The sequence below is a fragment of the Sulfurovum sp. TSL6 genome (genome assembly GCF_019972115.1).
In the GTDB taxonomy this organism is placed as follows: domain Bacteria; phylum Campylobacterota; class Campylobacteria; order Campylobacterales; family Sulfurovaceae; genus Sulfurovum.
Genome location: NZ_BPFJ01000001.1, coordinates 288,358 through 403,700 on the forward strand (window position 1 = coordinate 288,358; position 115,343 = coordinate 403,700).

120 protein-coding genes (2 of these 120 only partly in view) are annotated in these 115,343 nt (G+C 38.2%); 72 read left to right on the plus strand and 48 right to left on the minus strand.

What is annotated here, in order from left to right:
* Positions 1-319: the 3' portion of a group III truncated hemoglobin gene (locus LDM93_RS01325; protein ID WP_223890132.1), read on the plus strand. The gene continues 14 nt to the left of window position 1, outside the view; the window shows 319 of its 333 coding nt (coding positions 15-333); its start codon lies off the left edge, out of view; its stop codon occupies positions 317-319.
* A gap of 57 nt (positions 320-376) precedes the next feature.
* The gene (locus tag LDM93_RS01330) at positions 377-757 is read left to right on the plus strand and encodes a hypothetical protein (RefSeq protein WP_223890133.1); all 381 of its coding nucleotides are present in this window, start codon (positions 377-379) and stop codon (positions 755-757) included.
* Between the two features lie 59 nt (positions 758-816).
* Here LDM93_RS01330 and LDM93_RS01335 read toward each other — a convergent pair whose 3' ends face one another.
* Positions 817-1,023 (minus strand): hypothetical protein, encoded by a 207-nt coding sequence (locus LDM93_RS01335; RefSeq protein ID WP_223890134.1) that lies wholly within the window; start codon positions 1,021-1,023, stop codon positions 817-819.
* Between the two features lie 186 nt (positions 1,024-1,209).
* Here LDM93_RS01335 and LDM93_RS01340 point away from each other — a divergent pair, with 186 nt between their 5' ends.
* Positions 1,210-1,554: a hypothetical protein gene (locus LDM93_RS01340; RefSeq protein WP_223890135.1), complete on the plus strand. Its 345-nt coding sequence runs from the start codon at positions 1,210-1,212 to the stop codon at positions 1,552-1,554.
* 78 nt (positions 1,555-1,632) lie between these two features.
* Here the strand turns inward: LDM93_RS01340 and LDM93_RS01345 are convergent, their stop codons facing one another.
* Positions 1,633-1,908 (minus strand): hypothetical protein, encoded by a 276-nt coding sequence (locus tag LDM93_RS01345; protein ID WP_223890136.1) that lies wholly within the window; start codon positions 1,906-1,908, stop codon positions 1,633-1,635.
* A gap of 340 nt (positions 1,909-2,248) precedes the next feature.
* Between LDM93_RS01345 and LDM93_RS01350 the strand changes: the two genes are divergently transcribed.
* The gene (locus LDM93_RS01350; RefSeq protein ID WP_223890137.1) at positions 2,249-2,650 is read left to right on the plus strand and encodes a bacteriohemerythrin; all 402 of its coding nucleotides are present in this window, start codon (positions 2,249-2,251) and stop codon (positions 2,648-2,650) included.
* A gap of 84 nt (positions 2,651-2,734) precedes the next feature.
* Here LDM93_RS01350 and LDM93_RS01355 read toward each other — a convergent pair whose 3' ends face one another.
* The 4 genes from LDM93_RS01355 to LDM93_RS01370 all read right to left on the minus strand — a co-directional run bounded on the left by LDM93_RS01355 (position 2,735) and on the right by LDM93_RS01370 (position 8,354).
* Positions 2,735-3,055: a hypothetical protein gene (locus LDM93_RS01355; RefSeq protein ID WP_223890138.1), complete on the minus strand. Its 321-nt coding sequence runs from the start codon at positions 3,053-3,055 to the stop codon at positions 2,735-2,737.
* Between the two features lie 69 nt (positions 3,056-3,124).
* On the minus strand, positions 3,125-6,007 hold the full coding sequence (locus tag LDM93_RS01360) for a DUF2309 domain-containing protein (protein ID WP_223890140.1): 2,883 nt from the start codon (positions 6,005-6,007) through the stop codon (positions 3,125-3,127).
* Complete coding sequence (locus tag LDM93_RS01365) at positions 6,004-6,738, minus strand: hypothetical protein (protein ID WP_223890142.1); 735 nt, start codon at positions 6,736-6,738, stop codon at positions 6,004-6,006. Before LDM93_RS01365 ends, LDM93_RS01360 begins: the two co-directional genes overlap by 4 nt.
* Before the next feature lie 2 nt (positions 6,739-6,740).
* Entirely contained in the window at positions 6,741-8,354 is a 1,614-nt protein-coding gene (locus LDM93_RS01370) for a proton-conducting transporter membrane subunit (protein ID WP_223890144.1), read from the minus strand.
* Between the two features lie 715 nt (positions 8,355-9,069).
* Here LDM93_RS01370 and LDM93_RS01375 point away from each other — a divergent pair.
* From LDM93_RS01375 to LDM93_RS01420, 10 genes are all read left to right on the plus strand, one after another.
* Positions 9,070-9,294, plus strand: coding sequence for a 4Fe-4S dicluster domain-containing protein (locus LDM93_RS01375; RefSeq protein WP_223890119.1), 225 nt, complete (start codon positions 9,070-9,072; stop codon positions 9,292-9,294).
* Between the two features lie 43 nt (positions 9,295-9,337).
* Positions 9,338-9,907, plus strand: coding sequence for a carbon monoxide dehydrogenase beta subunit family protein (locus tag LDM93_RS01380; RefSeq protein WP_223890145.1), 570 nt, complete (start codon positions 9,338-9,340; stop codon positions 9,905-9,907).
* Positions 9,908-9,920: 13 nt separating this feature from the next.
* Positions 9,921-11,123 (plus strand): transketolase C-terminal domain-containing protein, encoded by a 1,203-nt coding sequence (locus LDM93_RS01385; protein ID WP_223890146.1) that lies wholly within the window; start codon positions 9,921-9,923, stop codon positions 11,121-11,123.
* A gap of 1 nt (position 11,124) precedes the next feature.
* The gene (locus tag LDM93_RS01390; protein WP_223890147.1) at positions 11,125-11,994 is read left to right on the plus strand and encodes a thiamine pyrophosphate-dependent enzyme; all 870 of its coding nucleotides are present in this window, start codon (positions 11,125-11,127) and stop codon (positions 11,992-11,994) included.
* Complete coding sequence (locus tag LDM93_RS01395; protein WP_223890148.1) at positions 11,994-12,695, plus strand: 2-oxoacid:acceptor oxidoreductase family protein; 702 nt, start codon at positions 11,994-11,996, stop codon at positions 12,693-12,695. The genes LDM93_RS01390 and LDM93_RS01395 overlap by 1 nt, the downstream gene beginning before the upstream one ends.
* Positions 12,696-12,853: 158 nt before the next feature.
* Positions 12,854-13,825 (plus strand): GTP-binding protein, encoded by a 972-nt coding sequence (locus LDM93_RS01400; protein WP_223890149.1) that lies wholly within the window; start codon positions 12,854-12,856, stop codon positions 13,823-13,825.
* Between the two features lie 287 nt (positions 13,826-14,112).
* Positions 14,113-14,280, plus strand: a complete 168-nt coding sequence (locus LDM93_RS01405; protein WP_223890150.1) for a hypothetical protein — start codon at positions 14,113-14,115, stop codon at positions 14,278-14,280.
* Between the two features lie 51 nt (positions 14,281-14,331).
* Positions 14,332-14,847, plus strand: coding sequence for an ArsI/CadI family heavy metal resistance metalloenzyme (locus LDM93_RS01410; RefSeq protein WP_223890152.1), 516 nt, complete (start codon positions 14,332-14,334; stop codon positions 14,845-14,847).
* Positions 14,848-14,994: 147 nt separating this feature from the next.
* The gene (locus LDM93_RS01415; protein WP_223890153.1) at positions 14,995-15,378 is read left to right on the plus strand and encodes a hypothetical protein; all 384 of its coding nucleotides are present in this window, start codon (positions 14,995-14,997) and stop codon (positions 15,376-15,378) included.
* A gap of 38 nt (positions 15,379-15,416) precedes the next feature.
* Positions 15,417-16,016, plus strand: a complete 600-nt coding sequence (locus LDM93_RS01420; RefSeq protein ID WP_223890154.1) for a trimeric intracellular cation channel family protein — start codon at positions 15,417-15,419, stop codon at positions 16,014-16,016.
* A 1-nt stretch (position 16,017) separates the two neighbouring features.
* On the opposite strand, the gene LDM93_RS01425 is transcribed toward LDM93_RS01420, so the two are convergent.
* Positions 16,018-16,509 carry a YcxB family protein gene (locus LDM93_RS01425; protein ID WP_223890155.1) on the minus strand — a complete coding sequence of 164 codons (492 nt, stop codon included), beginning with the start codon at positions 16,507-16,509 and terminating at the stop codon, positions 16,018-16,020.
* Between the two features lie 99 nt (positions 16,510-16,608).
* Between LDM93_RS01425 and LDM93_RS01430 the strand changes: the two genes are divergently transcribed.
* The gene (locus tag LDM93_RS01430) at positions 16,609-16,941 is read left to right on the plus strand and encodes a hypothetical protein (RefSeq protein ID WP_223890156.1); all 333 of its coding nucleotides are present in this window, start codon (positions 16,609-16,611) and stop codon (positions 16,939-16,941) included.
* Complete coding sequence (locus tag LDM93_RS01435) at positions 16,919-17,629, plus strand: pirin family protein (RefSeq protein ID WP_223890157.1); 711 nt, start codon at positions 16,919-16,921, stop codon at positions 17,627-17,629. Before LDM93_RS01430 ends, LDM93_RS01435 begins: the two co-directional genes overlap by 23 nt.
* 34 nt (positions 17,630-17,663) lie before the next feature.
* Here LDM93_RS01435 and LDM93_RS01440 read toward each other — a convergent pair whose 3' ends face one another.
* From LDM93_RS01440 to LDM93_RS01450, 3 genes are all read right to left on the minus strand, one after another.
* A complete protein-coding gene (locus tag LDM93_RS01440; protein ID WP_223890158.1) occupies positions 17,664-18,701 on the minus strand; it encodes a DUF2202 domain-containing protein in 1,038 nt (345 codons plus the stop codon).
* Between the two features lie 194 nt (positions 18,702-18,895).
* Positions 18,896-19,495 carry an NAD(P)H-dependent oxidoreductase gene (locus tag LDM93_RS01445; protein ID WP_223890159.1) on the minus strand — a complete coding sequence of 200 codons (600 nt, stop codon included), beginning with the start codon at positions 19,493-19,495 and terminating at the stop codon, positions 18,896-18,898.
* Between the two features lie 13 nt (positions 19,496-19,508).
* Positions 19,509-20,216, minus strand: a complete 708-nt coding sequence (locus tag LDM93_RS01450; protein WP_223890160.1) for a DUF4412 domain-containing protein — start codon at positions 20,214-20,216, stop codon at positions 19,509-19,511.
* Between the two features lie 102 nt (positions 20,217-20,318).
* On the opposite strand from LDM93_RS01450, the gene LDM93_RS01455 reads away from it, so the two are divergent.
* Positions 20,319-21,317: an FAD-dependent oxidoreductase gene (locus tag LDM93_RS01455; RefSeq protein WP_223890162.1), complete on the plus strand. Its 999-nt coding sequence runs from the start codon at positions 20,319-20,321 to the stop codon at positions 21,315-21,317.
* A gap of 18 nt (positions 21,318-21,335) precedes the next feature.
* Here the strand turns inward: LDM93_RS01455 and LDM93_RS01460 are convergent, their stop codons facing one another.
* Complete coding sequence (locus LDM93_RS01460) at positions 21,336-21,803, minus strand: leucine-rich repeat domain-containing protein (protein ID WP_223890164.1); 468 nt, start codon at positions 21,801-21,803, stop codon at positions 21,336-21,338.
* A 208-nt stretch (positions 21,804-22,011) separates the two neighbouring features.
* Here LDM93_RS01460 and LDM93_RS01465 point away from each other — a divergent pair, with 208 nt between their 5' ends.
* The gene (locus LDM93_RS01465; RefSeq protein WP_223890166.1) at positions 22,012-22,215 is read left to right on the plus strand and encodes a DUF1289 domain-containing protein; all 204 of its coding nucleotides are present in this window, start codon (positions 22,012-22,014) and stop codon (positions 22,213-22,215) included.
* On the opposite strand, the gene LDM93_RS01470 is transcribed toward LDM93_RS01465, so the two are convergent.
* A complete protein-coding gene (locus LDM93_RS01470; protein WP_223890167.1) occupies positions 22,212-22,844 on the minus strand; it encodes an alpha/beta hydrolase in 633 nt (210 codons plus the stop codon). The two genes, LDM93_RS01465 and LDM93_RS01470, sit on opposite strands and share 4 nt — an antisense overlap.
* A 93-nt stretch (positions 22,845-22,937) precedes the next feature.
* Between LDM93_RS01470 and LDM93_RS01475 the strand changes: the two genes are divergently transcribed.
* Entirely contained in the window at positions 22,938-23,468 is a 531-nt protein-coding gene (locus tag LDM93_RS01475; protein ID WP_223890169.1) for a YaeQ family protein, read from the plus strand.
* A 131-nt stretch (positions 23,469-23,599) separates the two neighbouring features.
* Positions 23,600-24,067: a YchJ family protein gene (locus LDM93_RS01480; RefSeq protein WP_223890171.1), complete on the plus strand. Its 468-nt coding sequence runs from the start codon at positions 23,600-23,602 to the stop codon at positions 24,065-24,067.
* A 119-nt stretch (positions 24,068-24,186) separates the two neighbouring features.
* Here LDM93_RS01480 and LDM93_RS01485 read toward each other — a convergent pair whose 3' ends face one another.
* The 5 genes from LDM93_RS01485 to LDM93_RS01505 all read right to left on the minus strand — a co-directional run bounded on the left by LDM93_RS01485 (position 24,187) and on the right by LDM93_RS01505 (position 30,217).
* Positions 24,187-25,335, minus strand: coding sequence for an iron-containing alcohol dehydrogenase (locus LDM93_RS01485; protein WP_223890173.1), 1,149 nt, complete (start codon positions 25,333-25,335; stop codon positions 24,187-24,189).
* 172 nt (positions 25,336-25,507) lie between these two features.
* The gene (locus tag LDM93_RS01490; protein ID WP_223890174.1) at positions 25,508-26,545 is read right to left on the minus strand and encodes a sodium:calcium antiporter; all 1,038 of its coding nucleotides are present in this window, start codon (positions 26,543-26,545) and stop codon (positions 25,508-25,510) included.
* Positions 26,546-26,612: 67 nt separating this feature from the next.
* Entirely contained in the window at positions 26,613-27,065 is a 453-nt protein-coding gene (locus tag LDM93_RS01495; protein ID WP_223890175.1) for a cupin domain-containing protein, read from the minus strand.
* A 75-nt stretch (positions 27,066-27,140) separates the two neighbouring features.
* Positions 27,141-28,532: an aldehyde dehydrogenase family protein gene (locus LDM93_RS01500; protein WP_223890176.1), complete on the minus strand. Its 1,392-nt coding sequence runs from the start codon at positions 28,530-28,532 to the stop codon at positions 27,141-27,143.
* Between the two features lie 44 nt (positions 28,533-28,576).
* Positions 28,577-30,217, minus strand: a complete 1,641-nt coding sequence (locus LDM93_RS01505) for an acetolactate synthase large subunit (protein ID WP_223890177.1) — start codon at positions 30,215-30,217, stop codon at positions 28,577-28,579.
* 199 nt (positions 30,218-30,416) lie between these two features.
* Between LDM93_RS01505 and LDM93_RS01510 the strand changes: the two genes are divergently transcribed.
* The 5 genes from LDM93_RS01510 to LDM93_RS01530 all read left to right on the plus strand — a co-directional run bounded on the left by LDM93_RS01510 (position 30,417) and on the right by LDM93_RS01530 (position 34,811).
* On the plus strand, positions 30,417-31,520 hold the full coding sequence (locus LDM93_RS01510) for a peptidase M42 (protein ID WP_308440689.1): 1,104 nt from the start codon (positions 30,417-30,419) through the stop codon (positions 31,518-31,520).
* A 15-nt stretch (positions 31,521-31,535) separates the two neighbouring features.
* Positions 31,536-31,946: a RimK/LysX family protein gene (locus LDM93_RS01515; RefSeq protein ID WP_223890178.1), complete on the plus strand. Its 411-nt coding sequence runs from the start codon at positions 31,536-31,538 to the stop codon at positions 31,944-31,946.
* A complete protein-coding gene (rimK, locus tag LDM93_RS01520) occupies positions 31,946-32,869 on the plus strand; it encodes a 30S ribosomal protein S6--L-glutamate ligase (protein WP_223890179.1) in 924 nt (307 codons plus the stop codon). Before LDM93_RS01515 ends, rimK begins: the two co-directional genes overlap by 1 nt.
* The gene (locus LDM93_RS01525) at positions 32,870-33,910 is read left to right on the plus strand and encodes a succinylglutamate desuccinylase/aspartoacylase family protein (protein WP_223890181.1); all 1,041 of its coding nucleotides are present in this window, start codon (positions 32,870-32,872) and stop codon (positions 33,908-33,910) included.
* Positions 33,911-34,013: 103 nt separating this feature from the next.
* Complete coding sequence (locus LDM93_RS01530; RefSeq protein ID WP_223890183.1) at positions 34,014-34,811, plus strand: CorA family divalent cation transporter; 798 nt, start codon at positions 34,014-34,016, stop codon at positions 34,809-34,811.
* Positions 34,812-34,858: 47 nt separating this feature from the next.
* Here the strand turns inward: LDM93_RS01530 and LDM93_RS01535 are convergent, their stop codons facing one another.
* From LDM93_RS01535 to LDM93_RS01575, 9 genes are all read right to left on the minus strand, one after another.
* Positions 34,859-35,701, minus strand: a complete 843-nt coding sequence (locus LDM93_RS01535; RefSeq protein ID WP_223890185.1) for a tetratricopeptide repeat protein — start codon at positions 35,699-35,701, stop codon at positions 34,859-34,861.
* Positions 35,702-35,796: 95 nt separating this feature from the next.
* Positions 35,797-37,032, minus strand: coding sequence for a glutamate-5-semialdehyde dehydrogenase (locus LDM93_RS01540; RefSeq protein WP_223890186.1), 1,236 nt, complete (start codon positions 37,030-37,032; stop codon positions 35,797-35,799).
* Between the two features lie 2 nt (positions 37,033-37,034).
* Positions 37,035-37,352 (minus strand): pyrimidine/purine nucleoside phosphorylase, encoded by a 318-nt coding sequence (locus tag LDM93_RS01545; RefSeq protein WP_223890188.1) that lies wholly within the window; start codon positions 37,350-37,352, stop codon positions 37,035-37,037.
* 17 nt (positions 37,353-37,369) lie between these two features.
* A complete protein-coding gene (locus tag LDM93_RS01550; protein WP_223890190.1) occupies positions 37,370-38,137 on the minus strand; it encodes a pyrroline-5-carboxylate reductase in 768 nt (255 codons plus the stop codon).
* Positions 38,137-38,919 (minus strand): glutamate 5-kinase, encoded by a 783-nt coding sequence (gene proB / locus LDM93_RS01555; RefSeq protein ID WP_223890192.1) that lies wholly within the window; start codon positions 38,917-38,919, stop codon positions 38,137-38,139. The genes LDM93_RS01550 and proB overlap by 1 nt, the downstream gene beginning before the upstream one ends.
* 121 nt (positions 38,920-39,040) lie before the next feature.
* Positions 39,041-40,513: a sodium/proline symporter PutP gene (putP, locus tag LDM93_RS01560; protein ID WP_223890193.1), complete on the minus strand. Its 1,473-nt coding sequence runs from the start codon at positions 40,511-40,513 to the stop codon at positions 39,041-39,043.
* 2 nt (positions 40,514-40,515) lie between these two features.
* On the minus strand, positions 40,516-44,100 hold the full coding sequence (locus LDM93_RS01565; RefSeq protein WP_223890195.1) for a bifunctional proline dehydrogenase/L-glutamate gamma-semialdehyde dehydrogenase: 3,585 nt from the start codon (positions 44,098-44,100) through the stop codon (positions 40,516-40,518).
* A gap of 115 nt (positions 44,101-44,215) precedes the next feature.
* Complete coding sequence (locus tag LDM93_RS01570) at positions 44,216-44,515, minus strand: hypothetical protein (RefSeq protein ID WP_223890197.1); 300 nt, start codon at positions 44,513-44,515, stop codon at positions 44,216-44,218.
* A 519-nt stretch (positions 44,516-45,034) separates the two neighbouring features.
* Entirely contained in the window at positions 45,035-45,664 is a 630-nt protein-coding gene (locus LDM93_RS01575) for an NAD(P)H-dependent oxidoreductase (RefSeq protein ID WP_223890198.1), read from the minus strand.
* A gap of 129 nt (positions 45,665-45,793) precedes the next feature.
* Here LDM93_RS01575 and LDM93_RS01580 point away from each other — a divergent pair, with 129 nt between their 5' ends.
* Positions 45,794-46,324, plus strand: a complete 531-nt coding sequence (locus LDM93_RS01580; RefSeq protein ID WP_223890199.1) for a YbhB/YbcL family Raf kinase inhibitor-like protein — start codon at positions 45,794-45,796, stop codon at positions 46,322-46,324.
* Here the strand turns inward: LDM93_RS01580 and cutA are convergent.
* The gene (cutA, locus tag LDM93_RS01585; protein WP_223890200.1) at positions 46,321-46,647 is read right to left on the minus strand and encodes a divalent-cation tolerance protein CutA; all 327 of its coding nucleotides are present in this window, start codon (positions 46,645-46,647) and stop codon (positions 46,321-46,323) included. The genes LDM93_RS01580 and cutA overlap by 4 nt on opposite strands.
* Positions 46,634-47,089 carry a low molecular weight protein-tyrosine-phosphatase gene (locus LDM93_RS01590; protein ID WP_223890201.1) on the minus strand — a complete coding sequence of 152 codons (456 nt, stop codon included), beginning with the start codon at positions 47,087-47,089 and terminating at the stop codon, positions 46,634-46,636. Before LDM93_RS01590 ends, cutA begins: the two co-directional genes overlap by 14 nt.
* 53 nt (positions 47,090-47,142) lie before the next feature.
* On the opposite strand from LDM93_RS01590, the gene mltB reads away from it, so the two are divergent.
* From mltB to LDM93_RS01615, 5 genes are all read left to right on the plus strand, one after another.
* Positions 47,143-48,153, plus strand: a complete 1,011-nt coding sequence (gene mltB / locus LDM93_RS01595; RefSeq protein ID WP_223890202.1) for a lytic murein transglycosylase B — start codon at positions 47,143-47,145, stop codon at positions 48,151-48,153.
* A 1-nt stretch (position 48,154) separates the two neighbouring features.
* On the plus strand, positions 48,155-48,616 hold the full coding sequence (locus LDM93_RS01600; RefSeq protein ID WP_223890204.1) for a 23S rRNA (pseudouridine(1915)-N(3))-methyltransferase RlmH: 462 nt from the start codon (positions 48,155-48,157) through the stop codon (positions 48,614-48,616).
* A gap of 10 nt (positions 48,617-48,626) precedes the next feature.
* Complete coding sequence (dksA, locus tag LDM93_RS01605) at positions 48,627-48,983, plus strand: RNA polymerase-binding protein DksA (RefSeq protein WP_223890205.1); 357 nt, start codon at positions 48,627-48,629, stop codon at positions 48,981-48,983.
* A gap of 114 nt (positions 48,984-49,097) precedes the next feature.
* A complete protein-coding gene (locus LDM93_RS01610) occupies positions 49,098-50,144 on the plus strand; it encodes a hypothetical protein (protein WP_223890207.1) in 1,047 nt (348 codons plus the stop codon).
* Complete coding sequence (locus LDM93_RS01615; RefSeq protein WP_223890209.1) at positions 50,125-51,078, plus strand: tRNA-dihydrouridine synthase; 954 nt, start codon at positions 50,125-50,127, stop codon at positions 51,076-51,078. Before LDM93_RS01610 ends, LDM93_RS01615 begins: the two co-directional genes overlap by 20 nt.
* 88 nt (positions 51,079-51,166) lie before the next feature.
* Here LDM93_RS01615 and LDM93_RS01620 read toward each other — a convergent pair whose 3' ends face one another.
* Positions 51,167-52,477: a paraquat-inducible protein A gene (locus LDM93_RS01620; protein ID WP_223890210.1), complete on the minus strand. Its 1,311-nt coding sequence runs from the start codon at positions 52,475-52,477 to the stop codon at positions 51,167-51,169.
* 118 nt (positions 52,478-52,595) lie between these two features.
* On the opposite strand from LDM93_RS01620, the gene LDM93_RS01625 reads away from it, so the two are divergent.
* The 5 genes from LDM93_RS01625 (at position 52,596) to ccsA (ending at position 62,783) form a co-directional block, all read left to right on the plus strand.
* On the plus strand, positions 52,596-53,336 hold the full coding sequence (locus LDM93_RS01625) for a sulfite exporter TauE/SafE family protein (RefSeq protein ID WP_223890211.1): 741 nt from the start codon (positions 52,596-52,598) through the stop codon (positions 53,334-53,336).
* A 16-nt stretch (positions 53,337-53,352) separates the two neighbouring features.
* Entirely contained in the window at positions 53,353-56,181 is a 2,829-nt protein-coding gene (uvrA, locus tag LDM93_RS01630; protein WP_223890212.1) for an excinuclease ABC subunit UvrA, read from the plus strand.
* Positions 56,178-58,868 (plus strand): DNA polymerase I, encoded by a 2,691-nt coding sequence (gene polA / locus LDM93_RS01635; RefSeq protein ID WP_223890213.1) that lies wholly within the window; start codon positions 56,178-56,180, stop codon positions 58,866-58,868. The genes uvrA and polA overlap by 4 nt, the downstream gene beginning before the upstream one ends.
* 1 nt (position 58,869) lies before the next feature.
* On the plus strand, positions 58,870-59,577 hold the full coding sequence (locus LDM93_RS01640; protein ID WP_223890214.1) for a formylglycine-generating enzyme family protein: 708 nt from the start codon (positions 58,870-58,872) through the stop codon (positions 59,575-59,577).
* A gap of 116 nt (positions 59,578-59,693) precedes the next feature.
* Positions 59,694-62,783 carry a cytochrome c biogenesis protein gene (gene ccsA / locus LDM93_RS01645; protein ID WP_223890215.1) on the plus strand — a complete coding sequence of 1,030 codons (3,090 nt, stop codon included), beginning with the start codon at positions 59,694-59,696 and terminating at the stop codon, positions 62,781-62,783.
* Positions 62,784-62,787: 4 nt separating this feature from the next.
* Here the strand turns inward: ccsA and LDM93_RS01650 are convergent, their stop codons facing one another.
* A complete protein-coding gene (locus LDM93_RS01650) occupies positions 62,788-63,204 on the minus strand; it encodes a secondary thiamine-phosphate synthase enzyme YjbQ (protein ID WP_223890216.1) in 417 nt (138 codons plus the stop codon).
* A gap of 133 nt (positions 63,205-63,337) precedes the next feature.
* Between LDM93_RS01650 and mscL the strand changes: the two genes are divergently transcribed.
* On the plus strand, positions 63,338-63,769 hold the full coding sequence (gene mscL / locus LDM93_RS01655) for a large conductance mechanosensitive channel protein MscL (RefSeq protein WP_223890218.1): 432 nt from the start codon (positions 63,338-63,340) through the stop codon (positions 63,767-63,769).
* Between the two features lie 120 nt (positions 63,770-63,889).
* Here the strand turns inward: mscL and LDM93_RS01660 are convergent, their stop codons facing one another.
* From LDM93_RS01660 to surE, 3 genes are all read right to left on the minus strand, one after another.
* Positions 63,890-64,681: a DUF3050 domain-containing protein gene (locus tag LDM93_RS01660; protein ID WP_223890219.1), complete on the minus strand. Its 792-nt coding sequence runs from the start codon at positions 64,679-64,681 to the stop codon at positions 63,890-63,892.
* A 178-nt stretch (positions 64,682-64,859) separates the two neighbouring features.
* Positions 64,860-65,495 carry a ThiF family adenylyltransferase gene (locus LDM93_RS01665; protein ID WP_223890220.1) on the minus strand — a complete coding sequence of 212 codons (636 nt, stop codon included), beginning with the start codon at positions 65,493-65,495 and terminating at the stop codon, positions 64,860-64,862.
* Positions 65,492-66,271 (minus strand): 5'/3'-nucleotidase SurE, encoded by a 780-nt coding sequence (surE, locus tag LDM93_RS01670; protein ID WP_223890221.1) that lies wholly within the window; start codon positions 66,269-66,271, stop codon positions 65,492-65,494. Before surE ends, LDM93_RS01665 begins: the two co-directional genes overlap by 4 nt.
* Positions 66,272-66,397: 126 nt before the next feature.
* Here surE and greA point away from each other — a divergent pair, with 126 nt between their 5' ends.
* The 4 genes from greA (at position 66,398) to LDM93_RS01690 (ending at position 69,193) form a co-directional block, all read left to right on the plus strand.
* The gene (gene greA / locus LDM93_RS01675; protein ID WP_223890222.1) at positions 66,398-66,886 is read left to right on the plus strand and encodes a transcription elongation factor GreA; all 489 of its coding nucleotides are present in this window, start codon (positions 66,398-66,400) and stop codon (positions 66,884-66,886) included.
* Between the two features lie 12 nt (positions 66,887-66,898).
* Positions 66,899-67,906: an N-acetyl-gamma-glutamyl-phosphate reductase gene (gene argC / locus LDM93_RS01680; protein ID WP_223890223.1), complete on the plus strand. Its 1,008-nt coding sequence runs from the start codon at positions 66,899-66,901 to the stop codon at positions 67,904-67,906.
* A 181-nt stretch (positions 67,907-68,087) separates the two neighbouring features.
* On the plus strand, positions 68,088-68,771 hold the full coding sequence (locus LDM93_RS01685; RefSeq protein ID WP_223890224.1) for a UDP-2,3-diacylglucosamine diphosphatase: 684 nt from the start codon (positions 68,088-68,090) through the stop codon (positions 68,769-68,771).
* Entirely contained in the window at positions 68,771-69,193 is a 423-nt protein-coding gene (locus tag LDM93_RS01690; protein WP_223890225.1) for a YqaA family protein, read from the plus strand. The genes LDM93_RS01685 and LDM93_RS01690 overlap by 1 nt, the downstream gene beginning before the upstream one ends.
* Here LDM93_RS01690 and LDM93_RS01695 read toward each other — a convergent pair.
* Complete coding sequence (locus tag LDM93_RS01695; protein WP_223890226.1) at positions 69,151-69,444, minus strand: DUF3817 domain-containing protein; 294 nt, start codon at positions 69,442-69,444, stop codon at positions 69,151-69,153. The two genes, LDM93_RS01690 and LDM93_RS01695, sit on opposite strands and share 43 nt — an antisense overlap.
* Before the next feature lie 104 nt (positions 69,445-69,548).
* Here LDM93_RS01695 and LDM93_RS01700 point away from each other — a divergent pair, with 104 nt between their 5' ends.
* The gene (locus LDM93_RS01700) at positions 69,549-70,229 is read left to right on the plus strand and encodes a hypothetical protein (protein WP_223890228.1); all 681 of its coding nucleotides are present in this window, start codon (positions 69,549-69,551) and stop codon (positions 70,227-70,229) included.
* A 48-nt stretch (positions 70,230-70,277) separates the two neighbouring features.
* Here LDM93_RS01700 and LDM93_RS01705 read toward each other — a convergent pair whose 3' ends face one another.
* The gene (locus LDM93_RS01705; RefSeq protein WP_223890230.1) at positions 70,278-71,195 is read right to left on the minus strand and encodes a methylenetetrahydrofolate reductase; all 918 of its coding nucleotides are present in this window, start codon (positions 71,193-71,195) and stop codon (positions 70,278-70,280) included.
* 113 nt (positions 71,196-71,308) lie between these two features.
* Between LDM93_RS01705 and serB the strand changes: the two genes are divergently transcribed.
* The 8 genes from serB to pckA all read left to right on the plus strand — a co-directional run bounded on the left by serB (position 71,309) and on the right by pckA (position 81,129).
* On the plus strand, positions 71,309-71,941 hold the full coding sequence (serB, locus tag LDM93_RS01710; RefSeq protein WP_223890232.1) for a phosphoserine phosphatase SerB: 633 nt from the start codon (positions 71,309-71,311) through the stop codon (positions 71,939-71,941).
* Entirely contained in the window at positions 71,941-73,707 is a 1,767-nt protein-coding gene (locus tag LDM93_RS01715) for an ABC transporter ATP-binding protein (protein ID WP_223890234.1), read from the plus strand. The genes serB and LDM93_RS01715 overlap by 1 nt, the downstream gene beginning before the upstream one ends.
* A 12-nt stretch (positions 73,708-73,719) precedes the next feature.
* On the plus strand, positions 73,720-74,484 hold the full coding sequence (locus LDM93_RS01720) for an undecaprenyl-diphosphate phosphatase (protein WP_223890236.1): 765 nt from the start codon (positions 73,720-73,722) through the stop codon (positions 74,482-74,484).
* A gap of 108 nt (positions 74,485-74,592) precedes the next feature.
* Positions 74,593-75,975, plus strand: coding sequence for a DEAD/DEAH box helicase (locus LDM93_RS01725; protein WP_223890237.1), 1,383 nt, complete (start codon positions 74,593-74,595; stop codon positions 75,973-75,975).
* A 71-nt stretch (positions 75,976-76,046) separates the two neighbouring features.
* Entirely contained in the window at positions 76,047-76,277 is a 231-nt protein-coding gene (locus tag LDM93_RS01730) for an OadG family protein (RefSeq protein ID WP_223890239.1), read from the plus strand.
* 17 nt (positions 76,278-76,294) lie between these two features.
* Positions 76,295-78,097: a biotin/lipoyl-containing protein gene (locus LDM93_RS01735; RefSeq protein WP_223890241.1), complete on the plus strand. Its 1,803-nt coding sequence runs from the start codon at positions 76,295-76,297 to the stop codon at positions 78,095-78,097.
* 2 nt (positions 78,098-78,099) lie between these two features.
* Positions 78,100-79,425: a sodium ion-translocating decarboxylase subunit beta gene (locus LDM93_RS01740; protein WP_223890243.1), complete on the plus strand. Its 1,326-nt coding sequence runs from the start codon at positions 78,100-78,102 to the stop codon at positions 79,423-79,425.
* 114 nt (positions 79,426-79,539) lie between these two features.
* Complete coding sequence (gene pckA / locus LDM93_RS01745; protein WP_223890244.1) at positions 79,540-81,129, plus strand: phosphoenolpyruvate carboxykinase (ATP); 1,590 nt, start codon at positions 79,540-79,542, stop codon at positions 81,127-81,129.
* Between the two features lie 113 nt (positions 81,130-81,242).
* Here pckA and LDM93_RS01750 read toward each other — a convergent pair whose 3' ends face one another.
* Positions 81,243-82,148 (minus strand): alpha/beta fold hydrolase, encoded by a 906-nt coding sequence (locus tag LDM93_RS01750; RefSeq protein ID WP_223890245.1) that lies wholly within the window; start codon positions 82,146-82,148, stop codon positions 81,243-81,245.
* A 245-nt stretch (positions 82,149-82,393) separates the two neighbouring features.
* Here LDM93_RS01750 and LDM93_RS01755 point away from each other — a divergent pair, with 245 nt between their 5' ends.
* The 4 genes from LDM93_RS01755 (at position 82,394) to LDM93_RS01770 (ending at position 86,708) form a co-directional block, all read left to right on the plus strand.
* Positions 82,394-83,089, plus strand: a complete 696-nt coding sequence (locus tag LDM93_RS01755) for a transglutaminase family protein (RefSeq protein ID WP_223890246.1) — start codon at positions 82,394-82,396, stop codon at positions 83,087-83,089.
* A gap of 227 nt (positions 83,090-83,316) precedes the next feature.
* Entirely contained in the window at positions 83,317-84,675 is a 1,359-nt protein-coding gene (locus LDM93_RS01760; RefSeq protein ID WP_223890247.1) for a phenylacetate--CoA ligase family protein, read from the plus strand.
* A gap of 533 nt (positions 84,676-85,208) precedes the next feature.
* Entirely contained in the window at positions 85,209-85,895 is a 687-nt protein-coding gene (locus LDM93_RS01765) for an enoyl-CoA hydratase/isomerase family protein (protein ID WP_223890248.1), read from the plus strand.
* Between the two features lie 3 nt (positions 85,896-85,898).
* Positions 85,899-86,708 carry an SDR family oxidoreductase gene (locus LDM93_RS01770; RefSeq protein ID WP_223890249.1) on the plus strand — a complete coding sequence of 270 codons (810 nt, stop codon included), beginning with the start codon at positions 85,899-85,901 and terminating at the stop codon, positions 86,706-86,708.
* A gap of 20 nt (positions 86,709-86,728) precedes the next feature.
* On the opposite strand, the gene LDM93_RS01775 is transcribed toward LDM93_RS01770, so the two are convergent.
* Together LDM93_RS01775 and LDM93_RS11385 are read right to left on the minus strand one after the other, a co-directional pair.
* Complete coding sequence (locus LDM93_RS01775) at positions 86,729-86,995, minus strand: SHOCT domain-containing protein (protein WP_223890251.1); 267 nt, start codon at positions 86,993-86,995, stop codon at positions 86,729-86,731.
* A 327-nt stretch (positions 86,996-87,322) separates the two neighbouring features.
* Positions 87,323-87,508 (minus strand): DUF6713 family protein, encoded by a 186-nt coding sequence (locus tag LDM93_RS11385; protein ID WP_374706124.1) that lies wholly within the window; start codon positions 87,506-87,508, stop codon positions 87,323-87,325.
* 277 nt (positions 87,509-87,785) lie between these two features.
* Here LDM93_RS11385 and LDM93_RS01780 point away from each other — a divergent pair, with 277 nt between their 5' ends.
* The 3 genes from LDM93_RS01780 (at position 87,786) to LDM93_RS01790 (ending at position 91,316) form a co-directional block, all read left to right on the plus strand.
* The gene (locus LDM93_RS01780) at positions 87,786-89,966 is read left to right on the plus strand and encodes an NADP-dependent isocitrate dehydrogenase (protein ID WP_223890253.1); all 2,181 of its coding nucleotides are present in this window, start codon (positions 87,786-87,788) and stop codon (positions 89,964-89,966) included.
* Positions 89,967-90,033: 67 nt separating this feature from the next.
* Positions 90,034-91,008, plus strand: coding sequence for a sodium-dependent bicarbonate transport family permease (locus tag LDM93_RS01785; RefSeq protein WP_223890254.1), 975 nt, complete (start codon positions 90,034-90,036; stop codon positions 91,006-91,008).
* 2 nt (positions 91,009-91,010) lie between these two features.
* On the plus strand, positions 91,011-91,316 hold the full coding sequence (locus tag LDM93_RS01790; RefSeq protein ID WP_223890255.1) for a DUF190 domain-containing protein: 306 nt from the start codon (positions 91,011-91,013) through the stop codon (positions 91,314-91,316).
* 93 nt (positions 91,317-91,409) lie between these two features.
* On the opposite strand, the gene LDM93_RS01795 is transcribed toward LDM93_RS01790, so the two are convergent.
* Positions 91,410-92,288 (minus strand): GyrI-like domain-containing protein, encoded by an 879-nt coding sequence (locus LDM93_RS01795; RefSeq protein WP_223890256.1) that lies wholly within the window; start codon positions 92,286-92,288, stop codon positions 91,410-91,412.
* A 147-nt stretch (positions 92,289-92,435) separates the two neighbouring features.
* On the opposite strand from LDM93_RS01795, the gene LDM93_RS01800 reads away from it, so the two are divergent.
* The 8 genes from LDM93_RS01800 (at position 92,436) to LDM93_RS01835 (ending at position 101,893) form a co-directional block, all read left to right on the plus strand.
* On the plus strand, positions 92,436-93,890 hold the full coding sequence (locus tag LDM93_RS01800) for an acetyl/propionyl/methylcrotonyl-CoA carboxylase subunit alpha (protein ID WP_223890257.1): 1,455 nt from the start codon (positions 92,436-92,438) through the stop codon (positions 93,888-93,890).
* Between the two features lie 230 nt (positions 93,891-94,120).
* The gene (locus LDM93_RS01805; RefSeq protein WP_223890258.1) at positions 94,121-95,080 is read left to right on the plus strand and encodes an ABC transporter ATP-binding protein; all 960 of its coding nucleotides are present in this window, start codon (positions 94,121-94,123) and stop codon (positions 95,078-95,080) included.
* Positions 95,073-96,344, plus strand: coding sequence for an HlyD family secretion protein (locus tag LDM93_RS01810; RefSeq protein WP_223890259.1), 1,272 nt, complete (start codon positions 95,073-95,075; stop codon positions 96,342-96,344). Before LDM93_RS01805 ends, LDM93_RS01810 begins: the two co-directional genes overlap by 8 nt.
* Positions 96,344-97,705, plus strand: a complete 1,362-nt coding sequence (locus tag LDM93_RS01815) for a TolC family protein (protein ID WP_223890260.1) — start codon at positions 96,344-96,346, stop codon at positions 97,703-97,705. The genes LDM93_RS01810 and LDM93_RS01815 overlap by 1 nt, the downstream gene beginning before the upstream one ends.
* A gap of 119 nt (positions 97,706-97,824) precedes the next feature.
* Complete coding sequence (locus tag LDM93_RS01820) at positions 97,825-98,013, plus strand: DUF2892 domain-containing protein (RefSeq protein WP_223890261.1); 189 nt, start codon at positions 97,825-97,827, stop codon at positions 98,011-98,013.
* 135 nt (positions 98,014-98,148) lie between these two features.
* The gene (gene mgtE / locus LDM93_RS01825; protein ID WP_223890263.1) at positions 98,149-99,477 is read left to right on the plus strand and encodes a magnesium transporter; all 1,329 of its coding nucleotides are present in this window, start codon (positions 98,149-98,151) and stop codon (positions 99,475-99,477) included.
* Between the two features lie 16 nt (positions 99,478-99,493).
* Positions 99,494-100,534: a CNNM domain-containing protein gene (locus tag LDM93_RS01830; protein WP_223890265.1), complete on the plus strand. Its 1,041-nt coding sequence runs from the start codon at positions 99,494-99,496 to the stop codon at positions 100,532-100,534.
* Between the two features lie 21 nt (positions 100,535-100,555).
* Entirely contained in the window at positions 100,556-101,893 is a 1,338-nt protein-coding gene (locus LDM93_RS01835; protein WP_223890266.1) for a DEAD/DEAH box helicase, read from the plus strand.
* 38 nt (positions 101,894-101,931) lie between these two features.
* Here LDM93_RS01835 and LDM93_RS01840 read toward each other — a convergent pair whose 3' ends face one another.
* Positions 101,932-102,276 carry a hypothetical protein gene (locus LDM93_RS01840; protein WP_223890267.1) on the minus strand — a complete coding sequence of 115 codons (345 nt, stop codon included), beginning with the start codon at positions 102,274-102,276 and terminating at the stop codon, positions 101,932-101,934.
* Positions 102,277-102,410: 134 nt separating this feature from the next.
* Complete coding sequence (gene truD, locus LDM93_RS01845; protein WP_223890268.1) at positions 102,411-103,502, minus strand: tRNA pseudouridine(13) synthase TruD; 1,092 nt, start codon at positions 103,500-103,502, stop codon at positions 102,411-102,413.
* 184 nt (positions 103,503-103,686) lie between these two features.
* On the opposite strand from truD, the gene LDM93_RS01850 reads away from it, so the two are divergent.
* Positions 103,687-104,058: a hypothetical protein gene (locus LDM93_RS01850; protein WP_223890269.1), complete on the plus strand. Its 372-nt coding sequence runs from the start codon at positions 103,687-103,689 to the stop codon at positions 104,056-104,058.
* A 25-nt stretch (positions 104,059-104,083) separates the two neighbouring features.
* Entirely contained in the window at positions 104,084-105,409 is a 1,326-nt protein-coding gene (locus tag LDM93_RS01855; RefSeq protein ID WP_223890270.1) for an APC family permease, read from the plus strand.
* A gap of 37 nt (positions 105,410-105,446) precedes the next feature.
* On the opposite strand, the gene LDM93_RS01860 is transcribed toward LDM93_RS01855, so the two are convergent.
* Positions 105,447-106,184 (minus strand): YHS domain-containing protein, encoded by a 738-nt coding sequence (locus LDM93_RS01860; protein ID WP_223890271.1) that lies wholly within the window; start codon positions 106,182-106,184, stop codon positions 105,447-105,449.
* Positions 106,185-106,504: 320 nt separating this feature from the next.
* Here LDM93_RS01860 and LDM93_RS01865 point away from each other — a divergent pair, with 320 nt between their 5' ends.
* Together LDM93_RS01865 and LDM93_RS01870 are read left to right on the plus strand one after the other, a co-directional pair.
* On the plus strand, positions 106,505-107,635 hold the full coding sequence (locus tag LDM93_RS01865) for a porin (protein ID WP_223890273.1): 1,131 nt from the start codon (positions 106,505-106,507) through the stop codon (positions 107,633-107,635).
* Between the two features lie 9 nt (positions 107,636-107,644).
* A complete protein-coding gene (locus LDM93_RS01870) occupies positions 107,645-107,929 on the plus strand; it encodes a hypothetical protein (RefSeq protein ID WP_223890274.1) in 285 nt (94 codons plus the stop codon).
* A 113-nt stretch (positions 107,930-108,042) separates the two neighbouring features.
* On the opposite strand, the gene LDM93_RS01875 is transcribed toward LDM93_RS01870, so the two are convergent.
* From LDM93_RS01875 to LDM93_RS11390, 5 genes are all read right to left on the minus strand, one after another.
* Positions 108,043-108,741 carry an isoprenylcysteine carboxylmethyltransferase family protein gene (locus tag LDM93_RS01875; protein WP_223890276.1) on the minus strand — a complete coding sequence of 233 codons (699 nt, stop codon included), beginning with the start codon at positions 108,739-108,741 and terminating at the stop codon, positions 108,043-108,045.
* Positions 108,731-109,537, minus strand: coding sequence for an MBL fold metallo-hydrolase (locus tag LDM93_RS01880; protein WP_223890278.1), 807 nt, complete (start codon positions 109,535-109,537; stop codon positions 108,731-108,733). Before LDM93_RS01880 ends, LDM93_RS01875 begins: the two co-directional genes overlap by 11 nt.
* A 149-nt stretch (positions 109,538-109,686) precedes the next feature.
* Positions 109,687-110,244 carry a DUF2953 domain-containing protein gene (locus LDM93_RS01885; RefSeq protein WP_223890279.1) on the minus strand — a complete coding sequence of 186 codons (558 nt, stop codon included), beginning with the start codon at positions 110,242-110,244 and terminating at the stop codon, positions 109,687-109,689.
* A 26-nt stretch (positions 110,245-110,270) separates the two neighbouring features.
* Positions 110,271-110,621, minus strand: coding sequence for a GerW family sporulation protein (locus LDM93_RS01890; RefSeq protein WP_223890280.1), 351 nt, complete (start codon positions 110,619-110,621; stop codon positions 110,271-110,273).
* A 225-nt stretch (positions 110,622-110,846) separates the two neighbouring features.
* Positions 110,847-111,212, minus strand: coding sequence for a DUF6713 family protein (locus LDM93_RS11390; protein WP_374706122.1), 366 nt, complete (start codon positions 111,210-111,212; stop codon positions 110,847-110,849).
* A gap of 251 nt (positions 111,213-111,463) precedes the next feature.
* Here LDM93_RS11390 and LDM93_RS01895 point away from each other — a divergent pair, with 251 nt between their 5' ends.
* Positions 111,464-112,288: a mechanosensitive ion channel family protein gene (locus tag LDM93_RS01895; protein ID WP_223890281.1), complete on the plus strand. Its 825-nt coding sequence runs from the start codon at positions 111,464-111,466 to the stop codon at positions 112,286-112,288.
* A 110-nt stretch (positions 112,289-112,398) separates the two neighbouring features.
* On the opposite strand, the gene LDM93_RS01900 is transcribed toward LDM93_RS01895, so the two are convergent.
* A complete protein-coding gene (locus tag LDM93_RS01900; RefSeq protein WP_223890282.1) occupies positions 112,399-114,711 on the minus strand; it encodes a heavy metal translocating P-type ATPase in 2,313 nt (770 codons plus the stop codon).
* A 212-nt stretch (positions 114,712-114,923) separates the two neighbouring features.
* On the opposite strand from LDM93_RS01900, the gene LDM93_RS01905 reads away from it, so the two are divergent.
* Together LDM93_RS01905 and LDM93_RS01910 are read left to right on the plus strand one after the other, a co-directional pair.
* Positions 114,924-115,136: an SHOCT domain-containing protein gene (locus tag LDM93_RS01905; protein WP_223890283.1), complete on the plus strand. Its 213-nt coding sequence runs from the start codon at positions 114,924-114,926 to the stop codon at positions 115,134-115,136.
* 14 nt (positions 115,137-115,150) lie between these two features.
* On the plus strand, positions 115,151-115,343 hold the beginning of the coding sequence (locus LDM93_RS01910; RefSeq protein ID WP_255586201.1) for a copper resistance system multicopper oxidase. Its footprint extends 1,541 nt past the window's final position; only the first 193 of its 1,734 coding nucleotides appear in the window; the start codon lies at positions 115,151-115,153; its stop codon lies off the right edge, out of view.

The following is a 115,343-nucleotide window of genomic DNA, read 5'->3' on the forward strand; positions in this document are numbered from 1 at the left end:
AGCTATAGAGGATGAAGTATTAGCTCCTTTTTTCATAGATGAGATCGGTGATGATCTTACTGATGAGGACTGGTTTGAACACATAGATCTTTTAGCAGATTTTTGGTTGGCTAAAATTCTAGGGGAAAACACTTATTATGGAAATTTTGTGGGTGCACATGTAAAGATGCCTCATTTAAAAAGAGAAACTTTTACAAGGTGGCTGGAGCTTTTTTCAGTCACGGCTGATGAAGTCTATGTACCTGATATCGCGGAAGTGTTTAAGAAAAAAGGGGAACAGTTCTCTAAGCAGTTCCTCAATACTAAAAAAAAGATTTAAATACATTTTTTGAATACTTTATTTTAAAAGTATATATTTTTGAATCAAAGGAAAAGAATGAATAGAGATAAAAAATGGAATTTGCTTTTCATCCAAGATGACAGATCGATGTTTGATTCTGGTACTAAAATGTTCAGTGCATTGTTCAATAGGGTAGACAAAGTTTCGGGAAAAGAAGAGGCGCTAGCGCATTTTGATGCAAACCAATATGATATTGTTCTTGGTGATCTCAGCGTCGAACCGGAAGATCTTGGTCTTTTAAAACAGATCAAAGACATGAAACCTGAACAAACAATATTTGCTTTAGTTTCACCCAAAGATACAGATAAACTTTTTGGGATAGCTGACTTGGGGATCAATGCCTTTGAATTGACAGCAGATTACTTTGATCAAGCCTTGGAACAAATTGCATTATTCGACCCTTACGCAAAGCAATAATACTTATTCGTTCCCTGGCATGAGGCTTAACTCTTTAGATTAAGCCTCTATCATATCGTTTATCTGCAGCCGCACCTGCAACCATGTATTTTTACTTGGTCTTCTTCAAATATTTCACGCCAGATTTGTAAATCCAACTCCATTGGATTTAAGCTATCACTTTTTGATTGTTTCATAAATGTATCATTAACATCTATCAACGCTTTGTTCATCTTATTGAGCTCAGGTAATACCTTTTCTCTCAGTGTTAAATCTAATTTACTCATGACTAATCCTTTCTTGATAGTTCTAAAATATAGCATAGCATATTATTCTTTATTAAAAATTATATGGTTTATTTATAATTAAATATGTGATCTCCCTAAAAAACTTTGAATCCCTACGTGCTTCTAGCTAAGGGTATAAGTAAGTCTTCTTTCGCTAAGATGTCACATCTAAGATAAAGGCAAAAAATGGAACAAATAAATAGCTTATTAGAGAAGTATAACCACTTTAAAGATGCGCAAATTCGCTCAATTCAACCACTATCGGATTCTTCAAAAGTTGTCACAATAGTAGTACAAGATGATGATGGTGAAGATATTAATACTGTCAAGATAGAGTTTAACAATATCACTGATTCAAAGATACTGGATAATAGTGTACTGTCTTTTATGGATATGGGATTCGGTATTAGTATAGTCAAAGAACATGATCTCTATGGTTTTGCACTTGGAAAGGGTACTGCTATGTTACATGTGCAGAATGCACCTTTGTATATTATAGCTTCAGATATCGCTATTGAAGAAGAAAAATAAAAGAGACTAGTTTATTAACATTATGCAGGGAGCATAGTTGGCCCTCTGCATCTCAATTACGTATGAAATTAGTGGATATTATTCACAACCACAACTGCCAGTGCTGCAACTGCTAGCACTACCCGTACTACATGAACTACCTGCATTAGGGTTCTCAGCGACTCTGATCAAAAACGCATTATCACCTGTTTTTTGAGCAAAGAACAAGTGTTTTGAACAAAACTCCTCATTCATGAATTCTGCTACAATATTTGAATAATTGTATGCATCTTTCTGATTATCAAATGATTTTTCACTTGCATATTCACTTTTTTTAAAACATCCGCATTCGTGTTCCATTTGTACTGTATACATAAACTTTTTCCTTTTGGTCATTTATTTACGGGAGTATAGTTAGTAAAACTTTAAATAAGATAAAAATACTCCGAAAAGCAAATATTCTTTATCAATATTTTTTTGTATTTAAGATTTTTTAGTTCTACTTAGATTAAAAATAGTAAGTGGTAAGGTACAATACTTTTTGGATAGAAAATTTTTATTTCCTATCGTTCTTACTAATTTTCAAATATACTGACAGATAAAATAAACCCCATTTTTAATTATTTATATTTTGAGTTTTCTTGATTCTTATCAATATAAAATTTTTTTTTGCAAGCTATAATCTTTATTATCAAGACAATTTTAAGGATATAGAATGTTAATGCAAAAACGAGATGTACAACAAGTATCAAATGCTATGATGAATATGCTGCATGAAGAAGAGATAGATATAATAAATGATTTTCATGATGCTGTTTTAGCAGAAGATATAGAAAAAATTGATGAGCTTTTTAAAGTAGTTCAGTTTGATGTAGAGGATCATTTTAGTACGGAAGAAGAGATGATGGAACAGAGTAAGTTTTATGCTTTTCAAATGCATAAATCTGAACATGACACTATGAGACAAAAAATAAAAAATATTCAAGAAAACTGGGAAAATAATAAAAATCCACAGGAAGTACAAAAATTTTTAGAAAATGAGTTCAAGCATTGGATTGTTTTGCATATTTCAAGATGGGATTCGGAAACTGCTATGCATATTGGTGATTCTAATTAGAGTAGAATCACCTTTTAGATTAGTACAAAGAGAGTGTTTGATCTTATTTGATTAAAATAAAAATCATTTATGATATCAATTTTATTAGTTTGAACCACTCTCTTTGGGTGGTACTTGGCTGGCATCAAAGCCAATTGTTACTCCACTTTTCTTTACAAGTTCTCTTGCATCTTCAATATCTTCATCATCTTCATCATCTTCAGGTCTAACACTGCTATGTATTACTATTTTGTCACCGTAATCTACGGCTTCAAAAAAGTGTGTCATACAAAACTGTTGATTCATAAGGCACTCTAGCACGCGTGCTTTATTATACATATCTTCTCTTGATTCGAATGTCATATTATTTTCAAATCCGCTCTTTTTAAAGCAGCTACACTCTTTTTCAATTTCTATGGTATACATTATATTTCCTTTTTTTATACTATTTATAAGAGGGTTATATCATTTAAAACTTAAGATGTAATAAAAGCGCTATGAGAGCTCTTTTATTACTTTAAAATCGCCAGATTCATAAGAGTAGACCTTTTTAGCCTCTTTATCAATAATCACCGGACGGATCCACTCATTTAAAATAAACTCTTTTGCTATAGAGTTTTCCACTGCTTTTCCTACTTTTTCCAAAGGCGCTTCCATAAATGTTAGAAGTCTTACCGGTTCATGATATGCTTTACCTTCCAAATGGACTGATTGGGTAGGCAGACCGATCTTAAGATCACTGTAATTACCATTATAGACACCGATTTTTCCAACCACATTGTGATAGACTTTAGAACCTGCTCCATAAATGGCATTATCTACAGTAGAAAAATAGTGTTCCATATTGATCCATTCTCCTACAATGAGTGGCCCGTCAAAGATACGGGTAAGGATATCAGCATTGTCATTATCTACCTTCCAGTCATAAGAATGCATAAAAAACCTATTGTTCATCTTTACATGTTTTGTGGAGCTTCTAGGTCCTGCAAAGGCTCCCATATTACCTGCCAGTCCCCATTCAGGCCTAGGCTCAGACCAGTCCATAGATTTGATCATCACATCTTCTTGTGTATGCGTATAGGGAAGCGCTTCTATTCTTTCTTCTCTGGACATAAGAGATGCTTTGTTAAAGTCGTGCATGATTTGGAAAAATTGAGGCATCTCTTCGGCTGTCAGAATATCTGTATCATAGTATTTGATCTCATCTGTGGTAGTAATGTGCAACCCTGGTATGAATTTTGTACTATCAGGGATGACAATACCTTTTTCTTTTAATGCTTCACGTACCTCTTTGGTATTGGCTATCATACACAGTGCTCTTGTGTTTGGAAGGGAGATGTTTCCTCCACATGCGCCACAATCAAGTGCTGATTCAAATGGATTGTTATCCGAAATACTTCCGTGACCGATGATGGTGACAAACTGAGGGAAATTATCCACCTGACCGATCATTGTCAAGTAGTTATGCAGATATTTGACTTTCTCTTCAAGTGTGAAACCGACCATCGAAAGCTTATGCTTTTGGAAGGTATAGTCTTCTTCTGTGATCTTGTATTCATTTTTGAGTTTTTCTACTAGCTCGCTAGACAACTCTATAGGTAGTTCCTGACCTAAAACAAGGTGATTTCTGATGGCTTGGATCTCTTCTGTTGAATACTCTTTTGAACCGCTACGTGCCAATACTTCACTGATGATGTGTGTATGAAGTTTATTGACATACATCTCGATCTCTTCAGATGAGAGTTTATCTAATGTATAGGTTGTTTTTGGTTTTTGAGGCTTTAGTTTTGAAAAAAGCCTTTGTGTTCTTCTTGGTGAAAATGTTTTTCCAAAAAGATTGATACCGAAGATCCAGCCGATCGCCTCAACCATAATATAGGGTGTATATGGGTTGTTTTTGAGATCGCTTAGGACTTTTTTAGTCGTTTTATTCATCCCTTTTTTGGAACTATAGTCTTCATACAACTCTTTTGGTATTTCAAATACTATATTTTCCGATTTTACAATTGCCGGCGATAAAAAGAGTTCATGTGATTTATCAAACTCGACAAATGCGATCGGAAGACCTAAAAACCCACCGGCACCATAGGTTTCGTATGGACCGCTACTTTCAATCTGTCTCCTTATCACTTCAGATCTTACATCCAAACAGAATGTAGCAGAAGCTACTGCTTTTTCATTTTCTTCTTCTTGTACACTGGTAAACTCATCGACATAAGAACGTATATAGCTGTCCTCAAGTGACTTAAGCCAGATATATCCTTCTTCTTCTCTTAGTGTCTCCATGATCTTTGCAAGTTCAGTAAGCGGTATTTCTGTGTTACCCAGATGATCACTTGCAAGGTGCACTTGCTTTGCATCCAGTTGAAGTACATACTGAGTATAGCTTTCTAAGATATCATCATAGTTCTGCTGATCTTCCATTGCATCGATGAATTTCCCAGGCAAGTTACCTTTATGTTTAAGTATTTTGAGTAAAACATAAGCGCAATTGTCTTGAATATAACTTCTTAATTCTTTATAGTTATTGATCTTTCTGTTTTTTAAATACTTGAGTTCATAGTAAAATCTGATAGCTAAATAATCCATCAGGGAAGAAGGGTTCTGTTGTTGCGAATAATAGTTTGGATCTTCGGAACGATATTTGATAAATCCTGCCCAACCATGAAGTTTTAGTATGTGCTTAAGAAGGTTTCTCTCTATATCCTCATCTGTAACCTGTAGTTGTTCAAGTGCCTCTTTTACAAAGGTTTCAGAATCATGTGGATAGGCAAAGTTCTCATAGAGTTTAAATGTTTCAAACATTCCAAGATCTCTATTCGACATGGTAAGTGTCGTCTGTTCTTCATCTAAAAAACGTGAAACAAATTCGATCACTTCTTTTTCGATCATCTCTTTGTCATCTCTGTCAAAAAGGATGTCATTGATCTCATAAAGTGTCATGTGTTTTGTAAGTTTTTTGCGCCATTTCTCTTTATTATGATAGAAGAACTTTTCATCTAGGTATGTCAAAAGATCTTCATCGATCTCATGCTCTGTAATCGATGCAGAACTTCTGAAACTGTTCCATTTTGGATTGACTTCCAAGAGACATTTTTCAGCCAGATCGTAATATTCTGCCAGGCCGTCGATCTCGAGAATTTCTTGCAGGTTCGACTTGAGAATGGCAGGATCGATTTTTCCTTCTTCATAGAGATTCAGATAATATGATGATTCCATATACACTCTACCGCCGAAGATACTTTGGGCTTTATCAAGTCCCTCTTTAAAGTTAAGATGCTCAAACCCTTTAAGCGGATTATGATGAATGAATGAACCGATAGGCCAATAGTGCGGTACGGTATTTTTAACGGCATTTAGTTTTTCTAATATACTCATGCGATAGTCCCTTTAAATCCAATAATACTTAAACCAAGTAGTGCGATAATAATAACAAAATGCATGATCTTCTCTTTGGATGTCAGATCAACATAGTGTAGATTGCTATTGGGAGTCCCAAATACAGTCTTTGGCATCACTCTCATAGCTACCATAAAGTTACCAAAAAACAGTACTACTACCACGATATACCATAGGAGTGTTGTTTCCTCTTTTATCATACTGCTAAGTAAAAAGAGTGCATTAGGAAATGGTGGATAGAGTGCCAGTGTGATCAAATAGACTGTTAAAAAACCACCTACATATGGAGTGGCCAAGGTTGTACCACTGATTCCATGATAATTGGCACTTCCATAGTATTTCTCATAATGTTTTGCTATGGAATAAATACCAGAGAGTGTGATCAATAGAGACAGACTGTAAAGTAGACCTTGCTCCCGTATAAACAACATGAAAAATGGTGCATTGATAAAGAGTAAATAGTAACCAAACTTATAAAAATTAGTTGTCTTGGTTACCTTATAGACAGAAAATATCGCACTAAGTAATGAAATGATCACTAACAGACTAGAGTATTGACTATCTACAAATGAAGAGAGAACAATGGCACAAAACACTAAGAAACTGCTTATCAAAAAGATTTTCTCATTGTTTAGTTTTTTATTCTTTTCTAAAATGAGATAATAAGGTACTCCTGCAGCTAATATCAATAAAATTATACTCATTAACATACTCAACCCTTCTTGAAAATTTTAATATATTTGATAAAGAAGTCAGAGACGTAAGCCTCTTTTGCCAACAGTTTATAAAATAGCCATTGTGTTTTCTTTGGCATCTTATTTTTTGGTATACCCACAAAGTGTTGCTTATACATAAATAGCCATCCTATGATCATAATTGCACCCAATGCAACCATGGACATGATCATAGTTACATTGAGAGTTGCTGCACCATAGAAAAGTAGGGCATGCTCACCATAGATAAAATGTTCTAATGCCAAACCAATAAACTCATATGTAAACAGGATAATAATAAATGAACTTACAAGCGCCAAGATCACTTTGATCGAGTCTGACCTTGAAACCTTAAAGAAGGACAAGAAGAGCTGGGTTCCGGTAAGCCAACCGAATGCCAAGATCACAATTGCTGCGTTAAACTCAAAGAACTCTTCACTCAGCACCATTTTGACACCGATGAATATAAGAATCGGCAGAATAGTGAAAAGTGCAATAAGATTAAACGTTTTGTTACTTTTATGCTCTGTTTTTTCTTCCCAGAACAACTTGTAAGAGAGACGTTGTGGAATGTTAGGGTCATGTCTCGCATAGCGTATAAGTCCCCCTGACTCCAAGAAGAGTGTTGCCTTAAAGACACCATGTACCATAAGGTGATAGATAGCAAGGCTGAATGCACCAAGACCCACTTCCATGATCATATAGCCCATTTGACCCGCTGTTGAGTAACCAAGAGAACGTTTGATATCAGGTACTACGAGCATCAATACTGATGCAAAAATGGCAGTAAAGAGTCCTATGACAAATGCAATATTCAGTACGGCAGGTGTCAGTAGAAGCAAGAAGGCCAATTTATTGAGCAAGATACCGCCTACATTGACCACTCCTGCATGCATTAAAGCTGATACTGGTGTAGGAGCTTCGGATGTATAAGGCAGCCAGATATGAAATGGTACGATTGCAGATTTCATCATGGCAGCCAATAAGAAAAGTAACCCGATCACAAAAATAGTAGGGTTATCGGTGGGGTTTTTAGACATCTCCAGCCATGTTTGGCTCAGATGCCCTAAGTCAACACTGCCAAACGTTTGATAGGTTAATATCACTGCAAGTATAAACAATAAGTCAGCCCCTTTATGTATCAGCATGGTCCAACTACCATTTTTTACCGCACTTTTTGAGGCAACATTAAATGATACCAATAAGTACAGACTGACACTCATAAGTTGCCAGGCAAGCGCAAGAATCACAAGATTATTACTCATTACTAGCATATAGATAGCTGAGAAAATAAAATTTAAAAGAATAAAAAACCTTTTGTACCCTGGTTCATCCCACATATATTTTGTAGCATATTTACGGATCACAAGACCTAAAATAGCAACATAGGGTACAAGTATGGCAGAGAGCTCATTGAAAACAAATAAACCCCCAAGTCCATGTATAGATTCATCGGTAGTGATAACATAATAGGTTCCGTATAGCCCTAGCAACGCAATCATACTTGATAACATGATACTCACTTTGGGAATATGTTCCTTTTTACTAACAAAAATGAGTATAAATGCTATAACCAGTGGTATGCCTGGGATAAGCAATATAATTTTTTCCACTAAAAACTCCTGTAATTTACTAAATTATTTCGTAAAAAAATTCTATTTACTGGGTTTAGAATTCACTATTCTATATAGCTATAATACTGAATCAAAATAAATTTGAACAACGAAGATTTTCAAAACCATCTTCTAAAACCTTAGCCATTATAGATAATTTTTTTAAAATATAGTCTATATTAAAAACAAAGTTGTACTAAAATGTAAATTTAACAGTGCATTGTTACTATTTCACAATTTGATACTACTATTACTTATATTCCAATTGCTGTACCCCTTATCATACATCAACTTTTTAGTATCAGAGATACCAATAATCAATAAAGCCAATAAAGAGAAGTAAACACATAAAGATGCTGTTCATTTTTTACACTATATAATGTAATAGAGAAAATTGCCTTAAAGAAGACATGTTCAAAAATACTTATTAAAATCATCTATTATTGTGTTATAATTTCAAATTACTTATAGTTATATTATGCATATTTTGTATAAATTATAAGAAAAGTCAAAGGTTTTTACAGTAAACTCCCATTTGAAAACATATAAATGTAGTTGATAAAGAATTTGTCATAAATATTACCAATAAGTGATATAAAGGTTTATTTGTGTAAAGTTTATTTGAAGCTACATTTGTAATCTATTGATTATGATGAATATAATTGTTCTAATCAATAGATATATGTTTAAATCATCATGGAGTAAAGGAGTTAAAATGTATTATGTAGCAAAAGTCGATGCAGACAAATGTGCTGAATATAAATGTAACACGTGTACACTATATTGTCCAGAAGCAAATACGCTTATGTTTGATAAAGAGGGGAACACATCTTGGGTAGATGAAGATAGATGTAAAGGGTGTGCACTTTGTGTATACGTTTGTTCTGATATGCTAGATCGTAATTGTATTACGATGGAAATGGCTGGTCACGAAGAGTAAGTCTAGAGTCTAGATTTAATTTAAAATTTTATTAGGAGAAGTTATGGCAAACCAAGGTCCTGCGTATTATTCACCGTATCCTGCGGCTACGTATGAAGGTGTGATCACACCACCAGAAGGTAAAGCACTTTTATTGGAAAGTGTGGTTGATGAAGAAACTGCAATGAGAGAAGTTGCAAAAGTGATGTTGACAAGTGAAAATGCAACTATTTTCCCTGGTCCACAAGTATTATATGGTTTCAATGAAGAAGCTAAGAGAAAAGCTACACTTATCAAAGAGATGTCAGAAGTTCTTAATGCTAAAATGATCCCAATGTATGATTATAGACCAAAGTATCCAAAAATTGATGCTGAAATTGAGATCAATCCAAATCATCCAAACTTAACAATTTGGCATAACAATATTAAAGCAGCGATCTTCATTGGTGTACATTGTCACTATGCAAACGTTGCATTAAAGATTGTAAGAGCAGAGACAGATTGTTATACGATCGCGATCTGTGGTTTGTCAGGGCATGAAGATGCAATGGCTACATTAAGAGACCAGCACTCTTCAGAGCTTGAGAAATTTATCAAAATAGCTAAAGAAGTAAAAGCTGAGTTGGGAAAATAGGTAGGAGATTATAATGAGTAAAATAACTGATATGACAGCAACACACAACTGGTCTGGACAGAAATTAGTTTCAACAGACCACCTTCTTTTCGAAGCTCCTAGAGAAAAACACTTTATGACTGGTTCTGAAGTTTTAAAAGAAGCAGTAAAAAGATGTACAGTAGATGCATCTGTATCGTACCCTATTACACCACAATCTGAAGCAGCACACCTGATCGGTGAGCTTTGGGCAGAAGGTTATGTAGGTACATATTTCCGTGGTGAGAATGAATTTGGTGTAATGTCTGAAGTTGCTGGTTGTGCAATGGCTGGTGCTAGAACAATTACGACTACTTCAGGTCCAGGTACACTTAGAGCGATGGAAAACTTTGCTCAATGGTCTGGTACAAGAATTCCATGTCAACTTATCCTAATGGCTCGTGGTATTAACTCGCCACTTACTATTCAGCCAGACAACTTAGAAGTAAGTTACTTACTAGAAACTGGTTGTATGATCTGGTACGCTGAAAATGTTCAAGAGCTATTTGACATGTCAATTGCTGCATTTACAGTGGCTGAAAAGCCAGATGTACACGTGCCGATCATTACTGCAGTTGATGGTTTCTTTGTATCTCATACTCGTGAAGCAGTAATGCTTCCAGCTGATGATATTGCACTTCATCCATATGATCCATATAAAGCTCCACTACCGGCGATTGATTCTGAAACACCTCCAGGGCGTTTCTTAAGAGATCCATTCGTTATGAAGTCTAACTATATTTCTTATGCGGCACATGCTTCATGGCAGTTTGAAATCAGATCTGCAATAGAAAGATCTAGACCATATGCAGAACACTACTTAAACGGTTTAGTACACGTTACGGGTTCTGAAGATGCTGAGATCGCATTTGTTACTTGTGGTACTGCTTCGAATCAAGCAAAAGAAGCTGAGCGTGAATTAAATAAACTGGGAATCAAATCTAAAGTTGTTAAACTAAGAACTATCAGACCTTTCCCAGAAGCTGAACTTCTTGAAGCACTAGAAGGTGTAAAACATGTATTTGTACCTGAGTTCAACGTTGTTGGTTGGCTAGAAAAAGAAGTAAAAACTGCACTTTATAAAAAATGTGATGCTGATGTTGTTGGCGGACCAAGAGTTGCTGGTGGTATGAGTATGCCTGCTGAAGCAATCATTAAAGAAGTTATGGAAAAAATCAACCCTGGAAAAGGAGCATAACATGGCAATTGATATATATAAAATCAACCCAGAATTTAGAGACATTATGCCTAAAGAGATCATTGAACTCGAAGAAAACGCTACATGGGCTCAAAATCAGGAAAAACCTCGTGGTATTAAAGAACTTCCAGATACAAAAGAGTTACTTGAAGAGCACTCTTTATGTGCTGGTTGTCCAGAAGCTGCTGCATTAAGATATGTGCTTTCTGCACTACCTAAACCTGAAGAGACTATTATTGTCAACTCAACAGGTTGTACATCTTTAATGTTCCCACACATCGCACTTCATACAGTGCACTCACTTTTTGGTAACCAAAATGCTGTTGCATCTGGTATCAAAAGAGTTTTAGACTGGAGATTTCCAGATACTGAAAAAGATGTGGTTGTTCTAGCTGGTGATGGTGCGACTGTTGATATCGGTCTTGACTATACACTACAGTCTTTCTTTAGACAAGAGAACATCACAACAATCTGTTTTGATAACGAAGTTTATGCAAATACAGGTGGACAAGAGTCTGGTGCTACGGCAAAAGGTCAAGTATTTAAAATGGCTCCAACTGGTAAAAAGTTTGATAAAGTACCTATGTGGGAACTTGCTACAACTTCTGGTTGTCACTACGTTACGAACATGACAGCTTCTGCACCAAAAGCAGTTGCAAAAGCAGTGAGAGAAGCGATCTTAGTTGCAAGAGAGATCGGACCGACATTCCTTAACATTTATACACCTTGTATTCTTGAGATTGGACTAAGTGCCAACGAAGGACTTGGGGAAATGAAAGATCAAGATAAAGATAGATTTGCATCTTACAAACATGTTTCACCAGAAGCAGAAGAATTCTTGAAAAAATGTAAAGCAGAGGGGCGTTTATAATGGCAAAAGATTCAATTAAAGTAAGACTGCCTGGTCTAGGTGGTCAGGGGGCAGTTACTGCTGCGCACATTGCAGCGACTGCAGCGGATACAGAAGGTTACTACGCGGTTTCAAATCCATTTTTTGGTGCTGAGAAACGTATGGCTCCATCTGAGAGTTATGTAAGAATCGGTACGGTGCCTATCTATGACAGAGGGGAAGTTATCTACCCTGATATTATTATGATTTTTCACCCACAAGTTATTACTATGGGTAAATCATACACAATGCCTTTTTATGCTGGTATTAAAGAAAACGGTCTAGTGATCATCAACAGTGATCACGATCTTTTAACTGATGCAGATAAAAAGACTCTAGATGATTTAAATGTAAAAGTTCTTACAAAAGATTTTACTCAATTTGCTATTGATCAAGCAGGAACTGAACTTGCTACAAATATGGCAATGTTGGGTGCATTGTTTGGTGCTTTAGGTACTATTAGTAAACCTGCTATTGAAGAAGGTATTAAAGACAGATTCCTTAAGAAATATACAGCTTCAGGTGGTACAGCTACACTTGACTCAGTCATTGAGAAAAAGTTTAAGAAAAAGCAAGAGCTTATTCAAAAAAACCTTGACACTGCATCGGCAGCATTTGATTTAACTGCTGCATGGGCAAAAGAAGTTGGTTTAGCTCAAATTCTAGACAATCCAGAGAAGTAATTCTTAATATTGCAACTGTACCTTTGGTACAGTTGTTAACCTGACTCTACATAATTCACTTCACTTATTAAATTTATTTTATAACCCTTTACAGTTAAGATAAAAGATTATTAAATAAATTTATAACGAATATCCACTCAAATTTTTAAGGTATAGACATGATACAATCATTTATTATTACAGGATTTTTAGGTGTTGGTAAAACAACAATGCTTACCAATACGGTCAAAGAACATTTTTCTGATAAAAAAGTTGCTATTATAGTGAACGAGTTTGGTGATATTGGTGTAGATGGCAATATATTAAAGAATGTACACAGTGAGGTACTTGAAATTTCAGAAGGGTGCATTTGTTGTCAATTGGCCCAAGAATTTGAAAGCGGTGTGATTGAGATCATTAATAAGTATAATCCTGAAATCATATTTGTGGAAACTTCAGGTGCATCTGAGCCTTTTCCTATCTTTTTATCTCTGCAAAACCTTGGTATCTCTGTTGAGGGTGTCATTTGTGTGGTTGATTCCAAAAACTTTGATTCGTACCAAGATAATTCAACGGCTAAATATCAAATTGGCGGCTCTAATATCATCGTACTCAATAAGACTGATTTAGTGAATGAGGATGAATTAGAAGCTGTAAAGAAAGATGTTATTGAAATCAAAGAAGCATACAATATCAAGAACACGCTTACAGGTAAAAAGATATTTAATAACTATGTGATCAATCAAGCCCAACAAGGTATTGTTCATAAAGAAGTCTTTGAGGGTGTGTATAAAGTCGATGAAATCATTGGATTGGCAAAAGATTATAATCGCCTTGATCACACTACACAAGATTCAATCACCCAAAAAGTTGTGTATTTAAAAGATGATATTGAGTTTTCGGATGTAGATGAAGTGTTAAAAACACTTCCAAAAAGTATTTATAGGGTAAAAGGTGTTGTAAGAACAAAAGATGTTCCAAATCCTATTGTGATAAACTACTCATTTGGTAATGTCTCCTTTGAAGAGTTAGAAAACTATACAGAACGATCTATTATGATATTTATCGGTGAATCAATAGAGAATGATGTCAATCTGTTAAGTGAAAAATTTGATTTTTTAAACCTGCCTAAATTTAGAATGAGCAAGTAGCCTACAGCAAATCATTTCCCATACTACGGTTTTTACATTTTGGCAGTCTTTGCCAAATTTGTAGGTTCTACAGACCACTATTTAAACGATGATTGCCTGTATATTGCTCTTTACGAGCTTTATTCGGGTATTTAGATCTCCTCCAATCTGAAACAGTATTCCCTTCAATAGAGTATTGACTTCGGTTTTTCAATACAATACTATTTTGATATTGATATGGAGTGTCAGTTTGTAATTTAGGTGATAATACGCTAGAATGAATTATAAATTATATCTTTGGAGTCAATATGGATCTTTTGCCTGTGATATTATTCTCTCTTATCGTTTTGTTTGTCGTAGTGGGTGGGTATGTCTTTATGTTTCTGCATGTGATGAGATCTGACCCAAGAGAATTAGAGTTTAGAAAAAATGTGGGACAAGATGGAAGACTCGTACCGCATACTTACAAAAAATAAATAATCCGAAATATCATTAATCATTTATAAATCAATTCAAAAGGATACAAAATGAACGAAAAAAGAAGACTGCATATTCATATGTCAGTAGACAATATTGAAGAGAGTATTGCTTTTTATAATACTCAGTTCGGGACAGAAGCAACCAAAGTAAAAGATGACTATGCACAATGGTTGGTAGATGATCTTTCTTTGAATTTTGCCATATCAACAAGAGGCTATGAAAAAGGTGTCAATCATTTAGGTGTACAGTACGAAAGTGATGATGCACTGTTGGATGCACAACACACTTTTGAAGATAAAGGGATTAAAGGAAAGGTAGAAGAAGGTGCAGTCTGCTGCTACAAATCTTCAAACAAATACTGGGTTACAGATCCTACAGGTATGGTATGGGAAAATTATCACTCTATGGATGATGTGGAAGTATTTGGTGTGGATGGCTCTGATACTGCTGATGGCTGCTGTGTACCGACATTCGGTCAGTTTAGTGAAACACCATCATGTAAACCAACTAATAATGAGGATACGTGCTGTAGTACGAGCTCAGATGAATGTTGTACCTCATAGCATTGTAACAGAGTATAAAACTTTCATAACGGAACGCTCAACGTTTTAAAGCATCAATTTGACCTATGACATTACACATTTATTACATTTAAAGTGTATACTATGATAAATAATCTATACATGGAATCATGTAGAAAGGACTAGGTCATGAAATATTTGTTAAAAATCTCTCTTTTTTCGCTGGCTGTTATGTTCATGCAAGGCTGTGCAACACATCAAAATTTTGTGAAAAAGTATAACGCTTGGGTAGGACAGGATATCAATGATCTGATACAGAAAATAGGATATCCGGATAGTACCTATATCTTGCCAAATAAAAATAAAGTCTATGTGTATGAAAGATCTAGGATCTACTCATATCCTTCAATGTCAATGGGATATGGACATTGGCCATATTATCATGGTGGTTATGGTATGTTTGGTTATGGTACGGATGTGGTGCAGAAAACCTGTAAACTTTATCTTGAAACCAATAAAAAAGGCATTATCGTAAGATGGGGCTCATCTGGTAATGCCTGTGTTTCCAACTAGTCGATATATTTTGAAAAAAAGAGAGAGCGTGGTGCTGTATGTTTGAACTTGCAGAGTATATCGGTATCATCGCTTTTGCCAGTTCTGGTTTTTTTGTGGCTGTACGCAATCAACTTGATTTTCTGGGTACGTTGATCTCTGTATTTCTTACTGCACTGGGTGGAGGGATCATCAGAGATATTGCGGTAGACAAAATGCCTTATACCTTTACACACAATGCACCTGCACTCACGATACTTATAGTCATGGTCCTATTGATAGTATTTAGATTCAACAAAAGAGACAGTATAGAGAATAAACCATTTTTTATACTGAGTGACTCTATAGGGCTTATCTCTTTTAGTATTACGGGTGGATTGATAGCCATAGAAGCAGGGCTTAATCTTACAGGTGTTTTAGCGCTTTCTTTTGTGACGGCAGTGGGAGGAGGTATCATCAGAGATGTGATCATCAATGAGATCCCTTTTGTACTTAAAACAGGATTTTATGGGACTATCGCACTTCTGATAGGCTTGACTCTCTATGTGTTAAATCTTTACGAATTGATCTCTTATTATACGATGATCATGGTTTTTATAGCAGGGATGGTACTGAGACTGATCGCATACTATAAGAAATGGGCCATCCCGATGCTATAACTTAACCTTTAGAAATATATTTTCTCAGATACGCGTCGAGCTCTTTTTTCTGTAATGCACTCATAGCACGGAGCGGAATGACATTGAATCGGCGAGGATTTGTATATAGAAGGTAAAACCGCTCATCATTTTTCCATTGAGAAAATGCACTCCATGGTATGGAAGCATTATTGCTGTTTTTATCTAACTTGATACCTTTGCCTGAGATATGCAGTGTGACCTCATTTGGGAGGGTAGTACTTTTTTGATAGACATTTTTGGCCTGATAAGCAGAAAGCATACGTACAAAAAGCATATAAAAAGAGATAGAAAAAAATGCAGCGATCATATTGGTGATGATTTCACGGGTATTTGACAAGTCAGTTCCGACGATCACAATGAGAGCAGCCAAGATGGCATAAAATGCTAGCATAAAGACTCTTTTGCCTGTTTTGTGATGTAGATTGACTGCTTTAAGATATTCATCTTGTGTGAGTTGGTAGGTGATATTCATGGTTTGCCTTAGGATAATGTGATGGGTATTATACAATGATTACATATATAGTACACAGAGTGCTTGCTATGATACATAATCTATGTGGAAGGAGTCAGTATGTTATATAAGGTCAAAGCGAAAATAGATAAACTGAAATTGAAAGCTTTTTTTACGGCACTTACAGATGGTAGTATTGCCGATCAAGAGCCTGAGGGTTCGTATATTGTTAATTCAATGCAAAGAGCGTTGATGACAGATCCTGAGACACTGGAATGGTATCAAACATGTCATTGTAAGACACCGCTTGAGCATGAAAGAGAAGCGGTCTATGATAAGTACCTGAATGACATTGAAACCACTTTGGTCTATGAAGAAAAAAATGATATAAAAGGTAAATCATTTTGGGACTTTTTGGAGGATAGCTTCTTTGACGACTCATATAGCTACTAGCAGACTTTATACAGCCGATCATGGCTGGCTGAAAAGTAGGTTCCATTTTTCATTTGCCGAATATTATAATCGGGATAATATGCATTATGGTGTACTACGCGTTATGAATGATGACATTATCCAGCCCCATACAGGTTTTGGTACACATCCGCACCAAGATATGGAGATCATCACTTATGTGATACGTGGAGAACTGACACATCAAGACAGTATGGGAAATAAAGAGAGTTTGGGACGTGGATCTGTGCAGTATCTCAGTGCAGGCACTGGTATCACACACTCTGAAAAAAATGAAGGTGATGAAGAAGTACATCTCATACAAACATGGATACTCCCACATTCTAAAGGTCTTCAGCCTCAGTATGGTTCAAAGGTCTTTAACCCTGAAACACGTCATAATAAATGGCTGCATCTCATAGCCCCGCAAGGTACGCCTGACATCATCAATATCTATCAGGATGCAAACATGTATGTTTCGGAGTTAGATCAAAACAAAACGCTTACCTTTGAACTGGTAAAGAACAGACAGCTTTATGTGAAACTCATGGAAGGTGACGCAAAGATCAATGGTATGGACTTTAAAGAGGGTGATGCTGCTGAGGTTTCGGGTGAAGATCTGCATGTTGAAGCGTTGAGCGATGTACATGTACTTTTGGTAGAGATGGAGGAGGAAAATTTAAAGCTTTAGCTATGAGGTAGCTAAAGCTTTGATAAACTTATATTTAAGGCAATTGGCTAAGTGCATAGGTAAATGCTCCAAGGTGATTTATACTACCTTCTTTGATATTTTCAAATACACGTATAACATCATTTGGCATTCCTACTGCAGCATCTTCAAGATCTGAAATATCCGTTTCTTCTACAAGAATACCAACATTCAGCGCTTCTTCGAGTGTATTATCCTGTAAAATCAATGCATCATAGAGATCTTGCAGTACCGGCAGTATAAATACACCAATAGCAGTTTCATCTACTGCTGAAATGTCTACACCATATTTAATACAAAGTTTTTCGACAGCATCCATATGTTTTTGTTCTGAGAGTATTATATTCGCAAATGTGTTTGTCTGTGTACCATATATATCATCCATCCAAATATAGACATCTCTGGCGACTTTTTCTTCCTGATACATATACAGTAGCGTAGCTTTTTGTTCATCAGTCAACTGTACTGGCTTATTGCCTCCATATTTAAATGCTCCAAGGTTATTTATGCTACTTTCTTTGATATTATCAAATACACTTACAACATCACTTGGCATTCCTACTTCAGCTGCTGCAATATCTGTAATATCTTTTATTTCTATATCAATACCAACCTGTAGTGCATCGCTCAGTGGAGGAAATGGTTCTACCTTATATGGTGTTATAAGTGTATCATAGCGATCTTGTAGTTCTTGTAATATAAATACACCATAGACACTTTCATCTACATTTGAAATGTCTACACCATATTTAATACAAAGCTTTTCGACAGCATCCATATGCTCTTGTTCAGAGAGTTTTATATCCGAAAATGTGCTTGTCTCTGCATTATATATATCATCCAAATAGTCATAGACATCTCTAGCGACTTTTTCTTCCTGATAGATATACAGTAGCGTATCTTTTTGGTCAGCTGTCAAAGGTACTTCTGGATTGCTTAAACCATCTGAACCACCACATCCGGTAAGAGATAACAAGGCTAAACTTCCTGTACCGGATATGAATATTTTAGAGAAGAAATCTCTTCTATCGTGAGACAGTAATTCTTTTTCCATTTCTTATCCTTTCTGAAATGTGATCATAAACTATTATATAACCTTAATTCTTAATATAATATATATGAGTTCATTGAACAATTTTTGAAGCCCGTATTCTAATGGTTTAGGAGGGAGATTAAAAGTTTTGGATGTTGCAAACATCCTAGATCCTGTAAGCTACTCCTTAAGAGAGCAAACAAGAAAAAAGATGACTATGTATGAGCTATAAAGTTTCTTTCCAGGGTATCCTTGAAGCGTTTGAGCTCAGCATCTATATCTAAGTTCTCTTTAAATACATCATGTATAGCATAAGTTTCAAGTGGTTCTGCACCACAAAACTGAAACAGTTTATGTATGGCAATATTGGCTTCATCCAGGGTGAGACCGTCAAAGAAACCCTCTTCATTATCAAACTCAGTGTCTGGACAGTTATAGGTTAAACTCAACATATATTTTTTACCCTGCATCAGTCCTCCGCTGCCATATTTTTTAGATGGGTCATCTTTACTTCTTCCGTCACTGACAAAGGTTACGGTATTGATACCCCCAGAGAAGATTTCATCGATGTATTTCTTAGTAATCCAAGGCACACCCATCCAAAAAACAGGATACTGAAATACAATATAATCCGCCCAGGAAAGTTTATCAAGCTCATCATTGACATCATAGGCGCTTTCGACCATACTTTGTTTCACATTGAATCCATTTTGTGTAAAAAAATCGCTGGCAGTGTCTACCAACAGTTTAGTTAACCTTCCTTCTGCGATCTTGTCATATCTTTGATGTCCGTTGATAATCAGTACATTTTTCATCGTCTCTTTCCTTTTATTTTTGTGTGAAGTTTTTCATCATCTCTTGCATTTGCTGTATTTGTTCGGGAGTCATTTGAGGCATTTGTGATGGGGTATTGTCCTTGTTGTCTTGTCTGACTTGGATCGGGAAATCAGGTAACTTAAGATCTTCATCAGAAACAGAAATATTGAATTGTATGTTCGTAGCTTCTGTTGTATGTGTTCTTCCCATGATCCTGACTTTAGATTTGAGCATGATTCCTTTGTGTAGCCAAAGTTTCATATGCTTGGCCTCCCATATTTCACAGATATAGCCTAGTATAGTTTCTTCACCTGTTTTAGAGCCATTCATGGAAAGTATGACCTCTTTAGCACTTTTAGCAAACTCTTTATACTCAGACTGTATTAACATTGTATGATCATACTGATGAATGATCTTTTGTTCATAGTCCACGATATACACTTTTCCATGATCGATCTTTGTGGTTTGATGGGTAACCTCTTCTCTACCCATAATGACAGACTTACTTGTTTCCTCATGGAGTTCTACTGCTCCCCATTCTTTGAAAAGTGTTTTACTTTTTCCATCTATCTGGGTTTGTATACCCATCATATTTCCACCGCCACTGATAATATATTCAATGATGCCTGATTGGATCCCATAACGTTTTGTTTCTGCATCAAGAGTGTTTGCAGCCACAATAAATGCAAAGAGGACACTCCATATTTTCATTTGCTTCATCGTATCTCCTTTTTATTATTATAACTTATTCTGTCATAGAACAAAAAAGTATTTTGGTCTGTGTTTTACCTCTCTCTCATGATCATTGGCTACAATGGCGGAATGAAGAAAAAGAAATTAGTCATTATCGGGGCAGGGCTTAGTGGGCTCTATAGTGCTGTACTGCTTCAAGATAAGTATGATGTGACGATCATAGAAGCACGTAATCGTACAGGTGGACGGATCATGGGGATAGACGGGCATGATATGGGACCCTCTTGGATCTGGCCACATCAAAAAAACATTTTAAAGCTCATAGAGATATTGGACTTGGAACTCTTTTCACAATATACTGAGGGACTTGCCTCGTATGATGCTCCTGATGGTGTACAGCACTTTAGACCTTCTCAAACAGGGCCTTCCTTCCGACTCAAAGGCGGTATCAGTCAAATGGTCAGGGCTTTGGAAAATAGACTTGAAAATCCTGTTAAACTTAATGAGAAGGTGCTCTCTTTAACACAGTTAAATGAAATGATAGTGGTGAAAACGCTAGATACAACGTATGAGGCAGAGATGGTGATCTCAACCCTGCCACCACGTTTAGCTGTAGAAAGTATAGCATACTCTCCTGCATTACCCGAAGCCCTTCATACACAACTACAGAATATACCTACATGGATGGGGTATGCTGCCAAGTGCGTGATTGAATATGCTGATGCCTTTTGGAGAGATAAGGGTTTGAGTGGTTTTGCCATTTCTCATCTGGGACCATTGGGTGAGATACATGATGCCTGTACTCATGAGAAAGCAGCACTCTTTGGTTTTGTACACAGTACTGAGAAGTATGAGAACTTTGAAGAAGATGTCATTCAACAACTTACTCGACTTTATGGAAGAAAAGCTTCCGATCCTATTAATTTCCACCTTGTAGACTGGAAAAAAGAGCCCTATACGTCAACACCTTTGGATGCTATGCCTCTGCGTGAGCATCCTTCCTATGGATTCAATGCAACACATTTTGACGGCCAGCTGATCTTTTTAGGTACAGAGAGTAGCTTTGTAGAAGGTGGGTATTTGGAGGGGGCAGTCACTTCAGCACTTGGATTATTGAAACGACTCTAGTTTGAGGTAGATATGAAATTATATTTTCATCACAAGCAGGTTACAAAAAGTATCAAGTATATTTACATCTTGAATAGGATTATCTTTTAGATCCAGATAGACAAGCTTTTGTAGTGATGTCAGACTTGTAACATCTTGGATGTGATTGTTATGTGCAACCACTTTTTTGAGTGCTGTAAGGTGATGCAGAGGTGTAATATCGGTGATGTGATTTTCCTGAATAAAAAGAAATTTCATTTTTGTATGTGAACTTAAAGGGCTAAGGTCAGAGATCTTATTGTGGGAAAGCGACAGTTTATGCAGTTTTTTCAGTGATGAAAGTGGTGTAATATCGGAGATATGGTTATCAGAGAGGGAAAGTGTTTCAAGCCAAGTGAGTGCAGCTAGCTCTGAAGGCACCTCTGTGAGTCCAAGACCACTGAGATCCAGGTATGTGAGTTTCTTTTTTTTACATAAAGCTATTTTTTCTAAAGCCTGCTTGTGCATAGTGTGATCCTGTTTTATTTACTGCAGAGATAATAGCATATTTTTTAAGAGGAGTGATAGTAAAACATAAGGAAGTGACGTCGATACCTTTTAGCCAAACTAAAGCGATCCCAAAGTAGTATGAAAATCAATACAACTTTACTTCTTTGATGGTGGTATGGAGAAAAGAAATTAAAACATTTATCGTAGCACTTAGAAGGAAATAATGATGATAGATATAAACAAACCATGCATAAAACAATGTTGTCTCAATGAAGATGATGTCTGTCTAGGGTGTTTTCGTACTTTTGACGATATGTGTCAATGGAACAAAGCAAATATAGAAGAAAAAACGCAGATGCTCAAAGTAGCACAGAGAAGAAAAAAAGAACATATACTTAAGCATACATCCTTACAAAAACCTTGTCCTTAAAGTTTGTTTTTTATCCACTCTTTTATCATCATCAATTCATCTTCGGCAATAGTATGGTCTTTATCATAACTTTTAAATGTGATGTCAAACCTGCCATTTTGTAATATTTCAATTTGTGTTTTTGAGGTATTAAATGGGAGTATACCATCATAAGTCCCATGCGTACATAACCAGTTTGAAGTATTTACATTTGGGTTCATCTCTTGTAAAAGTATGTCGACATCGTAGATATACCCACTTACTGCGATGTACCCTGCAAGCACTTTTTCATATCTGGCCCCAAATTCAAAGGTGAGCAGGGCACCTTGAGAGAATCCGAACAAAAAGCTTTCCTCGGCATTGAACTCCTCTTCAAAAAGGGCATCAAAGATCTCTGTTAGTAGTGCACGTGAATGTGTAATACCTTCTAACTGGTTGGGTGGCAGATCATACCATGAGAATCCTCCATAGTAGTTATATGGAGCATCCAGTAAAAGGTAGTTCATGTCATCAATGTTGAGGTAGGATGGTAAGAAAGTAAATCCACGGGATGAATCTCCACGACCATGCAGAATGATCATAAGCTTTTTAGAGGCTATTTTTGAGGGGATAAAGATATTGTTGAGGGGCAAATTTTTATTTCTTGGCATTTCTTGGCTTCCTGCATTGAATTGTTGATTCTTATCATGGTGTAGTATACTACGTTTATATTATCATATATGTTTTAAAAGACAAGGAGTTCTATGGCAGCCAAAGCAACTATCTACAAAGCGTTACTGAACATTGCAAATATGGACAGCCATTATTACGCAGAGCATAATTTGACTATGGCAAAGCATCCATCAGAGACTGACCTGCGTCTTATGGTCAGGTTGGTTGCATTTATACTGAATGCTAATGAAGCGCTGGAATTTTGTAAAGGGATATCACAAGAGGATGAACCTGATCTATGGCAAAAATCTTTGGGTGGTGAGATAACACTATGGATAGACTTGGGGCAACCGGATGAAAAGCGTATTAAAAAGGCATGTGGGCGTTCTGAAAAAGTGATTATCTATACCTACCAGGAAGGTATGGCTGCTTTATGGTGGAAACAGATCGAAATCTCACTGACACGTTTTTCCAATCTTCAAGTCATACATCTCGATATAGAGGGTGATATAGAAGACCTTACAAAACGTGCCATGTCATTACAAGCCAATATATCGGACAATGAACTCACGTTAATGGATGATGCAAATAGTGTGGTCATTAGACAAAAGAATTGGATGTGATGACATTCTAGTATTAAGGTCAGAAAGTATTGTACATTTAATGTATATATTTATTTTATGGTATGATGCTGCCTCATAGGATTGACCCTCACTGGTAATCAATACGTACACATAGAGGATTTAAGGTTAAGATGAAGAAGTGTTATTGTAAAAGTGGATTGGATTTTTCAGCATGTTGTGAACCTATTTTAAGAGTGCAGAAGCCGGCATCGACGGCTCTTAGTCTTATGCGCTCACGCTACAGTGCCTACTGTTTGGGAGATGTAAACTATCTTCAGGCGACAACGCATGATCACACATGGAGTGATGAAGAACTCAAATTCATACAGGACTGGGCAGATAACAGTTTTTGGCAGCACTTGGAGATCATCGAGTCTAGTGATGACATCGTGGAGTTTAAAGCCTATTATATTTTCGATCATGTGCAACATCTACATCATGAAAGATCCACTTTTATCAAAATAAACGATATGTACAAATATGTCGATGGTGAGATATATGAGGATAAAGTAAAATTTACAAACAACCAAAAATGTATATGTGGAAGCGGCGTGAAATATAAACGTTGTTGTTTGCCGAAATTGAAAAAACAGAAATAATTCGATAGTTATTATTTATAATCTACTAGAAACACTTGAATCTTATAAACAAAGAATATCAACATACTGTAGAAGTCTGCTAAAATTAGTAGACTTCTGTAGGTAAATCAGATCACAACCTACAATGCTTTTCCAAGAATCTCTTTTAACACTTCTTTGGTATATGTTTCAGCCAACCCGAAAGCTTCCGCATGCTCGCAAGCATTCTCCACAATCGCATCAATATCACTTTCCTTTATAGAGAGTTGTGAAAGCCTGGTCGGTGTACCGACTTTGTTGAACCATGACTCCAATGCTTCGATTCCTTCCATCGCACCGGACAGTCCAAACAGTTTTTGTGCAAAACGTTCGAACTGTCCTTCGTTCTGTGAAACATACCATTTCATCCAGGCTGGCATGACGACCGAAAGACCTGCACCGTGTGGTACATTGAAGAGTGCAGAAAGGGTATGCTCGATCATATGGTTTGGGAAACTGTACCCTTCTACTCCCAGATAGGTTGTACCATTTAACGCCTGGGTCGCTGCCCATGCGAACTCCCCACGTGCGTCATAGTTATCTGGGTCCGCCAGCAGTGTTTCAGTGGTTTTCATGACCGTGGCAATGTTCGCTTCGATATAAGCAGCAATGATATCTGGATGTGAGGATGCAGTAAAATACCCTTCGATAGAGTGGGCGATAATGTCTGAAGCAGAATAGACCAGGTACTCCTTCGAGACCGACTTTTGAAGTTCAGGATTGACGACAGATACCTTTGGATAGAGGTGCGGTGAAGCGATAGAGAATTTCTGTTTCGTTTCTTCATTCGTCACCACGGCGAAAGTGTTCATTTCACTCCCCGTGGCTGCAAGGGTGATAATGTCAAATACCGGCAGTGCCTTTTGAATAACACTTTTTCCGATAAAGAAATCCCACACATCACCGTCATACAGACTGCCGGCCGCTATGGCTTTTGCACTGTCCAATACAGAACCCCCACCGACACTGAGTATGGCCTCAACACTGTGCTCTTTGGCCAGATCTACAGCCTCATAGACTTTTGATAGGACCGGGTTACTAACGATTCCTCCTAACTCAACAAATTCGATACCATTTGCTTCTAGGCTGGATATAACTATGTCGAATAGACCGTCTTTTTTGATACGGTCACTCCCGTATGTCAATAAGACTTTTTTGATATTCTCTGCAGCGAGATACTCACCGATATTTTTTTCTTTGTCTCTTCCAAACTCTATTCTTGTTGGATTTTGATAAGTGAAATTGACCATTTATGATCTCCTTGTTATTCTATGAGTTATTATAGCTGATCATCCTCAAAACTCTGTAGAAGGATATAATTTGTAAAGATTATATCCTTCTACAAAAACAGCATATTATTTATGATACCATAGAGTAGGGTGTTTAACAAATTTAATGTAGTGTTTGAATCTCACGCTACTTTTATCCCAGTAGAGATAGGGTTACAAGTCCTCCTAAATATAGAATGAGTAACACTACACTTTCAAAACCAATATTTCCTGGCCCGTGACGTTCGCGATATATGAGTCCCATAAGAAGTACACTGGTCATCAACATCGAGTTGGCAAGCCAGAACTGTTCAGCACTTGAAACATCGGCATAAATTGGGCCTTCGCGGTAGGCAATATCTGATGCGGCAATAAAAAGTGTGTCAAATGCATTGCCTCCGATAATGTCTCCTACGGCTAAATTCAGTGCACCCATACGTACGGCAGTAATAGCGACCACAAGTTCGGGAATAGATGTCGACACAGCTGTAAATATACCACCGACGATCCCATCAGATAAACCAGATTTCTCTCCAAGAGGTATGGCTAGCTGCGCAAGTGACCAACCTGCCAAAGCAACGACTGTTCCGTAGAGGGTAAAGCGTATCCAAAGTTTCCAAATATGATTACCATGGCGACGACTTTTGTCTTCGGCTTCAGATGAAGTATCTCTTGTTTTTTTGGGAAGCCACATCGGGGTTTCGTGCGTACGAGCCAGAAGATGTACACCAAATATATATATAATGATCAAAACAAATGTAGCAGGATGCACGCCGAAGATACTGATCGTAGGGACTGATAGTGCTAATGCATGTATGGCCAATAATGTAAGAAGGAAGGAGGACATAAAAAGATTTTCAGCGGATGCAGCTGCATGTTCAAGATTAGCACGTTTATAAGTGATATCGGCCAAAGCAAGAAATGCAGTTTGAGCCGCAATACCTCCTAATCCATTACTCACTGCCAGCTCTGCATATCCTGAAGCCGCAGCGGAGACGGAGGTAGTAATACCTGACAAAGATGTAGATGCACCAATAAACACTGCGCCCATAAGTGCTTCGCCTAATCCGGTACTTTGAGCGAGATCTCGGGCAGTTTTGGTCATCTTGATACCGAACCATCCGATAATTGCAGTCACAACAGTAAAGGCTGAAATTACCCATGCCAACGGCCAAGTGCCAAAATCTGTCAACGTATCCTCCTAGGATAATAAACGATGGTCTCTTGAGGTACGAATATGGATCAGACCAGGAGATATATTATTCAGTCTCTTTGATCACTTCAAAAGCATCGATAGGTTCTTCAAAGGCGATGAAGAGTACACACGGTTCTTCACCTTTTTCACAATAGGCTATATGCGGACGTTTGGATGGACCATAGGCATACATACCTTTTGTGAGTAGTTCACTCTCCTGGTTGTCATACGTCACAGTCATCTTTCCTGATACCAGTATCATCCGTTCTGCTGAAGTATGCCAGTGATGCGGGATAGCATAATCAGCTGGAACTTTAAAGAAAACATCAAGATTCTCTTTGGCAGGATCACCATGAAGTACAGCTATCTTACATGCTTCACCGAGAAATGCAGGGCAGGGCCCCCATGCAAGGGATTTGTCGTGATGTGAAAAGCTGAGTGCCGGACTATCTGCAACTGTGTCACTCACAGACAGTGACGTTAAAACAAACAAACTTAATAGAATTTTTTTTAACATGACCTCTCTCTTTTATTTGGTATGATTTACAGTACTCAAGCTATGTGTAATGTATGTGTAAAAGTAAAATTGAATTTATAAAACTGAAGATTTTATCACCATCAATTTCTCTTTACTCATCTCTTCCATTGAATAAGGGATACCACCCAGTCCCAAACCAGAGGCTTTAGCGCCACCAAACGGCATCCAATCCACCCTGAATGCCGTATGGTCATTGACCATCACAGTCGTGCCGTTGAGACGCTTGACCGCCAGCAAGGCTGTATCGATATTTTTGGTAAATACGGCTGCCTGAAAAGAGTATTCAAGACTATTGGCTTCTTTAAAAGCATCTTCAATATCCCTATAGGGGTAAATACAGACAAGCGGACCAAAAATTTCTGAAGTACTTACCTTGGCATCACGTGGTGGATCTAAAAGTACTGTGGCTTCAAAACAGCTTTCAGAAATACATTTACCGCCACAAAGTACTTTTGCCCCTCCTGAGATCGCCTCATTGACCCATGACTCTATCCGTTTGACTTCATGGTGTGAAATGAGAGGTCCCACCTCTGTTTTGGGATCCAGAGGGTCACCAACGACCAGCTTTTTCGCTGCTTCTGCTAATTTCAAACCCACTTCATCACAAATATCTTCATGGACAAAGATACGTTGCACAGAGACACAGACTTGGCCTGCATGATAAAATCCCCCTTTGGTCAAAGCAGGGATCAATGCTTCCATATCGGCATCGGCTTCAACGATAACTGGTGCGACACCTCCATGTTCAAGGCCCACACGGGTACCTGGAGAGACTTTTGAGTTCAGGTACCATCCAACTGTACCTGAACCAATAAAGGTCAAATAGTCTATCTTGGGGCTTGTAGCGAGATACTGAGCTACTTCTCTGTGACAGACCACTACTTGACACCACGCTTTAGGTAATCCTGCTTCATATAAAATGTTGACAAAATTAATCGCGGACATAGGGGTAGACTCTGATGGCTTAATAATAACAGGCGAACCAACGGCTATAGCCGGAACGGTTTGATGTACTGCAAGATTTAAAGGGTGGTTAAATGCTGAAATTGCGGCAACCACGCCTATAGGCTCTTTCATAGTATAGGCAATACGATTCACAGAACTCTTCGTATGACCCATAGCTATCTCTTTCCCCTCAAAAACACCCATATGTTCAATAGCAAGTTTTACACCATTGATGGCTCGTTCCACTTCGACCTTTGAATCCATATAAGGTTTACCGCCCTCACTGGCTGCAATACGCGTGAGCTCTTCTATACGACTTTTCATGATAGCGACCGTTTTCTCTAAAATAGCGATACGTTCATATTTAGGCAACCACATCTCCTGGTTTTCATACACTTTACGGGCACGATCTAAAGCCAGGTCTATATCTGCCTCATCTGAAAGGGGTATCTCATCCAATACCTTTCCGTCAAACGGTGACTCTACTTTGATGCTCTTCATACTATCCACTCCTAAAATTATTTATCGGTTCTATGGTGTAAAACTTATACCAAACACGTTTTATTTTTGAGTAACTCATTTAAAATGGCATGATTTAAACTATAGTCGACCGCCAGATCGATCAAATGTACACCTTTACGGTCGATCACATCATTTAAAATGGAACCAAATTCTTCACAGGAAGTCGGTCTATATCCCATAGCACCATATGCTTTGGCATACTGGACAAAGTCCGGATTTTTGTAATCCAATCCAAAATTCTCAAATCCCATACCTTCCTGTTTCCATTTGATCATACCATAGGCACTGTCATTTAAAATGATGACTATAAGGTCCAGCTCCAGACGTACCGCCGTTTCTAACTCTTGGGAATTCATCATAAAACCACCATCCCCGCATACGGCTATCACTTTTTTATCGGGGTGAACGATCTTGGCAGCCATTGCAGAAGCCAGACCTGCACCCATAGTGGCCAATGCATTATCGAGTAACAGTGTATGAGGTAAATAACATTTATAGTTACGGGCGAACCATATTTTATAGATACCATTGTCTAAGGTTAAAATGCCATCTTTGGGTAAAACATCTCTAATATCCTTAAGTGCTCTTTGCGGTAGAATCGGAAATCTTTCATCTTTAAAATATTTCACAATATGTGATTGTGATTCCTCTTTAACGCGCATAAAGTAGGTAAAATCCCAGTGTGCCTGTTTTTGGGCCAGTTCGGTCAAAGAGACCAAATTTCGGGCAACATCACCGGTCACATCAAGCTGAGGGAAATAGGTGTCATCTACACTGGAAGGTGAAAAATTGATATGTATGACTTTTGTTCCTCCCTGTTTCATTATAAATGGCGGTTTTTCGATGATGTCATGTCCAACATTGATGATCAGGTCAGCTCTGTCTATCGCACAATGGAGATAATCGTTCTCAGAGAGTGCGGCTGTTCCAAGGTATAAAGGATGGAACTCGCTCACAACGCCTTTCCCCATTTGGGTCATAAAAAAGGGTATACCGAGTTTATCTATAAACTCTTTCATAGCAGAGCCGATACACTTGCGATTTGCGCCAGCTCCAATGAGGACCAATGGCATTTTTGCTTCGTATAACATCTTTAAGGCATTTTGCAGACTTTCATTTCTGGCAATCGGGTAATAGGTTTTACGCACAGGAAAGAGTTGTTCCTCCACATCTTCTTTTGCGATATCTTCAGGCAGTTCAATATGTACTGCACCGGGTCTCTCCTGTGAAGCCAATTTAAAACTCTGACGTACCATCGCTGCGATGTTGTTGCCATTGACAATTTGTTTGGAACATTTTGTAATGGGTTTCATCATGTGTACAACATCTATGATCTGAAAACGCCCTTGCTTGCTTTTCTTGATCGGTTTCTGACCTGTGATCATCAACATAGGTATACCACCCAGGTTGGCATAGGCTGCAGGTGTAACAAGATTGGTTGCACCTGGTCCTAAGGTTGACATACATACACCGACTTTCCCCGTTAAGCGTCCATAGGTTGCAGCCATAAAACCTGCACCCTGTTCATGACGTGTCAAAATAAATTGTATACTGGAGTTTCGCAAGGAATTCAAGAGATCCAAATTCTCCTCTCCGGGGATACCAAATATATATTCAACACCCTCGTTTTCTAATGCTTTTATAAATAGATCCGATGCTTTCATTGAGTATTGTCCTTGTCACTTTATTAAATTTTGTACTTAGATTAGTATAAAATGTATGTGTGTATTCAGTGTGGACTATAGTTTCTTCTGTACTTGTATAAATTTTAAAATAAAATCTCTTTTAGCATGTTATAGGTGCATTTAACAAGGTTATGTATGCTATAAATAGTATTGATCTTATGAAAGAAAGCAAGGTATCATGTTTAAGAACTTTTTTTTAAAACATATGCAAGAAACTGCAGGAAATTCACCGGAAATGAGTCGTTTCCTAGACATACTGAAACAGCTTATACGAACACCCTCTGTTGTGGGGTCTGAACATTCATTTTTTCTCTCTCTAAAACGAGAATTAGAAGAGATAGGTATAGAAGCAACGCTGTATGAAGGCTTACTTGTAGCAAAAGGGAGTGAGCCTGGTAGTGGTATGATCAGTGCGCATATTGACCGTCATGGTCTTATCTGTACCGGTCCCAATGAATTTCAGTATGCAGCCTTTATTGCAGAAAATAGAGCGGATCTGACTGGTGACTCTGTTGCAGAAAAGACCTATAAAGATATCATAGGACGTTTTATGCATCAACGTGTTCAAGCCTATGAACCGTGGTCTGGTGCCTACTTAGGTTTAGGTACCATAGACAATGCATATTTATGTGAACGTAGATCAAATCTTCTTTTTAATGTGAGAGGATTGGAACATCTACATGCAGGTACTCCAGTGGCTTATGTGGATACACTGACCTATGAGGATGGTTATCTTTCTGCACAACTGGATAATGTACTCAGTGCTGCGATCATTCTTTTTTTATATGAGAGAGGATACCAGGGACGCGCTTTTTTCACTGCACAGGAAGAGGTAGGCAAAAGTTGGCGATTTTTACTTGAATGGTTCAGAGGTCATGATGTATCAACCGATTCATTACTGGTGCTTGATACCAGTCCTTATCCTGGGAGAGTTGCTGCAGAAGCACAGCATATCGTGTTGAGGAATAAAGATGCCAATGCCAACTTTGTTTCACCATTAACAAAGCAAATCGAATCAATTTGTGATGAATTCTCGATAAAATATGGATACAAGGATGCATTTATAGAGGATCTCAATAAAGAGTTCTTAGCTCAAGGAAAGCCCGCTTATTCTCTTGGGAGTACGGAGATGGGACGCTTGGCAAAAGCAAGTGATGGCTCCATACAGGGAACCACCTTTCAGCTTCCTACGACCGGGTATCACACGACAGCAGAAACAGTATCTCTGGATTCCATTGAGAAAGCATTAAAAGTATTAGAAACACTTTATTTAAAAGTATAAAGAGAAGGAGAGAAGATGGAAGTAATAGGATATATAGAAAGAGTGGATCTCCCAGGGCTGCATCTTTTTGGTTTGGATGCCAAGATAGATACAGGAGCGGACAATTGTTCTATGCACTGTGATGACATTGAAGTAGAAGGTGAAAACGTTATTTTTACCCTACATGATGAAGTACATCCTGCGTATCATGGTAAAAGGCTTACTTTGCCCATATTCAAGATCAAAAATGTAAAAAGTTCCAACGGTAGAAGTGAAGAAAGAGTGTTCGTGAAATCCATGTTGAAATTAGGTTGTAAAACATATGAAGCAGAGATTTCATTGACAAATCGAGAAAATATGAAGTACCCTATGCTCATAGGAAGACGTTTCCTATCACATCACTATCTGATAGATGTTTCTCATAAATATATTACAAAGGAAAAATAATGACTGTTTATATACTTTCTAGAAATACAAATCTCTATTCCACACAAAGATTGGTAGAAGAAGCTGAGGCAAAAGGATGGGATGTACGTGTCATAGATTATTTGATGTGTACTATTGAGATAATGAAGGGAGAGTTGTTGGTTATTTACGATGGTGAAATACTACCGGTACCTGATGCTATTATACCTCGTGTTGGAGCAAGTCGTACTTTTTATGGAACAGCAATGGTGCGTCACTTTGAAATGATGGGAGCCTTCAGTGTTGCTGGAAACCTTGCTATTGCAAGATCAAGAGACAAGTTAAGAAGCCTTCAGGTTTTATCTACCCATGATGTGGATATGCCAAAAACGGTTTTTGCATCAAACAAAGCCAATGCAAAAGATGTGATCAAACTCATTGGAGGAACACCGTTGGTACTTAAGATCCTTGAAGGAACACAGGGTGTCGGTGTAGTACTTGCCGAGACACAAAAAGCAGCACAATCCGTGTTGGATGCTTTTTATGGAATGGACGTCAGTCTTTTGGTTCAGGAGTTCATCAAAGAGGCTAGTGGTGCCGATATACGTGCATTGGTTATCAATGGCCAAGTGGTTGGTGCAATGAGGCGTCAAGGGGCAGAAGGTGATTTCAGGTCAAACCTTCATCAAGGAGGAAGTGCTACTGCACATAAACTGAGCCGTAAAGAAAAATCTACGGCAATGGCTGCTGCAAAGGCTATGGGTCTAGGTGTTTGTGGCGTGGATATGATCCCTTCTGATCGTGGTCCACTGGTGATGGAAGTAAACTCATCTCCAGGACTTGAAGGCATTGAGAAAGCTACCAATGCAAATATCGCAGGTAAGATCATGGATTACATTGAAGCCAATATTAAACCTACTGATAATAAAAAGCCTCGTCGTAAGAAAGACAATATTGGAGCATAAATGGAAGCGAATTCTTTTGTTTTAGGTGGAGTTAAAATAGCCAAAGGAACACAAAGACGTGTAGAGATAGAACTGCCAAGTTTTTATGGTACGCCTACTTCTCTTACTGTCTATGTGATACGTGGTAAAAAAGAAGGGCCAACGGTTTTCATCAGTGCAGCGATCCATGGAGATGAACTTAATGGCATAGAGATCATTCGTCGTCTTCGCCAGCTACATTTACTTACGAAACTCAAAGGTACATTGATACTTGTTCCTATAGTGAACATTTACGGAGCCATAAACCTTTCCAGGTATTTACCTGACAGGCGTGATCTGAACAGAAGCTTTCCAGGTCATTCTAAAGGAGCTCTTGCTTCACGTGTGGCAAAGACATTTTTTAATGAGATCGTATCCAAATGTGATCTGGGGATCGATTTGCATACAGCCAGTATACATAAGGACAATCTTCCCCAAGTGCGTACCAACACCGATAATGAATATACTTTAAGACTTGCTTATGCATTTGAATCACCTGTGATACTGCATTCCGAGTTAAGGGATGGATCTTTGCGTGCTGAAGCACAAGACCGAGGTATACCGATCTTGCTTTATGAGGCAGGAGAAGCACTCAGACTTGATGAAAAATCCATTAAGATCGGTGTAAAAGGTATCATTAATGTACTTAGAGCGAACGAGATGTTACCGGTTCGTACTAAAAAAAGCAGTCGTATCAAGCCTGTTTTGACAAAAACCAGCAAATGGATACGTGCGCACGAAAGTGGCATGATACAAACCATTAGACAATTAGGTGATGTAGTGGAAGAAGGGGATGTCATTGCACGTATTCATTCATTGTTTGATGATCAAAGCTATGAAGTGGAAGCTCCTTTTGATGGTATTATCATAGGAAAAACACAAATTCCTCTGATTCATGAGGGGGATGCAGCTTTTCATATCGCAGCACTGAAGGATATTCAAATTGCTGAAGAACAGATGGAACCTTTCCATCAAGATGAGAGTCTGATGGAAATCCCCATGGAAGATGTGAAGCTCATATAAAAAAGAACAAGATCCCACTCTTGATTTAAAGGCAGATGACTCTGTTAAGGATGAACTATTAGGTTGATAGAATCATCTACAATTACATTTAAAAGGGAAAATCATGCAACAAGTAGAACACCTGGTTGATACACTTCATTTAGAAGATTTACAAAACGATTTACACCCCTCTATTTTTGATGAAAATGATGATTATGATATGCTGATTATACGTCTGCCTGTCATTGTTGAGAAGCTTGAAGCGATCTCATTAGGTTTTATCATTACCCATGACGGTAGTTATCTATTTAATTCTGCAAAGAATAGACTAGAAGATCTGGAGAGTCGATTTGATGGACCCCATCATAAAATAGATACACTGCTGGATAAACTGCTCAAATCATTTCATGCATATCAGGATCAGATTTCTGACATGGAAGAGTCACTCTATGATGACACAGTAAAAATGAACTTTATGACACAGTGGCTTACATTAAAAAGAGATATCCTGCGGATAGAACGTATCATGCATCGTACGGCAGCTGTTATGCAGGATATGATTCATTATTATGAGACGGATGAGAGTTTTCCTATGAATCATTATATAGATATTCATGAGCATTGTGAACGGATTTTGCGTTCTGCAACACTACAGCTTTCAAAACTGGATTATTTATATAATTTTTATAATACGCGTACCAATGAAAAAATGAATCGTCTCATTTTTCTTCTTACTATTATTTCAGCTGTTTTTCTGCCGCTTAATTTGATTGTGGGTTTTTTTGGCATGAATACCAGCGGTTTACCATTTACAGAGGGAGCGAATGGAACATTAAGTGTTGTAATGGGGTTAGTTCTCTTACTTTTCACTACATCATTAGGTGTTCTTTTCTGGAGGCGTAAAATTGAGTATTCAGAATAAGTGATAGGGTAAAAGTATCATTATTTACTGCTCTCCATGTCTAATTTTTATAAAACAGTTGAGTTTTTAAACTCATTGGACGTTCGTAAAGCAGTGAAATAGGGCTCATTCTGGATCTCTTCTTTGAGGCTTGGTGATTTTTCTATGGCTTTTTCAAGGTCTTTGACTGCCTCTTTGAAATTATCCAGCTTTGCCTGAGCACAGGAACGCTGCCAATAGGCATACCCATATTCATTATCGATCTCTATGGCTTTATTGCTTAAGTTCAGTGCCCACTCATACTCATCAAGGTCAAGTACTGCATCTGCTTTGTAGGCATAGACCTCTGCATCATTGTCATTGATCTTTATTATCTCATCATAGAGATCTATTTTTGCCTGAGGATTGGTCTCCAGGTTTGATCTCATCCAATAAGAGTGGACAAGCTGTGCATTGTAAATATTATTTTGGTTATCAAGGACTATTTGGGACTGTTCTTGCACTTTGTTTTGTAAGGTTGCCAATTCTTGTTTATACTGCTCTGTGATCACCTCAATACTTGTCTCGACTATCTCTTCTGTTTTACTGCGGATGTCTCTGAGAGAATTCCAACCGGCAAAAAAGAGAATAGATGTCGCTGCAGCGATCAAATAGAAGATATTGGCAATGGTATCTGTCATATAGCGTGCTGCACGATCGTTATTTTCGATCTTTAACTGTGCAATATGTTTCTCCATATCAACACGTGTCTGTTGGTTGTCCATGCGTACGGATTTTAATTCATCCAGAATATAACGTTCCATCAGTGGACGTTCAAGCATAGGCGTTTTGGGTACTTCTTCGGCTTCAAGGTTGCCTAAAAGAGCTAAAAGCATAAAGAGTATAAGTGTGATTTTCTTTAGTATGTTCATGAGAACTACTTTCCTTTGATTGTTGATATGATTGGGATTGATTTAGGTACACTATAGCTTTGAGGGCTATAGTGAAGTGCAGTGAAAGAAGTAGGCTAGTTACGTATTTGTCCACTACCGTAAATTTTATATTTATAGGTAGTAAGCCCCTCTATCCCCATCGGTCCTCTAGCATGGAGTTTGTTGGTACTGATCCCAACTTCTGCACCAAATCCAAATGCTCCTCCATCTGTAAAGCGTGTTGAAGCATTGACATACACTGCTGCAGCATCTATGGCATTCAGAAATAGTTCAGCAGTCGTGATATTTTCTGTGATGATGGCTTCAGAATGCCCTGAAGTAAATCTTACAATATGTTCAATAGCACCTTCAACACTATCTACAACTTTAATATTTAAAATATTAGCCAAGTATTCAGTATCATAATCTTCATCTGTTGCATTGGCTACTTCTATAATACCTTGTGTTCTACTATCACCCTTGAGCTCAGTATGTGCTTCATCAAATGCAGCTTTGAGTTGAGGTAGGGCATCCTCTGCTATAGCAGCATCAACCAACAGTGTTTCCATCGCATTACATACACCAGGACGTTGTACTTTTGCGTTGAGTGCGATCGCTATGGCATTGTCTAGTTTTGCATCTTTGTCAATGTAGGTATGACACTGACCTTTATCGTGTTTAACCACAGATACCGTCGCATTTTCAGAGACATGTTTGATGAGTCCTGCCCCACCTCTTGGGATGATAAGGTCAACATATTTGTCCATCTTGATAAGTTTATCAACCCCCGCTCTTGAAGCGTCTGGTATGAGTGAGATCAATGCACGTGGAAGATTGTTTGCTTCTAATACGTCTTGAAGTATCTTTGCGATCTCTTCATTGGAATTTTGCGCTTCTTTCCCACCTTTGAGTACACAAACATTGGAGCTCTTAAAGCAAAGTGCAGCAGTGTCTGAAGTTACATTTGGACGAGACTCGTAGATGATTCCTATCACACCTATAGGAATGGAAACCTTTTGCATATTTAACCCATCTTCAGTGATCCATCCATCCAAGATACGACCTACAGGATCTTTAAGAGCTGCTATCTCTTCTATGGCTACTGCCATTGCATCGATACGACTTTCATCTAATAAAAGCCTATCCATCAGTGCAGAAGAGAGCTTATTTTTTTCTCCATCTTCCATATCTTTTTTGTTTTGTGCTACTAGGTTACGGCTGTTATCTCTAAGTGCTTGAGCCATTTCATTCAGTATTCTGTTTTTTTCACGTCCACTGATGGTCGCCAGAACTCTGCTTGAACTTTTTGCTTCTTTTAAAAAATCTTCCATTTTTATGCCTCTATATAGCTACAGCAGTAATCTGTAACCGTTTTGATTTTCAGATCAAAAGATGAGTTGGCTGGGACATTGAAACTCTCAGGCGTATTTAATTTTTTAAATTCTGTTTCTCCTGGAAGTCTGATCTCCAATTCTCCACTCATCATCTCCATGATCTCTGCTTCATTTGTGTCAAATGTATATTCACCTGGCTGCATCACACCTAAAGTCTGTCTTTCGCCATTGGGTAAAAAAATAGTTCTGCTCACTACTTTCCCATCGAAATATACATTGGCTTCTTTAATCATCGATATGTTTTCTAGTCTTGTCATTTTTTTGTCCTCGTCTGTTAGTTTTTACGTTTGAGCTCTTTGGCCTTTGCATAAGCATCACTTACTGCTTCCATCATCCCATGACGAACATTACAACGCTCTAACGCTGAATATCCAGCCGCAGTTGTTCCTCCCGGACTCATCACACCATCTTTTAGAATCGCCGGGTTTTCATCTGCTATAAGGGATGCAAACCCTTCAAAAAGGCCTTGTACCAGTACCTGGGCATCAGCACGCTTAAGTCCTTGATTGACTGCACCATCAGCCAAACTCTCAGCGATAAGAGCCAAGTATGCAGGCCCACTACCTGCTACACCTGTTGCGATGTCTAATTCGTTTTCACTGTTTAGCCATAAACTTCTACCAATTTTATTAAAAATACTTAATGCACTTTCCTTTAGATCTTCATCTCCTGTGATAGTTGTCATAGATTTAAGATGACTTGCCCCTAAATTTGGCATCGTTCTTATGTATTTTTTTGCTTGTATTTGTGACTTTAGACTCTCTATAGACGTTCCTGCTAAAACAGAATAAATGGCATCTGCTTGTCCCATTAATTTGGGAGCTAGATCTGGAAGAGAGTAGGGCTTGACACAAAGTACTATATTTTTACTCGATATATCTTCTTTGTCTCCCATCACTTTTGTTGAAATTTGAGGAAGCTGTTCTTGAAGCGCTTGTAAAGATTTTTTATTTCTTCCAAGCACTTCTATCTCATAATTTTCGACTAAACCCTTAATAAGCGCTTGTGCCATATTTCCATTACCAATAAACGTCAACTTCATTATTTATCTTTCTTCTTGTTTGTTTGCGTTGTAAATAGTGTACCTTTATTATGTACACCCTCGATTAAAAATTCTCTGGCAGTCGTCAGATCATAACCATTACATAAAAGCATCTCTCTGCGTTTACTCATAATATAGTCAGCTGCTTTGAGTTTAGTGACAATACCACCTGTTGCAAATTGTGAGTTTGGAGTAACTTCCTGCTCCAGCTCTTCTTTTTTTATCTCAGTGACAATTTTTCTGATCTTTGCATTTGGGTTATCTTTAGGGTTAGCGTCATAATATCCATCAATATCACTTAATATCACAAGGAGATCAGCACCGGTATAATAGGTAATATGTGCAGAGAGTTGGTCGTTATCTCCAAAGAGTTGATCTGGAGTTGTTGAAATATCATTTTCATTGACTATAGGCAAAATATCATTTTTCAATGTTCTGTCTATAATATCTTGAAAGATCTTTGTATGTACTCTTGAGTCAAAATCTTCTTCAGTTAAAAGTATCTGAGAAATAGGCACATCATAAATGTCAAACTTGTTTTTATAAGAACTCATTAGTATGGGCTGTCCAACAGAAGCTAAAACTTTTTTACTTGTAGGAACAGTTCTGTTTAATTTAACGGCTGTATATCCTGCAGCAACTGCTCCTGATGTGACAAGAATGACCTCATATTTTTTTCTAGCTTCAGCAATTAACGAGGCTAGGTTTAACATCCTCTCTTTTGCAATACTTGTTGTCTCTGTCAAGACACTACTCCCCACTTTTATAACGATCCTTTTCACTTTTTTATTCCTTTTTTTAATTTATTATAATGGTTTTACTCTTATTGTACTGTAACATCTACATTTTGTAAAATATTTATTGTTTTTCTTTAAAATTCCATAGTAACTATTTTATAATTTCCTATTCAACTTTTAATCGGTTTTGCACTTCATCAAACTTTTTAGCGATAGAATCCGGATTGGAAGTGCCATATTTGCTAAAGATCAAAATAGCTATCCACGATAAAACAAATCCAGGAAGCAATTCAAATATATCAAATATCCCACCCTGCAGCTCTTTCCAGATGATGACAGTTAAAGCACCCACTATCATACCTGATATCGCACCGAACTTTGTAATGTTACGGCTATAAAGACTTAATATGATAAGTGGCCCAAATGCGGCACCAAATCCTGCCCAGGCATAGGATACCAGTTTAAGTACACTGGAGTTCTCATCTGCTGATATATACCATGCGATGAGGGCGATCATGATCACTGTGGCACGTCCGATCCAAACAAGTTCTTTGTCACTGGCATCTTTATGTATGATTGCGTGGTATACATCCCTTGTTAACACAGAAGAGGATACAAGCAGTTGTGAGTCTACCGTACTCATAATAGCCGCGAGTATCGCAGCGAGTAAAAAGCCTGCGATCCAAGGGTTAAAAACAAGTTGGGAGAGTGTAATAAAGATCTTTTCACTGTCAGCCAGATCAATGCCGTTTGCTGCAACATAAGCAAACCCGAAAAAACCGACGCTCAAAGAACCCAGAATGGATAAAATCATCCAGGTCATCCCGATGGTTTTGGCTTTATGTGTCTCGTTTTCATCTCTGATAGACATAAATCTAACAAGAATATGAGGCTGACCAAAATAGCCTAATCCCCATGCAAGCAATGATATCACAGAGATAAGAGAGGCACCGCTGACCATATTGAGATGTGATGGGTCTATAGATTCTATCGCTGTCATAGCACTTGATACTCCTCCAAGTTCAGAAACAACCACAATGGGTGTGATAACAAGAGCAAGCATCATCAAAATACCCTGAATAAAATCTGTCCAACTTACAGCATTATAACCCCCTAAGAAAGTATATGAAACGATCACAAAACTCCCTACAAGCAGTGCATCTGAATAAGCAATGTTAAATGTTGCCTCAAAAAGCTTCGCTCCCCCAACAAGTCCTGATGAAGTATAAAGAGTATAAAAAATCAAAATAACCACTGCAGTGATCACTCTGAGCATATGTCCGTTGTCTTCAAAACGGTTTGCCAGATAATCCGGAATAGTAATAGAATCGTCTAGATGATGCGTATATACTCTAAGTGGCTTTGCTACATAGTGCCAATTCAGATAGGCTCCTAGTATAAGCCCCACTGCAATCCAACTACCGACTATCCCATCACTATACATCATACCCGGAAGCCCGAGAAGCAGCCATCCACTCATATCAGATGCTCCGGCACTTAGAGCAGTCACACTAGGGTTTAGACCGCGTCCACCTAAAACATAGTCACTCAAATCATTTGTTTTAAAGTAAAAATAAAACCCTATAGCCAGCATCACCAGCATATATCCTATAAATGATATTATAATTTCCGGTTGCATATTTAAATCTCCTCCAATCTAATGCTTTGAATACCAAGATTTCCGTATCTGTGGTAAGAGTTTGAGATACTCTGTTCTATAAAGTAGTGCATGAGCTCAAGTCTGCCGTGAGATACAAAGTTGTCACTGGCTATATAGATAGCTTTATGGGCAATCGCATTGTAGATATTGTCGCTTACATTGTCCGGATGCAGAAACCTTACTCTTTGTACTTCCGGTATCTTCTCGATCAATGCATCTTCATCTTCCCTGGCAAAACTGTCCTCTTTCCCGATAAAAGAGTTCTGTTTGGATTCAAGCCATATCAGTTCGGCTTTACGGGATTTTTTAGGTATAGATATATGAAGTTGCGCACCTATCATTTTGATAGCCATGATCGTTGTCAGTATCTCGTCCAGTTCATCTTGCTCTTCGATTCTAAGCAGTACACTTTTCACAGGAAGATAACGGATAATATTGCTTTCTCCCCTTATATGTGCATAGTCATGCTCTTTTAAAAACTCAACCTCGTACCAATGGGTAAAGTGGCACATATGTCTCAATGCCGCCTCACACTCATCATTAAATACCGTATCTCTTGTAAGGAGAACTCTCATTTGATCTAAAAACTGGCTTGAACATGATTCGTAAAGGTTTGTCTCTTGATACGTAAGGTTCATGAACTGACTAACATAGTTAAAACCACCCGCTTTTTTCCCACTTCCTATGGCAGATTTTCGCATGCCGCCGAAAGGCTGACGTGTGACAATCGCACCTGTCGTTACACGGTTGATATAGAGGTTCCCTGCAATGATCCGTTCTTTCCAGTAATCTTGTTCTCTTTTATCTAAAGATTCTATACCCGACGTCAAACCGTAGCCTGTTGCATTTACTATATCGATAGCATCATCCAGATCTTCTGCACACATTACACTTAGAACAGGACCAAAAAGCTCATTCATATGACAAAAATCATTTCTTTTTGTTCCCCATCTTACTGACGGTGTAAGCATATACGGATTACCTTTGTCCGTGAAATCTGGTTTTACCAGCCACTCTTCACCTTCATCAAGATAGGTGAGTGATTTTTTAAGTTCACCTGAGGGAAGATTTGACAATGTTCCGATCCGGTTAGAAAAATCCCAAACGGAGCCTGTTTTAAGTGATTCAACCCCTTCTTTGAGCGTCTGCTTAAATGCTTCATCATTAAATAGCTCTTTTTCAAGTACCAGCAGTGAGGTTGCTGAACACTTTTGTCCTGAGTTATGAAAGGCCGATACGATCACATTTTTAATCGCTTGGTCACGATCGGCTAAAGCGGTCACAATGGTCGCATCTTTACCACCGGTCTCAGCACTAAGTGCTATATCCGGACGGGATTTGATGATGTTATAAGCTGTTTTTTCACCCCCTGTAAAGATAGTGAAATCGATATCTTTGCTAGGGATCATATGCTCTCCTACAACAGGACCGCGACCTGGGATGAACTGCAGTGTATTTTTACTGACACCGGCATCCCAAAAACATTGGCACAACCGATATCCGCAAAGGATAGAGTCTTCCGCTGGCTTTAATATGACTGTATTTCCTGCGGCAAGTGATGCGGCGATTCCACCTACTGGAATAGCGATAGGAAAGTTCCATGGACTGATAACCAGACCCACGCCTTTACCCGTGGCTTCAACACCTGTAAGAGCAGATATCTTTGCCACGCTGTAAGGGTAGAAGTTCGCAAAGTCTATCGCTTCACTTACTTCTACGTCTGTTTCGGTAAACACTTTACCTACTTCTGCAGCAGCCACACCTATGAGGTCCGCTCTTGCTACTTTTATCTCATGTGCTACATCCATCAGGATCTCTTGTCTCTCCGTTGCCGTGAGTTTTCTCCAGCCATCCGGGTCTTCTTTGGCTGTTGCAATAGCCCTTTTCATATCTTCAGGTGTTGCTTCAGTATAGCGTCCTGCCAGTTTATTCTCATGGTACTGGCTCTTATCTATTACATCGACATGTAGATCTCTTTGAACGATCTCCCCACCTACAACGGGATAAGCATTAAATCCACCCACTTTACCGATGTTCTGCCACTTGTCACGGATCTTTTCTGCCCACTCTCTGTTTGCCTTGAGTACAAAGTCTGTATCTGGTTCATTCTCAAAATGGTAGCGTTTCAGATCAATCGTCTCTTTGACGATCTCTTTATTCCTATCTTGCGTTCTATAAGGCTCCTGATCAACAGTGGGCATAAGAGCAAGAGCATCATCATAACTTTTGAGCAATATATCCCATGCAGGTGTATCGACCTCAAGGCCAAAACTGTGTCGTAAAAAGTTCTGTTCTGCTGTATTTTCATCAAATCTTCTCACCAAATAAGCTATGGCATTTGTAAAGGTCTCTTTCGTTGCAGTCGGCGCATAAAGGATCACATTCAAGCCTTGATCTTTCAGTACCTGATAGGCTGCTTCACTCATCCCCTCAAGCATCTCTGCAGTGACATATTTTTCTACTTTTCTCTCTTTTGCCAATAGCATTGCTAGTGCATGGTCAAAAAGATTGTGTGAAGCGATACCAGTATGTACATAAGGCGCCACTTCCGGGTCAAGTAAAAAGTTCATCGCTATTTTATAGTTTGCATCAGATTCCGCTTTTGAAGAGTAGGTGACATTCGGCCAGCCTCTAAGAGATGCTTCGGTCAGTTCCATCTCCTGATTTGCACCTTTGACAATACGGATCTTGATAGGAGCACCACCACTTTGCACTCTTTTTTTAGCCCAAGCGTATAACTCTTTTATATAGATCATCGCATCGGGAATGTAAGTCTGGATCACTATTCCGGCATGAAGGTTTTTATACGCATCCATCTCTAAAACATTTTTGAATGCATCGATAGTCATCTGGATATCTTTATACTCTTCCATATCAAGATTGACAAACTTATAGTGTTCCTTGCCGTTTTTATCCAAATACGTGTTTTCCATTGCTGCACTATAGACTCTTTTTAACTGCTCGGAAATATGATGAATATTGTTCTCATGTGCATGTGGGATGATCTGAGAAAAGAGGTTTGATATTTTAATAGAGAGATAATCAACATCAGGATTTTGAAGCAGTTTTATATATTTTTCAACTCTTTTGTCCGCTTCTTCCTTACTTAAAACGATCTCCCCGATCACATTGATGTTGACTCTGGTACCCTCTTGTTTCCTTTTGTGCATATGCTTCGACAGAACAGGGTCTTCTCCTTGAATGACAATAGAACTGATATCGTTTCTGAGATATTTGACAAAAAGAGGAATGGAAATGGAGGTAAGATAGATCCCAACATCGCGAAAAAGCCAGATGAGAATCTGTTCAAACTGAGAAAAGAAATCTGTGTTTTTGTATTTTGTAAATATGTATTCCAGCTGATCTGCAACCCTATCTGGGTTGCTGGAGCGGAAGCTTTGGTCCAGTAGTTCGATAAGGAAAATTTTGTTCACAGGATTTCTCAGCATTTTTAACATCATATCGTGAAAATCCTGCTCTTGGCCCTTACGAGAAACCTGTATCTTCTTTTGCCATTCATAGGCAACTAATTTCACTTCCTGTGCTATTTTTTCCGGTATAGTCAAGTTATTTCCCCTCCATTTTGAATGATTTTTCCCTGTAGTACGGTAACGTTCATATATCTAAGTTTTATTTTATCTATGCGCTATGTTGCTCAAAGGCCACAGGTATATTTATCTGCTAATGTTTAACTCTTAGTTTTTTGTTATTAAACTCCAAGATCAAACTATCTTTATCCTCTATGATTTGATCTACCACATGTACCGATATTTCAGGAGTTTTTTTAAAAAAATGCTCTATGTTTCTCTTTGCCTCTTCTATATTTGTATCATCCTTAAAATCTAACAATAGAGCGTTTTCTCCAAAGATCACCCTTTGATTCAATATATTTAGGTTATCAGCATTGCCTAGGAACTTAAAAAAATTTAATTTCTCTTCTCTGGGTAGATCTAAATAGTTTTTTAGGTAAATAAATTTCATTTTAATTTTCCTATAAATATGTAAAAATTTACATGTAATTGCTATCATTCTAACATATTTAAATTACTCATGACTTAAATAAAATGTCAATAATATATCGAATTAAGTATGCTGTTTAATTCTATATAATGTAATACAACATAGACAGAAAAAAGGGAAAATTGGTATAAGTAGAGTGTAAAAAAGATAAAGGTAAATGGCATAAAATATGGTCTTTACGGTATCTCAGGTGCAGTCATAGTCTCACCTTGCATGGCATAATTTCTACCAACACTGGCAATGCCGGAAAATTCCAAGTTCAAGTTCTCTTTATCAGAGATGATCTTATTATTAAGATAAAGATGTTTTATCTCTACGATGACAGGGACTGTTTTCGTTCCTTGGAGATCAAACTCCTATAAGTACTCACAAAAGAAGGCTACTTTGATGCCCGATGGCATCGGGAAAAACCCTTCTATGCGTTCTTCTGTAGGGATGTCAAAAACTTCAACTTGACTTTGCAAAGCATCTAATGGTTTCTTACTTTATAAACTCAACTACTTCATCAAAAGGAAGTCTAACCTGTGTGGACTGTTCATTGACCCTGTAGCCAAATGGTACGACAACTGCTACCTGGTACTTACTTGTATCAAGGCCTAGAACCTCTTCCACATTCTCTTTTTCAAACCCTTCTATAGGACAGGAATCTATGCCTACAAAGGCAGCAGCAGTCATCATGTTTCCTAATGCAATGTAGCTCTGTCTGGCTGTCCATGCATAGGTGTTTTCATCTGTACTGAGTGTCTTTTCCAAGTGTTTGGCATAGATATCCATATAAAAATCAAGTGTCTCCTGAGGCATATCACGTCGCATAAATCTCTTTTTAGGGATGCCACTCTCTACTTTGGCATTTTCTATGCCTGCAAGGATGATGACAAGATGCGAACAGGAAGTGATCTGCACCTGGTTCCAGCAGAATGGTCTGAGCTTTGCTTTGAGTTCTTCATTAGTGATCACCAAAAACTTCCATGCTTCCATACCAAAAGAAGAGGGTGATTTTCTTCCGGCTTCTAAAATGTAATGTATCTCTTCATCACTTATCTTTTTGTTTTCATCAAATAGCTTACAGGCGTGTCTGAAATCCATCGCTTTAGTAAAATCATTTTGCATTGTTTGTCCTTTTGTTTATATTGTGATAGGGTATCTCAACTATCACAGGATGTCAAGATTTATCTTGAAAAAACTAAATAGGATTCTAATGTAAATTATCCTATGATAAATAAAAAATAAGGAGAAAAAATGCGATATATATGGATAGTGATGCTCGTAGGCTCATTTTTACAGGCTGAGAGTTTTACTTTGGCAAGTGAGACGATCAAAGGACAGATGGTTAAAGCCCAGGAGTTTGACGGTTTTGGATGCAATGGGCAAAATATATCTCCGGAGCTGCATTGGAATCATGCACCCAAAGGTACGAAAAGTTTTGCTATCACTGTGTATGATCCTGACGCCCCGACAGGCAGCGGATGGTGGCATTGGCTGATCGTGAACATTCCTGCTGATACCCATAAAATAGGTGCAAATGCTTCAGCCAAAAAAACACTCCCAAAAGGTGCAATGGAAACAACAACTGATTATGGTCATGCAGGCTTTGGAGGCGCCTGTCCTCCACAGGGAGACAAAGCCCATCGTTATGTATTTACGGTACATGCATTGGATGTTGAAAGTTTACCTGTAAAGGCGGAGACCAAGAGTGCAGTGGTAGGCTTTATGATCAATAAACATACGATTCAAAAAGCTTCGATTATCTCTTATTATCAAAGAGATTAAGTGCTTATCGTTTCCTCTTCTATCCATTGAAGGTAGGGTGGATTGGCGCCTGCCATGGGTACCATGATGATCTCAGGTACGTCATAGGTATGCAGGTGCTCGATCTCTGTTTGAATATTTTCAAAGAGTGATCTTTTCGTTTTCATTTGAAGACGAATCTCTTCTGATTCTATGATCTTTCTTTCCCAGTGATACGCACTCTGTATGGTTGTAGACTGTACACAGGCAACAAGTTTCTTTTCCAAGAGTCGCTGTGTGATGGCATCGGCATTTTCTTTTGAATCTGTCGAAGTAGTGATGATACAGTAATCAGAGGCTTCCATTTTTTACCTTTTCTATAAAATCTTCCACACAAAGTGAAATCATCTGGTAGACTTTTTCAAATCCTTCAAACCCGTTAAAAAAGTAAGGATCAGGCACATCTTCCCCTTTAAAATTCGCATAATCCCCTAAAAGGTGGATATTGGAAAAACCAAAGGCTTCCATGTCTGCTTTGTTTTGTCTGTCCATAGCTACCACATGGGTAAAAGAGTGGATGTCCTCTTTGCTGATAGGACGTGAATACTGTTTGCTGATATCAATAGCATATCGCTGAGCGACCTTGATAGAATTATCGCAAGGTGCTTCCCCCTTATGCCAGTCGCTTGTACCTGCAGAGTCTATGTCAAGCTCAAGTTTATTTGTTTGGGCTATATGTTCTGCCACACCGTGAGCCAGGGGACTTCGGCAGATGTTTCCCAAGCATACGAATAAAATACGATCCATAATTTACCTTTTATTTCTATAGTGTACAATACCAAAAATATGAGGATAATTTGATGAAAAGAGCCATAACATTATTATTTATCATGACATTCATATTATCTGCCAAAGATTATACAAAAAACCCTATAACGATAGAATTTATGGATGCCTTGGTTCAAACCTATGATTTTAAAATAGCCGACCTTGAGAAATTATTTTCAGATGTCAAAGTCCAAAAATCTGCATTACATGTATTTCTCCCTGAAGTAGAGAAAAAAAGAACACCTGAAGAGATCGCTGCACTTGAAAAGCTTTATCCAAAATATGGTGCATGGGATCGCTATGCAAAATACAGAATCAGTGAGGCACGTGTTCAGCAAGGTGTGGATTTTATTAAACGCTACCAAAAGATATTTGATCAAGTCGAAAAAAAGTATACGGTACCTAAAGAGTATATCGCAGCTATTATAGGTATAGAAACGGTGTATGGCAGGAATGTTGGAAAGTATCCGGTATTTGATACGTTGAGCACTTTGGCTTTTGAAAAGAACAGAAGAAACACATTTTTCCAAAAAGAGTTGATGAAGTTCCTGCACCTCTCTCAAACAGAAAAATTCAATCCTAAAAATGTGTATGGCTCTTACGCTGGTGCGATTGGCTTAGGACAGTTTATGCCAAGCAACTATGAAGCATATGGTGTGGATTTTAATAAGGATGGTAGAATTACACTGCAGAAACCTGAAGATGCCATTGCAAGTATCGCAAACTATTTGAAACAAAATGGTTGGCGTAAGGGCGAGCCTGTTGCTACCAGAGTAGGGTATCAGGGAATGCGATTTGAAGCCTATGAAACCGGCTATAGAAAAACCTATGATCGAGCGCAACTCAAAGGTATACGGCCCAAAAAGAAGTGGGACTACTGGGGCAAGGTACGTCTTATTAAGCTGAACAAAGAGAAATATGATGAACTTTGGTATGGTGCCAAAAACTTTTTTGTGATCACCCGCTATAACCACAGTGCCTATTATGCAATGTCAGTACATCAGTTGGCGACAAAAATTGCAGCAAAAATGAAAGAGGAATAATATGAAGATCAATGTAATTATTATTGATAAAAAAGGGAAAGATAATTTATATGCCGGTTTGATAGAGCATTATAAAAAGATCGCTAAACCTTTTGCAAAAGTAGAAGTTATTGAAGTTTTTGACAAAGAAATAGCAAAAGCACAGGACATTTCTCCGGAAGCTGCTCAAAAATCATACAGCAAAGCATTAGAAAAGTATATGGATTCTGGTATAAATATAGCGTTAGATCCTTCTTCAAAAGAAGTAGATAGTCATGAATTCGCAAATTTGCTTAAGGATAGCGTTCAGGTAAATCTCTTTATTGGCGGTGCATACGGCTTTGAGAGGGATTTTTTAACCAAATGTAATAATTCAATATCATTTGGTAAAATTACGCTTTCACATAAACTTGTGAAAGTTGTGTTGATGGAACAGATCTTTAGAGGTTTGACCATTAACAATAATCATCCATATCATAAATAGGAAAACTTAAATGTTAAAAGAAACAGAGTTGAATGACTTTCAAAACAAATTACTAGACAGAAGAGTACAGATAGAAAAAAACCTTAGAGGGACTAGCCTTGAGTTAGAGGGAATGAGGGAACTTGAGTTGAATGATGAAGGTGATTATGCAGCTGCTTCTGCAGAAGCTGTGATAGATAGTGCAATTTTAATACAACAGCGTAAAGAATTAACCGAAATTGAACTTGCTTTAGATAAAATAAAGGAAGGAATTTTCGGTATATGTGAAATGTGTGAAGAGCCTATAGGCAGAAAACGTCTAGAAGTGAAGAACTTTGCACGTTTTTGTATCACATGTAGAGAAATCACTGAAAAAGAAACCAAATAGATTTTCTATTTTAAAGCAATAGCTTACGTAAACGCTCTGATAAAGGTAACGGGGTGTTTACGTGGACATCTATAGATTACTCTATTTGCGTCGCTTACACCATAAGGGGATAAAATGAGACTTGCTCTGTATATTTTTGTTACTTTTGCGCTGATGGCAGTAATTGCTGCGTTTACCTATACGGTGAACCCGGATCATTATGCGATAGAGTTGATGGGGATTAATTTTAGTTTTCCTGTAGCAGTATGGATTATTCTGCCTATGGCGATTTTATTTATCTTCACATTGATACATATGTTCGTTTATGGTTTAAAAAATTATTTTATACTTAAAAAATGGCATAAAGATGCAAACACGTTAGAAGACGCTTTGTACTGGTCACTGATCAATGAGCCAAAAGAACAAAAGTATGGAATAGAGGTATTAAGAAGCTCTGCATCACTTTTAGGAAAAGCATCTCTCAATCTTTCTGACACTATAGAAGGTTTGACACCAAGACTTACACGTGTTATCAATATCATACAGAAAATAAAAAATGGTGATTATATTGACTTAAAAGAAGAAAAAATGACTAAAGTCTTTAAGGCAAATAACCCCATTTTGACACAGAACAATCTGAATCGTCTACAATCTGATGATAAATTCATTGAAGAGGTGTTGAAGTCTGCATCAGAATACTCTGAGGTCGTACAGGCAGAAGCACTTGATACTTTTGCCCGTAAAGAGAACTTTGAAAAAGCCCGTAAATATGTAAAAGTTTTTGATATTAAAAGCTTCTTTACTATGCTGGAGAGAGTGACTGAAGAAAATATGCTTGAACTTACCCCTGAGATACTTACAGATTTTGTAGATGCACTGGATATTGGCTGTCAAGACTTCATGAAAATAGCTTCCGTGACTAAGAAATATTTTAATCCCGAAGAGAATTTGACACTTTTCAGAGGTTACCAGCTTGATAACCCTAAGGCACAAAATGCCTATCTTTATCTTCTTTTTGAATATGAGTTATTGGATCAAGTTGCCATCTACTTGAATGAACAAGAAGAGCATGAATTTATGAAGTTCAGAGCACTTTGGGAATTGAAACAAGAACACACAAAATATAAATTAGAAGATATTATCGATATACAAACCGTTTGTAATGAAACTAGACTTTACTAAACCTCTTTACGTATTAGCCCCTCTTGCGGGCTTTACCGATCTCCCTTTTCGTTCCGTTGTTAAGAAATTTGGTGTTGACCTTACCATTTCAGAGATGATAAGCTCTAATGCATTGGTCCATAACTCTAAGAAAACATTTCGTATGCTCGAGAAAAGTCCTATAGAAGACCCCTATGCTATCCAAATAGCGGGTTCTGATCTGGATGTCATTAAGCGTGCAGTGGAAATCATCAATGCAATAGACGGCATTACAACGATAGATCTCAATTGTGGCTGTCCTGCACCCAAAGTCGTGAATAACCTTCAGGGTTCATCTCTACTTACAGATCTGCCTCAAATGGCAAAAGTGATAGAAACGATTAAAAAATACTCCAACAAAGAATATACTTCGGTAAAGTTCCGTTTGGGATTTAACGAAAAAAACCATGAAGAGATAGCACGTATATGCGAAGGGTCCGGAGCAGACTATATTGCTGTACATGGAAGGACAAGAGCAGGCAGATACAAGGCAGCTGTAGATTATGATGCGATAGCACAGGTAAAACAAACCGTATCTATTCCAGTCATTGCTAACGGTGATATAGACTCTCCTGCTAAAGCGAAATGGGTACTGGAGCATACAGGGGCAGACGGCATCATGATAGGACGTGCAGCAGTAGGCAAGCCATGGATATTTAAACAAATCAAAGAGGGGATGGAAGAACCGACCTCAGAACTCATTAAAGAAGTTGTTTTAGAGCATTTTGACCAAATGATAAAACATTATGACAAGTATGGAGCGATTATTTTTAGAAAAAACCTTCATTCCTACTCTAAAGCCGGTTATCAAGGCGCTTCTGCATTTAGAAATGATGTGAATAGAATAGAGGATCCAAAAGAAATGAGAGCAGTGATAGAAACATTTTTTTCTCAGCCTCTTTTAGATGAAGTTTGATACCTATCAAATCACTTAGAGATCTATATTACCCTTTGTCTTTAGGCTAACTAAACTTTTTTTATCTCAGTGTATGTCTCTATAAACACTAATCAGATCTACGTGAATTTTCTACAAGTATAGAGAGAACAAAACTGCTAAGAACAAAGCCTAAAAAGAGGAAAAATCCTACCTGTAATTCAGTACCGTTAGAGGTAATGACATTGACAGGGGTACTTTGTTCTACCAGTTTTTTTAACTCATTTTCTACCATGCTGTCAAGTCCTAAATAGGCCATAAATATGGAAACAACCATCACATCTGCCATAGACCATTTTGTAGATCGCAATGCAAAGAAACGTACAATGGCATTGTTCCCTATAAAACTTCTGCTATAAAAGTATAAATACGTAGAGAGTAGTTTTAGCGTCGGAAAAATAATACTGAACATCACCAAAAGTACCCCTACAAATATCATCTTGATCTCATCAGATTCCAATAATAGCTGTACCAGATCAGAGATACTCTTACTTTTAAAAAAAATGATCTGATCTGTAAAGGTAAGGGGTTTGTCCAATATAATGAAGTAGAGTTTATTTATTTTAGCTTCTATATCAAGCATAGGCAGAAAAAGACCAGTAATGAGCAAAGCAGTACTTGTGACAGAAAGTAAGAGCAATGAAAGTGATTTTAGGATGGTTCCTTGAAGTATAATAAGGATGATCAGGATAACTGCCATAGACAAAATAGCTATGGTGTAGAGGTTCATCTCTTCTGCTTTTTGTTTAAGTTCTGTATCTAAAAACGTACTGCATGTCTCAAAGTCTTTACATTGATAGAATTTGAGTATTTGATTGTATTCACTCATATCAACGGGGTCAAGATTCGTTTGCATGAATTGATGCAGTTTATCTTTCATTACGGCTTTGAGGATCTTTTGATTTGCAGGTTTTTCCAGTTCATTCATCACAGCATCAGTATATTGGGGTACTTTTTTTCTTAAATTCCTAATATCAACAAGCTCATCGGTGATCATTTGTTTGGTATCACCTAAGAGGCTTTTAAAAAAACCTCTTTTCCTTTCGTTATCTCTTCGTACTGTTTTGTCTGCTTCAACAATCAGTGTATCTATCACAGTTTCCACATATTTTTTGATCTCTTCACGACTTGTTGAAGTAAAATCAAATTCATCAATTTTTTGATTGAAGACAGCTGAGATCTTCTCTGTCCAGACATTAGAGTTAAGGAGACCGTACTGCAGACTGTGCAATTCTTCATAATCGATTTTTAAAAGTTTTGACTCTTGACCTGTTTTGAGAAGATGTGGTATGGTATAAATGATTGCAGAGAGTAGAAGAATACTTAGGATCATCAACCAATATGAAAATATTTTTTTAATACTTTGTGTCATAAATGTCATTTCCCATTCTTCCTACATTTTTTATGATTTTAGTGTTATATACCATGAGTATAGCTAAATTAGTGTAAACATTTAAGAATAATGTTATAATTCCAACTTAATTTTTGGAGCAGTGGAAATGATGGTAGAACTTATATTGGTCGGTATTTTTATCGGTACGATGTCTGGCTTTTTTGGTATAGGTGGTGGTATGATTCTTGTACCTATACTTTTAGTGCTTGGTTTTGACACGAAAGTTGCCATCGGTATTTCAATCATGCAAATGGTATTTAGTTCTATTTATGGTTCATTTCTTAACTTCAAAAAAGGTTCTCTTATTATCGGTGAAGGGATCTTTGTGGGTTTCGGAGGTTTTGTAGGAGGATACATCGGAGGGTATGTGACACATGCTGTCTCAGATATAGTACTACAGTTTCTCTTTCTAGGATTATTGATATTTGCACTTTTCAGACTTTTTTTCTCTCAGCATCATGAGGATGACGTGGAGACCAAAACACTGAATAAAGCATTGCTTTTCGGGATTGGACTGGGTATTGGTATCTTCTCTATTACATTAGGTATCGGAGGATCTATCATCCTTACTCCGCTTTTAGTAGGTTTATTGCATTATCCTATAAAAAAAGCGGTGAGTGCAGGATTGTTCTTTGTGGTTTTCTCTTCAGTAGCGGGAATGATAAGCCGACTGACTAGTGGAACGATAGATTTTCACAATGGTCTGATCGTTGCTATAGCTTCACTGATAGGTGTGACAATGGGTATCTGGCTTAAAGATCATGTAACCTCCAAAAATCATAAGATAGCACTTTTAGCACTTTATATGTTTGCTTTAGTTATCTTAATAAAAAAAATGTGGTTTTAATACCTAGGATAAAAGAATGAAGAATGATATGATCAAAGTATACGGTGCAAAAGAAAATAACTTAAAAAATATAAATATAGAGATCCCTAAAAACAAATTGGTCGTAGTGACCGGTATCTCTGGTAGCGGTAAGTCTACACTAGCTTTTTCGACACTTTATGCTGAGGGACAGAGACGTTATATAGAGTCACTTTCCTCTTATGCAAGACAGTTTTTGGGACGTGTAGGCAAACCTGATGTAGATAAGATAGAAGGGTTGACGCCTGCTATCGCGATCGATCAGAAAACGACATCTAAAAATCCGCGTTCTACAGTGGGAACGATCACGGAGATTTATGATTACTTGAGGTTACTTTTTTCACGTGTGGGTGAGCAGCATTGTCATGAGTGTGGAAAGCCTATCTCTTCGATGTCCGCTTCTGACATTATAGAAGAAGTGTTGAAACTGCCTGATGGGGCAAAACTTGTGATCATGGCTCCGCTAGTCAAAGAGAAAAAAGGTAGCTTTGCAGATATGCTGGAGTCTCTTCGGCATAAAGGATATATTCGTGCGATGATCGATGGTGTGATGGTGCGTCTAGATGATGAGATAGAACTTTCCAAAACAAAAAAACATACTATTAAAGTGGTTGTGGATAGAGTTGTCGTCAAAGAAGAGAGCCGTGACCGTATTGGGCAGGATGTGGAAAAAGCACTCAAAGAGAGCTACGGTGAGATGGAGATAGAAGTACTAAATTATGAAGAACTGGATCTAGATAGACAGCACATTCATTACTCTGAACATTTGGCCTGTTTTGACTGTAAACTGAGTTTCGAACCTTTAGAACCGGTGAGTTTCTCTTTTAACTCACCAAAGGGTGCCTGTCCAACCTGTGATGGTCTTGGAATTCGTTATGCTATAGACTTAAAGAAGGTCATTGACCAGGACCTCTCTATAGATAAGGGTGCAGTAAAAATCATGTATGGTTTTAATAAGAGTTATTACACCAAATTTCTCAATGCTTTCTGTGAACAAAATGACATTGACATCAAGATCCCTTATGGTGAACTTGAGTCACACCAACAAAAAGCCATACTCTATGGAAATGGGAGTACGATAGACTTCTTATGGAAACGACATAAGCTCAAACGGGAGTGGCCGGGAGTGGTTAAATTTGCACACGATATGTTCAAAGAGGAAAAAGACCTTTCTGAGTATATGACCGAAAAGGTGTGTGACAAATGTAATGGACACAGACTGCGACCCCGTTCTTTAGCAGTGAAGATAGAGGGGAAAAATATCGCAGATATCATTGATATGCCTATAGACAGATCGTATGCATATTTTGCAGATAAAGAGAGTTTTTCTCACTTGAATGAACAGCAAAAGATGATAGCAGAGTCCATACTGAAAGAGTTGTATGAAAGACTCTATTTCTTGCATGATGTTGGGCTAGGGTACATTACCTTGAGTCGTGATGCAAGAAGTATCTCAGGTGGAGAAGCACAGCGTATACGTATCGCTTCACAGATAGGTTCTGGACTGACTGGTGTCATGTATGTACTGGATGAACCAAGTATAGGGCTTCATGAACGTGATACGATGAAACTCATTCGTACGCTTAACTCTTTGCGAGACAAAGGAAACTCAGTCATCGTTGTAGAACACGATAAAGAGACCATTCTGGCTGCAGATTACATCATAGATATCGGTCCTGGTGCAGGAGAGTTTGGCGGTGAAGTGGTGTTTGCAGGTGATGCAAAGAAATTGGCCAAAGCCAAGACCCTGACTGCAGACTATATGTATGGTAAGAAAGATATCTCTTACTCGCATGATAAGCCTCAAAATGAGTGGATTGAGATCAAAAATGTGACGATCAACAATATCGAAAAACTTGATGCAAAGATCCCTTTGCAAAACTTTGTATGTATTACTGGGGTAAGTGGTAGCGGTAAGAGTTCATTGATCCTTCAAACTTTACTGCCTGTAGCAAGAGAAATACTCAACCATGCCAAAAAGGTCAATAAAGTAGATGGTGTAGAGATCACAGGATTGGAAAAACTTGATAAAGTCATCTATCTTGATCAAAGCCCAATAGGTAGAACACCTCGTTCCAACCCTGCAACCTACACAGGTATCATGGATGAGATACGCAAACTTTTTGCCCAAACCAAAGAGGCAGAACTTCGAGGGTATAAGATAGGACGTTTTTCATTTAATGTCAAAGGCGGACGCTGTGAGAAATGTCAGGGAGATGGACAGATAAAGATAGAGATGCACTTTTTACCGGATGTGTTGGTCTCTTGTGATGCCTGTGACGGTACGCGTTACAATGCACAAACACGTGAAGTGTTGTATAAAGGGAAGTCTATCTCAGATGTTCTTGGTATGAGTGTAGGCGAGGCTCTGGAATTCTTTAAAGCGATTCCAGCTATTGCAGTCAAGCTTAAGACATTGACAGATGTTGGACTTGATTATATTACGTTGGGACAAAATGCTACCACACTTTCAGGAGGAGAGGCGCAACGTATCAAATTGAGTAAAGAATTGAGTCGTAAAGATACGGGTCAAACCCTTTATGTTTTAGATGAACCTACTACAGGGCTTCACTTTGCGGATGTGGACAGACTTACAGGGGTGCTACACCACTTGGTGGAACTAGGCAACTCTGTCGTCGTCATAGAACACAATCTTGATATGGTCAAAAATGCAGATTACATCATTGACATGGGACCAGAAGGCGGAAATAAAGGTGGACTTATCATCGCTACAGGATCTCCTGAAGAGGTGGCCAGCGACTATAAAAAAACAGGGTCATATACGGGTGAATATTTGGCTAAAGAATTAGAAGGAAAAACAGTATGAAAACCATTACGATTATAGACACATTCGGATTTTTCTTTCGTTCCTATTTTGCACTTCCTCCTCTGCGTAATTCGGATGGATTTCCTACGGGGCTTTTAACCGGTTTTGCCAATCTTGTGGACTCTTTGCATCGTGACCATAGTACTGATTATCTGGTTTTTGCTTTGGATGCAAAAGGCAGAACATTCCGTAATGATCTCTATCCGGAATACAAAGCCCACCGTGAGGCAGCACCGGATGATCTGATTAAACAGCTTCCTGTTGCTATAGAATGGATAGAACAAATGGGTTTTGCCAATCTCTCAAGAGAAGGATTTGAAGCGGATGATGTCATCACGACGGTTACAAAATTTGCAAGAGAGAAAGGGTTAAAGGTACGTATAGTATCACATGATAAAGATCTCTATCAGATGATCGATGATGGCGTAGTGGTCATGTATGATTCTGTCAAAAAGCAAGAAGTAGATGAACAGGCATGTGTGGATAAATTCGGTGTACGCCCTAAAGACTTTATCAATTTTCAAGCCATACTGGGGGACAGTTCAGACAATATCCCCGGTGTAAAAGGGATAGGAAAAGTAGGTGCATCGAAACTTATCAATCAGTATCATACACTTGAAGCTATCTATGATGATATTGAGAATTGCGGTACACCGCGTATACAGAAACTTCTTTTGGAAAGTAAAGATAAAGCATTCTTATCCCGTGAATTGGTTACCATGAGAACAGACGTTTTTAAAGACATCGATGTGGAAAGCTTTGTCTTTGAAGACAAGAATTACCTCTCTTGTCTACTCGAAGAGTTTGAAAAGTATGAGATGAAGCAAGCCATCAAAAAAGCGAAAGTAGGGCTGGAAGAAACAGACTGTCCGGTAGTAGAAAAACCAAAAAGTCCAGGTCTCAGTTTTGAAGCAGTTACGTTAGACAGTAAAGAGAAGCTAAACAGTGTAATAGAAAGCATAGATAAAGATGCGATAGTGGCCTTTGATACAGAAACCACAGGACTGGATACTAAAGTAGCCAAACTGGTAGGGTTCAGCTTCTGTTTGGATGCCCAAAAAGCATACTATGTACCTGTGGGGCACAATTACCTGGGGGTAGAAGCACAGGTAAGTCTTGATGATGCGATCAGCGCACTCAAAAAGCTAATGACATTCCAGGTCGTGGGACAAAACCTTAAATTTGACTTTTCGTTACTCTATAACCAGTTTGATATGGAGCCGATCATACCCTATGCAGATACGATGATCATGGCATGGCTTTCAAACCCTGGAAGTAAAGTGGGGCTTGATACACTTGCCAAGACATTTTTCAAATATGAGATGAAGCCTTTTAAAGAGATGGTTAAGAAAGGAGAAGATTTCTCAGCAGTTTCTATAGAGGATGCTACTTTTTATGCGGCAGAAGATGCGTGGATGACCTATCTTCTCTATGGCGCGATCAAAAAGAAAATGGAACTCTCTTCACTCACTCCTCTTTTGAAAGAAGCTAAAAATGTAGAGTATCCGTTTATGAATGTTTTGATACGTATGGAACGTCTGGGTATTAAAATAGATCCTTCTAAACTGGAAGCACTTCAAAAAACACTCAGTGAAGATCTTGCTACCTTGACTTCAGAGATCTATGAACTCAGCGGATCTGAGTTTAATATCAAATCGACACAACAGTTAGGCGTAGTACTCTTTCAACAACTGGGACTCAAAGGCGGGAAGAAAACAAAGACAGGATACAGTACCAATGAAGCGGTATTAAGTTCACTGGTCGGGGAACATCCTATTATAGAAAAGATCCTTGAGTACCGTGAATATCAGAAGATACTCTCTACCTATGTGGACCCTTTGCTTAAGCTGGCCAATAGCGATGAGCACAGTCGCATCTATACTTCTTTTGGTCAAACGGGTACAGCGACGGGACGTTTAAGTTCACGTGATCCTAACTTACAGAATATTCCTGTGCGTTCAGCACTCGGACGCTCGGTAAGAGAAGCTTTTGTAGCTAAAGAGGGCTATAAATTGATCAGTATTGATTACTCTCAAATAGAACTTCGACTTCTTGCACACTTTTCAAAAGATGCCGCTCTTATGGATGCTTTTAATAAAGGCGTAGATATTCACCTAGCGACTGCGATTAAACTTTTTGGAGAAGATGAGGCTAAAGAAAAACGGAACTTGGCAAAATCTGTCAACTTTGGTCTACTCTACGGTATGGGACCGAAAAAACTCTCTGAAGATGTAGGAATAGCACAAGTAGAAGCCAAAGAGATCATCAAGAACTACTTTGCATCGTTCCCTACAGTCAAAAGTTTTCTTGAAGGTATTCAAGAGCGTGTCAAGATAGACGGTTATGTGGAAACCATACTGAAAAGAAGACGTATATTTGATTATGAGAATGCCAACGGGATGCAAAAAGCAGCCTATATGCGTGAATCAGTCAACACCGTTTTCCAAGGAAGTGCCGCAGACCTTATAAAACTCTCTATGAATCAGATAGACACGATGATACGTGAAGAGAACCTGGATGCATTTATGCTATTACAGATACACGATGAACTTATCTTTGAAGTGAAGGAAGAAAAAGTAGAAGAGATCTCTAAACGTTTTGTACATACGATGGAGAATGTATTGGAGTTGGATGTTCCATTGGAGTGTTCCGTAAGTGTAGGCGATAGCTGGGGAGAGTTAAAGTAATATGTTGAAATCATATTTTGATGATAATTTTGTTCAGCTTCCTCGAGGGTCATTTCTTATGGGGTCTGATGACGCACTTGCCAAAGAGAGAGAAAAACCTCTGCATGAAGTGCATATCGACTATGATGTTGCTATGGCCAAGAGGCAGGTGACGGTAGAAGAGTATATGCTCTTTGCACAGGCCACAGGAGCAGAAGTACCTGAAGAGCGACATGAACATCTTGGTTTTGATGTACCTGTAAGACGTGTTCGTTATCATGATGCGAAGGCGTATTGTGCATGGAAGACACAAAGAGATGGTGTAACCTACAGACTTCCTACAGAAGCTGAATGGGAATATGCCTGCAGGGCGGGAAGTACAGGAAATTATTGTTTTGGTGATGAGGTAACAGAATTTGGTGACTATGCCTGGTATGCAGATAACTCAGAAGGTGTGACGCATGATGTCGGTACAAAAAAGCCAAATGCATGGGGATTGTACGATATGCACGGAAATGTATGGGAGTGGTGTGCAGACTGGTACAGTGAAAATTATGACCATACACCTACAGATGGATCAGCCTATAAAATATCCAATGAAAAAGGCAGGGTCCTACGTGGCAGTTCCTGGAATGGAAGTGCTGAGAACAGCCGCTGTTCTTCCCGGATCAATCTGGGCTCTGGCGGACGCAACTATTTTGTAGGGTTTCGTGTACTGATAGAACTATAGTTTCGGTCTCTAATGCAACACTGATCAAATAATAAGAGTAAAATTATATTAATTAACAAATGGTTAACATAGATCCGTTATAATCCTTTTACTTAATTGACAAGGGGATATGAGAGATGAAGTATATTTTTTCCATGAAAATGGCTGTGTTTATGTTGTTTGCGTTTGGTGCACTGGTGGGGACCGCAACGTTTATAGAAAATGACTATGGTACGCAAACAGCTAGAGCACTGATCTATAAAGCACAATGGTTTGAAGTTTTTTTGGGCTATTTTGTGGCTATTCTTGTTTACAACATCATCAAATATAAAAGCTATAAAACCAAACCTGCTGTTTTCCTCTTCCACTTTTCATTTCTAGTCATTGCATTAGGGGCACTTGTGACACGTTACATAGGATACGAAGGTGTCATGCATATACGTGAAGGAGATTCAAGTCATACGATGCTTTCAGATGCAAAGGTTTTGCAAATCCATGCTACAGAAGGTGAGAAGAGTGCAACGTTTGAAAAAGAGCTTTACTTCTCAACGATGACGGACAATGATTTAACTGAGACTCTTACAGTTGGAGATAAAAAAGTACAAGTAGAATTACTCAAGTATTTACCCACAGCACAGGAAAAAGCAGTACCGTCTGAAGAAGGAAAAAAACTTTTAGAACTGAAGATCTCAACAGGTCAAAAAGGTGAAATATACTATATTGCAAAAGGTGAAAGAAAAGACTTCGGCGGTTTTTATCTAGGATATGAGATCGAACCTACGACCGATAAACCTACTTTCCTTATAAAAGAAGAGGGTAGCGACTATAAAGTGCATTTTCCTTTTGTACTGAAGACACTTAATATGAACGATAGAAGCTCAGGTGAATTGAATGCAGGTGAAAATGAGTTTAAGAACAGAATGTTATACCGATTTGGATCAAATGCTATCGTTTTGAAAGATATACATGAAAAAGCTATTGTGAAGTTGGACTCTCATGATATCAAGACCCAAAGAGGTCAGGCTGAGTATATGCAGTGGAAAGTAAGTGTAGGAGATGAGAGTAAGATCATTACGACTCGACCGTATCAAGGTAAAAGCGGAAAAGTAAAACAAATGGAACTCAATGGCGTACACATTGATATGCATGTAGGGGCGAAGCTAATAAACTTGCCATTTTCTATCAAGCTTGAAAACTTTGAATTAGAGCGTTACCCAGGTTCTATGACACCTGCATCCTACTCCAGTGATGTAGTACTGATCGACAAAGAACAAGATATCAACATGCCGTATAAAATCTATATGAACCACATTCTTGACCATAGAAACTACCGTTTCTTCCAGTCATCCTATGACCCGGATGAAAAAGGTACAGTGCTTTCTGTGAACCATGATCCGGGAACTCTGCCTACATACATTGGATATATATTGCTGACGATTGGGATGATCTGGTCTCTGTTCTCACCTAGCGGAAGATTTCAAAAACTTCTTAAGGGAGCAAGAAAATTACAGACATCTGCAGCAGCAGTAGCTATGGTCGCTCTTTTGGCACTCAGTCCACAAAACCTGAATGCAGCATCTCCTACTATTGATGAAGATATGCTCAAAACAATGCAGTCCTATGATGCTGAGCATGCAAGGAACTTTGGAAAAATTGCAGTACAGGATCATCAGGGGCGTATGAAGCCTATGGATACGGTTGCCCATGATGTTATCGCTAAGATCACGGGAAGATCAGTACTTTTTGATCTAGAGCCTACACAAATGCTACTTGGAATGATCATGCAGCCTGAACTTTACCAAAATGTACCGATGATCAAAGTGGGACATAAAAAGATCGCTGTGACACTCGGATTTCCTGAAGATACAAAATATGCAAAATTTACAGATTTCTTTTCACAGGCAGATAACAGCTATAAGATCTTTTCAGCCGTCACAGAGGCCAGTCAGAAGAAGCCGCTTGAAAAAACACAATATGACAAAGAACTCATCAAGATAGACGAAAGGGTCAATGTTGCTTTTATGGCCTATCAGGGTTCTCTTTTACGTATTTATCCAAAACCCAATGATGCCAATAACAAATGGATGGCACCTCTGGATGCGATTAAAGCATTTCCCAAAGAACAGTCTGATGCAGTAAGAATAAGTATTGCTGCATATTTCCAAATGGTAGCACAGGGATTAAAAACAGGTAATTGGGCCAATGCAACTATTGCACTTAAAGGTATACGTCAGTACCAGGAAAAGTATGGATCCGCTGTGATACCAAGTCAAAATCATATAGATATGGAGATCAAATACAATAAATTTGGACTCTTTGGAAAACTTGTACCTTTATACTTGATCTTAGGTCTTTTACTTTTAGTGTTTGCCTTTATCAATGTGCTTAAACCGGCATTCTCTATGAAATGGATCATGCGTATCGCATTGGCAGTGCTTATAGTAGGATTTGCTATGCATATAGTCGGATTGGGTATACGTTGGTATATTGCAGGACATGCACCTTGGTCTAATGCCTATGAATCCATCGTGTTTATCGCTGCTTCTACAGTTCTTGCCGGAGTGATCCTGGCTAGACATTCGCCGTTTGCGTTAGCGGGTACAGCCATTTTGGCAGGTGTGACCATGGGTGTAGCACATATGAACTTCATTAACCCGGAGATCACTAACCTTGTACCTGTACTTAAGTCATATTGGCTCATGATACATGTGGCAACCATTATCTCCGGTGATGGTTTCTTCGGATTGGGTTCTATCTTATCACTTTTAGTCCTTATACTCTATATCATCAGAGGAAAAAATGGTAGTGAAAATATTGACCGTTCCATCAAGGAGTTGACAAACCTTTCAGAAATGGGGCTTATCATAGGTCTTTTCCTTTTGACCATAGGGAATTTCCTTGGAGGTGTTTGGGCAAATGAAAGTTGGGGACGCTACTGGGGTTGGGATGCTAAAGAGACCTGGGCTGCAGTGACCATTCTCATTTATGCTACAGTACTTCACTTAAGATTCATTCCTGCATTGAAGTCAAACTTCATTTATAATGTATCGGCTACATGGGCATACTCAACAGTGCTTATGACATACTTTGGTGTAAACTATTATCTCTCAGGCTTACACTCCTATGCAGCGGGTGATCCAGTGCCTATCCCTATGTGGGTATATTATGCAGTTGCAGGATTGTTTGTATTGACACTTTTGGCTGCTAGAAATAGAAAGTTAAACTAAGCCCTTAACCATAGTATGTCACTACAATACGGCGGTTTCCGCCGTAATCTCTGTGTTCTCCAAGATAGATCCCCTGCCAAGTACCAAGATTCATTCTACCATTGGTTATAGGAATGGTCAGTGAATTTCCAAGCATTGAAGCTTTGATGTGTGCTGGCATATCATCTGCCCCTTCGTAAGTGTGGATATAGTAGGGCTTGTCATCAGCAAGTTCGGTAAAAAAGTTCTCCATATCCTCACGTACAGTAGGGTCGGCATTTTCATTGATGCTAAGTGAAGCACTGGTATGTTGGATAAAAAGGTGTAAAAGTCCAGTCTCAATAGAGGGTATAGAAAGTAGCGCTTTTTCTATCTCTGAAGTAATGAGATGAAAACCTTTAGTCTTTGCTGATAGTGTGATCGTCTCTTGATATATAGCCATACTGAAGTATACTATATTTAACTATTTTTTTATCCTTATACCATAACATGAAGGTATTGACTTATGCTTTTAAGACCTATCTCTTCTCCTTTGTATTATAATTTATGATCTTATACTATCAAAAAGGACAAGCATGTTAGAAGAGTTTAAAAAGTTTCTGATCAAGGGAAATATGGTAGATATGGCAGTTGGTTTCATCTTTGGTGGGGCTTTCGCTACAGTAGTAAAGTCTATGGTTGCAAATGTAGTGATGCCTCCAGTTGGATTACTTATGGGAAGGGTTGACTTTTCTCAACTTTTTATAGCACTTGATGGCAACACATATGAAAGTATGGCTGCGTTAGATAAAGCAGGTGCACCGGCGATAAAATACGGTATGTTCATAAATGATGTGATCTCATTTGTGATCCTTGGTTTTGTGGTATTTATGTTTATTAAATCGTACAATAAACTCAAGGAGCCTGAAACAGCTAAAACACCGACGACAAAGATATGTGGTGAATGTGCCGAGACTATTCCTCTTGCGGCAAAAAAATGTGGATACTGTGGCAATACGGACGTCTAAGAGATAATATATTCCCGTCTCTCTGTACACATTTATTGTAGGATTAATTTGAGCCTAAGATAACAGTGCTCAAATTTTAATGAAAGCCTTATAACTATATAAATTTATAAGGTTTATGTTTTAGGCTGATTTCTTTTTACTTTCTTCAATCGCCAACAAAACACCATCCCAGAATTTTATTCTGGCTTTGATCGCATGGAGAGCAGCTTCTTCGGCTTCTGCAATCTTTTCTTCATTTCCTTCACATAACAGGTCCAGCATACGTAAAGACATGGGTCCATGATGATCTCCATCAAGCTCTATATGGCGATCCAAATAATAATGAAATACTTCTGCTTCCTCACGTGATATTTTCATTTTATCAAGCAGTGCACGGAACATTTCCGGAATAATATGTTCTCTACCTAAAGCAAATGCTGCAGCAATAACGTGAGGCTTATCGCTATGAACAAAGTTAAATGTCGTTTCCATAAATTCTTTTGCCGGAGAAGGAATTTCAATCGTTTTTAGCGCAGTTTCCAAAGAGTCTGACGTCATTTTGTCTATAAAGGCGTTAATCAGCGTATCGCTCCCTTTTCTTACTTCTTCCATAGCTGATCTATAAAGATTAAAATGACTTGTGTAAGTGGGAGTTCCATCTTCTAGAGGAATACCCTCATCTGATTCTTCTTCTAGAACAATGTCATTGATAAAACGCTGTACCTGTGCATCACCATGAGGAAGCCATGGGGTGCTTGCCGGTGCAATTTTATTTTGCAAGTATTTAACCAAGGACATAAAATCCCAAACCGAGTAAATGTGATGTTGCATAAAGATGGTTAAATCATCCATGTCTGTCACTGCTGCATAAACTGGGTGCGTAGCAAGTTCTTTTCTTAGGCGTTTTACATTTTCAAGTGGGAAAGTTGTCATAGGTCATACTCTTTTTTTAGAAATTAGTCTAACCAAAATATGTTAAAAGGAAATGAAAATGAATGCGTATGCAATGATGAAATTGTATTTCTTCATTACGTGTGTATTTGCCACATGAAATATGCTTTTCTTAAAGGAATTGCATACACGAATCATGTGGTATTTTCATATTAGAAAACTACTTGAGGATCCTCTTTATCGCTTCAGAGCAAACGGTCAGCCCTACAGCCCCTGTAACCGCTACACAGGAACCTTTTTCTTTACATTTATCCTCTTCAGGTGAAAATACGACAGTAAAGTTTCTGTCAAATTTTGCTTTTTTGAGTTCGTTGCGTATTTTTCTAGCGAGTGCATCACCGTGCGTTTTCCAAATGGATGTGACTTCTATTTTATTGGTGTCATAACGTTTTGCTGAACCGAGTGCCATGATGAGTTTCTTATAACATTTTTTAGCGACTTCTATTTTTACCTTTGTCGTATCTGCTGCATCTATGACGATGTCATAAGGTTCAAAATCAAACTCTTGTACCCAGGCCATTGTCATATGCTGATGGATAGTTTTGACACCTGGGTAAAGATCTTGCAGACGGTCCACTTTAACCATGCCTACTGCTTCTGAACCTATCTGTCTATTCTGGTTGGTCTCATCATAGACATCATAATCCAAGATAGTAATGTCACTTACACCTGAACGGTAGAGACAGTCAAGTGCATAGGAGCCTACACCGCCTACACCCAGTATGAGTATCTTGGCTTTTTGCAACTTTTCAAAGTTTTCATCTCCAAAGAGCATGCGACAACGCTGAAATCTCATAGCCACGCATCCAAAGATTTGATATCGTCATGGCTTGTCATGTCTAGCTGTACAGGGGTGATAGAAACATAACCATCGTTAATCGCTTCAAAGTCTGTAACGTGACCGGTTGTTTCCATCCATCCTAAAGCGGGTAAACCTATCCAATAGTACTCTTTTCCCCGTGGATTATGATGTACTTCTGCATGGTGTGCATAAAGACGGTTCCCTGCACGTGTCACTTTAAAACCCTTACACTTTGAAGATGGCATAGGCGGGATATTGATATTTAAAAATTTACGTGGAGGCAGAGGAAACTCCTTTGCAAATATTTTTTCTACCAAAGTGACGATACTTTGCGTTGCCAGATCATATCCAAACTCTTTGATGCTCTCACCTTTGTCTTTATAGACTTGAGAAATGGCAATACCCGGAATACCTTGCAGTACGGCTTCCATTGCGGCTGATGCAGTACCGGAGTATGTGATGTCCTCACCCATATTGGCACCTATATTGATGCCTGAGATCACAATGTCCGGTCGTCTCTCTTTAGTAAAGATCTTGTTGAGCGCGAGAAAAACACAATCGGTAGGTGTACCGTCATCTAGCTTATAAAAATCCTTTTCAACTTCTACAAAATTGAGAGGTCTGGTCAATGTCAGTGAGTGTCCACATGCTGATTTCTCTGTGGTGGGTGCTACAACGCTGACATGACCTAAAGGTTTGAGTGCTTCAACCAGTGCTACAAGTCCTTCAGACTCAAAGCCATCATCATTAGTGACTAATATTTGCTTCATTTACTATACTCTATCTGTAGACTTCTTTTATAAATTTTAAAAGAAGTCTATTATTTTATCGGTATTATAACCTTTTTGGTATAATACCTACAATTATATATAAATGAATCATTTAAAGGACCTATCGTGCAAAAAGAGCCGATGTTAAAAGAAACTTACAACAAACTTTCAGAAGAACTTGAACAATTAAAATCTGTGGAGAGAGGTACTATAGCTAAAATCATAGATGAAGCAAGAGAACTCGGTGACCTTAAGGAGAATGCGGAGTATCATGCAGCCAAAGACAAACAAGGACTGATGGAAGCACGTATTGCAGAGCTTACCGATATCATAGGGCGTGCACAGGTAGTTGATCCTTCAACTTTTCCACATACCAGAGTAAGTTTTGGATCAACAATAGAATTGACAGATCAAAATACAGGTGAAGAGGTACATTATACGATCGTAGGTGGTACAGAATCAAATCCGTCCAAGGGATTGATCTCTATTCAGTCTCCTATGGCTCGTGTACTTATAGGTAAAGAAGAGGGAGATGAAGTATCACTTGTACTCCCTAGCGGTAAAAAAACATATGATATTGAAGAGATCTCTTACCAAGAGATCAACCTAGATTAAAAAGGCTTAGAGATGGTAAAAGTAGGTGTTGTAGGAGCCAGTGGATACACAGGGCTGGAACTGGTTAAAATGTTGGTTACTCATGATGGCTTTCAGTTGACCTATCTTGCCACGACTCAGGGAGATACGATGATAGAAAAACTACATCCTTCCTTGGTAGATGTGATCAGCCACTCTGTAGAAAAAGCCGATGCAGCCTCTGTAGCTGAACGCTGTGAACTTGTTTTTCTAGCCCTTCCTCATAAAGCCTCTATGGGCTTCGCTAAAGAGCTTTTGGATAAAGGGGTAAAAGTAGTAGATCTTTCTGCAGATTATCGTTTAGAGCTTGATACGTATGAAGCACACTATTGTGCACATGAAGATAAAGGCCATTTGGATGATGCTACATATGCACTGATCGAGTATTATAGAGAAGAGTTGAAAGGAACGAACCTTGCTGCCGGACCTGGTTGTTATCCTACTGCAACACTTCTTGGTATTTTACCGTTCATACCATATATCGATACGTCTGCACCTCTTTTTGTCGATGCAAAGTCTGGCGTGAGCGGTGCAGGTAAAACACTGAGCGAGACTGCACATTTTGTGACGATCAACGATAACATCTTTGCCTATAATCCGCTTAAACACCGTCATGCACCAGAGATAGCAGAGAAGATAGAAAAGGTACACGGTGCTAAAATGAATGTAAACTTTGTTCCACATCTTATCCCTGCGACACGCGGTGAGTTGGTTTCTGTTTATGCAACGTTAAAAGAAGATATCGATCCGCTTGAAATATTGAAAGAACACTATGCGAACGATCCTTTCATTCGTATCAGAGAGACACCTGTTGACATTAAAAGTACAGCGGGCACACATTTTTGTGACATCTTTGCAGCCAAAAACGGCAATGCACTTTTTGTCTCTTCTGCCATAGATAACCTCTTGCGTGGTGCAAGTTCTCAGGCACTTGTGGCCGCGAACTTGATGTGCGGATATGATGAACGCATGGGTATCCCTACGATTGCCTACATTCCATAAAAATTATTATTTTATTATAGTTTAGATTTCTTTTCTTTTTTTCTAGAAAAGTAGGCAAAAGTCGTCACGGTTCTAAAACGCTAGATTTCTGGCATTAAATGCCGATACCTCCCGTCGCTGAAGCGAAAGTGGGGTGCAAGGGCGTTCACTGTGACAAAAAAGAGCGATGATTGGAGAATATATGTTTGAGATCAAAGAGCAAGCACTTTTTATTGCTGACTCCCATTACCCTCATCATGGAGATGCTTTTTGGGTTTTACTGAAAAAGCTGGAGAGTGGAGAACTACAGACCCCTCAGCTATTTTTGATGGGTGACAACTTTGATCTTCTCTTTGGACATAATGACTACATACAGACTTTTTCAAAAGAAGCCATTGCTCTTTTACAAACGCTTTCACAAAAACTTGATATATACTACTTTGAAGGAAACCATGATTTTTGCCTCAAAGATGTTTTTCCTGATATCCATGTTTACAGCAGAGAAGAGCAGCCTGTCATGTTTCAATTGGGAGAGAAAAAAGTTGCGATCTCTCATGGTGACAGATATGCCACAGGATTTGGTTATGATCTCTATTGTAAAATTTTACGCAATAAAAAGACACTCACTATCCTTAAACCTTTTGAAAAGGCTATCATTGATCACCGTATGAAAAAGTTGTCGAAAAAGCATATCTGTTTTAACTTTCACGGCTTTGAGAAAAGAGTGGAAGAGATATTGGAAAACTATACTGAAGCTGACCTCGTGATCGAAGGCCATTTTCATCAGTGTAAGACAATAGGTAAATACATCTCTTTACCCTCATTGGCATGTCAGGGCATGGTAGGTGTCATGGAAGAGGGTGAAATGCATTTTAAGACACTTTAATGGTTTATCTTACACTCTTTACTGTTGCTTTTATCTCTGCTACACTTTTGCCTATGGGAAGTGAAGCACTACTTCTTTACGATGTATCTCAAAATTATTCATTGCTGTTATTGTGGGGTTTTGCTACGGTGGGTAATACACTGGGCTCTATGGTTAATTACTGGCTAGGATTGAAAGGTGAAATATATCTTGAGAAAAAAGGGTATCTGTCTGCAAAGAAGATGGAAAAAGCAATAGGGTCTTTTCATCGTTTTGGAGGATGGATACTGCTTTTGTCATGGATGCCCATTATCGGAGATCCATTGACTTTTATAGCTGGAGTACTACGTTATGATTTTAAGTACTTTGCATTTATTGTAGCTATGGCTAAAGGGACACGTTATGCGATCGTCATCTTTTTAGCAAGCAGTTTGTCTGTATAGAAAGACCCAAAAGGGATAAGTGACAAAATAGAGTAAAGAGCCGTTTCTTTCAAGTTAAAACCAGCTTCTTTCTTCGCCTCGATGATCTGATAGATGAAAGCAAAGACGAGAAGACCATGTAGCATGCCTACCACTTTAGTGGCTATAGGGTAGCCAAAACTATATTTCATTGGCATAGCGATGAAGATCAAGATGATAAATGAGATCCCTTCTATTTTATTGATCAAACGAAATTTTTGTAATTCAGACATATAGTCTCCTAATTATGATTTTTGTGAGTATAGCAGAAGATGTTTAATAATCAATTTTTTTAGGTTATAATTATTTATCTATGTTAAAAGGAAAAGGGGTAAAGATGCAAAATGAAAATGTAGATGTCAAAAACATACCAGAGTATGATTTTGACATTATAGAAATGATAAAAAAAGGTTTTAATCGTATAGAAGGTGTAAAGGGGTTATTTCTGGGTGCATTTGCTGTATATATTGTTGTTGCTATTATCGTACAAATTATATTGGGCATTTTTTTCCCTTCCCCACCGCCTCCTGCACAACCGAACCTTTTGAATCAACAGATCGTTACCATTTTAAGTTACCCGGTACTTATGCCTCTTATCGTTGGGGTTATCATGCTTGCCATACACTACTCACGTGGAGAGCGGATAGCGTTTAACTCTATATTTAACTACTATCACCTTACGGGTAAATTGGCATTAGCAGGACTACTGATCTATATTATGACGGTCATAGGGTTTGTACTTTTGATTCTTCCGGGTATCTATTTGAGTATCGCGTATGTTTTTACTTTGCCGCTTATAGCCGATAAAGGAATGGGTGTTTGGGATGCGATGGAGCTGTCAAGAAAAGCTGTGACTAAACATTGGTTCAAGGTCTTTGGTCTGTTTTTCCTGCTCAGTCTCATTATGACACTGGGTGCACTGGTACTGGGGATAGGTCTCATCTGGGCAGTACCTTTGCTCTTTGTCACGCTTTACGGGTTACTTTATCCACTGATCTTTGATGGGGTAAGTGTTTAAATGAAAGAAGGCAGTCCTTGTATAATGAACGAGGACCTTGAAGTTATTTTATCCGATCAAATCCGAACACAGATCAAAACGGTTATGTGTCATCAAATGCACTTTCCCATGTACACCCATCATCTCATCAAAGATACGTTTTGAAAGAGCAAATCCTACTTCCTGTTCTCTATCTTCTCCATCCATTGCTGCAAGGTTCATTTCATCTATGATGGGCTTTGGTACAGAGATTCCGGGAACTTTGTCATCTATAAAGTTGGCTGTTTTAGCTCTTACGATAGGGAACTGACCCAAGACAAGTTGGGCTTCTTTTGCAGTGTCTCTGATGCTTGACTCTTTGGCTTCCTCAAAAAGTGCCAAGAGCTCTTTGGCATTTTCCAGGTCATAGACCGGCTGGGTGATGATGGCACGAGCACCATAGTTGAGTTTTTTGATCATGCGTTTTTTAAGACTGTTCATATCTTTTGCGGTAGCATTGCTTACAGCAAACGGATAGATGGGTTTAGGTGCGGGATTTAACTGCTTATTACTGTAGTCCACTCCTTTGTTAAGGTGGTAGATGATACTTAGAAGCAGGGTAGAGTCACGCTCCAAGACACCTTTAACCTCCGGCTGGTCTGAATACTTTGCAGGATCACCTGTAAGTGCCAGTATACAGCGCAGGTCAAAGTCATTGGCGCCAAGCAGGGTAGACTGCAATGAAAGCTTATTTTTATCTCTCATACTCATCGTTGCAATAACAGGTTTCCCAAATGTCTGCTGTACTTTTATGGCAGAGAGTACCCCTGACATTTTGAGTTTTGCCAAAGGATTGTCTGTACATGAAAAACCTGTGACCTTGTCTTGTAGATTGTGTTTTTTAATGTCAGCGATAATACCATTAATGGATGCTCCATGAGGAGGGTTTATCTCTACGGTAATGAATTTCCTATCGTTACAAAGAACGTCGCAAAATTTTTCAAACATGTAATATACTCTTTATAGTTTAATTAGTTATAATTCTACCTAAATAATGCATAGAGGGTTATTACAGCATATCCAATGCATAACATATTAACAAATATTAATTAGGAACTATGATGACTAAACTAGCCGTATTTGACTTTGACTCAACACTGATGGATGGCGAGACCATCGACTTTTTGGCTGAACCACTTGGACTTGAAAAGTCTGTAGCAGAGATCACAGAAAGAGCCATGGCAGGGGAGTTGGATTTTTTCAAGTCTCTTGTAGCCAGAGTATCGCTTATAGAAGGTTTGGAAGAAGAAAGAGTAAATGCTATCTGTTCAGAACTCCCTATGATGCCTGGTGCATTTGAAGTGGTGGCTGGCCTTAAAGAGCGTGGTTATACGGTGGTTTGTTTTTCTGGTGGGTTTAGAAATGCTACAAAGCCTGCTTGTGAAAAACTAGGTATTGATGCAGACTTCTCAAACTTCTTACATGCTGAAAGAGGCATACTTACAGGACAAGTCGGTGGAGAGATGATGCATTCTGATGCAAAAGGCGAAATGATCATACGACTACAAAGTCTCCTGGGTGTAAACAGAGAAGATACACTTGTGGTAGGTGACGGAGCCAATGATCTCAGTATGTTCGCGCATGCAGATACACGTGTGGCATTTTGTGCAAAACCTGTACTGAAAGAGGCTGCAACACACTGTGTAGATGAGAAAGACCTCACTCAGATACTTCAGATAGTAGACGCGCTGTAATGCAAAACAACAGTTGTAGTATCAAAGGCATTGTACGACAACTGTTCACTTATAAAAAAGCTGTCCTTTTAGGCAATGTACTTGCACTGCTCTCTACACTGCTTGTCGTCATTATCCCGCTTTTTATTCCACTACTTGTAGATGAACTTTTATTGGGACAGGATCATGGATTCATCGCTTGGATATCTGAAAACCTTTTCACTTCAGACACCAAAGGGTATGTACTCTTTGTTTTGGTCCTTATAATCTTTTTTCGCGTTTCCAGTGTGCTTTTAAGTATCATGCAAAGTAAAATATTTACGATCATTTCAAAAAATATCACTTATAAAATGAGAGAGTCTTTACTGAGACATCTTAAACATGTTTCACTCAAAGAGTATGAGACCATGCGTGTAGGAGCGGTGACTTCCAAACTGGTTACAGATGTAGAGACGATAGACGGATTTGTAAGCAGTACCATCTCTAAATTTATCATTGCTTCTTTTGTATTGCTTTTTTCCGCGGTGGTGCTTTTGTGGATCCATTGGCAGCTCGCCCTATTCATTTTGGTCACCAACCCCATCGTTGTATTCTTTACTGCCAAACTGTCACGGAATATCGGTAAACTCAAAAAAGAGGAAAACAAAGCGGTAGAGATCTTTCAGTCTGCATTGAATGAAACGTTGGAGCTCTTTCACCAGATCCGTGCGGCAAATAAAGAAGAGTACTTCTTTGACAAGAGTGAAGTAAAGGCCAGAGAACTGAAAGACCATGCTATCGCATACGGGTATAAAAGCGAAGCTGCCATGAAGTACTCCTATTTGGTATTTTTGAGCGGGTATGAAGTCTTTAGGGCAGTGAGTATCTTGGCTGTAGCATACTCTGATCTCTCTGTGGGGTTGATGCTCGCTATTTTTTCATACCTGTGGGTAATGGTAACACCTACACAAGATATTATTAATTTTCAGTATGCACTCTCTACAGCTAAAGCGGCCTGTGCACGTATAAACAGTATCTATACGATGGAACAAGAACCACAAAGAGAAGAACGGAACAATCCTTTTGATGCTCAACATGCCATTGACATAAAAGTGAAAGATCTTTCATTTTCCTATCAGAAAAACAAAAAGATATTAACTAATATTAATATGTATATTAAAAAAGGTTCAAAGGTCGCCATTGTCGGTGCCAGCGGTTCTGGAAAAACAACACTCGCTAACATACTTGTAGGTTTCTATCCTTTGGAGGAGGGGGAGGTTGTGTATGGGAATGTGTCCAACAAAGCACTGAAACTTTCCACGATAAGAGAAAATATTCATCTTATCTTGCAACATCCTAAACTCTTTAATGATACAATGCTGTTCAATCTAACTCTAGGCAAAAAGTACAGTGTGGAAGCAGTGCAAAAAGCACTCGAGATCGCACAGCTTACCAATGTCATAGAGCGTTTAGATCTGGGACTTGATACACTGGTTGGAAAAGACGGTATCAAGCTCAGCGGAGGGCAACGGCAAAGAGTAGCAATAGCTAGGATGATCTTATCTGATCCCAAAGTGGTGATCTTTGATGAATCAACCTCGGCTCTAGATGTACATACAGAAATGAAACTGTTTGATGCACTGCATGACTTTTTGTCTCAAAAGACGGTGATCACTATCGCACACAGACTCAGTACCATAAAAAGTGCAGAGTTCATTTATGTGTTAGAAGATGGTGAAGTGGTGGATAGTGGTACCCCAAACGCACTCTTGGAAAAAGACGAGAGTTATTTTTCTAGCATGGTTTAAAAAAGGCATACATTGGATATTTTTCAAGCGATAATCATAGGTATTATCGAAGGGTTTACAGAGTTTTTACCCATTTCATCTACCGGGCATATGATCGTTGCCAGTAAGTTCTTGGGTGTTTCTCAGGATGCGCTGACAAAAGCGTATGAAGTCATCATACAATTTGCTGCAATTATGGCTGTGATGCTTATCTATAGAGAAAAGATCACTTTCAAGAAAATAGCACTTTGGCAAAAACTTTTTGTTGCTTTTTTACCTTTGGCCATCGTAGGCTACCTCTTCAAAGATCAGATCAAAACACTTTTTACTGTTGAAGTGGTTGCATGGATGTTTATTATAGGTGGGCTTATTTTTCTTATACTTGAGTATTTTTACAAAGAAAAAGAGTGGCATATCTCAGACGTGGAAGCAGTCAGTTATACACAGGCGCTATGGGTCGGTATCGCCCAGATATTTTCACTCATTCCGGGTACAAGCAGAGCAGGGGCTACCATTGTTGGCGGGTTACTGGTAGGTATGGATAGAAAAGCATCTGCAGAGTTTTCTTTTTTACTTGCGATCCCGGTTATGGCAGCAGTGACAGGTTATGACTTACTCAAACACTATCAGGATTTTGCAGATGCCAACTGGGGAGCTTTCGTTGCAGGCTTTATTGCGGCATTTATCGTAGCCTATCTGACGATTAAACTTTTTCTGGCATTTATTCAACGTTTTACCTTTGTAGCATTTGGTATCTATAGAATACTTTTTGGAGTGATTTTATTGACATTACTTTAACGCAACAATGCAGCTGAATTTATAGAACCTCTTGCGGGAGTTTCTCTTAAGTTCAAAAAAGATCTTTTGGACATGAATGAGGTGTACCTCATATTTTAAAGGTAAATAATGAAATTTAATGAATTCGATTTTCATGCTGATCTAGCAAAAGGTGTGAAAATAGCAGGCTTTAAAGAGCCCAGCCCTATCCAGGAGATGGCTATCCCCATCATTGCAAATGGCAGTGATATGGTAGGTCAAGCTCATACGGGTACAGGAAAGACAGCAGCGTTTGGTCTTCCTATGATGGATAAACTTGCCAAAGGTGAGATAGAAAGAGCATTGGTCATCACACCCACAAGAGAGTTGGCAACGCAGGTAGCTGATGAACTCTATCATTTAGGACGTTTTGCAGGTATCAGAACGTTAACTGTGTATGGCGGTGTAGGGTATGGACGTCAGATAGCACTGATTCACAAAGGTGTACAGATCGTCGTAGCAACACCTGGAAGACTTAAAGATCTCTACAAAAAAGGCAAGATCGATGTGTTTAATCCGGAGATCGTTGTACTTGATGAAGCAGATGAAATGCTTGATATGGGTTTCCTTGAAGAGATCAAAGAGATATTTGAGTACATTCCTCAAAACAGACAAACATTACTCTTCTCTGCAACGATGCCTGAACCGATCAAAGAGTTGGCAAGTAACATTCTCTATCAGCCAGAGTATATTTCTGTGGTAGGAGATGAGGAAACAACCAATAACATCATAGATCAACGTTACTATATGATACATGAGCACCAAAGAGATGAAGCAATTGTGAAACTTCTTGAAACAGAAAAGACCAATAAATGTATTATCTTTTGCCGTATGAAAAGGGAAGTGGACAGACTGACCGAACATTTGCAGGCATTAGGATTTAATGCCAGCGGTTTACACGGTGACTTGGAACAGATGGACAGAGAAGTGGTCATTAAAGCTTATAGAAGAGGCGAAACGAAGATCATGGTGGCTACAGATGTCGCTGCACGTGGTCTTGACGTAAAAGATGTTACACATGTTTTCAATTACCATATTCCTTTTGATCCGCAATCTTATGTACACCGTATCGGCCGTACAGGACGTGCAGGAAGAAGTGGTCAGGCCATCACTTTGGTGACAACTGAAGAGTTTAAAGAACTTCAACGTATCCAAAAAGAAGTAGGTGCAGATATGCGTTTAGCTACGATTCAAGGTGGTGCGGGACTTGATGATGCAAGCTGTGAATATTTGACTGAACAGATCAGAAATATCCATGTACATAACGATGCAGCAGCGTTGTTGGACTACATGGGAGACATGGATAAAGAGATGCTTTTAACAAAACTGATCTCACGTCTGATAGAAGATGAACAGCATAACATTGGAACCCAAATAGGTTTTGATCAAAATACCGTAGATGAGATGATGCAAGGGTATGTAAAGGAACAAAAAGCAACACGTAGTAGCAATCGTAGAAAAAAGAGAAGATAATTCTTTTTTTTTACCTAATAACAAGCAAAACTATTTTAAAATTTGTAAACTTATAAAGTGAGGTTAATCACATGGAAATAGATTTAGTAAGCGAAGGCTTAAAATTTATGGTACTGGGAATGATGGTCGTATTTGTCTTCCTGGTAATATTGGTTCAGGTAATGAAGCTACAAGCTAAAATTATCAATAAATTCTTCCCAGAAAAAGCACCTGAAGTAGTTCCTGCTACAAAGAATGTGACTGAGGAAGGTCATCATGTTGCGGCTATTATTGCAGCTGTCACAGAATTTCGTAAAAAATGATAAACAAGGTATAGTAAATGGCTAAAAAATATATTGATGTAATGGACACAACCTTTAGAGACGGATTTCAGTCTGTCTTTGGCGGTCGTGTACTTATGGATGATTTTTTCCCTGCAGTAGAAGCAGCGAAGAATGCAGGTATTAATCACTTCGAATTTGGTGGAGGAGCAAGATTCCAATCACTGTTCTTTTACTTACAGGAAAATGCATTTGAGATGATGGACGGTTTTAGAGAGATCGTAGGACCGGATGCTAACCTTCAAGTACTTTCACGTGGTATCAACACAGTAATGCTTGATACAGGTAGCCGTGAAATGATCGAACTTTTTGCAAAAATGTTTAAAAAACATGGTACAACAACCGTACGTAACTTTGATGCACTGAACGATGTGAATAACCTTGCATTCTCTGCAGAAATGATCAAAAAACATGGTCTTGACCATGAAGTTGTGGTCACAATGATGGACCTTCCTCCAGGATGTAAAGGTGCACATGATGTTGCTTTTTACGAAAAAACACTGAGAAATATTTTAGACTCGGGTATCTCTTATGACAGCGTATGTTTTAAAGATGCATCAGGAACTGCAAATCCTCATAAAGTATATGAGACTATCGCAATGGCAAGAAAGCTTCTTGGTGACAGTGTACACTTAAGACTTCACACACATGAAACAGCAGGTGTTTCAGTCGCATCTTACCTTGCAGCACTAGATGCAGGGGCAAATGGTATCGATATGGCAGCATCACCGGTAAGTGGTGGTACAAGTCAACCGGATATCCTTACAATGCTTCATGCAACAAAAGGAACAGATTATAATCTTGGTGACCTACAGCTTGATAAAATTCTGAAGTATGAAGAGAGACTTAAAGAGTGTCTTTCTGACTACATGATACCGCCTGAAGCAACACAAGTATCACCTCTTATCCCATTCTCACCTATGCCTGGTGGTGCATTGACAGCAAACACGCAGATGATGAGAGACTCTGGTGATCTTGAAAAGTTCGACGAAGTGATCGGTGCGATGAAAGAAGTCGTAGAGCGTGGCGGTTATGGTACATCTGTAACACCAGTGAGTCAATTTTACTGGCAGCAGGCTTATGCCAACGTGATGTTCGGACCATGGAAGCAGATAGCTCCAGGATATGGACGTATGGTACTTGGTTACTTTGGTAAAACACCAGTACAAGCAGATGAGGAGATCATCGAACTTGCATCTAAAAAATTGGACTTAGAGCCTACCACAGAAAATCCTTTAGATATTGCTGATAGAGATGAAACAAAATCTATCGCACACTGGACAAAAGTACTTGAAGATGAAGGGTTGGAAACTTCAGATGAAAACATCTTCATCGCAGGTGCATGTGCTGAAAAAGGTATTGCGTTCTTGAAGGGTGAAAGTCCTCTCATGGTAAGAAAAAATGATGAAAATATAAGTAATGGAGAAGCAGATATGGCAGGGAATTATACAGTAGTAGTAGATGGTAAACAATATAGTGTACAAGTAGCAGAGGGTGAGGGAGATATCCAAATAGCACCTGCAACACCGGCACAAGTAAATGCAGTAGCAGAATCAGCAACACCAGCATTGGTACCGGGTGCAGCGGGAAGTGTGGAAGTACACTCACAGACACCAGGTAATGTATGGAAGATCGTTAAAAACCCGGGTGATACTGTTGCTGAAGGTGATGTTATTATGATTCTTGAAGCGATGAAGATGGAAATTGATATCGCTGCACCAAAAGCGGGTAAAATTGCCTCAATCAATGTCAACGTCAACGATTCAGTCGCAGACGGACAACTTCTAGCCACAATGGAGTAAGCATGAAGCTCAAACATCTTTTACTCTCGATGATGTTTGCTTTTACAGCACTCACATCAACAGTGCAAGCCAGTGTGCATGAAGCACCTGCTGCCCCAGCGCAAGAAGAACAAGTCTATGAACCTAAATCTATCACTCAACTTCTTGTAAGCTTTTTTGAAACGACAGGTCTCAATGCCATGGTAAACCCGGAAGAGGGTGTCAAAAATGGTCATGGTGATGAGATGAGTCTATTTGCCCAAAGTTGGGGTAAACTTATTATGTTTACTATCATCTTTATACTTTTCTATTTAGCTATTGCTAAAGGATTTGAACCACTTCTTCTTTTACCTATTGCTTTTGGTGGACTTCTGGCCAATATACCTATCGCTAATATGACAAGTGATCATGGAATGCTAGGTATTATCTACAATATGGGTATTGCTAACGAATTCTTTCCTCTACTGATCTTTATGGGTGTTGGAGCAATGACAGACTTCGGACCACTTCTTTCTAATCCTAAAACAGCACTTCTTGGTGGGGCTGCTCAGTTTGGAATCTTTGGCTCATTGGTTGGTGCCGCTGCACTTTCTCAGTATACTGGAATGGTAGACTTTACACTTAAGCAGTCTGCAGCGATCAGTATCATTGGTGGAGCGGATGGTCCTACATCTATATTTATCGCGTCAGCATTGGCACCGGAACTTCTTGGAGCTATCGCAGTTGCTGCGTATTCATATATGGCATTGGTTCCAGTGATCCAACCTCCGATAATGAGAGCCTTAACGAATAAAGAAGAGCGTCAGATCGTAATGAAGACAACAAGAAAAGTGAATAGACTTGAAAAGCTTATTTTCCCTCTAATCGTTATTATGATGATCGCATTGATCTTACCGGACGCAGCACCACTTATGGGTTCTTTTGCACTGGGTAACTTTGCAAAAGAGTCAGGCGTTGTTGATAGACTTTCAAATGAGATGCAAAACTCACTCATTAACATTGTAACTATCTTCCTTGGTCTTGGTGTGGGTTCTAAATTGGCTTCAGATTCGTTCTTGGTAGCTGAGACAATGGGTATTATGATCATTGGTCTTCTTGCATTCGCTGCAGGTACAGCGGCAGGTGTGCTCATGGGTAAAATTATGAACAAATTTTCTAAAGAACCTATCAATCCACTTATCGGTGCAGCAGGGGTTTCTGCAGTACCGATGGCAGCAAGGGTTGTAAGTAAAGTTGGTTCTGAAGAAAAACCGGGTAATATTCTGCTTATGCATGCCATGGGTCCAAACGTGGCTGGTGTTATCGGTTCAGCCGTAGCAGCAGGTGTACTACTTTCTATCTTTAAATAAAGTAGTTTCACATATTATGCTTCCTCTAGTGAGGAAGCATAAGTTAGAAAATAATAGATATTTTCTAACTTATGCTTTAGCATGATAAAAATAAAAGAAAGAAATAGGATACTTATGAGTACTAAAACGCCCAACGGACTTGATAAACTAGGATTGAAAGATATCGGAGATGTCTATTACAATTTAAGTTATGACGAGTTGCAAGCGCACGAAGTAAACAGCGGAGAGTGTAAGATCTCAACATCAGGTACAGCAATGTGTGATACAGGAATCTTCACAGGACGTAGTCCTAAAGATAAATATTTTGTTGATCAAGCACCTTCAAATGAACATATTGCTTGGGGTGATATCAATGCTAAGATAGATAAAGAGATCTATGATGAACTCCTTGATCTTATATTAACTCAACTTTCTGGTAAGAACATTTATGTGACAGATGTTTATGCAGGAGCAAGTGCTGCAAGTAAACGTTCTGTACGTTTTGTCACTGAAGTGGCATGGCAGGCACACTTTGTTAAAAATATGTTCATCCGTCCTACCGAGTCTGAACTCGAAAGATTTGAACCAGACTTCACTGTCTATAATGCATGTAAAGCAGTAGATGAAAAGTATAAAGAACATGGATTGAATTCTGATGTTTTTGTAGTGTTTAATGTAGAAGAAAACGTGGGTATCATTGGTGGAACATGGTATGGCGGTGAGATGAAAAAAGGTATCTTCTCTATGATGAACTACTGGTTGCCACTTGAGGGTAAACTTTCTATGCACTGTTCTGCCAATGTAGGTAAAGAGGGTGATGTATGTCTATTCTTTGGACTTTCAGGTACAGGTAAAACAACGCTTTCCACAGATCCTCAAAGGGCACTTATCGGTGATGATGAACATGGTTGGGACAATCATGGTGTCTTTAACTTTGAAGGCGGATGTTACGCGAAAGTGATCAATCTTGATGAAAAATCCGAACCAGAGATCTATGGTGCGATTGTGAAAGATGCACTTTTGGAAAATGTTGTCGCGGATGATAATGGTGAGGTTGATTATACGGATGGTTCTAAAACAGAGAATACACGTGTTTCATATCCTATAGAACATATTGAAAATCATAAAAAAGACTTACAGGCAGGTCATCCAAATAACATTATCTTCCTTTCAGCGGATGCATTTGGTGTATTGCCTCCGGTAAGTAAACTGACCAAAGAACAGGCAATGTATTATTTCCTTAGCGGATATACAGCTAAAGTGGCTGGAACAGAGAGAGGTATTACTGAGCCAGTAGCAACATTCTCTGCATGTTTTGGTGAAGCATTCTTGCCATTGCACCCAACTGTCTATGCTAAACTTCTTGGTGAGAAGATAGATGAACATGGAGTAAATGTATACCTTGTAAATACGGGATGGACAGGTGGTCCTTACGGTACAGGTAAGCGTATGAGTATCAAAAATACGAGAGCATGTATCGATGGTATCTTGAGTGGTGCTATCTTAGATACTGAGTTTGAAACCCTTGATACCTTTAATCTTGCAATCCCTAAAACATTGGATGGTGTAGATACGGCTGTACTTAATCCGAGAAATACATGGGAAGACAAAGATGAGTATGACGCAATGTTAGCGAAGCTTGCTGGTATGTTCCAAGAGAATTTCCATCGTTATGATGGAAATGGTGACGAGTTTGACTTCGCATCTGCAGGTCCTCAACTATAAAAATAGATACTCGCACAAATAATTTTGTGTGAGTCATTACAAACCCCTTTTTTTAATAAATCACTTTTTCAACCCAGCAATTCGACTCATTCATTATAAATTTCCGATATAGTTTATTTTATAAGGTTTTGATTAGTCTCCATGGTTTGTTTCAGGTCATCAAGTACTTTATTCAGATGTACAAGCACCCACAAATGTCCTGCACCTGGTACAAGCGTCATTTCACTGTTTGGTACTTTACTGCTAAGGTACTTTCCCATGGCAGGAGAAGCACTGCGATCAAGTTCACCGTACCAAAAATGCACTCTTGCTTTGATCTGTCCTAAAGGGAATCCCCATGGATGGCCATGGTTGGCTGACATGTCATCTACCATTCCCTGGGAACCATTACCTAGAGCCTCTGTAAAATCCTTAATGAGAATTTCTCGGATTTCCGGACGTTTGAGTAGGGTTTGATCAACTTCATGTACTTTGTATTTCATGGATTGTATATAATGGGCAGGATTATGCCGTATGGCAATGCCAAGCAAGCGGATATTTAAATTTGACAGCCAGGGAACATACCACGCTAGCTTCATAAAAAAATGGTTCGTTTTACTCATACCTTCGAAAATGCCGGGTGCATTTGTCGGTGCGGGAGAGGCCACAATACTTACGGCATGAATGCGTTCTTGCAATTTCCAGGCAGAGGCAAGTGCACCAGGGCCACCGCCAGACACACCTACTACTGCAAAACTTTGGATGTTCAATGCATCTGCTAATATTGCGATGTCATCGGACAGATCCGTTAGCGTCCGACCCGGTTTGGCATGTGATCGGCCGTAGCCTGGCCTGTCAGGTGCAATAATACGCAATCCATCCGGAAAAGGATTATCAGGCAGCATCCCCCAGGATAGTCGAGATCCGGGAAGACCATGAAGAAGAAACACTGGCATGCCCAGTTCATCACCGTACTCTGTATACGCTAGACAACGCTTATCGGGTAACTTAATAAAAGTATCTACTCTCACATTCTTCATAATCCATTTTTCCTTATGGGTCAGTATCTCTCTTAGATCTTATAGTATAACAAAATACAATGTTATCAAGGAGTTTTATACTTTGATCTTGTTAAATTTTTTAGCTAAATTTCATTAAGCAGGATTTGTCTATAAAACACTTAAGCTGCTTATGCAAAGCGTTAAATAAACCACACCGGTTAGAGGTAGTGAAGATTGGTTACTATAGAATAATTACATTTATTTCATCTTTTGAGGTTGTTAACATGAAAACAGAGATCAAAAATCTAGCTGATTACAACAATTTAATCGTTAAAAATAAGGCTATTCGATTAACGAAATTTTACGAGACAGTGGAGGATAAAATAGTTGCGCTTTTTTATTATGTGCGGGATGATATTAAATTTCAGTTTCCCGTCGAGCTTGACTTCGTTCCAGCATCTAGGACAATCAAATACGGCTATGGGGTATGCAACAATAAAACAATCCTCTTTCTGGCACTGTGTAAAGCTATTGATATTGAATCACGGATACATTTTTCCTTAATAGACAAGAGTATACAGCGAGGTTTGATCCGCGGTTTTTTCTACTGGATTATCCCTCAGAAAATTTCTCATAGTTGGTTAGAGGTTAAGCTTAACAATACATGGTTTCTCATTGATTCCTATATTAATGATGCCGAATACTACACAGCCGCAAAGAAGAAATTGCATCAAAACGGTTGGAAGATAGGCTACTCAGTAGCATGTTCGAAAAATGCCTCTAGTATCGAGCTTGATTTTAAAAAAGAGCAGTTCGTTCAGATGGATGCAGTAAGTGATGACCATGGTGTTTTTGACAACCCCGAGGATTATTTTACCTCACCTCATTACAAAAACAGACCGAATGCATTATCACTTTTTTTCTACAGAATATTGATCGGAAGTGTAAATGAGAGGATTAAAAAAATGCGTTACTCCTAGTCTGTTATACCATACATAAAAATATGGAAGATTAAAATACTTCTTGAAATAGTGGGACTTTTTTTGTATACTAGTAATACTTCAATAAAGGAGATTGAGGATATTTTGTTATTTTAATAAATAGTAATGTATTCAATTTGGATCATTAATTCAAACGAAACTATATTGTTAGTATTGATAGGACTTATGATGCTGATATCAACTACTGCTACTGAGGAGTCACTAATATGAATTTCAGCTTTATTAGAACACTTGGATACTGGATTGGAGGTATTTGGACGGCTTGGGGAGGTCGTAAAAGAATAGAAGCCAAACAGCTTAAAAATCTTCGAAATCTTATAAAAAAGGTCCGTAAAAAATCGCCATATTTTAATAAACTTTATGCTCATTTGCCTGATACAGATCTTATTACACTAAACGATCTTCCAGTAACATCTAAGATTGACCTTATGGGTGATTTTGACAATTGGCTCACTGATCGATCTTTAACGCTTGCTCAAGCGAGAGAACATATGGACAGTATGGATAACCTTGGCGTTCCGATGGGTCAATATGCTGTCTTTCGAACGTCCGGAACTTCGGGTGAACCTGCCGTTATCGTTATTCCGTCATCAGTCATTGAGTTTATCTTTGGTATTAATTTGGCCCGCTTTTCTAAGAGGCAATTACAAGTGGAATTGAAACTTCAAAAAGCGGGTACTAATATTGTTATTTCGGGTGGGAATGGGCATTTTGCCGGTGCCGGTTTTGATAAACTTAGGCAAAACTTGACTCCACCAATTCCAAGAAAATTTACATTTATTCCAGCAGAACAAGCGATTGGAGAAACGGTTAAACAGCTCAATGAGACAGGACAAATAGCAGAAATACTTACTTATCCAAGCATGCTGGCAATTTTGACTAAAGAACAAGAAGTTGGCCGTTTAGAAATAGAACCTAAACGTATCAAAGTTGCCGGTGAAACATTCACACCTGAGTTTCGTAAACGCGTTGAAAAGGCATTCCCTTCACTTGAGTTTGGTATTATGAATAGTTATGCTTGTACAGAGTGTCTTTTTATGGCTTTTGAGTGCGATTGTGGCCGTCAACATGTACCTGAAGATTGGGTCATATTAGAAGCAGTCGATGAAAATCATCAACCTGTTCCTGATGGGGAATTATCGACAACGGCACTGTTAACAGTACTTGCCAATGATCTTCAGCCCTTTATTCGCTATGATATCGGTGATCGCTTGCGATTTTATCGCGACCCTTGTCCATGCGGCTCACCATTTAAAAGTTTTCAAATTGAGGGAAGACAAGCAACAGTAGTTCGAGTGGGAAATGTCACACTGTCACCTTTGGCTTTTGATTTAGAACATGGAAGTGCACAACGAATACAATTGGTTCAAACTTCAGAATCTGTTTTTGAAGTTCGGGCTGAGCTTTTAAATCATGCGAAACCTGACCAGGTTTTTGAGCAAATAATTCAATCAGTAAATGCAGTATTTTCAAAAAATGGACTGGTAGATGTAAAGGTTGTAAAGAGTGATGCTCCTCCTCATCTAACTGCAAGTGGTAAGTTTCATGAAGTGATCCCCCTTTAAGTGATATGCTTGAGTATTTACTGCTGTATGTAATGAAAATGAACAATAGACGACAGAACACGAATACTTCACTAGTTTATTGCAGACACTTTTGATATACTCTTAATATTGATATACACAATCGATGGGCACTTTGTTCTTTTAATAAATAGTTGGTCGGGTGTATTTCTTGTTACTATTCAGTATCACTGTTAAGTATTGAAGTTATATTTATCACAAATCTAATTTTGGAGTTAAGCATGTACGAACAGATCAAGATAAAAAAAGAAGGCTCTGTACGGATTATTGAGTTCTACAATCCACCGTATAACTATATAACCCTTACTATGCTGCGTGAGTTATATACTCAGCTTTTGAAAGACCGCAATGATGATTCGATACGGGTTTTGGTACTCTGCGGCGGCCTTGAAGATACCTTTCTCACTCATTATGATGTTGATGACCTCATCGACTTTCATAACGCAATTGCTAAAAAAAGGTCCCCCGCCACTAACCGTATAACAGCTTATATTCTTTGCTGGTTGTTTGACAAAATGGATCGATGGCCCTGGCTTGAACGTATTGCCCTAAAAAACACAAAAAAGCGTTCCAATGGAGAACAGAGCATTTTTTATTGGACCCGTTGCCTGCAGCTCCTCGAGAACTTCCCACAACCTGTAATTGCAGCGATCAATGGCTTGGCTCTTGGCGGTGGTTGTGAGATTTCTCTTTGCTGTGATTTTCGATATATGGCCGATGGTGATAACTACCGTATAGGACTACCAGAAGTATTGCTGGGTATTACTCCTGGAGGAACAGGCACACCGCTACGGCTCCCACGTATCATTGGAGAAGGTAGAGCAATGGAAATGCTCATGACCGGTGGGATCTATCCTCCATCTAGAGCAGAAGCCATGGGTCTTATCAACCAGGTTCTTGCCCCTGATGAATTAATGCCCGTTGTCATGAAACTGGCCAAAAAACTCTCACGAGGAGCACCCATAGCACAAGCATGTATTCGTACTTCAGTACGAAAAGGCAGCCGGATGGCCTGGTCTCAGGGGCAAGTATTGGAAATGGCCGGGGCACTTACAGCGATGAATTCTGAAGATGCGGGCCGGGGTATGGAAGCCTATGTGACCCGCGTCGCTTCCCAATTTAAAGGTGTGGAACCAGAAAAACGGTTTGAACTCTATGATGATCTTAATACGGGTAATTTGACAGACTTCAAAGGAGAATAGGAGATGCGTGATCTAAAGGGTAAAGTAGCTGTTATTACCGGCGCAGGCTCCGGAATCGGACGGGGACTGGCTGTCAACCTGGCAAAAGAAGGCTGCTCTCTGGCTTTGGCCGATGTTGATGAAACAGGCCTAGCAGAAACTCTCAAACTGCTAGAAGATGAAAATATAGAGACCAGAACATACCGGGTAGATGTTTCCGACCGAGAACGTGTCTATCGTTTTGCCGATGAAGTGATCAAAGACTATGGCAAGGTAGATATTGTTATCAACAATGCAGGTGTACAATTGAAAGAGACGCTAGAAGATGTCTCTTATGAAGATTTCGATTGGTTGATGGGTATCAACCTTTACGGTGTCATATACGGCTGTAAAGCGTTCCTTCCACATTTGAAAAAACAATCTATGGCCAACCTTGTTAACATCTCAAGCGTACAAGGCTTCTTTACTAACCCCAACAGTGGGCCATACTGTACCAGTAAATTCGCTATACGGGGATTTACTCTGACCCTGGACCAGGAGCTAAAGGATTCAAACGTCAATGTCTCATGTGTCTATCCGGGTGGAGTTCGAACTAATATAGTGAAAAACGAAAGGTTCTATAAGACAGCGCAGCCAGAAGTATCCAAAGAAGATGAAGCAGTGAGGTTTGAAAAATATGTATGCTGGATCTCGCCAGACAAAGCAGCTAAGATAATCATCAAAGGTATTAAGAAAAATAAACCTAGTATCTTGGTAGGACCGGATGCCTATTTTTACGAGTTCATCAGTCGTCTTATACCTATGACCTGGCAAAAATTAATGGCCAGGTTTTAAATGGAATTACTAAGCCATAACTATTGGCTGAGGATATCCTTTTTCATCTGTTCAAACTCTTCCTTTGTAATCTCTCCATTCGCATATCTCTTTTTCAACATTTCTAACGCTGAATCTGATTCTTCACCTTTTCTGTAATATCCTTCTGGACCCCACCACGGTAATCTACAGCCGCCTCGTCCACGTCCAACAAGTACAAAGAAGATAATAATCATTATTATGAACATAAGCATAGGGAAAAACCACATTCCCCCTCCATGCCACATACACGGTTGATCTGTTATCATAGTCATTTCCTCCTGATGGCTTTATATACCATTTAAGATGGCCTAACTAGAGTATATCATAATATATTTATATAAATAAAATTTTATAATATAAATTTATAAAATAAATATCTTACGGAATATGCTACCATGAGATTGTGAATAGAGAGAATAAAAAATAAAAAATTAACTAAAAGTAAGCAGTATCAAATGTACAGCCCCTACCATTGCAGTCAAAACACTGAGTGTTAATGAAAATGTCCCTGTAAATTCATTTTGGGATGTGATCTAAATAGATAGTGAATTCCCAGATAGAGTATGAGAAAAATATCTATACCAATCTGAAACCTATAACGAAGACTCTCTGACGCGTGCGTTATAAACCAAAAGATCAATACCAGTAGAAGTAGTATGAAGGATGACAAAAACCTGATACCCAAGTCTTTCTTCAAGTCGGTGGATAAAAGGAAACATTCTACATTCATGACAAGAAAAGGCGTCAAGTTCATGAGTTAATAGAAGTATATCAAAAATAGCTCATCTCCTAAACCTTATAAAATATATAACTTTATAAAGTTTTGATTTTCTAAATAATAACTCTATACAATATTCCAATCTACTATCACTTTATCTAATAGATATACATAATAAAATACTCAAATACATAGTTGTGATGCCTCACTTATTATAATAATTATGTGTAATTATGAAACAAATATTTTTAATAAGACAATAGTTATCTTATTTATTTGATTTTATTGTAAAAAATGTGTTACTTTTTCGGAGTAAATAAATTTTCAAAGGAATAACTATGTCAAAGTTACCAAAAATCATATGGTCAAAAATCGATGAGGCGCCGGCACTGGCTACGTATTCATTACTACCAATCGTAAATGCTTTTACTAAAGAAGCAGGCGTTGAAGTTGTAGAGAGTGATATCTCTTTAGCAGGTCGTGTACTTGCTGCAATGGGTCTTCAAGAAGATGAACTCTCTAAACTAGGAGAAGTCGTACTTCAACCAGACGGGAACGTTATCAAACTTCCAAACATCTCTGCATCAGTAGGACAGTTAAAAGATTGTATCGCTGAGCTTCAAGGTCAAGGATATGATATCCCTAACTACCCTGAAGATCCTGCAAATGCTGATGAAGAAGCGATCAAAGCAAAATACGATGTATGTCTTGGTTCTGCAGTTAACCCGGTACTAAGAGAAGGTAACTCAGACAGAAGAGCGGCTAAAGCGGTAAAAAGATTTGCACAAAACAACCCACACAGACTAAAAGCAGTTGATGAAAACTGTCAAGCATATGTTGCTCATATGGGTGGAAACGGTGACTTCTTCTCACACGAAAAATCAGTCACACTTGATAAAGATCAAAAAGTAACTATCGCACTTAACGGTAAAGAGCTGACAACTATCGATGCACTTGCAGGTGAAGTACTTGATGGTACATTCATGTCAATTGCTGCACTTAGAGCATTCTATAAGCAGACAATCGAAGATGCAAAAGCAAAAGGTCTTATCTGGTCACTACATCTTAAAGCTACAATGATGAAGATCTCTGACCCAATCATGTTCGGTCACGCATTTGAAATCTTCTTTGCTGACGTATTTGCTAAATATGCAGATACTTTCAAAGAATTAGGTGTGAACCCTAACATGGGTATGTCTGACCTTGAGAAAAAGATCGCTGGTCACGCTCAAGAAGCTGAGATCAAAGCTGCATTCCAAGCAGTAGTTGATTCTGACGCTCCAAAAATTGCAATGGTTGACTCTGATAAAGGTGAAACTAACTTCAACGCATCTAACGATGTAATTATCGATGCTTCTATGCCTGTAGTGGTAAGAGAAGGTGGTAAGCAGTGGGATAGAACTGGTGCAGCTGGTGAAACTGTTGCTGTAGTTCCAGATTCAACTTATGCAATGTTCCACGAAGAAATGGTCGCTGATATCGTTAAAAACGGTCAGTACGATGTATCTACAATGGGTGCAATGCAAAATATCGGTCTAATGGCTCAAAAAGCTGAAGAGTACGGTTCTCATCCAACAACATTCGAACTAGCTGAAGCTGGTACAGTCACAGTAACTGGTGAAGATGGTGTACTTATGAGCTTTGAGTGTGATGCTGGAGATATCTGGAGACTTGCTAGAACTAAAGATATACCAATTAGAGACTGGGTAAGACTAACTGTTGAAAGAACTAGAATTGAAGGTATACCTGCAGTATTCTGGCTAGATGAGAATAGAGCACACGATGCTGAGCTTATCAAAAAAGTAAATGAGTATCTTAAAGAGTATGATACTGATGGTCTGGATATAAGATTCATGAAAGTAACAGATGCAACAAGATTCACAAATGAAGAGATCAGAAAAGGTAACAATGTCATCGCTGTAACCGGTAACGTACTAAGAGACCACTTGACTGATATGTACCCGATCTTGGAGCTTGGTACATCTGCTAAAATGCTTTCTATCGTTCCATTGATCGCCGGTGGTGGATTGTTTGAAACCGGTGCGGGTGGTTCAGCGCCTAAGCACGTAGACCAGTTCCTTGCTGAAGGTCACTTAAGATGGGATTCACTGGGTGAGTTCCTGGCATTGGCTGAGTCTTTGAGAATGATCGGTCAAAAACATGACGATGCAAAACTTGCTGCACTGACTGCTGCGCTTGACGTTGCAAACCAAGGGTACCTTGATAACAACAAAGCACCAGGAAGAAAAGTGGGTCAGCCAGATAACAAAGCGTCTCACTTCTATGTAGCGCAATACTGGGCAGAAGCACTTGCAAACGGTTCAGATGCAGAATTGGCTGCGAAGTTTGCTCCAGTGGCTAAAGCACTGAAAGAAAATGAAGAGAAGATCATGGAAGAGCTTCTTGCTGTTGAAGGTAAAGCTCAAGATGTTGGCGGATACTTCCACCCGAATGATGAGTTGGCTGCCAAAGCAATGAGACCATCTGCTACGCTTAATGCGATCATTGACGCTATCTAAGTAGCAATCTACTCCGTATCGCACTTTACGTGCGATACATCTCACAAATCTTTTTAGGAGATTCATTATGAATATAGATTTAATACTTCAAAATATTTTAAATCCACCCATATTATTTTTTTTACTTGGTATGTTAGCTGTTTTTTTTAAATCAGAATTATCGATTCCTCAGCCTTTACCTAAACTTTTTTCATTGTATCTTTTGATAGCAATTGGGCTTCATGGAGGATATGAACTTTCTCATAGCGGTATCAATACCTACATATTCACTGCGCTTTTCTTAGCAGTTCTTATGGCAGTCATTGTGCCAATCTATAGCTATTTTATTTTACGTATTAAATTGGATAATTATAATGCTATTGCTATTGCTGCGACCTATGGATCAATCAGTGCAGTGACCTTTATTACCGGTATAACCTATCTTCAAACGATTGGCGTTGAATATGGAGGATATATGGTCGCTGGAATGGCACTTATGGAATCTCCGGCAATTGTTGTAGGACTTGTTTTTGCCACACTCTTTACTACAGGTTCTGAAGATAATAAAAAGACGGATTGGAAAGAGATCTTTAGAGAGGCATTTTTAAATCCATCTGTCTATTTATTGGTGGGTGCTCTGATCATTGGTATTTTGACCGGAGAAAAAGGTTGGAATTCTATGGAGCCATTGTTTGGCACTCTGTTTAAAGGAATGCTGGCATTTTTCCTTCTTGATATGGGATTGGTCGCAGCAAAAAGAATTTATGAATTAAAAAAAGTTGGACTCTTTTTAATTATATTTGCCATAGCTATGCCTATCTTTAATGCATCCGTCGCTATTCTTTTAGGGTACTTCTTTGAACTATCAAGAGGAGATACTTTATTATTGTCATTGCTTGCCGGAAGTGCGTCATATATTGCCGTTCCTGCGGCTATGAGGTTATCTGTACCTGAAGCCAATCCAGGTCTCTATTTACCATTAAGTTTAGCGGTAACTTTCCCTTTTAATATCTCTTTAGGGATACCGCTATACTACTACTTTATAACTATTTTATGGGGTTAAACATGAAAAAAATGAAAAAAGTTGAAGTCATCATCGAATCTATTTATACAAATAGAGTATTAGAGTTATTTAAAGAGAGTGGCGTAACGGGTTATACCATCATTAGAGATATCGAGGGGTGTGGAAGTCACGGACTAAAAACTGCCGATGAAGCCAATGACCTCCTGAGTAATAATTATATATTTACCGTGTGTGAAGAGGAGAAGTTTGCAAAGTTGATAGAGAAGATCAGATCTTTTATCAACAAATACGGCGGGAAATGTATCGTGAGTGACTCTTTAGTGTTGTTGCATGAAAAAGAGTCATGATCGCTACAAGAGGTAGTTTCTGAAGATTTTTAGCCTTAGGGCATAATGCACCATGGAAACTTTCAAAAACTCAAGTGAAACCCATTCTTTTATTTAAAACTTGATCGACAAATAAAAACTGATCGAAAATTTCTTATCTTCATCAAGATAATGGTTTTTGTGATAGATCGCATAAGGCGGTTTCGTGGTTGTTTGATATTCACTTTTAGGCAGCCACTCATGATAGACCCAATGGATGAATTTCAGTAGATCCCCTCGGGTACCTTCCAGGTCAAATTTGGCATAAACACCTTCTGAGATATTAAATCTTGGTAAACGTTGATCTTTTAACTCTTTTTCTTCATTCGGTACTACACATGCCACATAATGACATTCATCTAATGGTGTGATGGTTGGATTGTCGTGGAAAAGTGATATCTCCGTATAATCCTTTAACTCATTCTGGTAGATCCAACTTTGAATTTTTTGCCATGTGAGTTTTGATTTATCGTAATCATAGCCTCTATGACGGATATAATAGGCACTCATCTGAGGCATCTTCACAATTTGAGGCTGAATGACATCAAAACTGGCTGTGGAAGCTTGTGCCTTTGGTGATTGCAAGAGAATTTTATGTGAATACTCTTTATATCCACCTTTTCTCCACTTGTTTGGCGTCATGGAAAAGCGTTCTTTAAAGGCACGAATAAAAGAGGTTTGAGAACTGTAGCCACACTCATTGGCCACTTCAGAAATCGTCGAATATTTATTGGTCAGCAAAAGGTTAGAAGCCTTTTGAAGACGTATGGATTTAATACTTTCATAGATATTACGGCCAAACACTTCTTTAAAGATCTTATGCAAGTAAAATTTATTGATCTTGTAATGATCTGCTAACTCATCAATGTTGATATCTGTCTCTATATGCGTGTAGATATAGAACATTAAATCATTTGAAATTTTTATTTTTTTATCTAAAGTTTCTCGTTTCATACTGCAATAATACCAATAATAGATAATAATAAAGTTAAATATGGATAATTATAATATTAAAAATAGATAATTATTAGAGCAAAAATAGTGTAGAAATAAAGTCTGAAAACCTTTAAAATACTGACAACTAAAATTGAAGGAATTCAAATGACTAAAAAGATATCAAAAATCTTAATTGCCAACCGTGGTGAAATTGCTCTACGTATCATCAGAGCATGTAAAGAGTTGGATATTACCAGTGTGGTAATACATTCGGATGCAGACAGTGAAGGTTCATGGGTACAAAAAGCAGATAAGAGTGTCTTACTTGAAGGGCATCCTGTACAAGTCTATTTGGATTATGAAAATATCATTAAGGTCGCTAAAGAGTTAAAATGTAGCGCGATCCATCCAGGGTATGGTTTCTTGTCTGAAAGTGCTGACTTTGCAAGAGCCTGTGATGAGAACGGTATTATCTTTATTGGTCCAAAAGCAGAACACATTGAACTTTTTGGAGACAAGATCACTTCAAAAAATGCTATGAAAGAGATAGGGGTACCTGTGCTAGAAGGTACTACTACTCCTATCACAGATAAAAAAGAAGCAGAAAAGATCTCCCAAGAGATAGGTTTCCCGGTGATCATCAAAGCAGCATTTGGTGGTGGTGGTCGAGGAATGCGTGTTGTGCATGAGGCAAAACAGTTCGATGCACTCTTTGAAGCAGCAACAAGTGAGGCAAAAAAATTCTTTGGAAATGGTGATGTATTTATAGAAAAATTCGTAAGTAATCCCCGACATATTGAAGTGCAGGTCATTGCAGACAAGTATGGAAATGTTGTGCATTTGGGGGAAAGAGACTGTTCGATTCAGAGACGTCACCAAAAAGTCATCGAGATCGCACCCTCTCCAAGCCTTAATGAGGCTACACGAAAAGAGCTCTATCGTATTGCTATAAGAGCCATGAACCGCTTAGGGTATGAAAATGTCGGTACGATTGAATTCTTGCTCGATGAAAAAGATAATATTTACTTTATTGAAATGAATACACGTCTTCAGGTGGAACACCCGGTCACTGAGATCATCACCGGTGTTGACATCGTACAACGTATGATACAAATAGCAGAAGGGGACAAACTTCATTTCTTACAAGAAGAGATCGTGTTTAGAGGTTATGCCATTGAGTTCAGGATCAATGCAGAAGATCCGCTCAACAATTTCATGCCATCATTTGGAACGATTGAAAAGTACTTAACCCCAGGTGGACCAGGTGTGAGACTGGACACAAGCGTCTATGGTGGATACTCCATACCTACAAATTATGATTCTATGATAGGTAAACTTATCGTATGGGCATTAGACTGGGAAGGTGTCGTTAAAAAAGCCAAAAGAGCTTTAGATGAATACTACATAGAAGGTCTGACAACCAACATTCCACTCCATAAAGAAGTTGCGTGTGATGAGAGTTTCCAAAAAGGTATATTTGATACAGGATTTTTAGACAAACGTGTAGAACACTTTGCCCTGATCAATACCATCGCGCCAACGAAAGATAAGCGTATCAGTTCTTTTATTTCAAAATTGATGCAAAAAGGATTAACCTCGGAAAAAGGTGATTTTATTTAGTTACATTTTGTTACAAATTGATTACTTGATTAATTCGGTTATCGACACTCATAAATAAATTCATTATATTTTGTGTTATTTTGATACAAGTATAAAGTTTGATGGGTGTTTAACTCGGGTCATGATTGTACGATAGCTTGGGCATATATAAGATACTTATTATATGATTACTTTAGCGTTTTTTGATCAGAAAATTCGTTGAACAGGGTTGTAATTATAAAGGACTATGTATGAAACTTAATGATATTGTTATTAATTATGTAAAAAAAATCATTAAAGAAGATCGAAAAAATATTTTTCATTTATTGTATTATTCTATCATTGATGCCATTCTAGTTTTATCTATACCTCTGGCATCAGCCATCATTATCAACAGTGTATTGGCACACGCCTCACTCTCTATAGTTATTTTAGGGTCAATAGTCCTTGTTTTATTTGTATTTATTACCATTTTACAATTGTTAAAAGAGTATATTGTTGAAAAGTTTCAACAGAAAGTTTTTCTTCAAGAAGGCATAGAGATTGCGACAAAAGCAATAAAGCTTAACCATGAAGATAATGATGATGAAATTAAACATAGAAAATTAATGAACTACTTTTTTGATATTACCTCGATTCAAAAGTTCTTTCCTATTCTTTTGCTTGATGGCTTGGGACTTGTGATCAAAATCGTGGTAAGTCTTCTTTTGTTACTTGCATTTGACCCGCTTCTATTTGCTGCAGGAACACTCTTTTTTTCTATTTATATCATTCTGTTGCTTGTTCTTGGACACAATGCAGCACAAGGTGCATTAAACCGTTCGGATGCAAAACACAATACCATCTATTTTTTACAGCATATCAATGAAGAAAAAGGTACTGAAGAAGAAACGTTATCAAAGTTTGATACCTATTTAAGTAGGTATGTACAGGCTAGGCGAAAGTTATTTAAGATTATTGTCAGACAATTGGGATTTACTTATTTTGCAGAAGGATTCATATTTAGTATGTTTTTGATCATAGGAGGTTATCTAGTTATTAATGGCAGTCTGCCTTTGGGGGAATTTGTTGCAGCTGAAATTATTGTTACCTCTATTACTTATGCATTAAAAGGATTTGCAAAACAGCTTGATTATATTTATGATATGATCGAAGGACTTTATAAAGTCAATAAGCTGTCAGTAGGGTTGGAGGATAAGAAAGATGGATAGATTTGAGTTTGATTCATTGAAACTTGTTAAGACAAAACCTTTTGTGAATCGTATTGGACGTTTTACTTTTTATCTTATACTTTTTTTCATAGCAGTTCTTTTTTTACCCTGGAGACAAACAGTTCAGGGTGAAGGTACATTGATCGCGTATGACCCTACTCAGAGGATACAATCTATTTCTGCGCCTATTGATGGTTTTATTGATACCTTTTATGTTTCAGAGAATGAACATGTACGCAAGGGGATGAAAATTTTTACTATGGTCGACCCCGATAAAGATTACAAAACACGTGTGTATAAAATGAAAGAGGATTTCGAACAGCAACATCAAAATACAGAAAATGAACTCGTTGTACTGAAACAAAAAGATATCAGTCTTATTAATCAGAAAAAAATACGTATGGAGCTCTATGATAAACGTTATATTCAGGCAGAAGAACAGTTGAAAAGTCTACAGCTGAAATATAAAGCAGAAAAGAAAAACTATGAAGTTGTATTCAATCAGTTTACCAGAATAAAACAACTGTATATTCAAAAAATAGAATCAAAAAAGAATTATGAAAAAGCTGAGAATCAATATATCAATGCAAAAACAAAATTCGATAAAATTGAAATTGACATAGAGGTGCAGAAGCGTCATTTATTAATCATTCAACAGGAAAAACAACACTTTTTAGAGGAAATTGATAATCAGATAAGAACACTTGAAAACAATATGTTAGGAGTGGAAACACGCTTAAATATCTTGAAAAGAGACTATGAAAAACATTTAACAAAGATAGCCAGATATGAAACATCATCCGTAGTTTCAAAAAAAGATGGTTTTGTCATGCGAATTTTGGAAAATGATAAGAATACTTATATCAAAAAAGGCCAACCTATCATACGTTTTTCTCCTGATGTCAACACAAGTGCACTTTTACTAAAGGTATCAGATTTCAATATGCCCTTAATGAAAGAAGGACTCACTGTAAGGATTAGATTTCATGGATGGCCTGTGTTGCACATTCCCGGATGGCCGATGATAAGATTTGGTACCTTTGGAGGCATTATTAAGAGAGTGGATCCGATATTACATGAGAAAGGTGCTTACTATGCCTATGTGGTTGAAGATCCAAATGAACCATGGCCCTCTCATGAAAAACTTCGAATAGGTACAGATGCAACTGCATGGGTTGCCTTGTCACGTGTACCGATCTGGTATGAACTTTGGCGCTTAATGAATGCATTCCCTGCGAAAATGGTCACAACGGGGAATAAATAATGACAAAAACATTTTTAAGATACTTGATAATTATTTTTATTTTTTCTCATGACGCTTTTTCTAAAGAAATTTTTACAGTGGATCATCTGAAACATTATCTAACAGAAGAAAACCCCTATATTTACACTGCAGTCGGAAAACAATATATTGATGCAGCGCGTATTCAATCGGCACAAGGAGGCTTTGATACGAAATTATCTCTAGAATATGATAAAAAAGAGTACCCGATAAGTACAGGTCAATTTTCTGATATTTCTTTTAGCAAGCCAACAGAAAACGGTACAGAATTTATTGTAGGGTATAGGAATGCAGAAGGGATTCAAGAGTATAACAATATTAAAACCGGTAGTGAAGGAGAGCTGCGTGTGGGAGTGAATGTACCTGTATTTTCACTATTGAATGGAATGAATGAACGAAAATATACTCTTGATGCCGCTAAAATAAATGCTACACAATCGACATATGAATCACAAAACAATTTGAGAAATTTATATGCTCATATTGTCACTTCATATTATCAACTTCTTTATTATAATGAAGTCCTAAATCTTGAGAAAAGACTCTTGCATAAAGCAACAAAAAGAAAAAAATTTATTGAGAAAAGAGTACGTTCTGGAGATCTTTCAGATGTTGCAATACTTGAATCAAAACAGCAGATTATTAATCGTGAACAGAGAGTTCTCAGAACAAAAAACAGTTATACCCAGGCATTACAGATATTTTTAAAATATCTAAACATGCCTCAAAAAGAATTTGATCTGAAATATGTTCTGCCATCATTAAAAATGTTAAAGAAGGAAAAAATAATTTTCCAAGATGTGATCAGTCAAGCATTAAAAAGTAGACCGGATCTTAAAGCATTGGAGTCACAAAGAAGTAAATTGGATCTAGATACAGCATATAATAGTGTATCAGCATACCCGAAGTTAAATCTTTTTGCATACGGAGTGCATGATATAAAATATGGAGAGGGTATAAAAGTTGGACTACAATTTGATATTCCACTAGAAAGACGCTCTTATAAGGGCAAGATGATCGAAATACAAAAAGGTATTACGCAGCTTGAAGAAGAAAAAGATCGATTACTGTTAGAGTTGAAAACGAATTTAAAAAATTTAATGTATTCATTAGATATTTTCAATCAAAATATAGATTTGGGTTATAAAGAGACTAAAATTGTTGAGTCACTTGAAGAAGTTGAAAATAAAAAATATGAAGTTGGTTCAAGTGATCTGTTTCAGATCAATCAACGTGAAATAGGGACCTTGGAAGTTAAGAGAAAGCAATTAGAATACTATTTGAATGCTTTGATGATACAACAAGCGATAAAAAAAGAGATGGGAGAGTTTATTATTCTTTAAACGTTTTTAAATTGAGTCAATCAACCTTTATTTCTTCGTAATATTAGCGCATCTTTACTCTTATATAATCTTAAGTTATTTATAATACAATATGCAAGAAATATATCAAAGGAAATACTATGGATATAAATAAATGGAGAGCCACATGTAGACCTATCAGAATTTTGGTAGGATTGGGACTTATCAGTTATGGTGTATACTCAGGAAATGCATGGTTCTATCTTGGTGTAATCCCACTTATCGCAGGGCTTACGAACTTTTGTCCAGCATGTATCGCCACTAAAAAGTGTGATACAGCAGCGAAATAAAACAGATGCGGAACATCCTCATCTGTTTTACTCTTTATTTTAACTCTATTACATCAGCACTCTTTTAGTAATTCAACCATTCTACGTATTTAATAAAGTATAATTTCACAATATAACGCTACAAAGGTACAGGCTATGGATAAAATCACCCAATATTTAAATGATCATCCTTATGATGAACTGCATCCTTCAGAGATAGCTAATATTCTTAAAGACCTCAATGAAAAAAGTTTTCATGAAGCATTACAAGAGATACCTAGAGAGCTTATTGCCGATGTTGCATTAGAACTTCCGGATAGATATTTCGAAGATATTGTTGAGTCTTTTACAACAAAAGAACTTGCAGATTCAGTTTCTGACCTGGAAAGTGATGACCAAACAGACTTTATGCAAGAGCTTGAAGAAGTGGATGAAGGCATCGCTAAAGCAGTATTTAGTCAGTTAGATAAAGATGACCAAGCTGATATCTTAAAACTTAAGCAGTATGATGATGATGAAGCGGGTGCCTACATGCAAGTCGAAGTATATACGGCTAATTTACATCATACTGTACACGATGTGATTAAAGAATTCGCGCAACTAAGAAGAAACGATGAACTTGAAAATGTAAATTATCTCTTTGTGACAGATGAAGCACATAATTTACGTTATGGTATAGGATTAGACCATCTTCTGGTTTTTAACTTTGATCAAACATTGGAAGAGAATATTAATCAAAACCCTGAAAAGTATAAGACTGTTATGGGATATGATCATGATGATATCCGTGATATTGTACAGAAGTTTCAAGAGTATGATCTCTCGTCTATGCCTATCATAGACGATAATGGTATACTTCTTGGGCGTATTACTTCAGATGACATCTATGACATTATCAACGAGCAGGCAACAGATCAGATGTACCATTTAGCAGGTGTGAATGATGAAGCAGAAGAAGATGAAGATATTTTTAAAGCGGGTAAATCACGTGCTGTATGGCTGGGTGTGAATCTGATCACAGCAATTATCGCCTCATTGGTGATAGGTCTTTTCACAGATACACTTCAAAGTATTGTCGCTTTGGCTATTTTGATGCCTATCGTGGCTTCTATGGGTGGTAATGCAGGGACACAAAGTCTTACGGTTGTCGTACGTCAACTCGCGCTTGGTGACATTGCACAGCATGATGCATTTCGTACGATAAAGAAAGAAGTCATACTCTCTCTTGCAAATGGTTTCCTTTTTGCTATAATCATGGGTATAATAGCTTCAATATGGTTTGATAAAGGGATGCTTGGCATCGTTATTGCACTCTCTATGGTCATCAATTTATTGAGTGCGGGTTTCTTTGGTGCTATGGTGCCATTGTTACTCAAAAAAATGGAAGTTGATCCAGCCATTGGAAGTACTGTGGTACTTACAACGGTAACGGATGTTGTAGGCTTCTTTTCGTTCTTGGGTCTAGCGACCCTAATATTATTATAAAGGTATTTTTTTATACATGGATTTGTTAATTCTTTATTTCACTTTAGCAGTGATGATATCCTTCATCTGTTCAATTTTAGAATCTGTTTTACTCTCTGTCAATATGGCATATGTTTCAGTGCTTGAAAAAGAGCGTCCTATCGCAGGAAGACTTTTAAGAGGACATAAAATTAATATAAATAAATCTTTATCTTCTATTTTAATTCTCAATACGATTGCCAATACTTTAGGTGCAGCTGCTGTGGGGGCACAGGCTGAAAGTATTTATGGAGTAGGTGCGGTATTTTATGTATCTATTGCCTTGACATTTGCTATTCTTTTTTTGTCTGAGATCATTCCTAAAACCATAGGTGCAGTGTACTGGAAATCTTTATCACCTGTGGCGGCATACGTGATTCATTTTTTCATTTGGATAACGTACCCTATTATCATTTTAACACTCTTTGTGACCAATCGTATAAGCAGAGGTGTTGATACAACCAGTTTGACGAAAGAAGAACTCATACAGAGTACCTTGCATAGTGAAGATGAGGGACTGCTTAAAGAGCAAGAATCTGATGTGATTGAAAACATCCTTCTTCTTGATAAGATAAAGATAAAGGATATATTAACGCCTAGAACGGTTGTTTTTGCTTTAGATGGAAGTAGAAGCATTCAAGATATTGTTGAGAGTGAACCAGCGATATTTAAATTTTCAAGAGTCCCTGTCTACGATGAGAGCATTGAAAATATCACAGGTATGGTCATGACTAAAAAAATCTTTAAACAAGGTCTAAAAGATGATACTGTAGCGTTAAGTACGATACAAAAAGACATTTTTAAGATCTCAGAAAACTTGCCTGTATCTAAAGCGCTTGATCTGTTCATTAAGAAAAAAGAGCATATGTTTCTTGTCCTTGACAGTTATGATCAGACTGAGGGTATCGTAACACTTGAAGACTGTGTAGAGACGATTCTTGGTGTAGAGATCGTTGATGAGAGTGACAGTGATGCAGATATGAGAGAAGTGGCAAAGCTTAAAATGCGTTTGAATCGTAGATTAGACAGTGAAAAATAAAACCACTAAAATAGGAATGCTATGTCATTAGCTACACTTGGATTATCTTCAGAGATATTAAAAGCACTGAATGAGAAAGGCTATGACTCTGCTACGCCTATCCAAAAGGCACTGATCCCGGCTATGTTCACAGGTCGAGATATTATGGCCGGTGCACAGACCGGTACAGGAAAGACAGCAGGATTTTCTCTACCTATACTCCAAGATCTAAGTAAAAGTTTTGTTGAAGGACAACATTATCCTAAAGCAGTTATTTTGGTACCAACGCGAGAATTGGCCAAACAGGTACATGCAAGTATTGAAGCCTATGGAAAGTACCTTCCTTTAAAAAGTATTGTGCTTTATGGTGGTGCCAACTTAACATCACAGGCAAACAGGCTTAAAGCAGGTGTAGACATTATAGTCGCTACAAGCGGACGTCTCCTGGAACATATAGGGAAAAATAATGTGAACCTGGAAAGTGTTGATTACTTAGTGTTAGATGAAGCAGATACGATCTTGGATATGGGCTTTGTACATGAAGTAAGTAAGATACTTCAGCACCTCCCGGATAAACGACAGAATGTACTGATCTCCGCAACACTTTCAGGATCTGTAAAAAGACTTGCAGAACAGATACTTCAAAAACCCAAACTCATAGAAGTGGACAGTATGGGAACTTCTGCAGATACAGTAGAGCAGATAGTCTATCCTGTTGAAAAAGAGAAGAAAACAGAGTTACTCTCCTACCTTATAGGTTCACGCAATTATAAGCAAGTGCTTGTCTTCACACGTAAAAAAGAAGTAGCCGATGATGTGAGCAAAGAACTCAATCTTTCAGGACTTAAAACAGCGGTCATTCATGGAGGTAAAAGTTCTGGAGAAAGATCTAGAGCATTGGAAGGCTTTAAAGAAGGAAAAGTACGTGTACTTGTTGCGACTGACATCGCAGCTCGAGGGCTGGATATACCAGCTTTAAGTGTAGTCATGAATTATGATATTCCTCATGTCACAGGAGACTACATACACCGTATAGGACGTACGGGCAGGGCAGGGGCAAAAGGATTGGCTATTACGCTTATCTCACCTCTGGAAATGGTAGCACTTAAAGAGGTGGAACGTCTTATGGGTAAGCGCATTCCTCAAGAAAAATTAGAAGGGTATGCACCTAAAGTGATACCGAAACAAAAAGGTGCACGTAAAAACCCCAATGAACATAAAAATACAGACGGAGCTTTTGGTAAAAAGAAAACCAAGACAGCTACTGCACCTAAAAGTAAAAAACGTAAAACAACGAAACGTGACGGGTTTAAAACATTTGATGCAGCTAAACCAAAGATGGATAAGAAGGATAAAAAACGTGGGAGAGGCAGGAAATAGTTTCCTAATTAAGCGGTATTTACCAGGAGGTAAACCACTTATGTGGCTTTAATATCTTTTAGAAGCGCCAATGTCAGTGTATTTTTACCATCGATGAGTTTTTTCCCGATAGTGAGCTTAACGCTGTGGAAAAGAAAAAGTTCGCCTGCGTAGTTGATACCCAAAATAAAAGTATAGTCACCAAAAATAAATTTTTTCAATCCTTTTGCTTCAGGTTTTTTGGGAGGATTCTTGATCTGAAAACAGACTTCATTAGGAAAGCTGCTAGTACGTTGATCGTCATCGTTCAAATATACCTCACCCAACTCAGATGTAACTTGAACAGAGAGTTTCTGATCGAGTTCATGTGTTCTTATTGTATAATCACCAAATGTAAAATGCATTCATGTCTCCTTGTATATTAGATAATATATTATATCTTTTATTGCAATGGTTTTATATGAAGCCTTGTATAATTAATGTGCATACTAACCATAAAACGTCATTCTAGGATCTGTTTTTAGTGGTTCTATGTAGTTTAGATTTCCTTCAAAGAAAACTTTCCGATCTCTTCCAAAAATGTAGTAGCATACGAACCTTTAGGCAGATAAAACTCAACGGTAAGCTTTTTAGTCTTACTGTCATACTGTGTTTCTACATCTTTAGGCCAGATCCATGCGAAACGTCTGTCCCCTTTGAGACTGTTTAAGTCCGTATCATCATAGGCTTCTTCGAGATGATAGGCATCACTTTTGGCTCTTAGTACATTGGCACCACATAGCAGTCCGGTAGGGGAGATCTTCTTTTGTTCGAAGGCTTGTGCACTTTGTTGCATCTCTTTCACATAATCACTTTTCCCATAAGGGTAAGGCATGATGATATCACCGATAAAGAGTTTGAAAAATTGAGGCTGTTTGGCCAGGACTTTAACCAGGTCTAGTGGATATTGGAGTTTTTTTGCAGCTGCTTCTATTTTATTGTCCCTAATGGTGGCAGAGAGCTTTACTCTTGAAGCCAGCCATTTGTTGTAAAGGTAGCTTTGGTACGCTGAAACAAGCAGTTTTTCTTTACTACCTTTCAGACGCTTCCCTGAATGGGCTATCTCTTTACCCTGTAGATAGGAACGGCTGTCTTCTCCAAATCGTTGGTAACCATAGTAGTTCGGTATTCCATCAACTTGCATTTTTTTCGCCGTGGTATTGAAAAACTTTGCTTCGTTCTCAGAAATATCATGCAAGATGATGGAGAAACGATTGCCTTTGAGGTGTCCTATCTTGATAGGAGATTTGTTGTAGGTACGTTCAAGTATCTCGATCTTTTCTGTCGTAAGGTTCTTGTTCAGCTCTTTTTCGTACTTTTTTGGAAGCGAAATGTACTGTATGGTAGTGGCATTTTTATCTTTAAGGCCTGCATAACCGATGTCACGTTCTTCCAGACCGGTTGCTTTAGCGAGAACCGTGATGAGTTTCCATGTGCTCATATCGGTTTTCTTTATTTTGAGTATGAGGTAATTTCCTGTACCGGTAAAAGAGTAAAGAGGTATTTCTTCAACAAAAAATCGTTCTACAGTTTGTTTAAAATCAAACGTGAGTGGGGTATGGTTATAGGCATAGGTTTTAATGTGATTCATGAAGAAATTATAGCGAAATAATGATGTAGTATTGGTATGCAAATAGAGAAGACATGAGGGGAAAATACTACACATGAACAAACCTTATCAAACCTCCTATAGGTATTTTTTGATTTCCCCTACACACTCTTTGCACATTAACATTTTATACTTCGAGATACAATGAATTTATAAAAGGATTATTATGAAAAATGTTAACGTTACACTTATAGCGCTCTTAATCATAGGATTTACTAGTTTCTCATATGCTGAAATGGGAAAATGTAATGGTATGCAAAATTCAAATATGAAAAACAAATCTGGGATGATGCAGGGTAACCAGGGTATGATGCAGAATCAAAAAGGCATGATGGGAAATAAAGGTATGCATTGTTGTTGTTGCTGCTGTTGTCAAGGTATGATGGGTGGTCAAGGCATGAAACAGGGTCAAGGTATGATGCAGAACCAAAAAATGGGAAAATGCAATGGTATGCAAAATTCAAATATGAAAAAGAAGTCTGGAATGATGCAAGACAATAAAGGTATGATGGGTGGTCAAGGTATGATGAACAATTAAGTTCAATCATTAAATAGAGTATATGATGAAAGATCATTCCCAACACGATAGATCAACAAAGTATAAAGAAAACAGCATGACGCTTGTTGGGGCTGTATCAATGGGTACAGGTGTGATGATCGGTGCTGGTATTTTGGCTCTTACGGGGCAAATTGCCGAACTTGCAGGTTCACTATTTCCTCTTGTTTTTCTTGTTGCTGCGATAGTCACTGCATTTAGTGCTTATTCATACGTAAAAATGTCCAATGCTTACCCGTCCGCTGGAGGTATTGCGATGTTCTTGGAAAAGGCCTATGGAAAAGGAATAATGACCGCTGTAGGTGCACTTTTGATGTACTTTTCCATGGTCATCAATGAAAGTCTTGTCGCACGTACTTTTGGTACCTACACCACTCAGTTATTCGATATTGATCCTAATAGCTGGATTGTACCGGCATTAGGTATAGGTGTATTGCTTTTTGCCTTTCTACTTAACATTTCTGGAAATCGAATGATCGGGCTTTTTTCTCTACTGATGGCACTCATAAAAATCGGCGGTATCATACTATTTTCATTCGGAGGTTTATGGGTTGCTGGTTTTTCATTTGAAAACACTTCTGTAACTATGACAGATACATCTGTCACGGGATTCATTGCAGCAATGGCCTTGGCTATTCTGGCGTATAAGGGCTTTACTACTATTACAAATAGCGGTTCAGAAATTGTAAACCCACATAAGAATGTTGGCCGTGCCATTATTATTTCAATTGTGATATGTGTAGTCATCTATTTTTTAGTCGCTATAGCAGTGGCTCTAAATCTGACTTTGCCGGAAATCATAAATGCAAAAGATTATGCACTCGCTCAGGCAGCACGACCTGCATTTGGTAATTATGGATTATGGTTTACTGTAGCAATTGCTATTATTGCCACTGTATCAGGTGTCATTGCGAGTGTGTATGCAGTCTCACGTATGCTTGCTATGCTGACTGAAATGAAGCTTGTTCCACATAGTCATTTTGGTATGCCTGGAGACATACAAAAGCATACATTGGTCTATACTGTTGTCATTGCTATATGTTTGACAATATTTTTTGACTTGAGCCGGATTGCATCACTGGGAGCTATTTTTTATATTATTATGGATATTGCTGTTCACTGGGGTGTTTTCAAGCATTTACGCAAAGAGATCCATGCTAACGCATTTATTTTGATATCGGCAATACTATTTGATGTGATAGTACTTGGTGCATTTCTTATCGTGAAAGCATCAACGGATATGATGATTATTTATGCTGCATTGATAGGGATCTTGTTTATATTTATTGGTGAGAGCATTTTTTTAAAAAAGTATAGAACTGAAGGAGTCTAAAGTAGCAAACAGGCTACAAAAAGAATGGATGACTTCTCTAAAGGGTTTTACTATAACTCTCACAAAAACATGAGGGGTGCTTGTAGTGTTCTGTAGTGTAGATGTGTGACAATTTCTCTATCAAATCATCAGGATCGGTATTATAGATAAGTTGTGCACCGGTATCTTTTTCAAACTGGTTTACAATTTTGGGGATTTCTTCAACGATACCCCCGCTTCCCTGCAGAATCCCGATCAGTTTACCTTCGTCATAAGCAATGGCAAACTCCCCAAGTGTCCCGGAGCTGCCTCCTGCGATGATAACCATGTCACTGGAGCGGATGTTGGTCACTTCTCTTCCCATGAGTCCGCTACCCGTATAGATGATGGCATCGTAGGCATCTGAGGGGGAATCGTATTTGTGTATGTGCTCATCCAGGCTGAGTGCCGGGGAGATACCAATAGATAGTCCGCCCAAACTGCGGGCACCCTTGGCGCATTCGTAAGGAAGTCCCGGGCAGGCCCCAGTGATCAGTATAAATCCCCTCTTTGCAATCGCCTGACCAAGAGAAAAGACCATTTTGGCCACTTTTGGATCCTGTTTATAGCTTGCAGAACCCATGAGACCTACTGTCAAACGCATATCGGGAGCTTTATTTATGTACACTTTCGGCTGTGCAAGAAACTTTTTCCTGCATCTATCTGAACAGAAATAATAAAGCTTTCCTTCATACTCAGCTGTTGCAGGGGCTTTACGCGGATCTAGCTCCATCATGCATACGGGGTCACGAACCATAAATCACCTCTTGAAATTTATTAATCTTTTGGTCGATTAAATATAAAACGGGCAACTGATTTAGTTTTTTTCTTGCTCTCTGGATTTCAATACTGATCGTATAATGTGCAGCTTGATCTATAGTAAAATAGTTACCAAAACTAAATTTGTACCAAACATTAAAAATAAGAAAATAAATAATTTTTTATATAACATTATCCATCCTTTTACTAAGTTTACTACCAAAGTGTGTATTTGGTGTGCAAACTACGTATATAAACTACACGTAGACTGCACATGCAATTATGTATAGTGAAAAATGATGCTGCAAGGAGTATTCTATGAAAAAGTTAATGACTGGTATTGTACTAAGTACTATGATGACATCAACAGTTGTGGTAGCAGAAGTACAGAATGTTGATATAAAACAGTTACGTGAAGATGTAGACGCCTTACAAGCAAAAGACAAACAAATGGAAGATCATTCAATGTCTGCTTTTCAATTGGCAGGGTACGCTTCACTTGACTATATAGATGAAGAGAATGAAGATGGATCCTTCTCTGAACTGAAGTTTGCACCATTATTACTTTATACATATGGCGATATTTTTTTGTTTGAAGCTGAAGTAGAATTTGAGATCAATGATGAAGGCGAAAGTGAAACTGAACTTGAATATGCTGCAGGTACATTCTTTATCAATGATTATATGGGATTACAAGTTGGTAAGTTCTTGTCACCTATAGGACAGTTTGTACAAACCCAACATCCTTCCTGGATCAATAAACTTCCAAGTGCACCAGTCGGCTTTGGTCATGACGGAGCAGCACCTTCTTCAAATATAGGTATAGCACTTCGGGGAGGTTTGCCAAAGATGGGAGGTATACGAAGTAACTATACTATTTTTGTGGCAAATGCACCGACCTTTGGTGTAGCAGATGATGGTGATGTGATCATCGATACAGAAGCTAAAACAGATGTGGGTGACGCAACTATGACCATTGGTGGACGTTATGCTATTAATCCATTGGGAAATATGGAAATTGGTGTTTCTTTGGCAACTGGAGAAGTTGAAGAGGAATTACCCTCAGAAGAAACTATTACACGTGATTATGATGTATTTGGAACAGATCTCATGTATAACATTGATGCACTGAATTTAAAAGCTGAGTATATACAACAAAAAATTGGTGAAAACGCCTTGAGCACATTAGAAGGTGGCACATGGAAAGCATGGTATGCCCAGGCAGCGTATCAATTTTCATCGGTGAAGCTTGAACCCGTAGTCCGTTACAGTGATTATGATAATCCTGAGACAAATCGCAACCAATGGGCAGTTGGATTGAACTATCTTTTTGCGAATAATCTTATCGCCAAAGTTGCCTATGAGTTCAATGAAGATGAAGATGATACAGCAATAGATTCACATGCAAATAACGATCGTTTCCTTGTACAGTTTGCAATTGGTTTTTAGGAGAAAAAGATGAAAAATATATTAAAAATAACAACAATCACTACGCTATTACTTGCGGCAATGGGAACAACTTCTGTAGCAAATGAAAATACTGGTAATACCGAAAATGGTGCACAACTTTGGGCTGATACTTGTATGCGTTGTCACAATTTACGACCCCCATCAAGTCTTAGTAAAAGTAATTGGTCAACTTCTATGCAGCATATGCGTGTTCGTGCTGGACTTACAGGACAAGAAACAAGAGACATTTTGGCTTTTATTTTAGCTTCTAAAAAGACAGAGGATACAAAGTAAAAACATAAGCGTTTACCCTATTTCTCTCAAAACAAAAACCTTATAAAATATATAACATTATAAGGTTTTCATATCAGTAAATAATGTCAGTTTTCACACATTTTCCTTAAGATTCACCAGATCCCTGGAATTAGTCGGTAAATTGTTTGTTTGGCATACTCTGGATAATCTACCAGTTCTGTGTGTAGTGTACGATCTTCGAGGTAAGTTCGAACAATTAATAACACCGTCAAAAATAATGAAATAATCAATGAGAATCTAGATCCAAGTGCAACGGGAACAGCGAACAGTAAAATGATTGTTACAGTATACATAGGATGACGGACAACTGCGTAGGGCCCGGTAGTAATCACCTTATGATCTCGCTCTTTATCAATTTTTACTACCTGCGATAGATACGTGTTCTCGTGCATGATCCAGCCCAGAAGTACCAAGCAAGGTATGTGTATTAGCATTGCAATAACTCTTACCCATAGAGGCAAGGGATCACTCCACTCATAACGTATAACATCAAAACCAGGAAGCAGATAAAGACCAATACCTGAAATAAAAAAAAGTAGCATCAAAGCTTTGTCCCAAGCCTTTTGTTCCTTGTGAAGTGGTACGAGTTTTAATCGCTCTGAGAGTAGAGCAGGATCATTGCGTAATAAATACATTGTCATTACAAGTCCATAGAGAGTCCAGAGTCCAATCAATACCCAAGCTTCCCACCACTGCCAGGTACCTGCTGGCCACATCAGTGCAATGGCAAACAAAGTCATACGTAGAACAAAACTCAACCAGATCTTGAGGGGATTGTGCTTATTCATCATTGTTTAATCCCACCGAGTCTCCCATTCTAAGAATTACACACACGATACCCATTTTCTCAACCTCCTTTTTAAACATTTTATCATCAGCTAGATTGTATTTTTTACTAAAAAAAGCGGGGCAGTTATAATGACAAGGAATGACTAATTTGGGTTTTATGATACGTATCGCCTGCAAAGCCTCTTGCTCATCCATGGTATTATGTATCATTTTTCCTCCGATAGGTAGCATCAATACATCAGGTTCATGCATCATCGACCACTCTTTTTCATGTAAGAGAGTATCCCCAAGATTCACGATCTTTTTCCCATCTAGCTCAATCTCAAAACCAATAGCTCCCCAACCGACTCTTTCTTCTGGACCGGGGTACAGGGTTTTAGAAAAAGGACCAAATTTCAATCTAAGTGAACCATGTGTAGTCTTTATTCCTGTTATAACCATGTCATCAAGCTCAATGGTTTCGTCAATGTTAAGAGTATGAATATTATGAATTTCTGTTGTAAAAGCAAGACCCTTATCACGTGGACCAAGCATCAGGTTTTTTCCATTTATATTTCTTACCATTGTTTTATTACAGATAATAGGTGCATTTGAGGCTTCTGCCACTCTATCTGCATGCCAATAATGGTCAGGGTCACCATGGGTGACAAAAATATGGGTGATACTTTTCCATTCAGATTTAGGTATTAAAGTTGTGAATCTGAAAAAATAAAAGAACAATCCACCTGGATCTATAGCTATTTTTTTATTGCCGGATTCTATGACAAAAGCATTATAGAGAAAGTGTGTGATTTTCATATTGTCTCCTTACTAAGTATGACTATTTTTAAAGGATCAAGTGTTCTTCTATTTCTATATTTTTACTATTTAGAGTATATCAAAAATGTTTGGTTTCAAAAACTTTATTTTTCATAATATCTCTTCCATAAATAGTTCATATGCTTGATTTATCGCTGTTTAAATAGAGAGGTTTTCATGGCACGCACTGTTACTGGAGAAAATATAAAGGCGAGAAGATAACCGATGATTTGGATCGGAAAAATGCGAATCTGCACTTTGCAATAACCTTCAAAGACTGCTTCTTGGAAATCTGTTTTGAGTATGGTATTTTCCCAAGGTAGTAGAAGTGGCGACAATATACCTACAAGACTCCCTGTATCTGCAGGATCACCCAGTCCGATGCGGCAATGTAAGTTTAGCTCTTTTATCCGACAACTGTACAAAAGATCCAAAACCAATCGAATGAGCCGTTTGATAAACTCTTTGTTTCTGAACATTGACATAAGATGTTCTTTCCCGCTTTTTTTCTTCTTTGGTAAAACTCTTTTTTCTACTTTCCTATCCTTACTGTTCATATCTATAGTGATAAAACCGAACAGCAAACAAAGCTTTGCCTGATAATCCAATGCTTCGTCTTTTTCTAGATAGAAACTCAGATCAACGGGAATAGTAAGCACAACCAGGCAAAAGAGTAGGAATCCAATAAAAATGGCTATAATTTCCATAATGTTTCCGATCCATGATTTTTATGTTATTTATCTTTCTCCCGTAATGCTTTACCGATAGTTTCACCTATATGTTCGAACGCTGAAGCCATACCGCTTTTGATAGACTCAACCCTTACGTCACCGTCTTTGTTGATGATTACAAGGGCAACCGGCTTAATGCCGCCACCACCACCGGTGCCGGCTCCAACTCCCTCATCGTCACCTTTTTTGCACTTTCCAGTACATCCTCCGGCACCAAAACCAAATCCGATACTGATCAGTGGAATCAGTGTATTGCCTTCTATGGTGATCGGCTCCCCTACAACTGTTTTAGTATCCAGTACTCTTTCCAATTCCTCCAACGAGGTTTTTAATACATCTTTCACATGTTCCATCATGGTATCCTTTGTGTTGTATCACGTACTTTGTCTGATATGATTCCAGACTCCTTTGTTGTTTCATGGACCTTTATAAAGTATAGTGAACATCGCTTAACAAATAATAAACAAACAATTACTTCCTGAAAGAAGTTTGGCACCTGTATCTCAGATTCTTACGAGGTTTACTTCGGCTATTTTCATAAACTCTTCCTCACTCTTTTTTGATCCATTATTTCTTCTTTATACAATCAAAATCAAATGCACAAATCCTGCTAATGCTGTTAACCCAATAAGTGATTTTGAAAAAGTACCTCTAAATTCGTTTTTGGGATGTAATCTAAATAAATAGTGAATCCCCAGATGGAGTATGAAAAAAATATCCATACAAATCTGAAACCCATAACGCATGCTCTCTGACGAGTGCGTTATAAACCAGAAGATCAATATCAGTAGGGGTATGTGAAGCATGACAAAAACCCGATACCCGAGACTTTCTTCAAGTCGGCAGATAAAAGGAAACATCCTCCATTCATGACATGAAATGGCGTCAAGTTCATGAGTTAACAGAAGTACTATACCGATATAAAAAATACTATCAGTGACCATTTGTTTCCTCCTTATACCCTTTGTTTTGATAACTATTTATTAAATGGAAAAGTGTTCTTATAATGTGATATTTCAATATTAAGAGTATATCAAAAATAGCTCATCTCCAAAACCTCATAAAATTATATATTTTATAAGGTTAAGTAGCATTAGAAAAAATGTTTATTTATGTTACTGTTTTTGTATAGATTTGAAATAAGCTATATAATGCAGTATACTATGCAGCAAATTGAGAAATAAAAGGATAGTTGATGAATGAAGATGTAAATAAATATGTGGATATGGCCATTCAATATGGTGCAGAATATGGTGTGAGGATCATAGGTACAATCGCCATTTTTATTATCGGGAAATGGGTGGCAAAAAAACTTTCTGCTTTCATCAAAAAAGTGATGGAACGTGGTGAGATCGATCCCACATTAAGTGCATTTATAGCAAATATAGTGGATATACTTCTACTGGTAGTGGTTATTTTGGCAGCTATCAAGAACCTAGGTATAGATACCACATCATTTATAGCTATATTAGGTGCTGCAGGTTTGGCTGTTGGTTTGGCACTGCAGGGTACTTTTGGAAATATAGGTTCGGGTGTGATACTTATACTTTTCCGTCCTTTTGAAGTGGGGAATTTTGTGACTGCGGGAGGGGAGAGTGGTACCGTAGAAGCTATCACTCTTTTTAATACTACGCTCTTGACACCAGACAATAAAGTGATCTTGATTCCTAACAGTACCATTGCTTCGGGCAATATCACTAATTTTTCAAAAAAAGAGACACGTCGTGTGGATTTTACCTTTGGTATCGGTTACGATGACGATTTAAAAAAGGCAAAAGCAACGCTTCAGGAGATCATCGATGCTGATGCTCGTATATTGAAAGATCCTGCAGCTTTTATTGGTGTGGGAGAATTAGGCGACAGTTCTGTCAACTTTACAGTACGTGTTTGGGTGAAAGCTTCAGATTTTTGGGGTGTCCATTTTGATACAACTGAAAAAGTGAAATTAACCTTTGATGAAAAAGGTATCTCCATCCCTTATCCGCAAATGGATATTCATTTAGATCCGGCAAAAGCTTAAACTACATAGATTATAGAGAAAAAAATACGCATCAAAAACCTTATAAAATAGATAACTTTATAAGGTTTTACTACTCTGTTTCATCGTCATATACTGTACAACTATAGTTATTATAATTTTAGCTTTCTAAGTCGTAGAGAGTTGGATATGACTGAAACGGATGAAAAACTCATTGCAACAGCGGCTATCATTGGAGACAAGAGTATACCAAAGAATGGGTAGAGAACCCCCGCCGCGATAGGTACACCCATCGAATTATAAACAAAGGCAAAAAATAGATTTTGTCGAATGTTCCTCATCGTTCCTTTACTGAGTTTAATGGCTCTAACTATACCTGTCAAATCTCCTTTAACCAAAGTCACGCCAGCACTTTCCATGGCTACATCTGTTCCTGTACCCATCGCAATACCTACATGTGCCTTGGCTAAAGCCGGTGCATCATTGATCCCATCACCTGCCATGGCTACTACTTTACCTTCTGCTTGGAGTTGGGATACTATGGTAGACTTTTCTTCTGGAGAAACATCTGCTTGAACTCTGTCAATATTTAGTTTATTTGCCACCGCTTGTGCAGTGGTTTGGTTGTCACCCGTAAGCATGACTACTTCGATACCCTGTGTATGCAGCTGTGTTATGGCTTCAGGTGTTGTCGTTTTAATAGGATCCATGACCCCCACAACTCCTGCTGCTTTTCCATCCAAAGCTATGAGCATTACTGTTTGTCCTTCTTTCCGGTACTTTTCAGATAGTGCCGGTAAATGACCCGTTTTTATACCTAAACCTTCTAGAAGTTTAGAGTTTCCTATAGCCACTTTTATCCCATCTACAACACCCGTTACGCCTTGTCCTGTAACAGAGTTAAAATCTTCTGTTTTCGTTAAATGAAGCCCACGTTCTTTTACCCCTTCTACAATAGCTTCTGCCAATGGATGCTCACTGGACTGTTCAATGGTGGCTACCACAGAAAGAAGGACATTTTTATCTATGCCTTCTTCCACTTCGACAGTCACCAGTTTAGGCTTTCCTTCGGTGAGTGTACCTGTTTTATCTACCACAAGCGTATCCACCTTTTCTAAAATTTCCAATGCCTCTGCATTTTTAATAAGTACTCCTACCGAAGCACCTTTCCCTGTACCCACCATGATGGAAACTGGTGTTGCAAGCCCCAAAGCACAAGGACAAGCGATGATAAGTACAGATACGGCACTTACTATGGCATACGCCAAGCGAGGCTCCGGCCCCCATATATACCATCCTGAAAATGCCAATACTGCGATAAAAACCACAATAGGTACAAAATAACCTGAAACCACATCTGCTAATTTTTGAATAGGTGCACGTGAACGCTGTGCATGGGCTACCATATCTACAATTTGAGAGAGTAGGGTATCTGCACCGACTTTCTCAGCTTTGATAAGCAGTGATCCCGTTGCATTGACCGTGGCACCAATCACTTTGTCGCCTTCTTTTTTTTCAACAGCGATAGATTCGCCTGTGACCATCGACTCATCTATGTTGCTTTCACCTTCTGTTACTATACCATCAACAGGTATTTTATCCCCTGGACGGATACGCAGCACATCTCCGACCTGTACATTTTCCAAAGGGATATCCTCTTCACTTCCATCTTCTCTAACGATACGAGCTGTATTGGGAGCTAAACCTAAAAGCATTTGTATGGCTGTATTGGTTTGCGAACGTGCACGCAGTTCAAGGACCTGTCCCAGTAATACTAAGGCTACGATGACTGCTGCAGCTTCAAAATAGACATGTACTAACCCATTTTCCATTTTCATTTCTGGCGGAAATATTTGAGGGAATAATAATGCTACCATACTGTAAATCCATGCCGTACCTACACCAAGTGAGATCAGAGTGAACATATTGAGATTCATGGTGCGCAGAGAGTTTACACCACGCACAAAAAATGGCCAACCTCCCCAAAGTACCACAGGTGTAGCAAAGGCAAACAGTATCCACTGAACAAGGGACATAGAGAGCCATGAAGGCAAGAGTGAAGGGAATAGGTCTGTGGTCATTGCCAAGACAAACACAGGTAGAGCCAGTACGGTACTGATTTTAAAACGGAGGGTCATATCATGTAGTTCTTGATTCTCGGCAGTATCTTGTACTGCCATAGGCTCAAGTGCCATTCCACATTTAGGACACGTGCCAGGTCCTTTTTGTTGGATCTCTGGATGCATGGGACAGGTATAGAGAGCATCAGTGCTTTCATCCATTTTTGCTTTCTGATTTTCACTGCTCCACTCTTTTACTTCAATGTATTTCTGAGGATCTTCATTAAATTTATCCTGACAATGTTGAGAACAAAAATAATAGTTTTTTGAAGCATGTTCTGTATGAAATTCAGAATCTGTTGAAGTATCCATTCCACACACCACATCTTTGACTATTTTGTTCACGATCTCTCCTTTATGTTTCTCATGATTCATAATAATATGAAAGTGTGCAAATAGTGTGCAAAAGAGATGCATGTACACAACCTGTTTTTACATCTTTTGCTGTTTTGATTCTAAGAGAAAGTCCAAAATGTGTCATGTAAGATTGAAGATGCACATGAAGTACACACCTTTGTACTATACTCAAAGTAAAAAGACTTCAGAAAGGATAAAAAATGGATTATATAGGACATGTTTGGGGTATGGGATTTGGTATGTGGATCATACCCTTATTGTTCGTACTTCTTGTCTTTTATTTTTTGAAAGAGAATAACAAAAGTGAAGATAAACGCACCTCTGCACAGGATATACTGGATAAACGTTATGCAAAAGGTGAAATAGATACACAAGAGTATGAAGAGAAATCCAATGCACTAAAGAAAAAATGAGACAAGGGGATATCATGCGAAGACGAACATTTGTAAAAGGGGTGGCTGTCACTTCACTACTGACGCTTACGGCAACAGATGCAGAGGCCAGAACAAGGTCAAAACGGATCAACAACCGTAATATCCTTAGGGGAAATGAATTTTTCCTGGACATCGACTATACACCGGTGAATATCACAGGGAAAAATGCTGTAGCCACTGCCATCA

Excerpts from the sequence above, each read along its gene's own strand:
- LDM93_RS01330 (WP_223890133.1), top strand. The coding sequence starts at position 377 with ATGAATAGAGATAAAAAATGGAATTTGCTTTTCATCCAAGATGACAGA.
- LDM93_RS01335 (WP_223890134.1), bottom strand. The coding sequence starts at position 1,023 with ATGAGTAAATTAGATTTAACACTGAGAGAAAAGGTATTACCTGAGCTC.
- LDM93_RS01340 (WP_223890135.1), top strand. The coding sequence starts at position 1,210 with ATGGAACAAATAAATAGCTTATTAGAGAAGTATAACCACTTTAAAGAT.
- LDM93_RS01345 (WP_223890136.1), bottom strand. The coding sequence starts at position 1,908 with ATGTATACAGTACAAATGGAACACGAATGCGGATGTTTTAAAAAAAGT.
- LDM93_RS01350 (WP_223890137.1), top strand. The coding sequence starts at position 2,249 with ATGTTAATGCAAAAACGAGATGTACAACAAGTATCAAATGCTATGATG.
- LDM93_RS01355 (WP_223890138.1), bottom strand. The coding sequence starts at position 3,055 with ATGTATACCATAGAAATTGAAAAAGAGTGTAGCTGCTTTAAAAAGAGC.
- LDM93_RS01360 (WP_223890140.1), bottom strand. The coding sequence starts at position 6,007 with ATGAGTATATTAGAAAAACTAAATGCCGTTAAAAATACCGTACCGCAC.
- LDM93_RS01365 (WP_223890142.1), bottom strand. The coding sequence starts at position 6,738 with ATGTTAATGAGTATAATTTTATTGATATTAGCTGCAGGAGTACCTTAT.
- LDM93_RS01375 (WP_223890119.1), top strand. The coding sequence starts at position 9,070 with ATGTATTATGTAGCAAAAGTCGATGCAGACAAATGTGCTGAATATAAA.
- LDM93_RS01380 (WP_223890145.1), top strand. The coding sequence starts at position 9,338 with ATGGCAAACCAAGGTCCTGCGTATTATTCACCGTATCCTGCGGCTACG.
- LDM93_RS01385 (WP_223890146.1), top strand. The coding sequence starts at position 9,921 with ATGAGTAAAATAACTGATATGACAGCAACACACAACTGGTCTGGACAG.
- LDM93_RS01390 (WP_223890147.1), top strand. The coding sequence starts at position 11,125 with ATGGCAATTGATATATATAAAATCAACCCAGAATTTAGAGACATTATG.
- LDM93_RS01395 (WP_223890148.1), top strand. The coding sequence starts at position 11,994 with ATGGCAAAAGATTCAATTAAAGTAAGACTGCCTGGTCTAGGTGGTCAG.
- LDM93_RS01400 (WP_223890149.1), top strand. The coding sequence starts at position 12,854 with ATGATACAATCATTTATTATTACAGGATTTTTAGGTGTTGGTAAAACA.
- LDM93_RS01405 (WP_223890150.1), top strand. The coding sequence starts at position 14,113 with ATGGATCTTTTGCCTGTGATATTATTCTCTCTTATCGTTTTGTTTGTC.
- LDM93_RS01410 (WP_223890152.1), top strand. The coding sequence starts at position 14,332 with ATGAACGAAAAAAGAAGACTGCATATTCATATGTCAGTAGACAATATT.
- LDM93_RS01415 (WP_223890153.1), top strand. The coding sequence starts at position 14,995 with ATGAAATATTTGTTAAAAATCTCTCTTTTTTCGCTGGCTGTTATGTTC.
- LDM93_RS01420 (WP_223890154.1), top strand. The coding sequence starts at position 15,417 with ATGTTTGAACTTGCAGAGTATATCGGTATCATCGCTTTTGCCAGTTCT.
- LDM93_RS01425 (WP_223890155.1), bottom strand. The coding sequence starts at position 16,509 with ATGAATATCACCTACCAACTCACACAAGATGAATATCTTAAAGCAGTC.
- LDM93_RS01430 (WP_223890156.1), top strand. The coding sequence starts at position 16,609 with ATGTTATATAAGGTCAAAGCGAAAATAGATAAACTGAAATTGAAAGCT.
- LDM93_RS01440 (WP_223890158.1), bottom strand. The coding sequence starts at position 18,701 with ATGGAAAAAGAATTACTGTCTCACGATAGAAGAGATTTCTTCTCTAAA.
- LDM93_RS01445 (WP_223890159.1), bottom strand. The coding sequence starts at position 19,495 with ATGAAAAATGTACTGATTATCAACGGACATCAAAGATATGACAAGATC.
- LDM93_RS01450 (WP_223890160.1), bottom strand. The coding sequence starts at position 20,216 with ATGAAGCAAATGAAAATATGGAGTGTCCTCTTTGCATTTATTGTGGCT.
- LDM93_RS01455 (WP_223890162.1), top strand. The coding sequence starts at position 20,319 with ATGAAGAAAAAGAAATTAGTCATTATCGGGGCAGGGCTTAGTGGGCTC.
- LDM93_RS01460 (WP_223890164.1), bottom strand. The coding sequence starts at position 21,803 with ATGCACAAGCAGGCTTTAGAAAAAATAGCTTTATGTAAAAAAAAGAAA.
- LDM93_RS01465 (WP_223890166.1), top strand. The coding sequence starts at position 22,012 with ATGATAGATATAAACAAACCATGCATAAAACAATGTTGTCTCAATGAA.
- LDM93_RS01470 (WP_223890167.1), bottom strand. The coding sequence starts at position 22,844 with ATGCCAAGAAATAAAAATTTGCCCCTCAACAATATCTTTATCCCCTCA.
- LDM93_RS01475 (WP_223890169.1), top strand. The coding sequence starts at position 22,938 with ATGGCAGCCAAAGCAACTATCTACAAAGCGTTACTGAACATTGCAAAT.
- LDM93_RS01480 (WP_223890171.1), top strand. The coding sequence starts at position 23,600 with ATGAAGAAGTGTTATTGTAAAAGTGGATTGGATTTTTCAGCATGTTGT.
- LDM93_RS01485 (WP_223890173.1), bottom strand. The coding sequence starts at position 25,335 with ATGGTCAATTTCACTTATCAAAATCCAACAAGAATAGAGTTTGGAAGA.
- LDM93_RS01495 (WP_223890175.1), bottom strand. The coding sequence starts at position 27,065 with ATGTTAAAAAAAATTCTATTAAGTTTGTTTGTTTTAACGTCACTGTCT.
- LDM93_RS01500 (WP_223890176.1), bottom strand. The coding sequence starts at position 28,532 with ATGAAGAGCATCAAAGTAGAGTCACCGTTTGACGGAAAGGTATTGGAT.
- LDM93_RS01505 (WP_223890177.1), bottom strand. The coding sequence starts at position 30,217 with ATGAAAGCATCGGATCTATTTATAAAAGCATTAGAAAACGAGGGTGTT.
- LDM93_RS01510 (WP_308440689.1), top strand. The coding sequence starts at position 30,417 with ATGTTTAAGAACTTTTTTTTAAAACATATGCAAGAAACTGCAGGAAAT.
- LDM93_RS01515 (WP_223890178.1), top strand. The coding sequence starts at position 31,536 with ATGGAAGTAATAGGATATATAGAAAGAGTGGATCTCCCAGGGCTGCAT.
- rimK (WP_223890179.1), top strand. The coding sequence starts at position 31,946 with ATGACTGTTTATATACTTTCTAGAAATACAAATCTCTATTCCACACAA.
- LDM93_RS01525 (WP_223890181.1), top strand. The coding sequence starts at position 32,870 with ATGGAAGCGAATTCTTTTGTTTTAGGTGGAGTTAAAATAGCCAAAGGA.
- LDM93_RS01530 (WP_223890183.1), top strand. The coding sequence starts at position 34,014 with ATGCAACAAGTAGAACACCTGGTTGATACACTTCATTTAGAAGATTTA.
- LDM93_RS01535 (WP_223890185.1), bottom strand. The coding sequence starts at position 35,701 with ATGAACATACTAAAGAAAATCACACTTATACTCTTTATGCTTTTAGCT.
- LDM93_RS01540 (WP_223890186.1), bottom strand. The coding sequence starts at position 37,032 with ATGGAAGATTTTTTAAAAGAAGCAAAAAGTTCAAGCAGAGTTCTGGCG.
- LDM93_RS01545 (WP_223890188.1), bottom strand. The coding sequence starts at position 37,352 with ATGACAAGACTAGAAAACATATCGATGATTAAAGAAGCCAATGTATAT.
- LDM93_RS01550 (WP_223890190.1), bottom strand. The coding sequence starts at position 38,137 with ATGAAGTTGACGTTTATTGGTAATGGAAATATGGCACAAGCGCTTATT.
- putP (WP_223890193.1), bottom strand. The coding sequence starts at position 40,513 with ATGCAACCGGAAATTATAATATCATTTATAGGATATATGCTGGTGATG.
- LDM93_RS01570 (WP_223890197.1), bottom strand. The coding sequence starts at position 44,515 with ATGAAATTTATTTACCTAAAAAACTATTTAGATCTACCCAGAGAAGAG.
- LDM93_RS01575 (WP_223890198.1), bottom strand. The coding sequence starts at position 45,664 with ATGCAAAATGATTTTACTAAAGCGATGGATTTCAGACACGCCTGTAAG.
- LDM93_RS01580 (WP_223890199.1), top strand. The coding sequence starts at position 45,794 with ATGCGATATATATGGATAGTGATGCTCGTAGGCTCATTTTTACAGGCT.
- cutA (WP_223890200.1), bottom strand. The coding sequence starts at position 46,647 with ATGGAAGCCTCTGATTACTGTATCATCACTACTTCGACAGATTCAAAA.
- LDM93_RS01590 (WP_223890201.1), bottom strand. The coding sequence starts at position 47,089 with ATGGATCGTATTTTATTCGTATGCTTGGGAAACATCTGCCGAAGTCCC.
- mltB (WP_223890202.1), top strand. The coding sequence starts at position 47,143 with ATGAAAAGAGCCATAACATTATTATTTATCATGACATTCATATTATCT.
- LDM93_RS01600 (WP_223890204.1), top strand. The coding sequence starts at position 48,155 with ATGAAGATCAATGTAATTATTATTGATAAAAAAGGGAAAGATAATTTA.
- dksA (WP_223890205.1), top strand. The coding sequence starts at position 48,627 with ATGTTAAAAGAAACAGAGTTGAATGACTTTCAAAACAAATTACTAGAC.
- LDM93_RS01610 (WP_223890207.1), top strand. The coding sequence starts at position 49,098 with ATGAGACTTGCTCTGTATATTTTTGTTACTTTTGCGCTGATGGCAGTA.
- LDM93_RS01615 (WP_223890209.1), top strand. The coding sequence starts at position 50,125 with ATGAAACTAGACTTTACTAAACCTCTTTACGTATTAGCCCCTCTTGCG.
- LDM93_RS01620 (WP_223890210.1), bottom strand. The coding sequence starts at position 52,477 with ATGACATTTATGACACAAAGTATTAAAAAAATATTTTCATATTGGTTG.
- LDM93_RS01625 (WP_223890211.1), top strand. The coding sequence starts at position 52,596 with ATGATGGTAGAACTTATATTGGTCGGTATTTTTATCGGTACGATGTCT.
- uvrA (WP_223890212.1), top strand. The coding sequence starts at position 53,353 with ATGAAGAATGATATGATCAAAGTATACGGTGCAAAAGAAAATAACTTA.
- polA (WP_223890213.1), top strand. The coding sequence starts at position 56,178 with ATGAAAACCATTACGATTATAGACACATTCGGATTTTTCTTTCGTTCC.
- LDM93_RS01640 (WP_223890214.1), top strand. The coding sequence starts at position 58,870 with ATGTTGAAATCATATTTTGATGATAATTTTGTTCAGCTTCCTCGAGGG.
- ccsA (WP_223890215.1), top strand. The coding sequence starts at position 59,694 with ATGAAGTATATTTTTTCCATGAAAATGGCTGTGTTTATGTTGTTTGCG.
- LDM93_RS01650 (WP_223890216.1), bottom strand. The coding sequence starts at position 63,204 with ATGGCTATATATCAAGAGACGATCACACTATCAGCAAAGACTAAAGGT.
- mscL (WP_223890218.1), top strand. The coding sequence starts at position 63,338 with ATGTTAGAAGAGTTTAAAAAGTTTCTGATCAAGGGAAATATGGTAGAT.
- LDM93_RS01660 (WP_223890219.1), bottom strand. The coding sequence starts at position 64,681 with ATGACAACTTTCCCACTTGAAAATGTAAAACGCCTAAGAAAAGAACTT.
- LDM93_RS01665 (WP_223890220.1), bottom strand. The coding sequence starts at position 65,495 with ATGAGATTTCAGCGTTGTCGCATGCTCTTTGGAGATGAAAACTTTGAA.
- surE (WP_223890221.1), bottom strand. The coding sequence starts at position 66,271 with ATGAAGCAAATATTAGTCACTAATGATGATGGCTTTGAGTCTGAAGGA.
- argC (WP_223890223.1), top strand. The coding sequence starts at position 66,899 with ATGGTAAAAGTAGGTGTTGTAGGAGCCAGTGGATACACAGGGCTGGAA.
- LDM93_RS01685 (WP_223890224.1), top strand. The coding sequence starts at position 68,088 with ATGTTTGAGATCAAAGAGCAAGCACTTTTTATTGCTGACTCCCATTAC.
- LDM93_RS01690 (WP_223890225.1), top strand. The coding sequence starts at position 68,771 with ATGGTTTATCTTACACTCTTTACTGTTGCTTTTATCTCTGCTACACTT.
- LDM93_RS01695 (WP_223890226.1), bottom strand. The coding sequence starts at position 69,444 with ATGTCTGAATTACAAAAATTTCGTTTGATCAATAAAATAGAAGGGATC.
- LDM93_RS01700 (WP_223890228.1), top strand. The coding sequence starts at position 69,549 with ATGCAAAATGAAAATGTAGATGTCAAAAACATACCAGAGTATGATTTT.
- LDM93_RS01705 (WP_223890230.1), bottom strand. The coding sequence starts at position 71,195 with ATGTTTGAAAAATTTTGCGACGTTCTTTGTAACGATAGGAAATTCATT.
- serB (WP_223890232.1), top strand. The coding sequence starts at position 71,309 with ATGACTAAACTAGCCGTATTTGACTTTGACTCAACACTGATGGATGGC.
- LDM93_RS01715 (WP_223890234.1), top strand. The coding sequence starts at position 71,941 with ATGCAAAACAACAGTTGTAGTATCAAAGGCATTGTACGACAACTGTTC.
- LDM93_RS01725 (WP_223890237.1), top strand. The coding sequence starts at position 74,593 with ATGAAATTTAATGAATTCGATTTTCATGCTGATCTAGCAAAAGGTGTG.
- LDM93_RS01730 (WP_223890239.1), top strand. The coding sequence starts at position 76,047 with ATGGAAATAGATTTAGTAAGCGAAGGCTTAAAATTTATGGTACTGGGA.
- LDM93_RS01735 (WP_223890241.1), top strand. The coding sequence starts at position 76,295 with ATGGCTAAAAAATATATTGATGTAATGGACACAACCTTTAGAGACGGA.
- LDM93_RS01740 (WP_223890243.1), top strand. The coding sequence starts at position 78,100 with ATGAAGCTCAAACATCTTTTACTCTCGATGATGTTTGCTTTTACAGCA.
- pckA (WP_223890244.1), top strand. The coding sequence starts at position 79,540 with ATGAGTACTAAAACGCCCAACGGACTTGATAAACTAGGATTGAAAGAT.
- LDM93_RS01750 (WP_223890245.1), bottom strand. The coding sequence starts at position 82,148 with ATGAAGAATGTGAGAGTAGATACTTTTATTAAGTTACCCGATAAGCGT.
- LDM93_RS01755 (WP_223890246.1), top strand. The coding sequence starts at position 82,394 with ATGAAAACAGAGATCAAAAATCTAGCTGATTACAACAATTTAATCGTT.
- LDM93_RS01760 (WP_223890247.1), top strand. The coding sequence starts at position 83,317 with ATGAATTTCAGCTTTATTAGAACACTTGGATACTGGATTGGAGGTATT.
- LDM93_RS01765 (WP_223890248.1), top strand. The coding sequence starts at position 85,209 with ATGGATCGATGGCCCTGGCTTGAACGTATTGCCCTAAAAAACACAAAA.
- LDM93_RS01770 (WP_223890249.1), top strand. The coding sequence starts at position 85,899 with ATGCGTGATCTAAAGGGTAAAGTAGCTGTTATTACCGGCGCAGGCTCC.
- LDM93_RS01775 (WP_223890251.1), bottom strand. The coding sequence starts at position 86,995 with ATGATAACAGATCAACCGTGTATGTGGCATGGAGGGGGAATGTGGTTT.
- LDM93_RS01780 (WP_223890253.1), top strand. The coding sequence starts at position 87,786 with ATGTCAAAGTTACCAAAAATCATATGGTCAAAAATCGATGAGGCGCCG.
- LDM93_RS01785 (WP_223890254.1), top strand. The coding sequence starts at position 90,034 with ATGAATATAGATTTAATACTTCAAAATATTTTAAATCCACCCATATTA.
- LDM93_RS01790 (WP_223890255.1), top strand. The coding sequence starts at position 91,011 with ATGAAAAAAATGAAAAAAGTTGAAGTCATCATCGAATCTATTTATACA.
- LDM93_RS01795 (WP_223890256.1), bottom strand. The coding sequence starts at position 92,288 with ATGAAACGAGAAACTTTAGATAAAAAAATAAAAATTTCAAATGATTTA.
- LDM93_RS01800 (WP_223890257.1), top strand. The coding sequence starts at position 92,436 with ATGACTAAAAAGATATCAAAAATCTTAATTGCCAACCGTGGTGAAATT.
- LDM93_RS01805 (WP_223890258.1), top strand. The coding sequence starts at position 94,121 with ATGAAACTTAATGATATTGTTATTAATTATGTAAAAAAAATCATTAAA.
- LDM93_RS01810 (WP_223890259.1), top strand. The coding sequence starts at position 95,073 with ATGGATAGATTTGAGTTTGATTCATTGAAACTTGTTAAGACAAAACCT.
- LDM93_RS01815 (WP_223890260.1), top strand. The coding sequence starts at position 96,344 with ATGACAAAAACATTTTTAAGATACTTGATAATTATTTTTATTTTTTCT.
- LDM93_RS01820 (WP_223890261.1), top strand. The coding sequence starts at position 97,825 with ATGGATATAAATAAATGGAGAGCCACATGTAGACCTATCAGAATTTTG.
- mgtE (WP_223890263.1), top strand. The coding sequence starts at position 98,149 with ATGGATAAAATCACCCAATATTTAAATGATCATCCTTATGATGAACTG.
- LDM93_RS01830 (WP_223890265.1), top strand. The coding sequence starts at position 99,494 with ATGGATTTGTTAATTCTTTATTTCACTTTAGCAGTGATGATATCCTTC.
- LDM93_RS01835 (WP_223890266.1), top strand. The coding sequence starts at position 100,556 with ATGTCATTAGCTACACTTGGATTATCTTCAGAGATATTAAAAGCACTG.
- LDM93_RS01840 (WP_223890267.1), bottom strand. The coding sequence starts at position 102,276 with ATGCATTTTACATTTGGTGATTATACAATAAGAACACATGAACTCGAT.
- truD (WP_223890268.1), bottom strand. The coding sequence starts at position 103,502 with ATGAATCACATTAAAACCTATGCCTATAACCATACCCCACTCACGTTT.
- LDM93_RS01850 (WP_223890269.1), top strand. The coding sequence starts at position 103,687 with ATGAAAAATGTTAACGTTACACTTATAGCGCTCTTAATCATAGGATTT.
- LDM93_RS01855 (WP_223890270.1), top strand. The coding sequence starts at position 104,084 with ATGAAAGATCATTCCCAACACGATAGATCAACAAAGTATAAAGAAAAC.
- LDM93_RS01860 (WP_223890271.1), bottom strand. The coding sequence starts at position 106,184 with ATGGTTCGTGACCCCGTATGCATGATGGAGCTAGATCCGCGTAAAGCC.
- LDM93_RS01865 (WP_223890273.1), top strand. The coding sequence starts at position 106,505 with ATGAAAAAGTTAATGACTGGTATTGTACTAAGTACTATGATGACATCA.
- LDM93_RS01870 (WP_223890274.1), top strand. The coding sequence starts at position 107,645 with ATGAAAAATATATTAAAAATAACAACAATCACTACGCTATTACTTGCG.
- LDM93_RS01875 (WP_223890276.1), bottom strand. The coding sequence starts at position 108,741 with ATGATGAATAAGCACAATCCCCTCAAGATCTGGTTGAGTTTTGTTCTA.
- LDM93_RS01880 (WP_223890278.1), bottom strand. The coding sequence starts at position 109,537 with ATGAAAATCACACACTTTCTCTATAATGCTTTTGTCATAGAATCCGGC.
- LDM93_RS01885 (WP_223890279.1), bottom strand. The coding sequence starts at position 110,244 with ATGGAAATTATAGCCATTTTTATTGGATTCCTACTCTTTTGCCTGGTT.
- LDM93_RS01890 (WP_223890280.1), bottom strand. The coding sequence starts at position 110,621 with ATGGAACATGTGAAAGATGTATTAAAAACCTCGTTGGAGGAATTGGAA.
- LDM93_RS11390 (WP_374706122.1), bottom strand. The coding sequence starts at position 111,212 with ATGGTCACTGATAGTATTTTTTATATCGGTATAGTACTTCTGTTAACT.
- LDM93_RS01895 (WP_223890281.1), top strand. The coding sequence starts at position 111,464 with ATGAATGAAGATGTAAATAAATATGTGGATATGGCCATTCAATATGGT.
- LDM93_RS01905 (WP_223890283.1), top strand. The coding sequence starts at position 114,924 with ATGGATTATATAGGACATGTTTGGGGTATGGGATTTGGTATGTGGATC.